91 protein-coding genes and 3 tRNA genes are annotated in these 115,343 nt (G+C 63.6%); 47 read left to right on the forward strand and 47 right to left on the reverse strand.

Translation table 11 applies throughout. The annotated features are described in order from the left end of the window. Positions 1 to 430: 430 nt before the first annotated feature. The 3 genes from G453_RS24960 to G453_RS0117470 form a co-directional block, all read right to left on the reverse strand. Positions 431 to 5,542, reverse strand: a complete 5,112-nt coding sequence (locus G453_RS24960) for a RecQ family ATP-dependent DNA helicase (protein WP_051272575.1) — start codon at positions 5,540 to 5,542, stop codon at positions 431 to 433. A 178-nt stretch (positions 5,543 to 5,720) separates the two neighbouring features. Continuing rightward, positions 5,721 to 6,152 (reverse strand): toprim domain-containing protein, encoded by a 432-nt coding sequence (locus G453_RS0117465; RefSeq protein WP_027192066.1) that lies wholly within the window; start codon positions 6,150 to 6,152, stop codon positions 5,721 to 5,723. 232 nt (positions 6,153 to 6,384) lie between these two features. Continuing rightward, positions 6,385 to 7,437 (reverse strand): hypothetical protein, encoded by a 1,053-nt coding sequence (locus G453_RS0117470; RefSeq protein WP_027192067.1) that lies wholly within the window; start codon positions 7,435 to 7,437, stop codon positions 6,385 to 6,387. Between the two features lie 583 nt (positions 7,438 to 8,020). Between G453_RS0117470 and G453_RS24965 the strand changes: the two genes are divergently transcribed. From G453_RS24965 to G453_RS0117485, 3 genes are read left to right on the forward strand one after another with little or no spacing between them, the layout of a single operon-like run. Next, positions 8,021 to 8,959 carry an SH3 domain-containing protein gene (locus G453_RS24965; protein WP_051272576.1) on the forward strand — a complete coding sequence of 313 codons (939 nt, stop codon included), beginning with the start codon at positions 8,021 to 8,023 and terminating at the stop codon, positions 8,957 to 8,959. Further along, positions 8,956 to 10,320 carry a CHASE2 domain-containing protein gene (locus G453_RS0117480; RefSeq protein WP_043646312.1) on the forward strand — a complete coding sequence of 455 codons (1,365 nt, stop codon included), beginning with the start codon at positions 8,956 to 8,958 and terminating at the stop codon, positions 10,318 to 10,320. Before G453_RS24965 ends, G453_RS0117480 begins: the two co-directional genes overlap by 4 nt. After that, positions 10,317 to 10,982: a hypothetical protein gene (locus G453_RS0117485; RefSeq protein ID WP_027192069.1), complete on the forward strand. Its 666-nt coding sequence runs from the start codon at positions 10,317 to 10,319 to the stop codon at positions 10,980 to 10,982. The genes G453_RS0117480 and G453_RS0117485 overlap by 4 nt, the downstream gene beginning before the upstream one ends. A gap of 167 nt (positions 10,983 to 11,149) precedes the next feature. On the opposite strand, the gene G453_RS0117490 is transcribed toward G453_RS0117485, so the two are convergent. The 14 genes from G453_RS0117490 to G453_RS0117555 form a co-directional block, all read right to left on the reverse strand. Then, positions 11,150 to 14,122 carry a CHAT domain-containing tetratricopeptide repeat protein gene (locus G453_RS0117490; protein WP_084502499.1) on the reverse strand — a complete coding sequence of 991 codons (2,973 nt, stop codon included), beginning with the start codon at positions 14,120 to 14,122 and terminating at the stop codon, positions 11,150 to 11,152. Positions 14,123 to 14,172: 50 nt separating this feature from the next. Next, positions 14,173 to 14,706 (reverse strand): DUF1318 domain-containing protein, encoded by a 534-nt coding sequence (locus G453_RS26680; RefSeq protein WP_051272577.1) that lies wholly within the window; start codon positions 14,704 to 14,706, stop codon positions 14,173 to 14,175. Between the two features lie 31 nt (positions 14,707 to 14,737). Beyond that, positions 14,738 to 18,067 carry a translocation/assembly module TamB domain-containing protein gene (locus G453_RS0117500; RefSeq protein ID WP_027192071.1) on the reverse strand — a complete coding sequence of 1,110 codons (3,330 nt, stop codon included), beginning with the start codon at positions 18,065 to 18,067 and terminating at the stop codon, positions 14,738 to 14,740. Between the two features lie 169 nt (positions 18,068 to 18,236). Beyond that, positions 18,237 to 19,283, reverse strand: a complete 1,047-nt coding sequence (locus G453_RS24970; RefSeq protein WP_205620083.1) for a membrane lipoprotein lipid attachment site-containing protein — start codon at positions 19,281 to 19,283, stop codon at positions 18,237 to 18,239. A 1,757-nt stretch (positions 19,284 to 21,040) separates the two neighbouring features. Further along, positions 21,041 to 22,804, reverse strand: coding sequence for an aldehyde ferredoxin oxidoreductase family protein (locus tag G453_RS0117510; protein WP_027192072.1), 1,764 nt, complete (start codon positions 22,802 to 22,804; stop codon positions 21,041 to 21,043). Between the two features lie 49 nt (positions 22,805 to 22,853). Continuing rightward, a complete protein-coding gene (locus G453_RS0117515) occupies positions 22,854 to 24,011 on the reverse strand; it encodes an iron-containing alcohol dehydrogenase (RefSeq protein WP_027192073.1) in 1,158 nt (385 codons plus the stop codon). A 161-nt stretch (positions 24,012 to 24,172) separates the two neighbouring features. Beyond that, on the reverse strand, positions 24,173 to 24,877 hold the full coding sequence (locus G453_RS0117520) for an ABC transporter ATP-binding protein (protein WP_027192074.1): 705 nt from the start codon (positions 24,875 to 24,877) through the stop codon (positions 24,173 to 24,175). Then, the gene (locus tag G453_RS0117525) at positions 24,874 to 25,638 is read right to left on the reverse strand and encodes an ABC transporter ATP-binding protein (protein ID WP_027192075.1); all 765 of its coding nucleotides are present in this window, start codon (positions 25,636 to 25,638) and stop codon (positions 24,874 to 24,876) included. The genes G453_RS0117520 and G453_RS0117525 overlap by 4 nt, the downstream gene beginning before the upstream one ends. Continuing rightward, entirely contained in the window at positions 25,635 to 26,618 is a 984-nt protein-coding gene (locus G453_RS24975) for a branched-chain amino acid ABC transporter permease (RefSeq protein ID WP_051272578.1), read from the reverse strand. The genes G453_RS0117525 and G453_RS24975 overlap by 4 nt, the downstream gene beginning before the upstream one ends. A gap of 1 nt (position 26,619) precedes the next feature. Continuing rightward, positions 26,620 to 27,507 carry a branched-chain amino acid ABC transporter permease gene (locus tag G453_RS0117535; RefSeq protein WP_027192076.1) on the reverse strand — a complete coding sequence of 296 codons (888 nt, stop codon included), beginning with the start codon at positions 27,505 to 27,507 and terminating at the stop codon, positions 26,620 to 26,622. A gap of 73 nt (positions 27,508 to 27,580) precedes the next feature. After that, entirely contained in the window at positions 27,581 to 28,828 is a 1,248-nt protein-coding gene (locus G453_RS0117540) for an ABC transporter substrate-binding protein (protein WP_027192077.1), read from the reverse strand. A gap of 519 nt (positions 28,829 to 29,347) precedes the next feature. Further along, complete coding sequence (locus G453_RS24980) at positions 29,348 to 31,111, reverse strand: sigma 54-interacting transcriptional regulator (protein WP_268870793.1); 1,764 nt, start codon at positions 31,109 to 31,111, stop codon at positions 29,348 to 29,350. A gap of 476 nt (positions 31,112 to 31,587) precedes the next feature. Beyond that, entirely contained in the window at positions 31,588 to 32,781 is a 1,194-nt protein-coding gene (locus G453_RS0117550) for a Fic family protein (protein WP_027192078.1), read from the reverse strand. Beyond that, positions 32,778 to 34,040, reverse strand: a complete 1,263-nt coding sequence (locus G453_RS0117555) for a tyrosine-type recombinase/integrase (RefSeq protein WP_027192079.1) — start codon at positions 34,038 to 34,040, stop codon at positions 32,778 to 32,780. Before G453_RS0117555 ends, G453_RS0117550 begins: the two co-directional genes overlap by 4 nt. A 663-nt stretch (positions 34,041 to 34,703) precedes the next feature. Between G453_RS0117555 and aqpZ the strand changes: the two genes are divergently transcribed. Next, positions 34,704 to 35,396 (forward strand): aquaporin Z, encoded by a 693-nt coding sequence (aqpZ, locus tag G453_RS0117560; RefSeq protein ID WP_027192080.1) that lies wholly within the window; start codon positions 34,704 to 34,706, stop codon positions 35,394 to 35,396. A gap of 171 nt (positions 35,397 to 35,567) precedes the next feature. Further along, positions 35,568 to 35,990 (forward strand): PaaI family thioesterase, encoded by a 423-nt coding sequence (locus G453_RS0117565; protein WP_027192081.1) that lies wholly within the window; start codon positions 35,568 to 35,570, stop codon positions 35,988 to 35,990. A 40-nt stretch (positions 35,991 to 36,030) separates the two neighbouring features. On the opposite strand, the gene G453_RS0117570 is transcribed toward G453_RS0117565, so the two are convergent. Continuing rightward, the gene (locus G453_RS0117570; RefSeq protein ID WP_027192082.1) at positions 36,031 to 36,411 is read right to left on the reverse strand and encodes a DUF423 domain-containing protein; all 381 of its coding nucleotides are present in this window, start codon (positions 36,409 to 36,411) and stop codon (positions 36,031 to 36,033) included. A gap of 436 nt (positions 36,412 to 36,847) precedes the next feature. On the opposite strand from G453_RS0117570, the gene G453_RS0117575 reads away from it, so the two are divergent. From G453_RS0117575 to G453_RS0117590, 4 genes are all read left to right on the forward strand, one after another. Beyond that, the gene (locus G453_RS0117575) at positions 36,848 to 37,927 is read left to right on the forward strand and encodes an HlyD family secretion protein (RefSeq protein WP_027192083.1); all 1,080 of its coding nucleotides are present in this window, start codon (positions 36,848 to 36,850) and stop codon (positions 37,925 to 37,927) included. Beyond that, the gene (rbbA, locus tag G453_RS0117580; protein ID WP_051272579.1) at positions 37,924 to 40,674 is read left to right on the forward strand and encodes a ribosome-associated ATPase/putative transporter RbbA; all 2,751 of its coding nucleotides are present in this window, start codon (positions 37,924 to 37,926) and stop codon (positions 40,672 to 40,674) included. The genes G453_RS0117575 and rbbA overlap by 4 nt, the downstream gene beginning before the upstream one ends. 14 nt (positions 40,675 to 40,688) lie before the next feature. Then, complete coding sequence (locus tag G453_RS0117585) at positions 40,689 to 41,825, forward strand: ABC transporter permease (protein ID WP_027192085.1); 1,137 nt, start codon at positions 40,689 to 40,691, stop codon at positions 41,823 to 41,825. A 273-nt stretch (positions 41,826 to 42,098) separates the two neighbouring features. Further along, on the forward strand, positions 42,099 to 44,003 hold the full coding sequence (locus G453_RS0117590; protein ID WP_027192086.1) for an autotransporter outer membrane beta-barrel domain-containing protein: 1,905 nt from the start codon (positions 42,099 to 42,101) through the stop codon (positions 44,001 to 44,003). Between the two features lie 249 nt (positions 44,004 to 44,252). Here G453_RS0117590 and G453_RS0117600 read toward each other — a convergent pair whose 3' ends face one another. The 8 genes from G453_RS0117600 to G453_RS0117635 all read right to left on the reverse strand — a co-directional run bounded on the left by G453_RS0117600 (position 44,253) and on the right by G453_RS0117635 (position 51,922). Next, a complete protein-coding gene (locus tag G453_RS0117600; protein WP_043646609.1) occupies positions 44,253 to 45,935 on the reverse strand; it encodes an FAD-dependent oxidoreductase in 1,683 nt (560 codons plus the stop codon). 147 nt (positions 45,936 to 46,082) lie between these two features. After that, positions 46,083 to 46,943, reverse strand: coding sequence for an Mrp/NBP35 family ATP-binding protein (locus G453_RS24985; protein ID WP_051272580.1), 861 nt, complete (start codon positions 46,941 to 46,943; stop codon positions 46,083 to 46,085). Between the two features lie 165 nt (positions 46,944 to 47,108). Continuing rightward, entirely contained in the window at positions 47,109 to 47,486 is a 378-nt protein-coding gene (locus G453_RS0117610; RefSeq protein WP_027192088.1) for a NifB/NifX family molybdenum-iron cluster-binding protein, read from the reverse strand. Positions 47,487 to 47,498: 12 nt separating this feature from the next. After that, positions 47,499 to 48,404, reverse strand: coding sequence for an ATP-binding protein (locus G453_RS0117615; protein ID WP_027192089.1), 906 nt, complete (start codon positions 48,402 to 48,404; stop codon positions 47,499 to 47,501). Further along, entirely contained in the window at positions 48,397 to 49,275 is an 879-nt protein-coding gene (locus G453_RS0117620; RefSeq protein WP_027192090.1) for a nucleotide-binding protein, read from the reverse strand. The genes G453_RS0117615 and G453_RS0117620 overlap by 8 nt, the downstream gene beginning before the upstream one ends. A gap of 8 nt (positions 49,276 to 49,283) precedes the next feature. Next, the gene (locus tag G453_RS27445) at positions 49,284 to 49,973 is read right to left on the reverse strand and encodes a NifB/NifX family molybdenum-iron cluster-binding protein (protein WP_043646316.1); all 690 of its coding nucleotides are present in this window, start codon (positions 49,971 to 49,973) and stop codon (positions 49,284 to 49,286) included. Between the two features lie 138 nt (positions 49,974 to 50,111). Then, positions 50,112 to 50,498 carry a DUF134 domain-containing protein gene (locus tag G453_RS24995; RefSeq protein ID WP_051272581.1) on the reverse strand — a complete coding sequence of 129 codons (387 nt, stop codon included), beginning with the start codon at positions 50,496 to 50,498 and terminating at the stop codon, positions 50,112 to 50,114. 89 nt (positions 50,499 to 50,587) lie between these two features. After that, a complete protein-coding gene (locus tag G453_RS0117635) occupies positions 50,588 to 51,922 on the reverse strand; it encodes a sigma-54 interaction domain-containing protein (RefSeq protein WP_027192092.1) in 1,335 nt (444 codons plus the stop codon). Positions 51,923 to 52,373: 451 nt separating this feature from the next. Between G453_RS0117635 and G453_RS28500 the strand changes: the two genes are divergently transcribed. The 6 genes from G453_RS28500 to G453_RS0117665 all read left to right on the forward strand — a co-directional run bounded on the left by G453_RS28500 (position 52,374) and on the right by G453_RS0117665 (position 58,509). Beyond that, complete coding sequence (locus tag G453_RS28500) at positions 52,374 to 52,850, forward strand: protein-tyrosine phosphatase family protein (RefSeq protein ID WP_027192093.1); 477 nt, start codon at positions 52,374 to 52,376, stop codon at positions 52,848 to 52,850. Between the two features lie 31 nt (positions 52,851 to 52,881). Next, positions 52,882 to 54,150 carry an electron transfer complex subunit TmcD gene (gene tmcD / locus G453_RS0117645; protein ID WP_027192094.1) on the forward strand — a complete coding sequence of 423 codons (1,269 nt, stop codon included), beginning with the start codon at positions 52,882 to 52,884 and terminating at the stop codon, positions 54,148 to 54,150. Positions 54,151 to 54,166: 16 nt separating this feature from the next. Beyond that, the gene (tmcC, locus tag G453_RS0117650) at positions 54,167 to 54,826 is read left to right on the forward strand and encodes a TmcC family electron transfer complex membrane anchor subunit (RefSeq protein WP_027192095.1); all 660 of its coding nucleotides are present in this window, start codon (positions 54,167 to 54,169) and stop codon (positions 54,824 to 54,826) included. A 26-nt stretch (positions 54,827 to 54,852) separates the two neighbouring features. Continuing rightward, positions 54,853 to 56,190, forward strand: coding sequence for an electron transfer complex ferredoxin TmcB (gene tmcB / locus G453_RS0117655; RefSeq protein ID WP_027192096.1), 1,338 nt, complete (start codon positions 54,853 to 54,855; stop codon positions 56,188 to 56,190). 9 nt (positions 56,191 to 56,199) lie between these two features. Then, positions 56,200 to 56,595: an acidic tetraheme cytochrome c3 TmcA gene (tmcA, locus tag G453_RS0117660; protein WP_027192097.1), complete on the forward strand. Its 396-nt coding sequence runs from the start codon at positions 56,200 to 56,202 to the stop codon at positions 56,593 to 56,595. Positions 56,596 to 56,790: 195 nt separating this feature from the next. Further along, positions 56,791 to 58,509, forward strand: coding sequence for an FAD-dependent oxidoreductase (locus tag G453_RS0117665; protein WP_027192098.1), 1,719 nt, complete (start codon positions 56,791 to 56,793; stop codon positions 58,507 to 58,509). 81 nt (positions 58,510 to 58,590) lie between these two features. Here G453_RS0117665 and G453_RS28190 read toward each other — a convergent pair. Next, a tRNA-OTHER gene (locus G453_RS28190) sits at positions 58,591 to 58,665 on the reverse strand. A 155-nt stretch (positions 58,666 to 58,820) separates the two neighbouring features. Here G453_RS28190 and G453_RS0117670 point away from each other — a divergent pair. After that, positions 58,821 to 59,993: a tyrosine-type recombinase/integrase gene (locus tag G453_RS0117670; RefSeq protein WP_027192099.1), complete on the forward strand. Its 1,173-nt coding sequence runs from the start codon at positions 58,821 to 58,823 to the stop codon at positions 59,991 to 59,993. A 1,081-nt stretch (positions 59,994 to 61,074) separates the two neighbouring features. Here the strand turns inward: G453_RS0117670 and G453_RS0117675 are convergent. The 3 genes from G453_RS0117675 to G453_RS0117685 all read right to left on the reverse strand — a co-directional run bounded on the left by G453_RS0117675 (position 61,075) and on the right by G453_RS0117685 (position 63,015). Next, positions 61,075 to 61,854 (reverse strand): pyrroline-5-carboxylate reductase family protein, encoded by a 780-nt coding sequence (locus G453_RS0117675; protein ID WP_027192100.1) that lies wholly within the window; start codon positions 61,852 to 61,854, stop codon positions 61,075 to 61,077. A gap of 33 nt (positions 61,855 to 61,887) precedes the next feature. Beyond that, a complete protein-coding gene (locus G453_RS0117680; RefSeq protein WP_027192101.1) occupies positions 61,888 to 62,175 on the reverse strand; it encodes a hypothetical protein in 288 nt (95 codons plus the stop codon). A gap of 261 nt (positions 62,176 to 62,436) precedes the next feature. Then, positions 62,437 to 63,015 carry an RNA polymerase sigma factor gene (locus G453_RS0117685; protein ID WP_051272582.1) on the reverse strand — a complete coding sequence of 193 codons (579 nt, stop codon included), beginning with the start codon at positions 63,013 to 63,015 and terminating at the stop codon, positions 62,437 to 62,439. 147 nt (positions 63,016 to 63,162) lie between these two features. On the opposite strand from G453_RS0117685, the gene G453_RS25000 reads away from it, so the two are divergent. The 7 genes from G453_RS25000 to G453_RS0117725 all read left to right on the forward strand — a co-directional run bounded on the left by G453_RS25000 (position 63,163) and on the right by G453_RS0117725 (position 71,251). Further along, positions 63,163 to 63,723, forward strand: a complete 561-nt coding sequence (locus G453_RS25000) for a putative zinc-binding protein (protein WP_051272583.1) — start codon at positions 63,163 to 63,165, stop codon at positions 63,721 to 63,723. A 603-nt stretch (positions 63,724 to 64,326) separates the two neighbouring features. Further along, complete coding sequence (locus G453_RS0117700; RefSeq protein ID WP_027192104.1) at positions 64,327 to 65,121, forward strand: arsenite methyltransferase; 795 nt, start codon at positions 64,327 to 64,329, stop codon at positions 65,119 to 65,121. Positions 65,122 to 65,131: 10 nt separating this feature from the next. Next, complete coding sequence (gene sigZ / locus G453_RS0117705; protein WP_027192105.1) at positions 65,132 to 65,704, forward strand: RNA polymerase sigma factor SigZ; 573 nt, start codon at positions 65,132 to 65,134, stop codon at positions 65,702 to 65,704. A gap of 121 nt (positions 65,705 to 65,825) precedes the next feature. After that, entirely contained in the window at positions 65,826 to 66,176 is a 351-nt protein-coding gene (locus G453_RS0117710) for an ArsR/SmtB family transcription factor (RefSeq protein WP_027192106.1), read from the forward strand. Positions 66,177 to 66,198: 22 nt separating this feature from the next. Then, entirely contained in the window at positions 66,199 to 66,948 is a 750-nt protein-coding gene (locus G453_RS25005) for a 4Fe-4S dicluster domain-containing protein (RefSeq protein ID WP_043646320.1), read from the forward strand. 10 nt (positions 66,949 to 66,958) lie between these two features. Beyond that, positions 66,959 to 68,092, forward strand: a complete 1,134-nt coding sequence (nrfD, locus tag G453_RS0117720) for an NrfD/PsrC family molybdoenzyme membrane anchor subunit (RefSeq protein ID WP_027192107.1) — start codon at positions 66,959 to 66,961, stop codon at positions 68,090 to 68,092. A 12-nt stretch (positions 68,093 to 68,104) separates the two neighbouring features. Beyond that, positions 68,105 to 71,251 (forward strand): molybdopterin-dependent oxidoreductase, encoded by a 3,147-nt coding sequence (locus tag G453_RS0117725; RefSeq protein ID WP_027192108.1) that lies wholly within the window; start codon positions 68,105 to 68,107, stop codon positions 71,249 to 71,251. A gap of 491 nt (positions 71,252 to 71,742) precedes the next feature. On the opposite strand, the gene G453_RS0117735 is transcribed toward G453_RS0117725, so the two are convergent. Next, positions 71,743 to 71,820 (reverse strand) — tRNA-Glu (locus G453_RS0117735). Positions 71,821 to 71,839: 19 nt separating this feature from the next. Next, positions 71,840 to 71,913 (reverse strand) — tRNA-Gln (locus tag G453_RS0117740). A gap of 83 nt (positions 71,914 to 71,996) precedes the next feature. Between G453_RS0117740 and G453_RS0117745 the strand changes: the two genes are divergently transcribed. Next, on the forward strand, positions 71,997 to 72,710 hold the full coding sequence (locus G453_RS0117745; protein ID WP_027192109.1) for an SPOR domain-containing protein: 714 nt from the start codon (positions 71,997 to 71,999) through the stop codon (positions 72,708 to 72,710). A gap of 299 nt (positions 72,711 to 73,009) precedes the next feature. Here G453_RS0117745 and G453_RS0117750 read toward each other — a convergent pair whose 3' ends face one another. Together G453_RS0117750 and G453_RS0117755 are read right to left on the reverse strand one after the other, a co-directional pair. Then, complete coding sequence (locus tag G453_RS0117750) at positions 73,010 to 73,312, reverse strand: integration host factor subunit alpha (RefSeq protein WP_027192110.1); 303 nt, start codon at positions 73,310 to 73,312, stop codon at positions 73,010 to 73,012. Positions 73,313 to 73,336: 24 nt separating this feature from the next. Further along, positions 73,337 to 73,756 (reverse strand): HIT family protein, encoded by a 420-nt coding sequence (locus G453_RS0117755; protein ID WP_027192111.1) that lies wholly within the window; start codon positions 73,754 to 73,756, stop codon positions 73,337 to 73,339. Between the two features lie 83 nt (positions 73,757 to 73,839). On the opposite strand from G453_RS0117755, the gene G453_RS25015 reads away from it, so the two are divergent. The 7 genes from G453_RS25015 (at position 73,840) to G453_RS0117790 (ending at position 83,526) form a co-directional block, all read left to right on the forward strand. Next, the gene (locus G453_RS25015; RefSeq protein ID WP_407635556.1) at positions 73,840 to 74,907 is read left to right on the forward strand and encodes a radical SAM protein; all 1,068 of its coding nucleotides are present in this window, start codon (positions 73,840 to 73,842) and stop codon (positions 74,905 to 74,907) included. Next, entirely contained in the window at positions 74,904 to 76,031 is a 1,128-nt protein-coding gene (locus G453_RS0117765; RefSeq protein WP_027192112.1) for an amidohydrolase family protein, read from the forward strand. Before G453_RS25015 ends, G453_RS0117765 begins: the two co-directional genes overlap by 4 nt. A 71-nt stretch (positions 76,032 to 76,102) precedes the next feature. After that, complete coding sequence (locus tag G453_RS0117770; RefSeq protein WP_027192113.1) at positions 76,103 to 77,035, forward strand: aspartate carbamoyltransferase catalytic subunit; 933 nt, start codon at positions 76,103 to 76,105, stop codon at positions 77,033 to 77,035. 3 nt (positions 77,036 to 77,038) lie between these two features. Next, positions 77,039 to 78,319 carry a dihydroorotase gene (locus G453_RS0117775; protein ID WP_027192114.1) on the forward strand — a complete coding sequence of 427 codons (1,281 nt, stop codon included), beginning with the start codon at positions 77,039 to 77,041 and terminating at the stop codon, positions 78,317 to 78,319. A 14-nt stretch (positions 78,320 to 78,333) separates the two neighbouring features. Continuing rightward, the gene (locus tag G453_RS0117780) at positions 78,334 to 79,659 is read left to right on the forward strand and encodes an HD domain-containing protein (RefSeq protein ID WP_027192115.1); all 1,326 of its coding nucleotides are present in this window, start codon (positions 78,334 to 78,336) and stop codon (positions 79,657 to 79,659) included. Beyond that, complete coding sequence (rlmN, locus tag G453_RS0117785; RefSeq protein ID WP_051272586.1) at positions 79,656 to 80,741, forward strand: 23S rRNA (adenine(2503)-C(2))-methyltransferase RlmN; 1,086 nt, start codon at positions 79,656 to 79,658, stop codon at positions 80,739 to 80,741. Before G453_RS0117780 ends, rlmN begins: the two co-directional genes overlap by 4 nt. Positions 80,742 to 81,555: 814 nt before the next feature. Further along, complete coding sequence (locus G453_RS0117790; RefSeq protein ID WP_027192117.1) at positions 81,556 to 83,526, forward strand: B12-binding domain-containing radical SAM protein; 1,971 nt, start codon at positions 81,556 to 81,558, stop codon at positions 83,524 to 83,526. A gap of 172 nt (positions 83,527 to 83,698) precedes the next feature. Here G453_RS0117790 and G453_RS0117795 read toward each other — a convergent pair whose 3' ends face one another. From G453_RS0117795 to G453_RS0117835, 9 genes are all read right to left on the reverse strand, one after another. Next, complete coding sequence (locus G453_RS0117795; RefSeq protein ID WP_027192118.1) at positions 83,699 to 83,959, reverse strand: hypothetical protein; 261 nt, start codon at positions 83,957 to 83,959, stop codon at positions 83,699 to 83,701. Positions 83,960 to 84,065: 106 nt separating this feature from the next. Next, entirely contained in the window at positions 84,066 to 84,974 is a 909-nt protein-coding gene (locus G453_RS0117800) for an ADP-ribosylglycohydrolase family protein (protein WP_027192119.1), read from the reverse strand. A 78-nt stretch (positions 84,975 to 85,052) separates the two neighbouring features. Continuing rightward, entirely contained in the window at positions 85,053 to 85,478 is a 426-nt protein-coding gene (locus tag G453_RS25020; RefSeq protein ID WP_051272589.1) for a response regulator, read from the reverse strand. A 107-nt stretch (positions 85,479 to 85,585) separates the two neighbouring features. Further along, positions 85,586 to 85,939 (reverse strand): EF-hand domain-containing protein, encoded by a 354-nt coding sequence (locus tag G453_RS26695; RefSeq protein ID WP_051272590.1) that lies wholly within the window; start codon positions 85,937 to 85,939, stop codon positions 85,586 to 85,588. A 65-nt stretch (positions 85,940 to 86,004) separates the two neighbouring features. Then, positions 86,005 to 86,913, reverse strand: coding sequence for a DUF475 domain-containing protein (locus tag G453_RS0117815; protein ID WP_027192120.1), 909 nt, complete (start codon positions 86,911 to 86,913; stop codon positions 86,005 to 86,007). A gap of 27 nt (positions 86,914 to 86,940) precedes the next feature. Next, the gene (locus tag G453_RS0117820; RefSeq protein ID WP_027192121.1) at positions 86,941 to 87,531 is read right to left on the reverse strand and encodes a manganese efflux pump MntP; all 591 of its coding nucleotides are present in this window, start codon (positions 87,529 to 87,531) and stop codon (positions 86,941 to 86,943) included. 166 nt (positions 87,532 to 87,697) lie between these two features. Continuing rightward, entirely contained in the window at positions 87,698 to 87,940 is a 243-nt protein-coding gene (locus G453_RS0117825; protein ID WP_027192122.1) for a hypothetical protein, read from the reverse strand. Positions 87,941 to 88,088: 148 nt separating this feature from the next. Next, positions 88,089 to 88,766 (reverse strand): CBS and ACT domain-containing protein, encoded by a 678-nt coding sequence (locus G453_RS0117830; RefSeq protein WP_027192123.1) that lies wholly within the window; start codon positions 88,764 to 88,766, stop codon positions 88,089 to 88,091. Positions 88,767 to 89,307: 541 nt separating this feature from the next. Beyond that, positions 89,308 to 91,245: a hypothetical protein gene (locus G453_RS0117835; RefSeq protein WP_027192124.1), complete on the reverse strand. Its 1,938-nt coding sequence runs from the start codon at positions 91,243 to 91,245 to the stop codon at positions 89,308 to 89,310. Positions 91,246 to 91,650: 405 nt separating this feature from the next. Here G453_RS0117835 and G453_RS25030 point away from each other — a divergent pair, with 405 nt between their 5' ends. From G453_RS25030 to G453_RS0117875, 7 genes are read left to right on the forward strand one after another with little or no spacing between them, the layout of a single operon-like run. Beyond that, positions 91,651 to 94,077: a Lon protease family protein gene (locus G453_RS25030; RefSeq protein WP_043646323.1), complete on the forward strand. Its 2,427-nt coding sequence runs from the start codon at positions 91,651 to 91,653 to the stop codon at positions 94,075 to 94,077. Positions 94,078 to 94,084: 7 nt separating this feature from the next. Then, complete coding sequence (locus G453_RS0117850) at positions 94,085 to 94,855, forward strand: hypothetical protein (RefSeq protein ID WP_027192125.1); 771 nt, start codon at positions 94,085 to 94,087, stop codon at positions 94,853 to 94,855. A 52-nt stretch (positions 94,856 to 94,907) separates the two neighbouring features. Beyond that, a complete protein-coding gene (locus tag G453_RS0117855; protein ID WP_027192126.1) occupies positions 94,908 to 96,737 on the forward strand; it encodes a triose-phosphate isomerase in 1,830 nt (609 codons plus the stop codon). Continuing rightward, entirely contained in the window at positions 96,709 to 97,881 is a 1,173-nt protein-coding gene (locus tag G453_RS25035) for a potassium channel family protein (protein ID WP_043646636.1), read from the forward strand. Before G453_RS0117855 ends, G453_RS25035 begins: the two co-directional genes overlap by 29 nt. Beyond that, positions 97,878 to 98,393, forward strand: coding sequence for a cyclic nucleotide-binding domain-containing protein (locus tag G453_RS0117865; protein WP_027192127.1), 516 nt, complete (start codon positions 97,878 to 97,880; stop codon positions 98,391 to 98,393). The genes G453_RS25035 and G453_RS0117865 overlap by 4 nt, the downstream gene beginning before the upstream one ends. Positions 98,394 to 98,397: 4 nt before the next feature. Then, the gene (locus G453_RS0117870) at positions 98,398 to 99,483 is read left to right on the forward strand and encodes a hypothetical protein (protein ID WP_027192128.1); all 1,086 of its coding nucleotides are present in this window, start codon (positions 98,398 to 98,400) and stop codon (positions 99,481 to 99,483) included. After that, the gene (locus tag G453_RS0117875) at positions 99,480 to 100,451 is read left to right on the forward strand and encodes a hypothetical protein (protein WP_027192129.1); all 972 of its coding nucleotides are present in this window, start codon (positions 99,480 to 99,482) and stop codon (positions 100,449 to 100,451) included. Before G453_RS0117870 ends, G453_RS0117875 begins: the two co-directional genes overlap by 4 nt. Positions 100,452 to 100,654: 203 nt before the next feature. Here the strand turns inward: G453_RS0117875 and G453_RS0117880 are convergent, their stop codons facing one another. The 3 genes from G453_RS0117880 to G453_RS25040 all read right to left on the reverse strand — a co-directional run bounded on the left by G453_RS0117880 (position 100,655) and on the right by G453_RS25040 (position 102,012). Beyond that, a complete protein-coding gene (locus G453_RS0117880; RefSeq protein WP_235731798.1) occupies positions 100,655 to 100,852 on the reverse strand; it encodes a hypothetical protein in 198 nt (65 codons plus the stop codon). A gap of 70 nt (positions 100,853 to 100,922) precedes the next feature. After that, complete coding sequence (locus tag G453_RS0117885; RefSeq protein WP_027192131.1) at positions 100,923 to 101,246, reverse strand: AzlD domain-containing protein; 324 nt, start codon at positions 101,244 to 101,246, stop codon at positions 100,923 to 100,925. A gap of 34 nt (positions 101,247 to 101,280) precedes the next feature. After that, positions 101,281 to 102,012: an AzlC family ABC transporter permease gene (locus tag G453_RS25040; protein ID WP_084502512.1), complete on the reverse strand. Its 732-nt coding sequence runs from the start codon at positions 102,010 to 102,012 to the stop codon at positions 101,281 to 101,283. 85 nt (positions 102,013 to 102,097) lie between these two features. On the opposite strand from G453_RS25040, the gene G453_RS0117895 reads away from it, so the two are divergent. The 9 genes from G453_RS0117895 (at position 102,098) to G453_RS0117935 (ending at position 114,013) form a co-directional block, all read left to right on the forward strand. After that, complete coding sequence (locus G453_RS0117895) at positions 102,098 to 104,086, forward strand: molybdopterin-containing oxidoreductase family protein (protein ID WP_051272683.1); 1,989 nt, start codon at positions 102,098 to 102,100, stop codon at positions 104,084 to 104,086. A 124-nt stretch (positions 104,087 to 104,210) separates the two neighbouring features. Continuing rightward, positions 104,211 to 105,176, forward strand: coding sequence for a CobW family GTP-binding protein (locus G453_RS0117900; protein WP_027192133.1), 966 nt, complete (start codon positions 104,211 to 104,213; stop codon positions 105,174 to 105,176). Then, positions 105,173 to 106,204, forward strand: a complete 1,032-nt coding sequence (locus G453_RS0117905; protein ID WP_027192134.1) for a WD40 repeat domain-containing protein — start codon at positions 105,173 to 105,175, stop codon at positions 106,202 to 106,204. Before G453_RS0117900 ends, G453_RS0117905 begins: the two co-directional genes overlap by 4 nt. 21 nt (positions 106,205 to 106,225) lie before the next feature. Beyond that, positions 106,226 to 107,329: a lytic murein transglycosylase gene (locus tag G453_RS25045; RefSeq protein ID WP_043646327.1), complete on the forward strand. Its 1,104-nt coding sequence runs from the start codon at positions 106,226 to 106,228 to the stop codon at positions 107,327 to 107,329. Between the two features lie 234 nt (positions 107,330 to 107,563). Continuing rightward, complete coding sequence (locus G453_RS0117915; RefSeq protein ID WP_169725361.1) at positions 107,564 to 108,775, forward strand: HD-GYP domain-containing protein; 1,212 nt, start codon at positions 107,564 to 107,566, stop codon at positions 108,773 to 108,775. Between the two features lie 13 nt (positions 108,776 to 108,788). Beyond that, positions 108,789 to 109,481 (forward strand): flagellar brake protein, encoded by a 693-nt coding sequence (locus tag G453_RS0117920; RefSeq protein WP_027192136.1) that lies wholly within the window; start codon positions 108,789 to 108,791, stop codon positions 109,479 to 109,481. A gap of 103 nt (positions 109,482 to 109,584) precedes the next feature. Then, complete coding sequence (locus G453_RS0117925) at positions 109,585 to 110,829, forward strand: HD-GYP domain-containing protein (RefSeq protein WP_027192137.1); 1,245 nt, start codon at positions 109,585 to 109,587, stop codon at positions 110,827 to 110,829. Between the two features lie 90 nt (positions 110,830 to 110,919). After that, the gene (locus G453_RS0117930) at positions 110,920 to 112,704 is read left to right on the forward strand and encodes a SulP family inorganic anion transporter (RefSeq protein ID WP_027192138.1); all 1,785 of its coding nucleotides are present in this window, start codon (positions 110,920 to 110,922) and stop codon (positions 112,702 to 112,704) included. Between the two features lie 61 nt (positions 112,705 to 112,765). Next, entirely contained in the window at positions 112,766 to 114,013 is a 1,248-nt protein-coding gene (locus G453_RS0117935) for an EAL and HDOD domain-containing protein (RefSeq protein WP_027192139.1), read from the forward strand. On the opposite strand, the gene G453_RS0117940 is transcribed toward G453_RS0117935, so the two are convergent. Then, complete coding sequence (locus G453_RS0117940; RefSeq protein ID WP_043646330.1) at positions 113,994 to 115,244, reverse strand: M48 family metallopeptidase; 1,251 nt, start codon at positions 115,242 to 115,244, stop codon at positions 113,994 to 113,996. The genes G453_RS0117935 and G453_RS0117940 overlap by 20 nt on opposite strands. Positions 115,245 to 115,343 lie beyond the last annotated feature (99 nt).

Genomic DNA, 115,343 nt, shown 5'->3' on the forward strand with positions numbered 1-115,343 from the left:
AAGTCTCCCCCGCGTGTGCGGGGATCGACCCATCATGGGCGGCCAGGCGACTGGTCAGATCGCGTCTCCCCCGCGTGTGCGGGGATCGACCCGCCCGCGCTTTAGGAATGCAAGGGGCTCGGCGTCTCCCCCGCGTGTGCGGGGATCGACCCTTCTAGACCTGCCGCTCCAAATTCAGCGAGTGGTTTCCCCCGTGTACTTGGGGATGGTTCCCCAATAAAGTGCAATCGATTGCAGCCTTCTTCTCCTCGGAGCATCCGGGAATCAACCCATGCTTCCCCCATGCCGTGCGACCATCGAGTTTCCCACGCATAGGGCGTGAACGGAAATATCATGCACAGGTTGAGCGGAACTCGCCCGAAGATCCCACTCCGCGTGGGACGATACACCAGTGCGCATTCCTACCCTATCCTCAAAAAGAGTCATGAGGTCATTGTTCGATTCGCATCAACTCCACCCGAAACAACCCCACAAGCCACCTCTTCAATACTTCCGCACTCCCCTCCCCCGATTCGCCTGCTTTCTCCTCCCGCTCCCAAACGACGCTCGCTGCATGCTCCACCCTGACAGGCACATAACCTCCGCCCATCTCCCTCTTCAGCCGCTCCACGCCCTTCCTCGACAGGCAGGCCACGGCGTGACTATTCCATATGACCCGCCAGGAATCTTCTCCGCGCTGGACCAGCTCAAGGCCTTCCGAGTCACCCGGCTCAAGGGCGGAAAGGACTTTCTGGGCCTGGGCGTGTGTTTGGGCAAAGGCAGGGAAAGATATGACCACGTCTGCGAGTCCCAGCTCCAGGTGTTTGGCCGCGTAGGCCCGGGCCTCTTCCAGAGAGAGCGAGGGGTGAAGGGGTTCGCACCGGACGTCGCCGCCCAGTTCGTATGCAAACGGGTGTGCTGCGTCCTGCCGCAGGAGCACCGCTAGGCGCTCTTTGGCCCTGGTCGCGGCCACGTAGAACAGCCTCCGTTCCTCTTCGACCTTGGCGGGGACATGACTTCTGCCATGACCCAGAGTAGGCTGTCCGGCCACGATGACCGTGTGGAATTCCAAACCTTTGGCCGAATGAATGGTCATGATCCCGACCCGCCCCGGTTCCGGTCGGGCTTCGCGGCCCAGTTCGCGGGCCGCGTCATACACGAAGCCGATGAAGTCCTGGATGGGCCGTGAATTGCCCATCGTTTCCGCCAGGTACATGTCCAGAAGCATGTCCAGCCTCCCCAACCAGGGATTGCCGAGCCGGAACCCGCTGTCGGCAACGATGTCATGGACAATTTCCCTGAGTTTCGCGCCCTTGACCGACTTGTGCCCGCATTCCTCCAGACTGGCCTTGAGCAGCAGGAATTCCCGCGTGGAGGTGAGCGGCTCGCGTGTGGCTTTGGTGGGTCTGGCGGACAGCCCGGCAGCCGGGGCCATGCGGGCCAAGGCGTCCAGTTCCCGGTGCGTGCGGCACAGGATGCAGACGTCCGATGGGTCCAGCCCCGGCGCGGCAATGGCCTTGCGAGCCAATTCAAGAGCGGCCTTGAGGAGCGAGGGCTCGTCAGGCGTCTCGAACATGCGGACCTGGCCGCCGGGATGACTGCCGTCAACCGGGGCCATCTCCCTTCCGGTCTTCATCCGATCGCGGTTGTAGGCGATGAGCCGGTTGGCGGCATGTACGAGATTGGGGGCCGAACGGTAATTGGTCGTGAGCCAATCCATTTCCGCAGTATATTCCCGCTCGAATCTGCGGATGTAGGTCAGGTTGGCCCCACCGTAGGAGTATATGTTCTGGTCGTCGTCGCCCACGGCCATGAGCTGGGGTTTGCGTTCGCCCTTCTCGGTCCGTCCGGCCAACATCGAGAGGAAGCGGTATTCCAGTTCGTTCACGTCCTGGTATTCATCCACCAGGATGTGCCGCAGGCCGGACAGGAGACGGTCCCGCCAGTCCAGAACGCCGTGATTGTCGCCCGCCGCCGCCTCCAGGACCTGCACGGCATCTTCCAGCACAGAGTCGAAAAAGCTGTCCTCCACCGCCGCGCGCCTGCCTTCAAGGGACTTCCCGGCGAGGGACATGGCCAGCCCGTGATAGGTGTGCACGCGCACCCTGGCCGCTTCCGCGCCGATCAGGTCGCGCAGGCGGGTGCGGATCAACCCGGCTGCGCTACGGTTGAAGGCCAGGGCCAGGATGGAACGGGGAGGGACGCGCCGCACCCGAATGAGATAGGCGATGCGGTGGACGATGACCCGGGTCTTGCCCGACCCCGGCCCGGCCACGATGAGCCGGTTTTTGTCAAGGGAGCCCTCCACGGCTGCCTGCTGCACGGCATTGCCCAGGCCGGTGACGATCCGGCGGTAGCTCTCGACCGAGGTGGGGAGCTTAAGCAGCCATTTCTCGTTCCTGAAATACTTGGACACGAATTGGGCTGCTGGGTCCATAAAATAGTCCCGCACGAGCAGCAACGCCCTCTTAATCGCCTCCGCGCCCAGCTCCGCGAACCTACTCATGATATGGACCTGGACCACCTTTTCGCTGAAGAACTCCTCCAGTGGCCGGAACTCCTCCTTGAGGAACCGCTCGCCGTGGGGCTTCACCTGGATGGTCATGGCCGGGCGGAACACCGCCATCCCGTTCTGCAAGGTGATGGCCTCCAGGTCGTTCAGGGCCAGCAGCCCCTGCTTGACGCGATCATTGCACCCTCCGAAGGAATGGGCACGCAAATCGTTCGTCAGCGCCGTCTCCATGTCCCTGCTCATGAAGGAGACCAGCAGGTCCTTGCCGTGCTGCCCCGAAGGCACGCGGCCGAGCAGGTCGGCCAGAAGAATCCGGCAGACCGTGCGGCGCTCCTCCACATGGCGGCGGATGTCCTCCCACGGTTTGAGGAAGGCCAGGGCGAAGCTGTCCTCTCCGCGCTTTTTTATGCGCAGCAGGCCCTCGCGCGAGAGCATCCGCAGAATCTGGCGCACATGTTGCGGACGGCAACCCTGTTCCCCCCGGTCGAGCATCTCCTGATTCGCCCTGCGTTGATTGATGAAACGGCTGGCCTCCGGCCCAGCGTCCGGGCAGGTCTCCTCCATCCAGTCCAGGAGGGTCCGCTCCCGACTTTGCCAGGCCGCAAGGCGAGAGTCCGAGGAATCGGCGACGCCCTTGTGTACGTAGGCAGTCATGTTGAGGTCGTGGCTGATGAGTCCGGCCTTGTTCATGTCCCCCATGAGCCTCAGCAGTTCCTCGGCGGACAAGCCCACCTCGGCGGACAACCAGTCCGTATTGACCATTTCGCTGCGCCCACAAAGGGACAGGGCCTCCAGCACGTCCTGCCACTGCTTCCTCACCCGCCCAGGGAGATCGAGCTCGTCCATCCGCCGGGCCGCCTGTTCCAGGGGCAGGAGCATTCGGCCGTTCAGCACCTGAGTCCTGTTGTCGTCGCGTTGCAGGCGGCCGCATCTCTCCAACCAGGACAATGCGATTTTGACCTTGGTGTCGTAATCCTGCTGGGTGATGTCCAGGGCTTCGAGTTCCTCCCCTCGGACCTCCCCTGAACGCAGTAGCTCCCCGCTGGTAATCACCACGGTGTGGTCCGGCTCATTCGCGCAGAGCCTCTTGAGACCGGCGTGGATGGCCCGCATGTCGGACAGCTCCAGCCTCCCCTGGGCCGTGAGCCTGAACTGGGTTTCCATGTCCTCCGGGTCATAGAGCAGGACGCAACGGGCCGGTTCGCGGTCCCGCCCGGCCCGTCCGGCCTCCTGAAGATAATTCTCCAGCGATCCTGGCGGGTCGGAGTGGATGACCAGGCGGATGTCCGGCTTGTCCACGCCCATGCCGAATGCGTTTGTCGCCACGATGACCCGGATGTGCCCCTGGAGAAAACTTTCCTGGACCCTGCGTTTCTCCTCGGGAGTCCGGCCCGCGTGGAAATAATCCGCGTCCAGGCCATGCCCCCTCAGGCGGGCGGCCATCTCTTCGCAGCGGCGGCGGGCCGACATGAAGACCACCGCCCCGCCGGGCTCCCGGAGGCCACCCTCCAGCAACCCAATCAGGATGCCCGACTTGTCCGCAGGGCTCACCCGGATAACTTCGAAGGAGAGGTTCGTCCGCTCATGTCCGCCCAAAAAGAGATTGAGCTCCAGGCCCAGGGTCTCCAGGAAATGCGCGCGTATGTCCTCGACCACGTCGGGCTTGGCGGTGGCCGTGAAACAGGCGATCTGGGGCAGGGGCTCGCGCAGCCTCCTGGCCCGCTCGCTCAGGGCGCGGGCCACGTAGAGGTAGTCTGGCCGGAAGTCGTGGCCCCACTTGGACAGGCAGTGGGCCTCGTCATAAACCACCAGCCCCAGTTCGCGCTGGTCCAGAGTCTGCTTCACGGTCCTGTTGCGCAGCTGCTCGGGAGCGATGAACACTAGGTCGGCAATCCCCATGCGAATGGCGTCCAAGGCATCGGAACGCTCCGGCACGGTGAGCAGTCCGTTTATGGTTGCGGCGTTGATCACGCCCCGGGCCAACAGTCCGTCCACCTGATCTTTCATTAGGGATTGAAGGGGGGATATGACCACGGTCAGCCGGGAACGCGTCCGGGCGCGCATGAGACCCGGAAGCTGGTAGCAGAGCGATTTCCCCGCGCCCGTGGGCATGACCGCCAGGCAATTGGCCCCCGAGAACATGGCACGCACGATCTGTTCCTGGATAGGTGGAGTCTCGTCGGCCACCGGGAGAAAACGGTCATATCCGAAAAACCGTTTCAGGCCGCCTAGTACGTCATGATGCTCGCGGCAGAAGGAGCAGGCAGGGTCGGCGCAGGGCCGGTCGCGCAGGACGTCCAACAGGCCGGGAATGTTCGGGAAAGTGTGGCGCACCCAAGCCGGAGCGACGGAATTGTCTCCCGCCACCCGGACCCAGGCCAGGGCATAGGCTAGGCAGAGAGGATCGAGCTGACCGGTGAGCGCTTTGTCGCAGGCGTCGGCCACCGCCGTGGGGCAGGCGCAGCCCGCAATTACAGTTCTGCTCAACTCCGCGATGTGGCGCGCATCCGGGACCTCGCCATCCAGCAGGCCTCCGAAGAACGCCGCATAACCATCCTGTGGCCGGGCCATGGAAAGAAGCCTGCTGTACAGACCTACGACCGTCTCCTCCATATCCTGAAACGCGGCCCACTCCTCGCGCAGCAGAATCAGGGCCTGCTGCGCGTCCCGCACCGGGTCCCCGGCTGAACGGGCGATGATTTTATAGGGCTTGGCCAGCCGGTGGTAAGGGTTGCGGGGGAAGGCCATCGGCGAGAGCCAAAGCGTGTCAACGACGGGGATGCGCAGCAGCTCCAGAGTCGGCCAGAGGTCCCGCAGGTGGGAGAGGTCGTGCAGGGCGACGTGATGGCCGACCAAGTGCCGCGCCCCCCGGCAGAAGCGATCCAGCCGCCGCACTGCCTCTTCTTCCGAGAAGCGCCCTTGGATGGCCAGCACCTCGTCCCGGCCCGGGGATACGGCCCCGACCTTCAGGATGCGCCGGGTGCCCGGATGGATTTCCAGGTCGATGGCTACGGCACCGTGCAGAAAGTTGTCGCAACGCGTTGAGTGCATGGTAGGAATGCATATAAAGCCCTGGAGACAAACGCAATGATCGGGAAAATTGAAACGGTCAGACATAAGCAGCAAAGACAACCTGAGAAGTGTTGTCTTTGCTGTGGAACCGGCAGAACCCACAATCATCGAATTTCCGGTGAACAACCTGTTTTCAGGCCTTCAACCTAGGAGTGGTTCATCCACAGCTTCCGTCTTTCGAAAACCAGCCTGAGCATTTCAACGTCCAATAGCTCCCCTGGCCTTGTAATTTTGACATCACCCAATTGAGCCAAGCAACCTTGACAGAATGGACCAGCCGACGAGCCTTCTTGGCGAACTCCCGCCCGGCGTCGTCATTGTCGAAGCCGAGCATGACCACCCGGGCGTGGATGGAGTCCAGTTGCTCGTGTGACGGCTGGCCCAGGCATGCCAGGACGTTGATCGTCGGGAACATCGTGCGCAGCCTCATGGCGTCGATGGCGCCCTCCACCAGGATCAGCGGGCGGTCAGGCACGTACAAGTGATTCCCGAACCACAGGTTCGTGGCATGGTAATCGACCTGGGAGCCGTCAGCTTGACCGACAGCCGGAACGAGTTGTTTGAAATCCCGGCGATGGTAAGGGCCCACATGCCCAGGACATCTCCTGGTATGCCTATCGATGATCGGAAAAAATACCCGGCATTGACCTGATAAAAAACTTTCAAATATGAACTGCAATCGATTGCAGGTCAACCTTACAGCCCTTGATGAGCCCACGGAGGGTGTCATCTACGGTGGTGTATTCGCAGTGTGCGTCCAAAGCCCGGTATCTGGCCAGAACATCATCGCTTTCTCAAACAGCATCACGTCATCCCCTCCCTTACAGGTCTTCGTTCATCTCGTTCATCCTTGGTAAGCAGGTGTTGTAAACACTGCGCAGAACCGGAGTCATGTCCTTCCGGTGTGTGAAGAAAAACTCGAAATCGGGGTCCTTCGGGATCGACACCCTAAATGTCTTACAGTTCTTAGTGGTGACCTGAAGGCGATTCAATGCTGAGGGGATCCACCGCCACTTGGCCACGATGTTGGCCAGAGTCAGGTGGATGGCTTCGTCATCATATCCATCATTGCGAAGTTCGGTGACGTAGTAACCCATTAGACCGCGCATCTTGCCGGCCATATTCCGGACACACCCTTCATACTCTTTGTCGGCCACGGCCTTGTACCAAGTCTCCAGACCCACCTTTCCGTTGGCCTTGCCGTTCTGGGTGAACAGAGGCTCCTCAGCCTTCTTGGCGGACTTGGCTTTCGCGGTCTCCTGGGACTTAGCCTTGGCGCTGGTAAGCATGCTCATAAGGTCGTTCATAATCGTTCTGTAAGCCTCCTGGGCCTTTGTGATGAATGAACGTAACCCGTGGATCAATCTGTTGGCAAAGCTGGCCGTGTAGGCGCACATCCGGTCGAAAACGGGCCCGGCCGCCAGGCCATGGAGATCAGCCAGGTCGCGCCAGGCGTTCGTCTTGTGGTTGAGCTTGTCGATGATCGGGCGGACACCCTCATGAATCTTCTTGAGGTTCAGCCCGTAGTAGCACTCGCTCCCGTCATCCTGGCGGCACATCTTGAAGAGGTAGCCCTGGGCCACCAGCCAATCGAAAGCGTTCTGTGCCGTGCGGGATGAGAACCGGCAGCCGGCCGCTGCTTCTTTCAGAGTGAGCCGTTCAAATGGCTTGTTGAATGCCAGGGTCCGGGTGGAGATGAAGCGGAGCATTGCCGATGCATTCTGGGTGCTCATGCCTGTGCCTCGGATACCCAGCAGCATTTCGCCTACGGGTTCCGCGTCTGAGTAGAACATCCGATGGATGGCGCGGCAGATCCGCTTCTCCTCGGGTGTCTGGAAGGCCATTGCGTTCGTGATTTCGTAGCATCCGGTCATTCTGTTCCCTCCGCAAATAGAGTCGATCTCCTCATCCTATAGGAAGGGCTTCATCGGTCAAATCCATCCGGTGCTGATCGACACCGAATACAAAGAAAGTTTGCGGAAATCGAAAATAATCTGGTGGGAGGGGGCGGGCGCAATGGGGGAGGGTCTTCGGCTGTTGGTTGAGTGCCTCGATCCGAATGCCTTTCTCTTCTCCTTCCCCCCAGCGGGAGGTCCGGCGACTCGGCGCAGCCGATCGCTAGACTTTCTTTCTCTTGCTCTTCTCTTAATTCTCTAGAGCTTCTAAATTCTCCTGTACTTAAAAGAGCAATTTTTGCTGAGTGGGGGTCAGCAAAGTTTGCTTAGGGTATTGGCATAGGGTCAGCAAAGTTTGCTGAGGGGGGTAGCAGAATTTGACATCCATCCTCGTTCTTCAATTTCCATTTGTAAACCGACTCTGATCTTTCCTATCGTCACGTTCAATCATGGCTGTAAGTACTCTCCTCTCGACTCCAAATTCTCCTTAGCCTATGAAGGGACGTAGGTGGAGTACCCTTTCCTACGCTCCAAGCCGGAAAGCGTCCGAGGCGATCAGCGAATGCAACGCGGGGTCTCCGACATGAACAAGCTCCTGGTAACTCTCGCCCTGGTGCTCTCCTTCGCATCCCCCGTCCTTGCCGGTTCGTTCGAATCCGGAGCCATCGCCGTCGTGAACGACGACGGCAACAACCTCCGCGCTCATGGCGGGGCAGGATACCAAAGCGCAAAAGTACTCGGGGTGCTGAATAGGGGCGCGTATGTCCGCGTTCTTCAGCAGCAGGGAAATTGGAGCGAGGTTTTGTGGGGGGATGAACAGCGGGGGTGGGTGAATTCGAAGTGCCTCGTCCCGGTGTCCCAATATCTGGCCGATCCGGTAAACAAAGAGGACGTGTACTGCCCAAAGGACTATCGGCGGCGCTTCGTTGCCGACCTGGACAAAACCCATCCCAAGGCGGTGATCGTCCTGGAAGACGTGCCGACCCTTTTCGGAGGGGGGGGTCGGATCGTGGTATCGGACCTTCAGGGCGTCGTTCTCTGGCGAGGGCCGGTCACGGACGTGTTTCAGGACCCTGCCACATGGAATCCACTCTTTTACTTCTGCTCGCACGGAGGAGTGTACTGGCCCTCCGTGGTAGGAGACGTGGATGGAGATGGTTTCGCGGAAATATTGGCCGGAGATGCCCAGTCAGACGTCTCGGTCAGTTCCTTCACCCTTGCGCGCTGGGACGGCAAGGTTTTTTCCGTTGTCAGGCGCGGAGAGTCGCTGATCGAATCGCCTCTTGATTCCGGCCACTACTCCTGGGTGGCCTGGAACGGGGGCGACCGTTTCGCCCGCTGGATCATGTCGGTAAAATCCCTTGAGCCTGACGGTGCGGTGCGGGCGGAAATCTTCGAATACGGGCCGGGGAAGCCCCTGCGGTTCGGCACAGCCATTCTGCGGATGGACGCCTCAGGCGCGGCGTTCGTCAAGTGGATCACCCCGCTGCGCGCATCATGAGCATCCTGACGCACTTGGACAAGCGCCGGCCCCTGGCCTTGGCCGCAGTCGTCCTCACATCCCTCGCGGCGGTCTTGGCCGGTACGGGCCTTGGGCTCCTCAGCAACATGGACCGATGGTGTTGGGATTTCAACCATGTGCTCGCAGGGAGACGCCACGACCCCTCCTCGACCCTCATCGTTTCCTTGGACGCACAGGCTCTGGCGGCCTACCCGAACACCCCCCTGGCATTCTGGGGGCCGCAATACGCCAAGGCGATCGAACGGCTGAAAATGGCCGGAGCCGCCTCCATCGCCCTGGACGTCCTGCTGGGTATAACGCCAGAACAATGGCTGCGCACCCTGGGGGCCGACAACATCCCCGAAGCCCTGCTGGATTATGACCAGGGTTTCGACCAGGCTCTCGCCCAGGGGCGAGTGGTCCTCGCCGCGCGGCCGGTTCGCGACAAAGGGGCGATCCCCGTTCCTTTCCCAGCCAGGGAATACCTGGACGCCCTGCCCGGCAAACTGGAGAACCTCGGGCTCACCAACCTGCACCGGGACTCGGACAACGTGGTGCGGCTGATGGTCGCGGCTTACGCCGGGGTGCAGAGCGCCCCTAACACAGCTGATTTTCCAGTCCCGGAAGGCTACGCAGCACCGGATCCCTGGTGGACGCTGGGTGTGCTCGCCGTGAGGGAAGCTGGACTCCTGGGCAAAGCCGCATTTTCCGACGCCCTTGCGGGGCGGAGCCCTGAGCCTATCGCCTTCTGCGGCCCTCCCGGCACCATCCCCCGCCTGTCCCTGGCAGCGCTCACGCGGGAAGAGGGTCTGAGCAACGACGAACAGGCGCTGATCGCGGGCCGCGTCGTCTTCATCGGGGCGGAGTTCGAAGGTGCGGGAGACCGGCTGCCGACGCCGTACTCCCGCCGGTTCCTCTGGCTCGGTCACAGGGATATGAGCGGCGTGGAGATTCATGCCAACATCGCCGAGACCGTCATCAATCCAGGCCGACTCGGCACTGTTCCCTTGTGGCTGGCCGGGCTCCTCTGGCTGCCGTTCCTGGCCGGGGCTGCCCTGGTATGCGACCGCTCAAGCCCCTGGAAGGGGAAAGGGGCCAAGGCCGCCCTGATCGGCGCGGGGTGGGCTCTGGGGCTCGTGTTTTTCCTGGCCGGGAAGCTCCTCCCGGTGGCGGGGCTCATCACGGGCCTGGGGATGGTCTTCACCAGCGTGAGTGGCCTGCGCATGACCCGCGCCGAGCGTGAGCGGGCCCGCATCGCCCGCCTGCTCGACAGGCAGGCCTCAGGAAAAGCTGCTGGGTGCAATGAGGGCTGCGGCTCCGAAGCGAGACCCGTCAGGAACGGCGGGAGGAGGAAGCCATGAATCTTCTCAAATTGCTGCTGGCTGTAGCCGTTGTGACTGGCCTTCACGGGGCGGCATGGGCGCAGGTGGCCTGCATGGTCTCCGGCCTGGAGGGGCAGGCGTCGCTTGTCCGCCGGGGGGCCCAGCCAGTGCAGTTGACGTCATTCAAGAAGCTGCTGCCGGGTGATCTGGTGGAATTGAGCGCCGGAGGGCGTCTGCGGCTAAGCTTCCTGGCGCAAGGCAAGGCCGAAGCCTGGACCGGCCCGGCCAAGCTCTCCATCCAGGCGGATACGGCGCAGGACTTGGCCAAGGGGCAAAAACCCTCCGTCACCAGCCTCGGGGTGGATACGACCTTCATCAAGGACTCTCCCATACTGAACGACCAGCGCGAGTTGGTGGCCGGCCAGATCGCCGTGCGCGGCTCAAGTTCCGCCAAGCTCGAAAACGCGGCTCTGGACCCGCAACGCGCCCAAGACCTGCAAAAAGTCGAGGCTGAATACAGACGCCTGCAAAAGGCCATGCCGCGCAGGGACGTCACCCCGCACATCTTCTATCTGGCCGCGCTTGAACGCCTGAGGCAGAGGAAGAGCATGGCCGAACTGATTCAGGTGTTGTTGGAGAATGACAGCGGCAACCTCGAACTATCCGAGATGCTGGACGATCTGTACGCGACAAAGCCGTAAGGCGGCGTTCGCGACGACTCTAAGGGAATGCGTCGCATGACCCCGCCCCCAGAGTCACTCCCGCAAGCTCCCAAGGCGACTGCCCTCGCGAATCAAACGCCTGGCGTTCGGCCGGGTCCGGCCCAAACAGCGGACCGGACCCTGTCGCACAAGACGAACTGCACTCCTCAGGGCTCTCCGAGATACACGAAAGCCCCCCAGTAATAGGGGTTGTCCGCTCCGTAGCGTTCCCGCACGATGGCGCGTTCGTCCTGAATGGCCTTTCGCAGCGCCTCAGGACGGTTCATGCCTCCGGAAATCAGGTTGCGGTAGAAAGCGGCCATGAGCTCGCCGGTTTCCTTGTCAGGGACGCTCCACAGGCTCATGACGATCCCCTGTGCGCCGGCCTGCAGGAGGGCTCTGCGAAGCCCGAACACGCCTTCGCCCGCCATGACGTCCCCAAGGCCCGTTTCGCAGGCCGAAAGCACGACCAGCTCCGTCCCGCGCAGGTTGAGGTTGAGGAGCTTTTCGGCAGTGACGACCCCCTCGTCGCCCCCCTGGCGCAGGGAGGCGTTGGCCCCGGCCAGCACGATGCCCGAGCGCAACAGCGGGTTTTCCTGGCCCTGGCCGGAGGACCGCGCAGGCAGGATGGCCGCATTGGAGGCAGCCTGCGCATCCGCCTTGAGAAAGAACCCATGCGTCGCCAGGTGGAGTATCCGTGGGCTCTTCAAGGCGAACAGCGCCTCTTCCAGGGCCTGATTTCCCAGATACACCGAGCCCTGCGGCAGGGCCGCAGAGATGGCCTTGACCTCGGAAGCGGTGCCCGGCAGACGACGGAAGCTTTGCCCGCGAAGCTGCCTGGAGACCTCACCGCCCCGCGTCGCCGCAAGGCCCATGGCCCGTGCCTGCGAATCAATCTCCTTCTTGCCCAGGTTGAAATCGGGGTCTCCGAAAAGCGCCGGTTTACCCGAGCCGCCCCCTGATTGGGAGAAACCGCCGGCTTCGAAAGCCAGCGCGTCGCGCCCGGCGGACAGGTAGGAGAAGGTATACTCCTCCACGAGCGGCTTTCCGGAAGCAGGGCCAAGCACCTCGAATGGGAACAGGTTCAGATTTCCGTCCGGAGAGAGATAGACATGACGGGCCTGGCCAAGGCTCTTGCGGAGCGGGGCGAACACAAGGTCGAAGAGCTTGGCGGACCAGGCGGCGGACTGCGCGGTGCCGGGCTTGGCGTCGTTTGGCGTGTCGCGCATGGACTTCACGAATCCGGCCACGGCCTCGTCAATGCGGGCAGCCGGGCCGAGGTCCACGAGCGCGGGCACGCCTCCCTGCCCTCCCGGCAGGACGAAGGCCATGTAGCGCTGGGGCTGATTCTCATGCCTGGCAAAGTCGAATGGCGAGTAGAGGCAAAACTCCACCAGGGCCGAGCCTGCCGGGAGAGCCGCTGCCAAACCCGCCGCTGTGGCCGCTCCGGTTCGCTTCTTCCTGGCGAATGACTGGCTGGCGCTGGCAAACTTGGCTTCAAGCGCGCTCTTTTTCGCCTCCAGCGCGGCGATTTGCCTGGCTGTTTCCGGCCCTGCCGAATCTGAGGCCATCGCCAGCTTGGCCAGGGACGCCCGCAGGCGTGAGAGCTCCTCGAAATCCTTTCGAACCTCCGCAGGCGCGTCGATCACCATGGCTTCCTGGAACTGCTTCTGGGCCTCGAGCACCGCCCCCTTGCGGCGCAGCCACAGATTCATGGCCGCAATCCGGGCGGACTGGTCAGAGGCGAGGCGCTGGCTGACCAGGGAGAGCATGGTGTCCACGCGGGATCGGTTCCCGGTGAGGTAGGTCAGCTTGTTCTGATCCGAAGCGAAGCCCATCACATGGTCGATGAGCGCGTCGTCGGCCTCCTGGCCCTTCATAAACGCCTCCAGGGCGCGCTTGTCGCCGCCCTGGTCGGCGTCCACCAGCCCCTGGATGTAACAGACGTCCGAATAGCTTTCCGAGGACTTCCCCACGGTCTTTTCGGCAATGGCCCTGGCGCGCTCCAGAGGTTTCACGGCGAGATCTGGGCGCCTGGCCATGTAGTACACGCCCGCCTGGTTGGAGAGAATCTTGACCAGCACGGGGTGGTCTGGTCCCATGGCCTCTTCAAGGATGGCCACGGCCTGGCGCATCTGCTCCTCGGCCTTGGGGAGATCCCCCGAGAAGGCGAGATCAATGGCTGAGTTGTTCAGGCGGTGGGCCATGTCGGGGTGCTTGTCCCCGAGTTTCTTCCTGGTCGATTCGACAACAGCAGACCCGAGGGCCAGGGCTTCCTTGGTCCGGCCCGTGGTCTGGTAGATCATGGAGAGGTTGTTGCGAACGCTGATGATGAGCGGGTGGTCGGCCGGAAGGTTCTTCTCCAGCACCGCCAGGGCCCGGTTGCTGTACTCCTCGGCCTGGGGGAAGTCCCGCAACTGGCTGTAGAGCATCCCGAGGTTGGCGTATACCACGCCTGCGTTGATGCTCTCCTTGCCCCAGCGCTTCTCCTGGCTGGCCTTCGCGCTTTCCAGGAGGTCGCGCGCGCGGGCCAGATCGCCCATGTTCACGCAGGTCGTGGCCAGATTGCTCTGTGCGGAGGCCGTGTTCTCGCCGTTCGGCCCCTCCTTTTTCATGAAGATCGCCAAGGCACGCTCACCGTAAGGCTTGGATTCTTCATAGCGGCCCTGGTCGTTGTACAATACCGAGAGGTTGGCCATAATCTTGGCCGACATCTCCCCTTCCGGGCCTTCCAGGGACTCCGCCAGCGGCACGATCGCCTTGTACTCGTCCACGGCCTTGGCAACCTGCCCGCCCTGATACGTGAGCTCGGCCAGGGCATACCTGATCAGGAGGACGTTCTTGCTCTTCTCCCCGTCCTTCTTGAGGTATATCGCCAGGGCTTTTTCGAACATCTGCCGGGCCTTGGCGTAGTCCCCCAGACGCTTGTACGTCTCGCCAAGCACGATGGCGTCCAGGGCCACAAGGGAGTGCTCCGGCCCGAATGACTTCTCGTGGTCGGCCAGCGCCTTTTCAGCAATGGGCAAGGCTTCCTGGGGTTTCTGATCCCGCAGCAGGTTGTAGCTCTTGTAGGTCGAGCAGGACAGCAGGCCCAACCCGGTGATGGCCAGAAACAGCGCCAATCGGATACGTCGTGTCATGATGGCGTCTCCTCGTCGCGGGCGTGTTCACGGCTGCGGGAAAGACACGGCTATTTCCGCGACCAGCTTCCGTCCTTGGCTTGCACCCACCAGTTCTTCAGGGCGTTGTCGCGCCAGGTCTGGGCGTAGATTTCCCCCACCTTGGGGAGGTCCGCGCTCTTTATCTTCAGGTCCTTTGCCAGCGCGGCGTAGAGCCTGGCGCGGTCCGCGTTGTCCTCGGCCACGAGCTTGCGGGCATCCTCGGCCTGGGCTGCGCTTACGCTCTCGCCCGGACGCACGGCCAGGTAGCCGTCGTTCCCGATTCCCACGCCGCCCGCGTCATAGAACGGCTTGAGGCTGCCCTGCCTGTCCAGGATGGATTCCATGGCGGCCCGCACGTCCGGGTTCGCCACGCTGTCCACGCGCCGGGGAGCGCCTGACGCCCGCGTGGCAACCATGCTGCGGGAGGAGAAGGCGTCCGCCACCAGGAGCTCCGCGCTCTGGGCGACCTCGCTGGCTGGGAAGTTGACCTGGACGGTGGCGCAGGCCGAAAACACCAGCAGACAAGCGGACAGCGCGACAAATTTAACAGGATGCGAGACCATGGATACCCCCTTGTTCCTGTGCGGTTCAGCTTCATTCCCCTATTCCAGAAGGAGCCGGGACCTTGATCTTTGCGGGACGCGGTGCGTCGTGCCCATGCCCCATGCCGAATTCCACGCCCGGCTTCGTTTCCCTATTCATTATTTTCTTGATTCGGACAAGCAGGTCCGCAAAAGGCATTGCATTCTCAGGGTTTCCGTTGACCACGTCCACTCCAGCCAATCCTGAACGCTTCAGGATGTATTCGACCCCATTCTCGTGATGCAGGCCGCGCACGGTGCACATGGCCCCTTTAAGCCCGATGAGCAGACCCAGCTTCTTGTAGCCGAAGTCGCCGAACAGCATGAGCGCGGCTCGCGCCGCCAATCCGGGATCGACACGCCCCCCCGCGCTCACCTCGGTCAGCGAGTCCACCGCGCCGAGGCTGATGCGCTGCTCCACGCCAGGTTCGGGGAGCGACTCCACGCGCAGGGTGAAGGCCAGAGGCAGAAAGCCCGCCATGTGGAGCTCCGACAGAGTCACGTTGAGCCTGCCGGTAATCCTGCCCACCCCGGCCATGGCGCTCACGGACCGCATGTCCGCGCCGAGAAGCCCTGCATGGACCCGGAACTGGCGATCCGCCGCAAACGGGCGGGCCACCTTGAGCCCCATGACCACCAGATCGCCCCCGAAGGCCTTTGCGGTCAGCTCTCCGTCCACGTTCAGCATGTCCTTGGTGAGGGTGATGGTTTCCCAGTTGCCGGAGGCCGCGCTCGACAGCTTCCCCTTGGACAGCTCTGCAAGCGGCAGCTCCGTCAGCCGGGCCGAGAGCCGGGCCTCGAAAGTTGGCTCGAAGGGGTTGCGCACTTCGGGCCGCGAGAGAGTCAGCCTGCCGCCAAGCAGCATCAGCTCAAGCGCCGGGCTGGTCTCGTCCCAGAGCCGCAGTGAGTCCCTGGTGAGGATCACGGGAATGCGCAGTCCCGTACTCTCCACGCCATGCGCACGAAGACTCGTCAGCTCCACCTCGCCGCGCCCGGTCAGTTTCGGGGCGGCGAGGCCCTCGGCGAACCCCAGCCGCATGCGCGCCTTGCCCTGCACCTGAACGCCGTCCTGCCCGGAAAGGGCCGGAGCCAGGGCAGAAGCCAGCCCGCTTAGGTCAGGAAGGGCGATGGTAGCGTCGCCTTGTCCGGTCCAGCCCTTTTTCGAGGGTGTGAACCGTCCCTTGACGCCAACGCTGGCCAGCCGCGCCAGGGATGCCTCCGCTGAGACATCAGCGCCCTTGTCCGGGGCGATCAGCTGGATCTTCGCGTTCACCTTTGCGGGATGCTTCGAGAACTCAAGCAGGGCGTCCGGCAGATGCAGCGCCCCGCCCTGGAGGGCGATCGAAACGGCGAGCGTCTGCGGCGCACCGGGATCGAAATCCAGTCCCACGCTGCCGGAAAGTCCGGTGCCAAAGCTAGCACGCTCTGGCAGGTCAATGCGGACATCCTTCAGGCGGGCTTCCACATGGGCAAGACGCCCCGCAGCAAGCTCGCCGGGCTTGAGCCAGGCCTCCACATTCCCCGCCACGCCAACGGCCCCCGTCGCCGCTCCCGGCTTTGCGGACCTTGTCCCGGACTTTCCGGCCCTGTCTGCGGCGGCGCGCGCGGAAACGCGGTTCTTCTCACCAGACTTGCCCGCCGTCAGGGCAGGCAACCCAAGGACCTCGGCCAGCCGTTCGAGCTGCACGGTGGCGTGCGCTCGTTCCACAACCAGAGAACCCGGTGCGCCTGAATCCATCCCCACAGAACAGCTCAGGGTCCCCAGATCGCAGGCATCTGCGATCATGGACACCACGCCGGAGACCCTGCCCTGGGACACCGTCATTCCCGCTCCGCCGTGCGCCTTGATCTCCGGGAACGCCATCCCTCCGGCGAACTGGCCCAGGGAAGCCCGGAAGTTGACCGCCTCCACGGTGATCGTCGGCAGCCGCCCGCCAAGACCGGCCTCGAACTGGAAAGCTGGAAGGGACAGCTCGGGACGCTTCACCGCTCCGCGCATGGCCACCTGGCCGGACAAGGCCCCGTCGTCGAACGCCGCCACGATGGAGAGGACGCCCTCAACCCCGAGCGAGGCGCTCGCAATCCCCATGGAGGGAGATGACACTGCGGCGCTGGCCCGCACCGGGCCGCCAGAAGGGAGTTCCAGGTTCAGGGAGATAGCCGTCTGCCCGTCCAGTTTTAGGTCGCGCAGGTTTTCCGGCATAAGAGGCTGCACCAGAGGAGCAAGACGGCGGAGGTCTGCAAGGTCCGCCTGCGTGCTCACGACGAATCCCTGGTCGCGGGAGCCTTCAATGCGGCCCTGCGCCGCCAGGAGTCCCGGCACGGCGATGCGGTCCACTTCAATGTCCAAAACCCCTTTCTGAAAACGACCGTGGGCGAGCATGTCCGCCTGCGCCCCCTCCAGGAACCCTTTGAGAGATTCTGGGAGCGCCGCCCCTTCGTCGGTGAGGCGTACCCGCTCAAGCCGCAGGGCGAAGGAGTCCAGATTCAGGTCCTCCGCCTTTGCGACGAGTTCGCCATTGCTTTCCAGGGAGGCCCGGAAATAGCGGGTGACGAGTTCGGTTTGATCCAGGCGAAAATTCACGTTCGCCTTGGACGAAGCAGGGTCGAGATTGCCCCGGATGACCACGCGCGCATCAGCAGCGAGGGATTTGCCGGGAGCCTTGTCAGCGACGTCGGGCAGGGTAAGCCGTTCAGCGGGGAGACTCTCCGCGTGGGCATCGATTCCGTCCATAGACGCGTTCAGGCGCACTGCCGCCCGCGCTTGCAGCACGACTTCGCCGCCCGGCTCCATGGACAGAGCCGCCTGCGCCGCAGAGGCCTCGCCGCCGGGCCAGAACGCCTTGAACGCGCCCCCCCGCAGCGACACGCGCACGTTGTCCGGCAGAGGGGGGAGATGCACGGAGGGAGATCCCGGTGTCCGGCTTTCAGCCTTGGGCAGTGATTCGAACAGCGCGGAAACATCCGGCGACTCGACCTCGACGCGCCACATGTGGCGAAGGCCATCGGGGGCCAGTCCGTCACGGGCCAGGGTGAGAGAGGCGACGCGAATGTTGACGTGCCCGCCCATTTCAGCGGGGAGCGCCCTGCGAGCGACAAGGCCCGACAGCGCAAGCTGCGGCGGAAACAGGCCGAGATCAGCGGATTCGACCGAAGCGTCCTGTCCCGCAGCCCTGAGAACAGCGTTAACCAAGAACAACCGCCCCTCAGAGCTCGCCATGACCAGCGCCACCGCCCCAAGAGCTGCGCCCAGCAGACACAGGACGCCAAGAGCAACGCGCACCGCCCACTTGCTCCTGGGCGCGCTCTGGCCGGTCTGCTCGGCGTCAGTGTGGTGCGGCATGGCGCTGATCCGTGAATTCCCGTTTAGCCCGTTTAGGTGGTGACGGCACTCGAATCTGTCAGTACGCCATCATGCCTTTCCTGATTGCGTAAACCTCGGCATCCTTGCAGGATCAGGAGGATGACCAGGGGGCGGCTGCCCGGAGCAGCAACGGCCCGCTCCTGCACGGTCAGTCCTTCTTCGCATCGTTCTTGGCGGCCTCGTCCCTCAGGCTCTGCTGCAGTTTGGCGTAGCTCTCCGAATCCATGCGAACGCCGCCGCCTTCGACGACGTTGATGTTCGGGGTGAGGGACGCGGACGATTGGGACGAGGCGGTCTGAGTTGCGCGAGCAGGATGGGCGGTCGCTGCCTGGGGAGTCCGCCCCGAGGGAGCCGGGCGGTCGCTTGGTTCTTTGGGCTGCTCTCCGGATGCCGCCGACGCGGAAGCGGAAACCGGAGACGTTGGCGGCTGATCGCCTTTGTATTGCTTGTCGATCTCGTAGACCGCCTTCTGCACCAGAACCTGAACGACTGTATCCAGCCCCACGCGCATGCCTTTGGACTCGGTGAATCCCAGGAAGGACGTGACTTTCTCACCGATCTCCATCTTGTCCTCGAAATAACCGGTGGCCACCTGTTCCCCGGAAACCGCGTCCATTATCTTATAGCGTAGGCCCACCAGCCACACCTCCGAGGAATCCTTGCCCTTGGCCGATGCGACTGTCGCCCCGGTGGCCGCTCCGGCAGCGGCGCTGTCCGTGGCCTGCCCCACAAGGGCGCCAGCGATGATCCCGAGATACTTCCCGTCGAAACTCTTCTGCGCCGCAGCAACGGGCTCGGCCTTGAGCACGTCGAATCGCACGAACCAACGGGTGGCCTGGAACTTACCTCGCTGGAACTTGCGCAGGGCCTCCGCGTCGCCCATGCCCGCGGCAATCTGTATTTCGTTGAGAAGAGGCCCCAGGTCGCTGCGTTCCAAAACTTTAAAGTTCGCCTTGGACAATTCTATCTCGGCGTAGTCAGCAATATTGTTGTCTGAAACCTTCTGGGTGAAGGTGGCGTTCGCTGACTTGATCCCACCAGGAATTACAACCAACTGGGGGCCAGGGATGGAGGAGTTTACGTAGTCCTGCGGCTTATAGGAGACGGCGTCAGCCTGCTCCATCGAAGTCTGTGAGGCCTTTTTGCAACCAGCAACCATGGCGACAAGGACAACGGCAAACAGGATGCGTTTCATCTTGTTCCTCCCGGCATTCCCTTGCTTAACGTCGTGCATGGAATCAGACTGTTTTTTATCTACATTCGCCTAGAACTCATTTCAAGAGATAATACACTCAATCAAGCTTTTACCTGTTTATTACGTGCGAACTGTGCCGCATATCAAATCCAGACGGAGACCTTTGCAGCAATACTGGTATTATACTTTCATAACTCATCGGCGACAACGCACTCTACTGCCGAGACAAGTCATCCTATAACATATCTCCACATAGCATCCCAAGCAATGGTCTGTGGCTTTGACCAATTGTGTCTGCACTATTCACCTGATCCGGCCACGGTGTGATTGCAGGGCTGGGTTTGGCCAGCGCCGACGCTGGACCTCGTTGACCAACTCGAGCGTGGCGAACTCGTCAGCACTATTTCTGGACATACCTCTAGCCCTACCTCTTCGGTTGGAGAGAGTGTCCGGTCAAATTGGGGCTACTCCAGGGGAGGCATGCCAGACACGTCGCCTGATGCTTGCTCTTACGCGATCGGAGGTAATACTCACGTCATCAAACGAGGGATATGCCAAACGATACTTTCACATGTGAGGTGCTCAACATTTCCATGCCATCCGACCTGCTATTTGGTCTTCACGGATGCCGCTGTGCGCCAACATCAAAACCATCGACAAGGCGTCTTCCCATCTAGTCTGGGAGGGTGGTAAAGGTCAGCACCTTCCAACCTCTTCGGGGGAGTCACAAGACACAGCCTCCTGGTATTTTCTTAGAGAGAGGATCAAACGCTTTGGATTATGTTCAACCTGCTCGACTCAATCTCAGCCAAATTCAGGAAGGCTGACCTCCACCCAGAACTGCAATCTGGTTGCAGTCCATGAACTGCGGGAGGGTCAAGCCCCCCCGCCGTGATTCATCTGTTAAAAGTTCACAACCGTGTCCTGGTCACACAACATCCTCATCAATTCCGACAATACGACGGGTTTCTCCTTAGAAGTACTCATAGCCCGGGCACGAACCCCGGCGGCCAGGAGGGCGCTGACACGGGGAGAGGAGCTCGATCCAAGCTCGAGGGAACCAACTCCTTGCCCGATGCCTGCACGTTGAGGTCCCTTCGCTCTCGAGATTCCGCCGATAGCTTTGAGGATGATAACTGGATGTGATTGGCTTCCTGCCCATGCTGATGGCCTTGGCAGTGAGTCAACTTACGCCCCTGGGATCCTTTGCGATGCGGCGGGCGCACCTTGCCGCGAAGCCAACGACCGAGTTCTTCCCTCGGGTAGCAGATGGTTCTACCGATCATGACTCGCCCCTGAGGGCCAGTCCCCACGCAATCTTCGTTGGCCAATGTCCTGCCAGAAAATAACCCACCCGTGAGTCTCCCGACATCTCCCCGCCGGACATAGGCAGGCAGACCCTCAATGATCTTGTCCACAATTTCACTCTGATCCATGGTCTATTCCCCTCCGGTCAATTTTCGCTTCGGTACGAAGCATGTGTTGGACGATTGCTAGCCATAAGCAGGAGGGCGAATTAGAAGTCAAACCGCTCCGGACGAACTCCTACCCACGGATCACTCCGGGTCGGAACTCTGTCTGAAGCGTAAAAATGGACCAAAGTTATGTGGACATTAGCGAGGACAACTTCCGAATAATCGAAAATCGAGGCCCAAGATGCATGGATTGACCTGCAATCGATTGCAGGTCATCAGCGGCTACTCCCCACGCGTGACAACTGGAGTCTCGGTCAGATCGCGAGTATTTTCAACATGCTGCTATGCAAGAGAACCGTCGAGCTTCCATCCCCGGAGTCGATAATAATCCGTCAGCAGGGTCTCCATTTCGGCCTCGGTCAGCCCCCTGCCGTCGGGAAGGGCCTCCCGGTGCAGGCGCCCCGGCAGACGGTCGTCCTTGATGGTCAGCCCCTCGCGGAGGTTGAACTCCCGGGTGAGGTTCAGGATGCGGGCCGCCTTGCGTCTGAGTTCTTCCTTGGAAGCGTCCAGGCCAGTCACCAGCCCGATGGCCTTCTCCAGTTCCTCCCAGGTGTACATGTCCCTGTAGAAGCGGCAGAGGATGAGCGTGTCGAAGATCGTGAGGCGGTCCTCGTAGTCGATGAGCATCTCGGCTTTGCCCTCAATGGCGTCGGCAGGGATGAAACCGGCCAACTCCGGCTTGTAGAAAGTCGTGCGCAGATGGCAGGCCCCTCTGGGAGAGGTTCCATAGGCAAGCCCCATGCCCTTGAGCACGCGCGGATCGTATCCCGGAGGCTCCATGCCTTTCACGTGGATGGCCAGGTCCGAGAGGCCCCAAGCCTCAGCCGTGGGGATGATGCCGTCCGCCATGATTTCTCCGTGTCCGCTTCTGGAGGCGATGTTCTGGATGAGCCTGCCCACGCCTTCGAAGTCGCCGTAGTCCAGGCCGAGATCCAGCTTGCCCCTGAGGCAGGCCTCGATGGCCAGTGCACACAGGTTACCGGCCGTGATGGTGTCCAGGCCCAGACGGTCGCACAAGTCGTTCAGCCAGACGATCTCCTCCATCTCCTCGATCATGCATAGGCCACCGAAGGCGTAGATGGTCTCGTATTCTGGCCCCTCCAACTGGAGCCCCTCATGGCGGCCCTTGGTCAGCCGGGCCATGCGCCCGCAAGCCATGAAGCATTTGAGGCAGGCGTGGGGTGTAACGTCGTGCTCCTTGTGGAAGGTCTCCCCGCTGATCTTCTGCCAGTGGTCGCAGGTCCCCTGGCTCCAGTACTTGGCAGGAAAGGCCCCCGCAGTGTTCATGAGTGCCACCATCATGGTGGTGCCGTAGGCCTTGTAGGCCTTCACGCCCTTGTTCTCCTTGCCCGCCTTGGCGAACTCCGAAGCGTAGGCCCGCACGCCCTTGGGGTCGGCCAATTCGCGCTTGCGATCGCCCTGAAAGACGATAGCCTTGAGCCTCTTGGAGCCCATCACCGCCCCGACTCCGGCCCGGCCCGCGCAGCGCCAGTAATCGTTGGCGATGAGCGCGTAGCGCACCAGCTTCTCACCTGCCGGGCCGATGACCACCGCGCCCGGCGCGCCAAAATCCGGCCTATCCACGACCAGTGTGGCCCGGGCCGCGCGTTCGGCGTCGTAGGTCTCCATGCCCCACATGGAAGAGGCGTCGTGAAATGTGCACCCCCCGGGATGAACGGTCAGGGCCACCGGCCGGTCCGACGCGCCTTCGATGACCACGGCATCGAATCCGGCCCGGTCGATGGCCTCGGGCACTTTGCCCCCTGAATAGGATTCGGCGTAGAACCCAGTCAGCGGGGACTTGGTGAATACGCCGTAGCGGCTCCCCCCCCAGACAGGCCCACCGCAGAAGGGGCCCGTGGCGAAGATCAGCCGGTTTTCAGGGCCCAGCGGATCCGCCCCAGCCGGGTTCAGCGAAACAAGCAGGCTCGTTCCCAGACCCTTGCCTCCAAGCACCGACTCCAGGAGTTGGGGTGCAAGGGGTTCGATCGAGTACTTCCGGTTGGTGAGATCCACCGTGAGTATCCTGCTGTAGAATCCGAACATGGGCGTTCCTTGTGGTTTGCAGGGTTGCGCAGAGTGTGGGGCGAACCGTTTACAGCGCGCACCTGTAGATGGCTTCGGCGTCTTCCAGCTTGAGGAGGCGTGGATTGTTGGCCAGGAGCCGTGTAACCTTCATGACCCCCTTGGCAAGATCCGGGATGTTCTCTTTCTTGATCCCGAACGCGCTGAGCTTCGCCGGAACCTGGAGATCGGCGCAAAGCAGGCGCATGGCTTCGACCGCCTTGAGGGCCGACTCCCTCTGGGAGAGTCCGTTCACGTTCTCTCCCAATACCTCGGCCAGGTGGGCGAATTTGGGAATGTTGCCGAGCATGTTGAACTCCATGACCGGCACCAGCATAATGCTGTTGGCAACGCCGTGGGGTATATGGAATTCAGCCCCTATGGGGTAGGCGAAGGCGTGCACGGCCGTGACCCCCGCATTGGCGAAAGCCATGCCCGCCAGCATGCTGCCTTCCAGCATCTTGGACCGGGCGTTTACATCAGATCCGTTGGAGAAGGCTGTGCGGATGCTGCCGAACACCAACTTGATGGCTTGCAGGGCCAGCATGTCGGTCATGTCGCTGGCGTTTTTCGAGGTGTATGCCTCCAAAGCGTGGATCAGGGCGTCCATTCCCGTGGCGGCAGTGACGTGCGGGGGCAGGCCAAGGGTCAACTCGGGGTCGAGAATAGCCACGCTGGGGAAGAGGTACGGGCTCACGATGCCAAGTTTCAGTTTCTCGTGGTGATCCGAGAGAATGGCGATGGGGGTGACCTCGCTGCCGGTGCCTGCAGTGGTGGGAACCAGGATGAGTTTGAGTCCGGGCTTGGGCACGAGGTCAACCCCGAATATGGCCGATACGTTGCCGGGATTGGTGGCCAGAACCGAGGCCACCTTGGCCACATCCTGGGCCGAGCCCCCGCCGATTCCCAGGATGGCGTCGGCCTTGAAAGCCTTGACGCTCTCGCTGGCACGCACAGCCGTCTCGTATGAGGGGTCAGCCTCCACGTCGGAATAGCGCGAATACGTAATCTTGGCCTGCTTGAGATAATCCTCGAGCCTGTCCACCATGCCGGTATTGGCCAGCCCCGGATCGGTCACCACCATCACCCGTTTGGCGCCCAGCCTGCGGACCTCCTCGCCGACTTTTCCGAGCGAGCCAGCCCCCATGATGATGCGCCGCGTGGTCTGAAACGTTATATTGGTTCCCATTGAATTCCCCTGCATGGTTTAACAGGCTATTTTCTTACCCTATAGTTGCCGCGCAGCGTGACGCGTTCGCGAAACGCGTCAAAGCGTCTCTACGCTGCAACTCCAGGAACCCATTGGCCACCGTCTTGAAGGACAGTCTCATGCCCTTCAGAATTGAGCTGCTAGACCGCAAGGTACTTGCTCTGTACCTGCTCATCCCTCCTGAATGCATCCACGGTTCCGGTGAAGACACCCCTCCCCTTGTCCATGACCACAACACAGTCGGACACGGCCAGGGCAAAGCGGATGTTCTGCTCCGAAAGCAGGATGGTGGTTCCTTCACGCTTGAGGCGAAGGACCAGTTCCTTGAGCTCGCCCACTATAACGGGCGAGAGCCCTTCCGTCGGCTCGTCCAGGATGAGCACTTCCGGGTTGCCCATCAGGGCCCGGCCAATGGTCAGCATCTGTTGCTCGCCTCCAGACAGAGCCCCGCCCATGCGATCCAGCATGCGCCTCAGGGTGGGGAAGCAGTCGAGCACGGTGTCCATGTTCCAACGCCCCGAACGCTCGGCGATGACGCCCATCTCCAGGTTCTCGCGCACGGTGAACGGCGCGAGAATGCGTCTGTCTTCGGGCACGAAGCTCAGCCCGAGCCTGGCCATCTTGTAGGGAGGCAGCCCCGTGCATTCGCGCCCCAGGAACCCGATCCGCCCGGATCGGGGGGGAGTGAGGTTCATGAGCGAGCGGAAGGTGGTGGTTTTGCCCGCTCCGTTGCGACCCACGAGGCAGACGGTTTCCCCTTTGCGGACCTCGAGGCCCATGTCGAAGAGAATATGGCTGCGCCCGTAAAAGGTGTTGAGCCCGCTGCCCGAGAGGATGGGGGTCATGCTACCTCCTCGCCCAGATAGGCGGTGATCACTTCCGGGTTGTTGCGAATTTCGTCGGGGGTGCCGTCGGCAAGGAGCCTGCCGCTCTGGAGAACCCGCACGCTCTGAGCCAAGCCGAAAACCGTGTCCATGTCATGCTCGATGAAGACGAGGGTCAGGTTGAAGTCCTTCCACAGCTTCAGCACCAGTTCGCGCGTCAGGTGTCGCTCCTCGGGAGACATCCCGGAGGTCGGCTCGTCGAGCATGAGCAGCATGGGCTCAAGCGCCAGGGCGATGCCGATGTCCAACAGCTTCTGGTCGCCATGCGCCAGCTCGTGGGCCTGTCGGTCGGCGTACCTTGCCAGGCCCAGGCTTTCCAGGATGTCCATGGCCCGGGTGGTGGCCCGCTTGAATTCCGACACCGGCCGGAGCGGCCTGCGGGTCTGGTCCAACTTGGAGAGGCAGGCCACGCGTACGTTGTCCAGCACAGTCTCTCCAAGGAACAGGGAGGCTACCTGAAAGGCCCGCCCCATCCCCATGCCTACGATCTGTTGGGTGGACATTCCGGCCACGTCCACCCCATTGAAAACGATGCGCCCTCCATCAGGCTTGAGATGTCCCGTGATCTGGTTGAACAGGGTGGTCTTGCCGGCTCCGTTGGGGCCGATGATGGCCGACATTTCTCCGGGCCTGACCTTGAAGCTCACATTATCGGTCACCTTGAGACCACCGAAGGCCTTGCTCAGCCCGTCCAGTTCGAGAAGAGGCTCGGTTTGGCTCATTTCAGCTCCTCCCCCAACCTGGTCTGGAGTTTGGCCGGACGGTTGGCAAACCGCACGCGGAGATGGGCTATCTCACCCATCAATCCGCGCGGCAGGCCCAGCACCATGACCAGCATGACCGAGCCGATGATCAGCGACCAGTATTCGGTGAAAGCGCCCACAACGTCCTCGATGGTCACGATGACCGCCGCGCCGACCAACGGTCCGAAGAACTGCCCGATGCCGCCCAGGATGGACATCAGGATCACATGGCCCGAGGTGGTCCAATAGAACATGTCGGTGTGGATTGAGTAATCCACACCACTCATCAGGGCCCCGGCCAGTGCGGAGAAGAGTGCGGATATACAGTAAATGCGCTGCTGGTTGCGCCGCACCCGGCGGCCCAGGAAGCGCACGCGCTCTGGATTTTGGCGCACGCACCGCAGAATGAGCCCCATGGGCGAGGAGTTCAGACGTCCTAGAAACCAGATCGACACCCCAACCAAAGCCAGCACGAGATAATAATAGGCCACCTTGTTGGCGAACAGGCCCGGGGGGATGATGTTCTGGATCCCGTCGTCGCCCCCGGTGAAGGAGTACCATTTGAACATCACCTGCCAGCCCAGTTGCCCGAACGCCAGGGTCAACATGGTGAAAAACACGCCGCTCACCCGGATGATCAAATGGCCAAGCAGCCAGGAGAACAGGATCGACAGCACGAGCCCCAGGAGCATGCCTGGGAAGAACCAGGCCGAGCCCAGATACTTCACGCACAGCCCGACGCTGTAGGCCCCCATCCCATAATAGAGGGCCTGGCCGAAGGAGAGCATGCCGGTCACGCCGAAAAGCATGTTGAAGGACACCGCGAAAAGGCCCCATACCAGCACGTGCGCGGCCAACAGCATCTGGTAGTTGGTGGTTTTCAGGATGGGAACCAAGCCAAACAACACCACAAAGCCCAGGAGATAGAGCGAATTGGCGGCAAAAGGCTTGTTCGACATCCTAGACCCTCCTGACCTTGCGGGGAGCGAACAGCCCTTCCGGCTTGAACACGAGCGTAAGCGCCATGACCAGATAACTGAAAAGCGTGGCCCATTTGGGCACGAACACGATGGCGAAGGAATTGACCTCCCCGATGAGCAAGGCCGCAAGCCACGCTCCCCAGAAGTTGCCGAGCCCGCCAAGCACCACAACGATGAGCGAATCGATGATCACCTCGATGCCAGCGCCGGGCGTCACGGAACGCAGCGGCGCGGCCAGCACCCCGGTCATGCCGCTCAAGGCAGTGGCGATGCCGAAGACCAGGGTCATGGTCATGGGCACGTTCACCCCGAGGACAGCGAGCATTTCACGATCCAGGGCCGAGGCGCGAGCGATCCGGCCCGCCTTGGTCTTGTTGAGCAGCCACCAAGCCGCGATCACTACGAACAGGCCGATCCCGATCACCGCGACGTTGTACGTGGGGACAACGATTCCGAAAAACGACAGCGCCCCCCGCAGTGATTCGGGCTTGGCCAGAGATTTGTACTCCGTTCCCCAGACCAGCTTCACCAGGTCGTCGAGGATGAGGATGAAGGAGTAGGTCAAAAGGATCTGGAAGCCGCCTTCGTCGGCCCGGCCGTAGATCCGGCGCAGAAAGAAGAATTCCGCCACCATCCCGAGCACGCCTGCGAACAGCCCTCCGGCCACGAGGCTCAGCCAGAAATTCTGCCCCCAGACCGAGGACATCTGATAGCCCACATACGCGCCCAGCATGAAGAACGATCCGTGCGCGAAGTTGAAAACCTTGCCTACGCCGAAGATGAGCGTCAGGCCGCTGGCGATGAGAAACAAGAAGGTGGCCATGGTCAGGCCGCTGATGAGCTGAACGAAGAAAAATGACAGATCCATGCGCCACTCCCTGGTTGGCTATTGCGAAACAGGCGCGGGAGGCTTCCCGCGCCTGGCTCAAGGACTGGTTCCGCTATTTCTTCTTCTCCACCCATTCCTTCGGGGGAAGCAGCTCATCCGCCTTGTACACCTTCCACTGTCCGAGCATGCGGGTGGCGGGGGGGAAGTCGGTATTGGGAACGGTTACGCCGATGGCCTGCATCTGCACGATCTGGTGCGAGGCAGGGTCGATGAAGGAGACAAAGCCTTCGGGGTCTTCGGGCTGCTGGAACTTCATGCCTTCCAGGGCCTTGACCAGGGCGTCCGAGTCGTCGGGACTGCCTACTTTCTTGACTGCCTCGGCGATGGCGTACACGCCGACATAAGCGCCTTCTGCGGAGTACGTGGGATAGCGGCCGGTCTTTTTGTGGAACTTCGTCACGTAGTCCTTGTTCATGGCGGTGTCGGGCCAGTTGTTGTGATGTCTGGCCGAGAGCACGAGGCCAAGCGGAAGGCTGTCGCCCATGGCGCTCAGAAGTTCGTAGTTGCCGCCGGCGTCGGGATGGAAATAGAGGCTCTTCTCGAAGAGGCCGTAGGGGACAGCCTGCTTGATGAAGGCCACGGTGTCGCCGCCCCAGAAACCGCTGACCAGGATGTCGGGTTTGGCCTGCACGATGGAAGTGATGTAGGAGGTGTAGTCGGATTCGAACAGCTTGGGCCAGAAATCACCGACCACCTGATACTTTACGCCGAACCGGTCCAGGTTGAATTTGAGTTCTTCAAACTGGGCGTGCCCGTAGGCGTAATCCGGCCCGATGTAGGCGATGGTCTTCCAGGGTTTGGTCTGGGCCAGCTCCTTCAGGTAGAGCGCGCCAGCGGCCATGGACTGGAAGGTGTTGTTGGAGACGCGAAAATAATAAGGCTGCAGATTCTGAGCGGTCAGTTCGGTGGCAGCGTGGTCGGTGCCGATGAAGATCTTCTTCTCCTGCTTGGAGACCTCCGTGAGAGCCAGGCCCACGGCCGAGCTCACCACGCCGAACAGGAAGTGGACCTTGTCGTCTGAGATATAGCGCTTGGCCACGGTGACGGAGTAATCCGGCTTGGCCTTGCTGTCGGTGTTTATGAATTGAATCTTGTATCCGGCCACCCCCCCCTTGGCGTTGATCTCTTCCACGGCCATTTCAGCGGCTGCCACGGAATCCATGCCATAGATGCCGGACCTGCCGGTCATGGGGTACAGTGCACCGATCTTGACGACTTTTTCCTGTGCAAACGCGGACGAGACAATTGCTGTCAATAGCAACAACAAACAAAGAGACGCGATACGCTTAGGCGAGGCCATCCGTCATTCCTCCTGTTGATTGTTTGACATACTCATGTCCGATCCATCACTGCACCGGATGCATTTTTTCTTCAATATACTCCAAAATTATTGTGTTATTCTTACGGCAGCTTGTTGATGTCGTTGGTGAATATTGGCCATATGGGCTGAGTTTGTACTCGGATTATGCGGTGAAGAATGCCAAGAACATGAAATTCGCGAATCTTTTTGCTCTGAGCCCAGAGATGTTGCGGATAATATGCCATCGACACTTCTGATACAGCGCGCCTCTTCCAGTTGATATGTCACGGCAGGAAAAATAGAATCACAACATCATGCGTCCTTGGTCTGCACATCTGCGGCAAAGCAAGAGCACGCTTAAGTCACATAGCCAAAACCATGCCTGACCAAACAACGTCTATGAAATCGGGGGGAAAGCTCTAACCAGGGGGACGGCGGAAAAGTGCAATTCTGCGAACAATAACGCAAACATAACTATAACATGCTTGAATATATGCAATTCGCAATTATGCGACAAAATCAATTCTGCGACATGACAGCACACATGGTCCGGGGTCGCTCCTTGAGCAAGCCGTACTTCGCAGCCTTCCGGTAGGCGGTGGCCTTATCGATGCCAAGCTCGATCGCCACTCTCTGCCAGGTCCCATATTTACTGAAGGCGTCTTCCAGAAGATAGGCCTCGACCTCGGCTACGGCCTCGCCCATCCGGGAGCCGCGCCTGGGGATGTATGCTGATCGGCGGATGTGGGCCGGCAGATGCTCCACGGTTATCTCAGTGTCCGCCGTTGTCACCAGCAGGCGTTCGATCATATTTTCAAGTTCGCGCACGTTGCCCGGCCACGGGTAGAGCGCCAGAGCGTCCACGACCCCGGGGCTGAGCTTTTTGCGAAACCCGAATCGCCGATTGAACTTGTCCATGAAATGCATAAGCAGGAGCGGGATGTCCTCTGTGCGTTCGCGCAGCAGCGGCAGGTGGATGGGCACCACCATGAGTCGGTAGTAGAGGTCGCGCCGGAACTCCCGGCGCTCCACCATTTTCTGGATGTCGCGGTGCGTCGCGCCGATTATCCTTACGTTGACGTTTATGCACTTGGTGCCGCCCAGGCGCATTATCTGCTTTTCCTGAATGGCTCGCAGGAGTTTCGCCTGAAGGACCATTGGCATGTCGCCGACTTCGTCCAGGAACAGGGTCCCGTTGTTGGCCAGTTCGAAGAGCCCCAGCTTGCCTTCCTTCCGGGCACCGGTGAAAGCCCCGCCCTCGTAGCCAAACAGCTCTGTTTCCAGTAGTTGTTCCGGCAGCGCTGCGCAGTTGATGGCGATGAAGGGTTGCAGGGCTCCCTTGCCCTTCTTGTGGATGAGCTTGGCAATGAGTTCCTTGCCGGTGCCGGAATCCCCGGTGATGAGCACCGTGGAGTCCACGTAGGCCACCTTGGTAGCCGTCACGAGTGCCTGGGCCATGGCCCGGCTGCGGAAAATTATATCGCCAGCCTCGATCTGCAGAGAGCGCAGGTAGGATATCTCCACCTCGTACTTCAGGGTCTTTTGCTGCGTCTCGATCAGCTGGTCGCGCAGGTTGATCAGGTCGGTGATGTCGCGGACGTTCGTGACCACCCGGTAGAGATTGCCCGCGTCGTCGAACACCGGACTGCCCGTCACCAGCATCCGGCGCTCGCCCTTGATGGTCTGGTTGATGGTGGCTGCCCTCTTGGTTTCCATCACCAGCAGCGTGACCGACTGGTCGTAGTACTTTTCCTCCACAAGCTGCTTCATGTTCTTACCGAGCACCTCGAAAGCATTGATGCCCGTCATCCTTTGGTAGGCCTCGTTGAGCAGAAGCACGTTGCCGGAGCCGTCCGTGATGAAAATCCCGTCATAGGACGAGTTGATGATGGCGCTGAGTTCCTTGATGTGATCCTTGACGTAGTGGAGCTCGCAAGAAGTGTTTTCCAGGATGGAGATGTCCTGGAAAACGCTAATGACACCGACAAGCCTGTCATCATCGAAAAGAGGGGAATGGTTCGCCATGAGCACGGCGTTGTTGAGGGCGAGCATTTGCCCGAACACAGGTTTCCCCGCTACGAGCACCTGCATCACCTGGGAATTGGGAAGCACCTCGGCCACATCTCTGCCAATGAGTGCCTCTCCGGCAGATTCAAGAAATGATTCCACTCGCCCGTTGGCAAAGGTGATCTTGCCGCACGTGTCTACGGCCATAAGCCCGATGGGGGCTGCATCAAGGACGGCTTGGGACAACTCAGAATCGTAACCGTGCGAGTCGGACACTCTTGCGCCCCCATTGTTATCATCGCCCTGAAAAGGTCAACGCCACATCTGGGAAGGAAGAACCGGTCTTGTATTCCGGGATATTCTACGCAGGGGAGGTGTGTGAGTAAAGTGGGCTTCCCGCCGGATCGGCCTTGAGATGGAGCAGGCCATTACACGGCACGCTGCGGGCCGCTGAACGCCTGCGTGGCGAAAAGGATGCTACTGCCATCCCGGAATTCCCCCTATCCACCGCGTTGGTACAAACCGCCCCTCCATGGTCATTGCAGTACGAGACCTGTTACCCTCTCGTTGAATAGGACCAGCCCAAAGTTGAGATTTCTGACAAAGCCGCCCCGGAGGGAGCCAAGCGGATATTTGGATTTTCAGAAAACCAGATCACGTTCACCGTTCAGATCAGACGGGTATAATTCTGCAAATGCTGTTCAACGACCGTTCAATCCAGCCTCGGCAATTGAACGATTGTCGTCATCTGTTCAATTGTCTGACCTGGGCTCACCTTGGCCAACGATGTCCAGAATGTCCTTTGCCACGAAAACCTTGCTTCGTGCTTTCGATTCCATCGGATGGAGCGCGCCGACATCTACCAATTTTTTCACGATTTTAACCGCCCCCTGGTAGCTTACACCTAGGGCATCTCCCGCCATCGGGAGGGTAAGGATTGGCGACTCGAAGAGAATATCCGCCAATTTAAGCACAAGTGCAGATGCCCTGCCCTGGACAAGCAAGTCCCGCCACTTGGCCTGCAAATCCTGGAGTTGCTTCGCCAGCGCAACTGCGTCCCGGGCCTGAACCGCAACGCCGTCCAGGAAGAATCTGGCCCACTCCCTCCAAGCCCCTTGCGTGCTCACGGCCATGAGCAAACGGTAATACTCTTCTCGTCTCTGCTCAAAGTACACGCTCAAGTATAGAAGCGGATGGGGCAGAAGTCCCCACGAGACCATGAGCAAAGGCATGAGAAGTCGCCCGATCCGTCCGTTGCCATCAATGAATGGGTGGATAGCCTCGAACTGATAGTGGATGAAGGCCAACCGCATGAGCGGTGGCAACCTGTCACCAGCATGAAGGTAGCGCTCTAAAGCGTCCAGGGCTTCCAGCATTTCCGGCACGGGCGGTGGAACGTAACTCGCATCTTTGAGCAAGCAACCAGCCGGGCCGATCCAGTTTTGCGAACGGCGAAACTCGCCTGGTGTGGCTTGGCCCCCCCGGACTCCCTCCATAAGTTTGGCGTGGGCCTCCCGGATGAGCCGCAGACTCACAGGTAAAGTATCCAGCCGGGCCAGCCCTTGCTTTAGGGCCTGCACGTAGTTGAAGACCTCCCTGGCATCCGCAACAGCCTTGGGAGCCCTGACTCCTGGCAGCAGGAACTGCCCTGCCTCGTATCCATACAGGTCGGTGAGGTCCGTCTCTGTACCCTCGATTCTGGACGAAAGCACAGCCTCCTGGCGGATGAAGGGGTTGATGAGCAGATGGGGGTTGGCAATGGTACGCCCAAGTCCAGCCAGTTCCCCAAGAGCCCGATCTGCTTCAGAGAGCGTCTGAACCATCTCAGCATCAAAGACAAACTCCGGTGGCAATGGGCTCGGAAGGTAGGCGTGGTATGCCAATTCGCCCTGTCCGATGCGGACGGCCTTGCCTGACGAGGCGGGGGTGAATATTTCGGGCTTCATTTGTTCCCCGTGGTCTTTGTTCCCTTGATGGGCATAACCTTTCCCGCCTTAACATTGGCCGCAATTCCCTTTTCGAGGTTCTTGATGGCCCTGCGCAACGTATCGGGGGCAAGGTGACTATACCTCTCGGTCATACTCAACGTGCTGTGCCCCATGAGTTCCTTGACGCTGTAAAGATCAGTACCCTGCTCCACAAGCCAGGACGCGAAGGTGTGCCGTAAGGTGTGAAAGACTACCTTTTGACGGGAGTCGTTTACCCCATCGTTGAAGCCAAGTTCCTTGACGGCCCGTTCGAAGGCATTGGAAACCCAGGATCGTTTAACTCCGCCGCGGCCTGGGAAAACCATATCCCCGTGGTTTCCCTTTTCTTTGCCCTGTAACATGGACCGCACGTCTGCGGTCATGTATGCTATCCTGTTACGCCCGCTCTTAGTGTCCCGCAACGCCAAGAGTCCCCGCCCAAAGTCCACGTCACCCCAGGCGAGGTTAAAGACTTCCCCGGCCCTCACGCCGCAATGAAGCGAAAGTAGCGCCATGTCATGGAGATTTGGAGATCGCTCCTTTAGGTGCTCCAAGAGCCTCCCCGCCTCTTCGTGACTGAGAAAGCGAAGCCGCCGATTGTCCGCTCTTGGTGGCTTGACCTTGCTTGTTGGAGAAAGACAGGAGGTCAGGTCGCGCTCCCGGGCGAAGTTAAACACCTGGCGCACCACGCACAGGGCGTAGTGGATGGTCCTGGGTGCCCGGCCCGCGTCCGCCATGTCTTTCTTAATGCGTTCTAAATGAAAGGGAGAAACTTCTTTCAGAGGTACGCTTCCGATTATCGGACCGATCCACTGCCGAAATAAGCCCTTCTCCGTTACCACGGAATTGTGCTTTTTGTTCTGGCAGGAATGTCCCAGGTAGGTTCCCTCAAAGATGGCCCCGAAAGTGACTGCCTCCTGTTCGAGGAGAGCGCGTTCAGTTGCTTCTCGATTGGCCGTTTCCTTGGCAATTTGGCGCTTGGCCGCCAGAGTTTGAGGCCCTTGTCCTAGTCGCTGGTTCTCCTTGAGTTCCGCAAGCCGACCTGCGGCCTTGGTCTCTGTCCAGCCTTCGGAAGCCCAGCCAAGACCCTCTTCCTTGTCTTTTCCATCTAGTTTGTAACGAATACGAAAGTAGCGGTCAGGCTTAATTCCGTGTTTGCGTGTCGGGTGTTCGCGGTATCGCACGCCGGGAGACTTGCACTTGATGAACTTCCGTGTGTCCTTTGGTATCTCCGGCATGAAAGCCTCCGATAAGCTCCGCGACTGCTGGGTCCGCCCTGGGTCCGCGATTTTCGATGAAACAAGGTGATTCTGTGTGATAACTCGTGAACGTCATCTTGCCGGAAAGTCATGCTGTGTCAATGACTTCCGTGTGCTTAGTGACATATTGTGATGGCATATCGAAAAGAATGGGGTTCAGGGGGTCGGAGGTTCAACTCCTCTCATCCCGACCACGCTAGATCAAGGGCTTACGGTGATTCGCCGTAAGCCCTTTTTCGTGGCCTTCAAATTCTGTCCCCATCCTGTCCCGCTTTTTTTTCACGGCTTGCCTTTCTTCGCCTCCTCCTACTCTCCCCCATATCATTCTCACAGGGGGATACTCCCCCCAGGCTGCTCGGACGTGAACGGTTGCCCGCCTGTCAACTCGTCTTCTGAAGAGGCTTCAAAGAAATGGTGGGCACGGCAACCCGGACTCGCCGCATGAGGCTGGCCGGGACAGATTTTCGCCCAAGACAATTTACGACAACAAAATTATCGTTTTATGACAAAAACAATTATCCTGCCGCATCCACACCTGTTGCAACAAATGAATGCAAAACACATATTGACGAGCTGTGTCGTTCGTGTGATTTGCTGAGAATATGGAGATAAATGCGTTCATCCTGAACAAAGGAGAAGACCATGAAGCCATATTTTGCTGAATTCATTGGAACATTCTGGCTTGTTCTTGGCGGTTGCGGCAGCGCTGTTGTGTCAGCAGCTTTCCCGAATGTTGGTATCGGGCTGCTTGGTGTTGCCTTGGCGTTCGGCCTGACAGTCTTGACGATGGCTTATGCGATTGGACACATTTCCGGCTGCCATCTCAATCCTGCCGTGTCCATCGGCCTGTGGGCCGGCGGTCGCTTCCCCGCTGGAAAGTTGCCTGCTTATATCGTCGCGCAAGTTCTGGGCGGTATCGTCGCGGGAGGAATTCTTTATCTCATAGCGACCGGCAAGGCGGGGTTTGACGTGTCAGCAGGCTTTGCTTCCAACGGATATGGCTCTCATTCTCCCGGAGGATATTCGGTGACTGCAGCCTTGCTTTCCGAAGTTGTCATGACCATGATGTTTTTGATCATCATCCTCGGGGCCACGGACACGCGAGCTCCCCAGGGCTTCGCTCCTCTGGCCATTGGCCTGGGCCTCACCCTGATCCACCTGATCAGCATCCCCGTCACGAACACATCCGTCAATCCCGCACGCAGTACCGGGGTCGCCGTATACGTCGGCGGGTGGGCATTGGAGCAGCTGTGGCTGTTCTGGGTTGCGCCTATTATCGGAGCAGTATTGGGTGCGGTCGTTTATCGATTGGTGGGACATGATTCCAAAACATGACACGTCCGGATTATCCGCAGGAAGCGCTCCGGAGGGTGCTTGAGGACGGATCTTTATTGAAGCCACATCTCCGCTCTTGCGTTCTTGCCGGTGTGGTGATCCATTGGGTGGGGCCAGCCAGGAACTGCCTGTCGGTTATAGTCGGCTTCACAGACACGCAGCGGGGACGTCATGGATTTCAAGGTACTTGCAGACCTGATCGAGAATGGTGTGCCGTTCAACAGAATGCTTGGGATTCGGGTCTGCGAGATCGCCGAAGGACGCCTCAAGCTCTTCATCCCGTTCCGGGAAGACCTGATCGGGGATGTCCGCCGCCCCGCGATCCATGGGGGCGTGATTTCGGCCCTGGCCGATGTCTGCGGCGGATTCGCCGTCTGGACCCTCTGCAAGCTGGAAGACCGTCTCGCCACCATCGACATGCGCGTCGACTACCTTCGTCCGGCGACGGCCCATGACCTCTATGCCGAGGCCACAGTGAGGCTGCTCGGCAACCGGATGGGCAACGCCCAGGTGATGCTTTGGTCTGAAGGAACGCCCGACCTGCACGTTGCCGAGGGACGGGGCGTGTACAACATCCGCCGCAATCCCCGTTGACCTGCGCGGTTCACCCGCCGCAAAGCACCGGCATCCCGGCTTAACCCGCCTTGCGATACTTCAACGCGCCGATTGCCACGCACACCCACCCTGCCAACCAGATCCCGCCGCCGATGGGCGTTATGATCCCCAGCGATTTCATGCCCGTGAGGCTCAGTTGATACAGGCTGCCTGAGAAGAACACCGTCCCGGTGATGAAAAGCCAGCCGCCTGCGGCCATGAGTTTCCCCGGCCATTTGGCACAGGCAAGGCTCACGCAGAGAAGCGCGATGGCGTGGTACATCTGGTAGCGCACGCCGATCTCGAAGACCGCGAGCATGTCCGGGGCCAGTTGATGTTTCAAGGCGTGAGCGCCGAAGGCCCCTGCCGCAACCGCGATGAACGCCGACAAAGCTCCGGCGGCGAAAAACAGTCTCTCCATGAACAGCCTCGGGAATGTTGTGTTTGGTTTGGCCAGCACGCTCGGGCTGGCGGCAATCAGATGGACTCCCCGGCGGACAGCCGGGATCCTCGGCCTCCTACCACCCCCTGGGCTGTTCTGCCAGCGGTATCGCCTGGCGTGGCGGCCCCGCCCCCATCGTCCTGGCAAACAAGCAGCCGGATGCCCGCCGGACACCGGCCGATCTGCCGCCCGCCCGCGCAAGAGTCCCGGTCGTTCGGAACACGCCAGGCGTGATAGACATAACCAGGGGACGTGCTATGATCCGGACAGGATTGAAATTGCAAGCAAGCCAAACATTTACGGCGTGCATCCTCTTGGCTGAAATCATGGCCGCGCATGCAGCACTGCCTGCGCGGCGCGCAGTGAAATACGAACCATCACAGACATCAGACGGCTGACGTCGCAAGGTTACATCATGAGCATCCTGTCCAACCCCTGGCTTAAACGCGTCGCCCTTCTCGTTGCGGCTCTCGCTGTCGCCTGGGGCGTCTGGCGATTCACGAACAAGCCCGTGGACGACACGCTCGCCCAGGGCAACGGTCGCATCCAGGCCACGGAGATCGACGTCGCCGCCAAGACCGCCGGTCGGGTCGACCGCATCCTGGTCAACGAGGGCGACCTCGTGAAAGCTGGGGACGTGGTCGCCTACATGGACATGAAGTCCATCGAGGCCCAGCTCAACCAGGCCATTGCCCAGGCCGCCAGCGAGAGAAACTCCAAGGAGGCGGCCCTGGCCCTGGTGGCGCAGCGCGAGGCGGACATCGCGGCGGCGCATGCCGTGTTCGTGCAGCGGCAAAGCGAGCTGGATCTGGCCAACAAGACCAACTCCCGGACGCAGACCCTGTATACCAAGCGCGCCCTCTCGGCCCAGGAGGCCGACGAGAGCGCCGCCCGCGTAAGCAACGCCAGCGCCAGCCTGAGCGCGGCCCGCGCCCAGATCATGGCTGCCGAGGCGGCGGTGCATGCCGCCAAGGCGCAGGTTGAACATGCCCAGGCGGGTATCGAGGCGGCTGACGCGTTCGTGGAGCGCCTGCGCACCGAGCTGGAAGACTGCGTGCTGCGCGCGCCGCGAGCGGGCCGCGTCCAGTACCGCATCGTGGAACCCGGCGAGGTGGTGGCGGGCGGCGGCAAGGTGGTGAGCCTTGTGGACCTGGGCGACGTCTACATGACCTTCTTCCTGCCCGAGGTCGCGGCGGGGCACCTGGCCATCGGCAGCGAGGCGCGCGTGGTGCTGGACGCTGTTCCCCAGTATGTCCTCCCGGCCCAGGTGTCCTACGTGGCCAGCGTGGCGCAGTTCACGCCCAAGAGTGTGGAGACCCAGAGCGAACGCCAGAAGATGATGTTTCGCGTGAAGGCCCGCTTCGACCCCGAGCTGCTCAGCCAGTATTCCGAGTACGTCAAGACCGGGCTGCCCGGAATGGCCTATGTGCGCACGGACGCAAACAAGCCCTGGCCCGAGAAGCTTCAGATCAGGATGCCGGAAGTGCGCAAATGAACGAGGACGGCCCCTCGAAGGACCTGGCGGCGCAGCCGCCGGTGGTCCGCCTTAAGGGCCTGCGTCACCGTTACGGCAAGACCCTGGCCGCAGACGGCGTCACGATGGACATCCCCTCCGGCTGCATGGCCGGCTTCATCGGCCCCGACGGGGTGGGCAAGTCCACATGGCTTGGGCTCATCGCCGGAGCCCGCAAGATCCAGGACGGCGTCGTGGAGGTGCTGGGCGGGGACATGGCCGAGCGCAGGCACCGTGAAGCCGTGCTGCCGCGCATCGCCTACATGCCCCAGGGGCTGGGCAAGAACCTCTACCCCACCCTGTCCGTCCACGAGAACATCGACTTCTTCGGCCGCCTGTTCGGCCAGCCGCGCGCCGAGCGCAAGCGGCGCATCGACGGCCTCCTGGCCGCCACGGGCATGGACGCCTTTGCCGACCGTCCGGCCATGAAGCTGTCCGGGGGCATGAAGCAGAAGCTCGGCCTGTGCTGCGCCCTGGTCCACGACCCGGACCTTTTGATCCTCGACGAGCCGACCACCGGCGTGGACCCGCTTTCGCGGCGTCAGTTCTGGGAGCTGATCGAACGCATCCGCTCCAACCGCCCCCAGATGAGCGTGCTTATCGCCACGGCCTACATGGAGGAGGCGCAACAGTTCGACTGGCTGGCGGCCATAGACCAGGGGAAACCCCTTGCCGTCGGCTCTCCCGGCGAGCTGTGCAGGCGGGCGGGCGTTGATTCGCTGGAAGCGGCCTTTCTGTCCCTGCTGCCCGAAGAGAGGCGGCGCGGCCATCACGAGCTGGTGGTTCCGCCGCTCACCGCCGGAGAGGTAGTGATCGCGGCGACAGGGTTGCAGATGCGCTTCGGGGATTTCATCGCCGTGCAGGACGTCAACCTGAGCGTTCGCAAGGGAGAAATATTCGGCTTCCTCGGCTCAAACGGCTGCGGCAAGTCCACCACCATGAAGATGCTCACGGGGCTCCTGCCGCCCACGCGCGGCCAGGCCGTGCTGCTCGGCAGTCCCGTGGATGTTGGCAACATCGAAACGCGTCGGCGCGTGGGCTACATGTCCCAGTCCTTTTCGCTCTACAGCGAGCTGACCGTACGCCAGAACATGGAGCTCCACGCACGGCTGTTCCACCTGCCGGACGACGAGGCCGCCGGGAAGATAGAAGCGCTGGCCAGGCGTTTCGACCTAGCCGACATGATGGATGGCCTGCCCGACCAGCTGCCGCTGGGCATCCGCCAGCGCCTGCAGCTGGCGGTGGCGGTGCTGCACAATCCCGCTGTGCTGATCCTGGACGAGCCCACCTCCGGCGTGGACCCCGTGGCGCGCGACCGCTTCTGGGAGATGATCATCGATCTCTCCCGCAAGGACGGCGTGACCATCTTCATCAGCACCCACTTCATGAACGAGGCCCAGCGCTGCGACCGCATCTCGCTTATGCACGCGGGCAAGGTGCTGGACTGCGACTCCCCGGCGGCGCTGATCGCCAAGCGCGGCGCGGACAGCCTGGAAGGGGCGTTCATCTCCTGCCTGGAAGAAGCGGCTGGAGCCTCCACGGACGGCGGCGCTGTCCGGCCCCTGCCGCAAACCCCGGCCCCGGACGTCGCTCCGGACGCGGCCCGCCCGCGCCCGGCGCTTTTCAGCCTCTCGCGCCTGCTGAGCTTCAGCGCCCGTGAGGTGCTGGAGCTGCGGCGCGATCCCATCCGCCTCTCCCTGGCCCTGCTCGGCAGCCTGCTCTTGATGCTGGTCATGGGGTACGGCATCAGCATGGACGTGGAAAACCTCACCTATGCCGTGCTGGACCGCGACCAGAGCATCACAAGCGACATCTACACGCTCAATATCGCGGGCTCGCGGTATTTCTCCGAGCAGCCGCCGCTCCACAGCCATGCGGACATGGACCGGCGCATGCGCTCCGGCGAGTTGACCATGGCCCTGGAAATTCCGCCCGATTTCGGACGCGACCTCGCACGCGGGACCGCCCCCGAGATAGGCGTCTGGCTCGACGGCGCGATGCCCATGCGCGCAGAGGTCGCGCGGGGGTACGTGCAGGGCATGCACGCCTCCATGCTCGCCGGGGCGGGGGGGCCGTCCACGGGCCTTTCCACCGTCGAGGTGCGCTACCGCTACAACCCGGAGATGAAGAGCATCGTGTCCATGGTTCCGGCGGTCATCCCGCTCATGCTGGTGTTCATCCCGGCCATGCTCACGGCCCTGGGCGTTGTCCGGGAGAAGGAGCTGGGGTCCATCCTGAACGTGTACACCACCCCGGTCACCAAGTTCGAGTTCCTCATCGGCAAGCAGCTGCCCTACATCGCGCTGTCCATGTTCAACTTCGCGCTGATGTTCCTGGTGGCGCTCACGCTGTTCCAGGTCCCGTTCAAGGGGAGCCTGCTGACCCTGTGCGCCGGAGCGCTGCTGTACGTGACGGCCACCACGGGCTTTGGCCTCCTGACGTCCACGCTCATCAACAGCCAGATCGCGGCCATTGCCGCCGCGTCCATCGGCACGCTGCTCCCGGCCATCCAGTTCTCCGGCCTGATGGACCCGACCTCGTCCCTGGAAGGCGTCGGGGCCTTCATCGGCGCGGCCTACCCGACCACGCACTTCCTCACCATCAGCCGGGGGACCTTTGCCAAGGCGCTTGGCTTCGCCGACCTGACCGGATCATTCATACCGCTCTTGATAGCCGTGCCGGTGTTGACCATCGCATCGGTCATTCTTCTGAAGAAACAGGCCCGATGAGGGGGGCATGGCATATGAACACGAAGCTTGGACCACTTTTCAACGTCTACAACCTCGGGCTCAAGGAATTTCGGACCCTGCTCGGCGACAAGGTCATGCTGTTCCTGATCGTCTTCATGTTCACGGCCTCGGTCTACGCCGACGCCAGGGCCAGGCCGGAGAGCCTGAACCGGGCCTCGGTGGCCGTGGTGGACGAGGATCGCTCGCAGCTCTCCACCCAGATCATCCAGGCCATGCAACCGCCGCAGTTCATCCTCCCCAAGCATATCGACCTGGCGGACATGGACAAGGGCATGGACACCGGGCGCTACACCTTCGTCCTGGACATCCCGCCAGACTTCCAGCGCGACGTGCTCGCCGGGAAGCAGCCCTCGATCCAGCTGAACGTCGACTCCACCCGCCTGAGCCAGGCGCAGACCGGCACGGGCTACATCCAGAACATCATCTCCGACGAGGTCCGGGCCTTTGCGCAACGCTTCCGGGCTCCGGCGGGAACCCCCGTGGAGGTAAACATCCGCGTGCTGTTCAACCCCAACCTCCACACGTCCTGGTTTTCGGCCATCACCGCGATCATTAACAACGTCACCATGCTGGGCATACTGCTGACGGGCGCCGCCCTGATCCGCGAGAACGAGCACGGGACCATCGAGCACCTGCTGGTCATGCCGGTCACGCCGCTTGAGATCATGCTGTCCAAGATATGGTCCATGGGGCTTATCGTCCTGGTGGTCTCCACGTTCTCGTTGCAGCTTATCGTACGCCAATTCCTGGGCGTGACGGTGAACGGGTCGCTCGCGCTCTTCGGGCTTGGCACCCTGCTGTACCTGTTCTCGGCCGCCTCCATCGGCATATACATGGCCACGGTGGCCCGCAGCATGCCGCAGTTCGGGCTCATGTCCATCCTGGTGCTCCTGCCGCTCCAGATCCTCTCCGGCGCGACAACCCCGCGCGAGAGCATGCCCCAGGGCGTTCAGTGGCTGATGGATTTCGCGCCGACCACCCACTACGTGAGCCTCGCCCAGGCCGTGCTGTTCCGGGGCGCGGGGTTCGGGGTGGTGCTGCCCCAGTTCGCGCTGGTGGCGGCCATCGGCTTGGCGTTCTTCCTCCTGGCGCACCACCGGCTGCGACGCATGATCGGCTCGATGCAGTAAGGCGCGCTGCGCACGAACTGAAAACAAGGGCCTGCGGCGACGAACCGCAGGCCTTTCTATTTGTCTCTTGGACGGTACCCCACGCGCCAGGCCATCTCGAACGGCCCGACTTTGGCCCGACTTTGGCCCGACTTCAGGTTGACTCTGGGACTTCCGTTACGGCAGCGAAATATTTCACCTTGAGCGGCGCGACATTTAAGTATATGCTAAAACCTTGATACGACTAAATAATAACGCTTCGCCCTCAAGATACCATCAAGAAAAGGCCCCTCCATGAAACGATTCGCCTGTGTAGCCGCCCTGCTTGCCGCCATCGCCTTCGCCAACGCCGCTCCGGCCAGCGCGGCGGGGAAGTTCAACCAGCTCATCGGCCTTGGCGACAGCACCCTGGATACCGGCTATTTCCGCTACACGTCGTCGGGAAACGCGGCGGTGAACGCGGCGCTCGTCTCCGCCATCGCGGCCGGGGCTCAGGGCGAGTTCGCCGGGCCAGGGGTGATGACCACCACAATGCTGGGGGGACGGTTCGGTCTTAGCGCAGAGCCGTCCAGCGCCGGAGGGACCATCTACGCCAACGGCTCCGCCTATTCAGCGCTTCTTGGCGCCGTGCCCGGCGGCCCCACCATTCCGGGAAGCCTGCCCGGCAACGTGGCCACTACCCAGCAGATCGCCCGTTACCTGGCCTCCGGGGGAGGCGCGGCCAACCCCAACGCCCTGTATGTGATCAACACCGGCAACAACGACCTGATCTTCGTGCAGAACCAGGGTCCGGCCTGGATCGCCGCCAACCCCGACTTCCTGGGCAACGTGGCGTCCCAGCTCGCTCTCAGCGTGGCGGCCCTCCAGGCAGCCGGAGCCCGCACCATCATGGTCCCCAACACCTTCTACACCTCGGCCCTGACCGGCCTTGGCGGCGTGCTCCCGGCCAGCAACGCCGATTCCTACGCCAGGGCCATCGCATACGGGAATACGAAGTGGGCGAATCTGGCGGCGGCGGGCGTGCGTTTCATACCCGCCGACCTCACCAGCATGTTCCGGTTCGTGTCCGCAAATCCCGCGCTGTTCGGGTTCACTCCATCCTCGGTGCTTGCGTCCAACGCCCCGTCCCCGGTGGCCGCCCTGGTGACCAGCTGGGACGACGTCACTCCCGCCCAGATGCAGACCTATCTGTTCATCGACGGCAAGCATCTGACCACTGCCGGCCAGCAGATCGAGGCGGATTACGAGCACAGCCTGCTCACCGCGCCCACCCAGATGTCTCTCCTGGCCGAAGGGCCGGTGCAGGGCGGACTGGCCCGCGCGGCCACCATCCAGGGCCAGATCGACCTGTCCGGGCAGCATCGCGGCGACAACGGGATAAACGTCTGGGCCAGCGGCGGGGTTAATTCGCTTCAGATGAAGAGCTACACGGGCTTTGCGGAGTCATCAGGCACGCCGTTTACCGGCGCGGTGGGCGCGGACTACCAGACGTCCTTCGGGCTCATCCTGGGCGCGGCCTTCGCCGCCGGAACGCAGACACAGGACTTCTCCGAGGGCGCAGGCCACTACGACCAGAACGACCAGGCCTTCAGCCTGTACACCGCCTACAAATACGGGCCAGTGTGGGGCAACGCCGTGGCCTCCTACGGCCTGTACCAGGACACGATCAAACGCAGCGCCCCCCTGGGCCTGTTCACCGACCAGAACAGCGCGGACACCACGGGCGACTCCCTGGGGCTGGCCCTGCGCCTGGGCGCGGACCTGAAGCTCGGGCCGGTCACTACCGGGCCGGTGGCTGGCTTGGTGCTCCAGCAGGTGCGCATCAAGGCCTTCACCGAGTCCGGCACCAGCGGCGTCACCGCCCTGCACTACGGCGAGCAGCAGCGCGATTCCGCCGTCACCCAGCTGGGCTGGCGCGTGCTGGCGGACATCGGCAGATGGCAGCCCTTCGTGGAGGCCAAATGGAGCCACGAGCTCGCCGACCCCAAACGCACCGTGAAAGCCTCGCTCACCACCACCTCCGCCCCGGCCTACTCCATGGACGCCGTCCCGGTGACCACCGACTGGGGCACGGTCATGCTGGGCACGTCCTTCAAGGTGAATGACCGGGTGATGCTCAGGGCGTCGTTCTCAAGCATGTTCTCAAATCCCCAGGTGGCCACCTACGGCGGCGAGCTGGGCGTGAACGTGAGTTTCTAGGACGCGCGAGCTTTGGGGAGCGACGAGCGCAGGAGAGAAAACCTGAAGGCTCTGGATCGCTGGATCGACGGCTACAACGCCAATTATCTGCACTCGACCCTCGGCCACAGGTCCCCGGAGGACTTCGAGGCAGAACACCTCAGCCGCGAGACTCACTTGGCAGACGCTTGCTAAACGAGGGGCAGGACAAAAGCCCCCTGACGTGCCATCAGGGGGCTTTTGCCGTTCAATCTCCGGGGCCGGGTCCGCTTATTTTTCCCGCGCGAAGGGCCAGGCCATGATGCCGCCCTCCATGACCACCACGTTGTCGTAGCCCTTGGCTTGCAGCACGCGCTGGGCCTCGTAGCCGCGCATGGACACCTTGCAGTAGGCCACGATGCGGGCGCTCTTGTCGGCGGGCAGCTCGTCCAGCCGGTTGCGCAGCTGGCCCAGCGGGATGAGCGTCTCGCCGATGCCCAGGCGCATCTCCTCGAACTCTCCGGGGCCGCGCACGTCCAGGAAGTACGACTCGACCCCATCATCGATGCCCTGTTTGACCTCCTGGCTGGACGCGCCTTCGTACAGGCCGCGCATCTTGTTATCCAGGATGTGGGCCGTGGCGATGAAGTGGTCGATGGCCAGCGAGAATGGGGGCGCGTAGGGCAGGTCGGCCATGCAGGCCTCTTCGACGGTCATGCCAGCCATGACGGCCATGGCGGCCTCGGCCACCTGCCGGTTCACCTCCCCGGCACCCACGCACTGAAAGCCCAGGATGCGCCCGGTCCCGGCGTCGGCCACCATCTTGGAGATCAGGAGCTTCGCGCCCATGAAGCCCGGCTTGTCCGGGCTCGCGTTCACCGCACAGACCACGTCGTATCCGGCCTCTCTGGCCTTGCGCTCCGAGAGCCCGGTGGAGCCCGCCGCAAAGTCGAACACCTTGCAGATGCCGCTGTGGATGGTCCCCGGAAATATCGCCAGGTCGCCCAGGGCGGCGTTCTCGCCCGCCACGCGGCCCTCCAGGTTGGCCAGGTCGCCGTAGGGGGCCAGGGTCTTCGTGCCCGTGAGGCGGCAGCTCACCTCCACGCAGTCGCCCGCCGCGTAGATGTCCGGGTCGCAGGTGCGCATGTGCTTGTCCACGGCGATGCCTCCAGTGGCCCCGATAGCCAGACCCGCCTCGCGCGCCAGCTGCACGTTGGGCGACACGCCAAGGGCCACCACGGCCAGATGGCAGGGCAAGGTGCGCCCGTCTTCCAGGCGCACGCCGCTCACGCGACCGTCCGTTCCCTCGAAGCCCGCCACGCCCATGCCCGTGATCACCTGCGCGCCCTTGGCCCGGGCGTGGTTCTCCACCAGCATGGACAGCTCGGGATCGAGGAAAGCCAGAATGTGCGGCAGCTTCTCCACCACCGTCACCGTCATGCCGCAGGCGGCCAGGGCCTCGCAGGTCTCCATGCCGATAAGCCCGCCGCCCGCGATCACCGCGTGTTTCCCGGCTGCCGCCGCGCCCACCGAGCGCAGGATGTCCGCGTCGGACATGGAGTGCAGCGTGAACACGCCCTCCAGGCCCACGCCGGGGAAGGGCGGGATGCGGGGCGTGGAGCCCGTGCACAGGATGAGCTTGTCGTAGTCCAGGGTTTCGGGTTTCCCCCCGGCCCTGTGAAACGTCACGGTTTTGGCCTTGGCGTCCACGGCGGTGGCTTCGGTGTTCACCAGGGCCTTCACGCCCTTGGCCCCGGCGAAGAAGAGCGGGTCGCGCACCACGCCCGCCGGAGTGGCGAGCAGCTGGTCGCGGCTGGATACGCCCCCGGACACGTAATAGGGGTATCCGCAGGAGGCCATGGAGAGCTCCGGAGCTTTCTGGATCAGGATGACCTCAGCGCCCTGGTTGAGCCTCTTGGCGCGCGAGGCGGCCTTGGGGCCTGCGGCGGTTCCTCCGATGACGATGATCCTCATGGTGGGCAAAGGCGTCTCCTTGTGGCTTGTGTGTCGGTTCTCGCAGCTGGCGGCGATGTGCGCGGGTGGCCTCAGGCGCCCGGCCAGCCCGAAGGTGTCCCCCGTTTGGACGCCCCCGGACGGGCCGGGCTGTTGGAGGGACCCAATTTACGCTCCGGCCCGCAACGTGGCGCTGGCGGCTTCCGTATGAGCCACTGCGGCCAGGACCACCTGCCGGAAGGCCAGGGCAGCCGGAGAAGTGCCCTTCACGGCCAGATAGGCTTCGCCCTGGTCGGCGGCCTTGCCGACTTCCGTGTCGATGGGGATGCGGCCAAGGAAAGGCACGCCGGATGCTTCGGCAAGCTTCTCGCCGCCGCCGGACTTGAAGATGTCATGCACCGTGCCGCACTGGTGGCAGTGGAACCCGCTCAGGTTCTCAACGATGCCCAGCACCGGGTTGCCAAGTTCGCGGCAGAAGGCCACGGAGCGACGTACGTCGTCGATGGCCACGTCCTGGGGCGAGGTGACCACCAGGGCCACGGCGTCCGGGCCGAGAAGCTGCATCACCGAGAGAGGCTCGTCGCCGGTGCCGGGGGGGCAGTCCACAACCAGGCAGTCCAGATCGCCCCAGGCCACCTGATGCAGGAACTGCTTGATGACCCCGCCCTTCACCGGACCGCGCCAGATGACCGGCTCGTCGGGGTTGGGCAGGAAGAATCCCATGGATACGACCTTGAGGTTCCAGTTCCACTCCACGGGCAGGATGGTGTCCCCGGCCATGTCCGGCTTGATTCCCGCAAGCCCCATGATCCGCGGGATGCTGGGGCCGTGGACGTCCACGTCCAGAAGCCCGGTCTTGAGGCCTTCCAGGGCCAGCCCGGCGGCCAGGTTGGCGGCCACGGTGCTCTTGCCCACGCCGCCCTTGCCGGACAGGACCACGATCTTGCTCTTGATGCGTGCTATGGCGCTGGGAACTTCCAGGGGTTGCAGGGGCTTTTGCGCCCCGCTGTCGCATGACGTGTGATTCATAGTCCTGTGCTTGTGCGCGCACGCCGGTGCGCGGTTTAAGGTGCTTGCGTCGTTCCCGGGCGGCCCGGCACCCTCAAATTGGGGGGAGGTGAAATCCAAGAATGCCGGTTTCGGGCCGCCTCCCGGGTTAATGGACCGGGTTCGTTCAATGCCATTATTCCTGGATCAGGAACAGCCGCCGCAGGTGAAATCGGTCGAGAACCGCTGGAGTTTGCCCGCGATGAACGCCTGGACGGCGTGGGCCACGCTTTCCGATTCGCCGCCGTGGTAGACGTCGATGCCCAGCTGTTTGAAGCCCATGAGCGGGCGCATGCCCATGCCGCCCGCGATAAGCGCCTTGACGCCGTTTCCGGCCAGGAACTGCACCGGGGCCATGCAGCCGCCGTGCTCGTGGGGGACGTTGGGCAGCGTGGTGACCGACACCACGGCGGAGCCGCCGATCTCCACCAGCGTGTAGAGTTCGCAATGTCCGAAATGTTCGCCGACCTCGGCTTCCAGACCGCCGGGCATGACCGAGGGTACAGCGATGAGAGTCGTTTCCATGGAACAGTCTCCTTATTGGTTCATTGCCGGAACGTGGGCCTCGCGGCCCATCTCCGACAACATGATGATGCGCTTCCAGGCGCTGCGCAGCGTATCGGTGAAAGGCGAACCCGCCAGCTCCGTCACCGCGCGGCCCCTGAGCATGGCCTCGAAAACGATTTCGTCGTGGGGCAGGCTGGCCACCACTTCGTGCCCCGCAGTCTCACAGCGCGAGACGATCTCCTGCGCGGTGCGGGGGTTCAGGTCGCACTTGTTGACGATGACGCAGGCCCGCGTGCGGAAATGTCTGCACAGTTCCAGCACGCGCTCCAGATCGTGCTGGCCCGACGGGGTGGGCTCGGTGACGATGACCGCCAGATCCGCCCCGGAGAGCGAGCTGATGACCGGACAACCGATGCCCGGCGCGCCGTCGCACAGGATGAAGCTCAGCCCGTGGCGCGCGGCGATGGCCCTGGCCTCCTTCTTGAGGAGAGACACCAGCCGACCGGAGTTCTCCCCGCCGGGGGTCAGGCGGGCGTGAACCAGCGTGCCGAAGCGGGTGTCGCCCACGTACCATTCGCCGCAGTGCTTGTCGGGAAAATCGACGGCCGAGGCCGGGCAGAAGGCCACGCACACCTTGCAGCCCTCGCAGCGCCTGGAATCAATGGCGAGTCCTACGCCGTTCTGGCGGATGGCGTCGAAGCGGCACATCTCGATGCATTTGCCGCAGCCCGTGCAGGCGTCGGGATCGATCACCGCCTCGTGGCCTGAAATGAACTGTTCGGTGCGGTCGTTGCGGGGAGAGAGCAGCAGGTGCAGGTCTGCCGCGTCCACGTCCAGGTCGCAGACCACTGCGCTGTCGCCCAGGGCCGCGAAGGCCGCCGTGAGGGATGTCTTCCCGGTGCCGCCCTTGCCGCTGATGACCACGATCTCACGCATGGGCTGCCTCCGCGCCTGCGGCCCGGGCCATGCGGATGACGTTGTCGCGCAGTTCGGCGAACAGGCCCTCCAGCCAGGGGTTCATGGCGGCCAGGACGTTGCCTGCCGCGTACTCCTCCGCGATGGAGCGGTTGTAGGGGATCTCGCAGAGCACCGGGATGGACTTGTCGGCGCAGTAGCGGTGCAGGGTGGAGTCGCCAAGCCCGGCGCGGTTGATGACAACGCCCATGGGTTTTCCCAGGGGGGCGAAGGCCTCCACCGCCAGGACGAAGTCGTTGAAGCCGAAGGGCGTGGGCTCCGTGACAAGGACGATGACGTCGCTGTCCATGACCGCGTTCACCGCCGGGCAGCTGACTCCGGGGGGGCAGTCCAGGATGGCGTCGGTGCCGGACGACTCCAGCATGGCGTCCAGGAGGAACTTCACCTCGCGCATGAGCGGCGGGCTCATGGCCTCGCCTACGCGCAGCCTGCCGGACAGGAACTGGCCGTTTTTGGTGCGCCCGCCTTCCACCACGCCAAGCTTGCGCCTGCCAGAGGACAGCGCGCCCTCCGGGCAGATGGCCAGGCATCCGCCGCAGCCATGGCACATCTCGGGAAAGACCAGAAGCTTCTTGCCCATGACGGACACGGCCTTGAACTGGCACAGTTCGGAGCATTTGCGGCACAGGGTGCACTTGGCGGGGTCCGCAACCGGGATTTCCATGGACGCGCCCTTGCGCCAGGAAATATCGGGGCGCAGGAACAGATGCAGGTTCGGCTCTTCCACGTCCAGGTCCACGGCCACAGCGGGGCGCTCCCAGACCCAGGCCAGGGACGCCGACACAGTGGTCTTGCCGGTGCCGCCCTTGCCGCTCGCCACGGATACGATCATGTCCGTTCCTACTTGTTGGGGCCGTCCGCGAAGGGGACCTGCCCGGACTTGTAGCGTTCAACGGCCTCGCCCACGGTGATGCCTTCAAGGTTCTGGCCCACCTTGATGCCCGCCGCTTCCAACGCCTGGAATGCTTTCGGGCCGACGATGCCGGTGAGCAGCACGCCCGCGCCCGCGTCGGCGATGCGCTCGGCGGTCTGGATGCCTGCGCCGTGGGCCATGGCCTGGGACTGTCCGTTGTCCACGTAGCTGGTCGCCATGGTGTCCAGATCCACAACGACGAAGCCTGCGGCGCGCCCGAAGCGCGAATCGACCATGTCCGTCAGGGCCGGGCCTTCGGAGCTTATCGCGATGATGTTCATGTGTACTGTCCTTTTCTTTGGCGGGGCGGGACGCTTGGCCTCGTCCGTTACCGAGTATTCCCCGCCCTCGATGCGAAGCGCCAGGGCATTCACCAGGGCGTCGGCCACTGCGCGCCTGGCGTCTGCCAGAATGCGCCCGAACGTGTGACGCGACACCTCCATGCGGGCCGCCGCCTCGGTGGTGGTCAGGCTTTCCAGGTCGGCCAGCTTCAGGGCCTCCAGGCCCTCCACGGTGAGGTAGGCCTCGCCGAGGTCGCCCAAAGGGACGCCTCTGGGCTTGAAATAGGTGGCCTTGGGTGTTCCCGAGACCTTGCGGCTGATACGCGGGCGCGGCATCGATGATCCTTGCTTGTTGTTTTGCTCAAATGAGCATTATTGCCGGGAAGGGCGTTTGTCAACGGCGTTCCTGAAAAACCAAGGGGAAGCCGAAACTTCCCCTTGCAACTTCAATCCGAAGTGTCGCCTGTGACCACACTAGCCCTGCTCGCTGCAAGACCCGTCGCGCCCGCCTCCACGGCATCCGGGGCGGCCCTCTTTGCGGCCATGTCCCTGTCCGTGCCGGGCTTCGTCAGGTTCGTTTTCGGCCACGTCCTCGATGCGGATGGCCCATCCGTTGGCCAGGGCGCGGGCGACCACGGCCCGCGCTTCGCCCAGCATCCGGCAGAGCGTGGGCCGTGAGACCTCCATCCGCTGGGCGGCCTCCTCCTGGCTCAATCCCTCGGCGTCCACCAGTCGCATGGCTTCGAAACCCTCAACGGACAGGACCAGCCCCCGGAGCTGACTCAAAGGGACTCCCTGGGGCTTGTAGAAGGTGGCGGGCGGGGCCGAGCCGATGCAGCGGCGCTTTCTGGGGCGGGGCATGAACACTCCTAGTTATGAAACTATGTTCATAACTAGGAGTGATATGAAGGGCTGTCAAGAGGGGCGGCGAACGCCGCAGGCAGAAGCGCTTACAGGCCGTGCTTCTTCATCTTGCGCCACAGGGTGGTTCGGTTCACCCCCAGCGCGTTGGCCGTCTCGGAGATGGAGAAGCCGTGCTCCTGGAGCGCTTCCAGCAGCATGGCCCGCTCCCTGGCCTGGATGGTCCCGCCGCCTTCGCCCCCTGCGCCTGTGACGCCCTCCAGGCGGGGAGGCGTGTTGCCGCCGCCCAGGATGTACTCCGGCAGGTGGTCCGGCTCGATGGTGTCGGCCTGGGACAGGATGACCGCGTGCTCCATGGCGTGCTTGAGCTCGCGCACGTTGCCCTGGAAGGTGCAGGAGGCCAGGGTGCGCCGGGTGTTGGCCGAGATGATGGGCGTGCGGCGTCCGTAGCGCGCGGCGGCCATGTGCACGAAGTGGTCGGCCAGCAGGTCCACGTCGCCGGGGCGCTCGCGCAGCGGGGGCAGCTCCATCTCCAGCACCCGCAGCCGGTAATACAGGTCCGAGCGGAACTGGCCGGAGGCCACCCGCGTGCGCAGGTCCCGGTTGGTGGCCGAGATCACCCGCACGTCCACGCTCACGGGCTTGACCGAGCCCAGCGGATGGAAGCGCCCGCCCTCCAGGGCTTGCAGCAGCTTGGCCTGCAAGCCGGGGGGGAGGTCGCCTATTTCGTCCAGGAAGATGGTGCCGCCCGAAGCCGCCTCGAACAGGCCTGGCTTGTCGCGGTTGGCCCCTGTGAAGGCCCCCTTGCGGTAGCCGAACAGCTCGGATTCCAGAAGATTCTCGGGCAGGGCGGCGCAGTTCACATCCACGAAGGGCCCGGAGCGCCGGGCGCTGCTGGCGTGGATGGCCCGGGCGAACACGCCCTTGCCGGTGCCGGTCTCGCCGGTGAGCAGCACGGCGGCGTCCGTGCGGGAGATGGCCCCCAGCGTGGCGTAGAGGCGCTGCATGGGCTTGGAGCGCCCGATGATGTCCGAGGAGCTGCCCTGGGGCGGTGGCGGCGCGGCCACCAGCTTGTCCGAGAAGCACTCCACCCCGCCGATCACCTTGCCCTTGGCGTCGCGCAGCACGGAAGCCGTGATCTCCAGGGGGATGCGCCTGCCTTCGCGACTCAGGAAATGCACCCGGCGCTTCACCTCGCTCTTTCCCTGGCTGATGGCCTTCTGCAGGTAGCAGCGCGAGTTGCAGAACTCGGTGCAGAACACCTCCCAGCATTTGCTGCCGATGGCCTCGCGCGCGGAAAAAACCGTGACCCGCTCAGCCTCGCGGCTGAAATAAACCACGTTCCAGTCCTGATCCACGGCGAACACGCCAAGGCCGATGGAGTCCAGGATCAGGCCCTTGTCCAGCCATTCCTTGAGGCTCATGCGGGGTTCTCCGTCCGCGCCTGGCGGACTTGTCCCGTGGTTGCCGCCGGTTCCAGGCCGTTTGAACATGTCCGGTCCGGTTGCAGCGCCCATGCCATGCGTGCGCGTTCCCGCCGGGATACGGGGCAAGTCGCGCCGGGCTTCGCACCCTGGACCGCGCCCTGTTTCCGGCGCGAGGTCCTCCCCCCCCTCTCTCGCACGTCGTGATGCCATATTGCAACGCCGGATGTTGCAGAAGTGCATCGCGTGCTGCCCGCGAACCCCTTTCGTCCACTGCCAGCACCATCCAACACGCCACAATAACAGGGAATATCTCTGGTGCAACATTCAGGAACGGGCCTTGCTCAACAGGAGCCGCCCGGACGGCCCCAGGCCGTCCCCCAAAAGCATCAGCCGTATCCCGGCACTGACGGGAACGCCGTGCCGGAACACCTCACAAGCGAGGGAAAACATGGACGAATGCACCACGTGCGAAGGCATCAGCGTCGGCGGCGTCCCCAGTGACGAGGGCTTGAGGAAACTGGCCGAAAGCGGGGTCAGAACCCTGTTGGACGCCCGCGAGGAGGGGGAGGGCGGCGAGGACATCAGCGGCAAGGCCCGCGAACTGGGGCTTGCCTACATCCGGGTGCCCATCTCGAGGCGCAAGGTGGACGTGGCCCAGATCGACCGCTTCCGGATGGCCATAGCCGACTCGGCAGGAGGCAGGATCCACGCGTTTTCATCCGGCGGCAAACGGCCCGCCGGGGTGCTGTGCTTCCTGGCCTGCGCCCGCATGGGCGACTCGGTGATCGAGGTGTTCCACAAGGCCAAGAAGTGCGGCTGCGCCATCGACAAGGAATTCGCCCTGAAACAGTTCATCCTGGATTTCTACTCCAGCCATCGCGGCGACATGTTGAACAACCACTTCCAACACCCGCACCACGCCTAGGCGCGCGGGCAGAACACAACGCGGAGACAGAATGCTCTACTCAAAGGACTTCGACTGGCAAACGGGAAGCCGTCCGGTGGCCGACCTCGCCGACTGGGATGAGCGCTTCGACTGGGTCGAGGAACCCGTCGTCAGCCCGGATGGCAACCAGGTGGCCGCCGTGGGCAAGCTCGCGGGCGAGGACGCCTTCACGGTGTGCGTCAACGGCGTGGACTGGGCCGAACCGTTCGAGAAGATCTGGAACCTGCGCCACGCTCCGGACGGGCGGCTCACAGCGCTGGTGCAGACCGACGGCGTCTGGACCATGGCCGTTGACGGCGAGGCCTGGGAGGAAACCTTCGACTTCGCCTGGAACCCCATGTTCAGCCGCGACGGTTCCGACATCGCCGTGTGCATCCAGAGCGGCGGCGAATACGGCCTGGCCGTGAACGGCGTACCCTGGGAGAACCTCTACGCCAACGCCAACAACTCCTGCATGAGCCCAGTGGGCGCAAAGACCGCCGCTGCCGTGCAGACCCAGCCGCTGGGCCAGGCCGAGACCGACAAGTTCCTCACCGGCATCTTCTCAACCTCGGTGGACGGCGAGACCTGGGACAAGAGCTTCGTCAACGTCTGGGGCGTCACCTTCAGCCCGGACGGATCCAAGGTGGCCGCCGAGATCCGCCTGAACCTCTACGAATATTCCATCGCCGTGGACGGAGCGCCCTGGCGCAGGAACTTCGGCGGCGTGTGGGAGCCGGTGTTCAGCCCCGACGGCAAGCGCGTGGCCGCGCCGGTGCGCCTGGCCGGGAAGTGGACTCTGGCGATTGACGGCGAGCGCGCCTGGAACCGCGACTACTACCAGCTCTGGCATCAGCTCTTTACGCCGGATAGCAAGAGCGTTGCGGCCATCGTCAGCCACGAGTTCGGCAAGTGGACCGTGGCCGTGGACGACGCCCCCTGGGCCACCACGCACGACGTGGTGAAGGACCTGGTGGTCAGCCCCGACGGGAAGCACTTCGCCGCAGCAGCGGGCAAACCCGGCGACTGGACCGTCATCGTGGACGGGCGAGCCTGGGACGCCTCCTTCGAGCGGGTCTGGACGCCGACGTTCAGCCCGGACGGGCGCCGCGTGGCCGTCATGGCCGAGGTGAACGGAGAGAAGGTGACAGCCCTGGACGGCAGCGTCCTGGCCGTGAGTCCGGGCAGCTGCCAGGATCCGGTCTTCTCGCCGGACGGCTCCAGGCTGCTGGTCAAATGCATCAATGCAAACAGCTACATCCGCCGGGTCGTGTCCGTGGACGCCCCCGGAGCCGCCTAACGGGCAGGAGGGATATGTGAACGCCTTATACCAGTTCGTCAGCGGCCCGCTGGTCTGGGTCAGCTTTGCGCTCTTCATCGGCGGCTCCGCATGGCGGCTCTACTCCATGGCGGTGCTCGCGCGCAAAAAAGACGTCTACGTCTACGAATACTTCAGCCTGCCGCACGCCCTGCGCTCCATGCTGCACTGGATCGTGCCCTTCATGAACGAGAGTTCCAAGAAGAACCCGGCGCTCACCATCGTGGCCTTCGTGTTCCATCTGTTCCTGCTGATCGCGCCGCTGTTCGTCATCGGGCACGTGGCCATGCTGGACAAGGCTTTCGGCATCTCCTGGGCCACCCTGCCAGACGGCGCGGCCGACGCCATGAGCTTCATCGTGGTGGGCGCGTGCGTCTTCTTCGTGGTGCGTCGGCTCACCGTGCCGGAAGTGGCCTACGTCACTTCGGCCTCGGACTACGCCATCGTGGGCCTGGCCGCCGCCCCCTTCATCACGGGCATCCTGGCCTATCATCAGATAGGCGGCGCGCAGCTCATGACCATCCTGCACATCCTGTCGGGCGAAGCCATGCTGGTGGCCATACCGTTCTCACGGCTCAGCCACATGATCTACGCCCCCCTGACCAGGGCCTACATCGGCTCGGAATTCGGCGCGGTCCGCCACGCCCGCGACTGGTAACCCGCTAGAATCAACAAGGAGACGACATGAGTTCCCAAGTCGCCAGAGAGCCATACGTACTGGTCGCGGACAAGGGTCTGGACGCCGGTGTGGCCAGGCTCACGGATGAAAAGATCGCCAAGGTCATAGGCGCGGTCCTGGAGGCCGAGGGCGGAGCGCGCCTGAAAGCCTACGTGGACACCTGCGCCCACTGCGGCCTGTGCTCCGAAGCCTGCCACTTCTTCCACTCCCACGACCGCGACCCCCGCTACTCGCCGGTGGGCAAGGTCAAGCAGACCATGTGGGAGATCCTGGACAAGGGCGGCAACGTGAGCCCCGAGTTCATAGGCCGGGCAGCGCGCGTGGCCTACACCGAGTGCAACCTGTGCAAGCGCTGCGCCATGTACTGCCCCTTCGGCATCGACATCGCCTACGTCATCGGGCTCATGCGGCGCATCTGCCACAAGCTCGGCGTCACGCCCCAGTACATCCAGGACACCGCCCACAGCCACTCCGCCACCATGAACCAGATGTGGGTCAAGGAAGACGAGTGGATCGACAGCCTCATGTGGCAGGAGGCCGAGGCCCGCGACGAGGTGCCCGACCTGCGCATCCCCCTGGAGAAGCACGGGGCCGAGATCATGTATTCGGTCATCGGACCCGAACCCAAGTTCCGCACCCAGCTGATCTACCAGGCAGCCGTGATCATGCACGCCGCCGGAGTGGACTGGACCATGCCCGCCACCCCCGGCTGGGACAACTCGGACATGGCCATGTACTCGGGCGACTACGAGATCATGGGACGCCTGAAACGCGCCCACTTCGAAACCGCCCAGCGCCTGGGCGTGAAGCGCATCGTCATGGGCGAGTGCGGCCACGCCTTCCGCTCCGTGCACGACGTGGGCAACAGGTGGCTCGGCTGGAAGGGCGAGCCCGTGCCCGTGGTGCATGCGGTCCAGTTCTACCACGAGCTTCTCTCCAGCGGAAAGATCAAGATCAAGGACAAGTTCGGCGAGGCCGTCACCTTCCACGATCCCTGCAACATCGTGCGCGGCATGGGCCTGCACGAGATGGGCCGCGAGGTCACCCGCGCCCTGTGCACGGAGCTGGTGGAGATGACCCCCAACCGCGAGCACAACTACTGCTGCTCGGCGGGCGGCGGCGTCATCAACTGCGGGCCACCGTTCAGGAACACCCGCGTTCTCGGCAACAAGATCAAGGCCGAGCAGCTGGCGGCCACCGGGGTCAAGACCGTCATCGCCCCCTGCCACAACTGCCACGGCGGCCTGGAAGACATCATCCACCACTACAAGCTGGACATGAAGATCAAGTTCCTGGGCGACGTCATCTACGAATGCATGGAAAAACCGTGGGCCGAGGCCTAGGAGGCGACCATGAAAAGGAAAATCCTGACTCTGGCCCTGGCCTCCCTGACGCTCATGGCGCTGTGCGGGAGCCTCTACTCCCAGGACGACATCAAGGCCCTGGCGGACCCGGCCTTCGCGTCCATGCGCAGGGGGCCGGTGCCCTTCAAGCACGACCAGCACAATGAAAAGGCCAAGATCGCGGACTGCAAGGCCTGCCATCACCTGTACAAGAACGGCAAACTGGACCCGTCCGGTGATTCCGTGGGCACCAAGTGCTCCGAATGCCACACCCTCGCGGGGGGCAAGTTGGCCATGCCGCTGATGCGGGCCTACCATCGCCAATGCGAGAACTGCCACGCGCAAAAGGGCGCTGGGCCAGTGGCCTGCGCCGAGTGCCACCCCAAGGACGCATTGAAGAAATAGACCCCTCGAGGTCTTGGAAGCTGCCTGGGCCGTGTACCCCCGGAGCCAAGGGATTGGCGTCTCCGGCTCCGGAACACACGGCCAAGGCGCCATGCGCGAGGGCGGCGGCCCGGCACCCCCCCACCGTCGGGTCGCCGCCCAATCTGTTCCAGAGTGGCCGTCCCGGAACAATCCCGGACGGCCAAGGAGGACGAAATGCCCCAACATGTTGTGGTCATCGGCGCTGTGGCGCTCGGCCCCAAGGCTGCGGCGCGCTTCAAGCGCATGGAACCCGGTTCGCGCGTGACCATGATCGACCGCGAGGACGTCATCTCCTACGGCGGCTGCGGCATCCCGTACTTTGTTTCCGGCGACGTGTCCGACGCCTCCCAACTGCGCGAGACGAGTTTCCACATGCTCCGTGATGAGTCGTTCTTCTGCCAGACCAAGGGCGTGGACGCCCTGACCGGCGTCGAGGCCGTGAAGATCGACCGCAAGGCCAAGACCGTGCACACGCGGGTGGTGAAGACCGGCGAAACAGCCGTGATCCCCTACGACAAGCTGGTGATCGCCACCGGGGCCACGCCGCGCTGGCTCAACGTGCCGGGCGAGAGCCTGGAGGGCGTGTTCCACGTCTCCAACCTGCACGACGCCGAGCGTATCCGCGAGGCCGTGGCCAAGGGCCGGGTCAAGAAGGCGGCGGTGGTTGGCGCCGGGTTCATCGGTCTGGAAATGGCCGAAGCACTGCGCGACATGTGGGACGTGGACACCTCCGTGGTGGAGATCGCCCCGCAGATCCTGCCGCGCGCCATAAGCCCGGTGCTGGCCCGCATGGCGCTCAAGCACCTGCGCTCCAAGGGGCTGCGGTTCCACCTGGGCGAGTCGCTTGTGGATATAAGCGGTGAGAACGGGCGCGTGAACTGCCTGCGCACCGACAAATCAAGGCTGGAAGCCGACCTGGTGATCGTTGGGGCCGGGGTGCTGCCCAACTCGGCCCTGGCCAGGGACGCCGGGCTGGACGTGTCACACCGCCAGGGCATCCTGGTGAACGCGCGCCTCCAGACCTCCGACCCGGACATCTTCGCCGGCGGCGACTGCATCGAGATGCGCCACCTCATCACCGGCGACACATTCTACCTGCCCATGGGCTCCATGGCCAACCGCCAGGGCCGGGTCATCGGCACCAACCTGGCCGGGGGAACGGCCCAGTTCGAGGGGGCGCTGGGCTCCTTCGTGGTCAAGCTGTTCGACAGGTCCGTGGCGGGCGCGGGGCTCACCCTGCCCTCCGCCCTGGAGCGGGGCTACGACGCCATGAGCGCGCTGATCGTCCAGCCGGACCGGGCGCACTTCTACCCCACCAAGGAGTCCATGACCCTGGAGCTGGTGTTCGAGAAGGGCACCCGGCGTATTCTTGGCATTCAGGGCTTCGGCGGCGCGGGGGACGCCATGGTGGGACGCGTGAACGCCGTGGCCGCCATGCTCAAGTTCAAGCCGACGCTTGAGGACCTGAGCAACCTGGAGATGGCCTATTCGCCGCCGTTCTCCTCGGCCATGGACATCCTGAACAGCCTGGGGAACATGGCCGACAACCTGCTGGCCGGGCGCAACGCGGTGGTCGGGCCGGACGAGTTCGAGGCCCTCTGGGCCAAGGGCAACGGCAACGGCTCGAGCCCCTACTTCCTGGACTGCCGGGAAGAGCCCGACGCCAGGCAGTTGCTGCAATGCCTGGGGAAGGAGCGCTGGCACAACATCCCCCAGGGCAGCATCAAGGAACGCTGCGCCGAGATACCGCGCGACAAGCAGGTGGTGGTGGTCTGCAACACCGGGGCGCGCAGCTACGAGGCCCTGGTGACGCTCCATGACGCGGGGTTCCGGGACGTGGTCAGCATCCAGGGCGGCATGACCGCGCTGACGAACTACGGGTCGGCTCCGTGACGGGGCTCAGGATGGTCTCGCGCCGCACTTCGGGCACGAAAAAGGGGCTTACGAAGAATCTTCGTAAGCCCCTGAATTCGCTGGCGTCCCCAAGGGGATTTGAACCCCTGTTAACGGCGTGAAAGGCCGTGAATACATTTTCCTCCCGGCTACTATCCTTCCGCAACAACTCCCATAATAACAGAACTTCACTCGCTTGACTTACTCCCGTTTCACCCCTATTTTTAGCTCGCGTGTGGGGAAGAGTGTGGGGAAGAATTTCAAGGCTGCTTGTCGGCATTTTCTCCCCACGCCCCGAAGGAGGAACCCCGATGCCTGCCGCGAAACGACACAAGACCAAGTACCCCGGCGTGACCTATATCGAGGCCAAGTCACACGCCACGGGCGCGGTGGAGCGGGTCTACTACATCCGGTATCGGCGCGATGGGAAGCTGGTCGAGGAGAAAGCCGGGAGGCAGGCTCAGGACGACATGACCCCGGCCAAGGCAAACGCGATCCGCGCCCGCAGGATTGAAGGCGAAGATTCAAACGCGGAGAAACGAGAGAAGGAACAGGCCGCCAAGGACGCCGAGGGCAATCGCTGGACCATTGAGCGCCTATGGGAAGAGTACCGCGCCCATCACCCGGAACGGCCAGGGGCGCACACGCTGAGGACTGATAATAGCCGCGCCCGCAAGTACCTGTTCCCCGCCTTCGGGAAAAAAGAACCCGTTGAGATCATCACGCTGGACGTAGACCGTCTGCGCATAAAGTTGCTCAAGACCAAGACTCCCCAGACGGTCAAGCATATCCTGGCCCTGCTCAAGCGCATCATCCGCTTCGGCGTGAGCAAGGGCCTGACCGCCGCGCCTGATCCGCGCCAACTTCACATTACCATCCCCCGCGTGGACAACGAGACTACCGAGGACTTGAACCCCGAGGAACTGGCTCGCCTTCTTCAAGCCCTGGAGGACGAACCCAACATCCAGGCTAAAAATTTCATGCTGACTGCCCTCTATACGGGCATGAGGCGCGGGGAGTTGTTCAAGCTGGAATGGCGCGACGTGGACTTTGATCGTGGATTCATCCACATCCGCGAACCCAAGGGCGGTAAAAGCCAAAAAATCCCCATGAACACAATGGCCCGCCAAGTTCTCGAAGGCCATCCGCGTGAACCCGGCACGACCTACGTATTCCCAGGCCAGGGCGGCAAGCAGCGCGTGACCATCCAGGTGGCATCTAACCGCATCAAAGCCCGTGCTGGCCTTCCTGCCGAGTTTCGCCCCATGCACGGCCTGCGCCACCTCTTTGCCTCCACCTTGGCCTCCAGCGGCGCGGTGGACTTGCACACGCTACAGCGGATGCTCACACACAAGAACCCCAGGATGACTCAGCGATATGCCCACCTACGGGATGAAGCCTTGCTACGCGCGTCGGATGTGGCGGGTGATATTTTTGGACAACTCACAGGCAATGGCAAGAACACCGTTAAAGGGGCTGGTTGATGAAGCCCGTGGAACCTCGCACGATGTTGACGCCCCCCTGAACATACTCCCGAACCATTTAAAGTAGGCCGCGAAATATCCGGATGAAGTGTCCGTGGATTCCTAATTTGGCATTAGAGGCGAATAGGAGCAAGCATAATGAAAAGACGCAGGGTTCCGGTCTTAAATCTGTTGCAACTAAAGCGTTACACTTTCCCAAGTCCATGGAAACGATCATCGGTCGAGAAGTTCAGAAGGGAGCAAGAGCCCTTGCCCAAACGTGGTCCAATGCGTTGCGGGACCTATCTGGTGAAGGACTGGCCAGGAGAAACGGAACCTCCGCAGCCCGATGAGAATACGGGAGGCTACCAAGAGCCCGACCACATACGGCATCTCAGGCTCGCATTGTCGTGGGGCCTAGGTCGAACTATTGAGCGCGGGGACATCGTGGAAGTCCCCCTCGCCGAGGTTGGCCGCTCGATTCCTCGTGACAACCGGAAATGCTATCCAGAGCCAAAAGCCAAACCACCCCGCAGACCGCACCAGGCTCCTGCGGGACGTCACCGGGCAAAGAGCGGAAGTCGACCTCCGCGCTAGAACCTATCGTGAAGCGAGGCATAAGCTAAGCCGCCCGAAAGCTGGGGGGGGCTCCTGCTAAAGCCTAGGTGCCCCCTGTGAACCGTCTTCACCGCCAGGATAGATCCAACCCAGCCTGGGGTCTGTGAGCCCGGCTGGGCCCCCTTCCCTTGCCGTACTCCCGGGGCTTCGCGCGCATAAGCCCAAGGTTCGGGATTTTCCCCACAAGTACTTTCATCGTCTTGGATAACGTAGAACGAGGATTGAACGTCGTGCCACACATTTCAGAGTGCATTTACCCAAAGGTCTTGCCTACCGGGAGTATACGGGTTGCTGCAATTGACGATGAGAATGCCAGCCCGGCGAGTAGAGACATGAGGTTTGGCATCTGCGCACACGATCTGGGCAAACCTGCTTACCGGCGCGTACGCGACGAGATCAGGCAGTTCATCCTGGATTTTCCTCCCGCCTCAAAGAAACAAACGCCCTGGGACCGGGATAAACCGGTTCCAGGGCGTCCATGCGCTCAACGGCCTTTGAGCTTGCCAAACAAAGCCGTCAGCCTGGCCGAGTAGATTTCTTCGATCTGGCCTGAGACATCCGCAAGCGGCTTAACCGGCACAGTGTCCACCACGTCCTCAAACGACATTCCGGACTGGAACAGGAGCTTCGCACTTCCGATGATCATTGCCTCCAGGCCGCCATCGACCTCGTGCGGGGCGAGCCCGAAGCTTTCGCCAAGTTCCCGCAGCTTCTGCCACTGGAACCAGAGGTACGTCGGCCCCATGGCGGTCAGTATCGCGTAGGCTTCAAGCTTTGCCTCGTCCACTTCCGGGTGCTCCCCAAAGACGTCGAACAGCTCATCGAGCGCTGCCCGCTGATCCCCGGGAACCCCCGGCGCGAAAGCGACCGGGTTGTAGCCCTGGTTCATCAGGGAGGGCGCGTTGGGGATCATGCGCACGATCCGCTGGTGACCGCCCGCGAGTTGGCTCAGCTTGGCGAAGCTGAGCACCGGAGCGAGGGACACGAGGACGGACTGCTCCTTCAAGGCCGCACCCAGGCTGGGGAGAACCTCCTTGAACAGGGGCGGATGCAGCGCGGCGAAGACGATGGCCCGGCCCGCTGGTCTCCGGTTGTCATCGCAAACGACTATGGACGGAAACCGTTTCGAGAGCCCCTCGCGCACGGCTTCGCTCGGATCGCTGACACAGAGCCCGTCCAGCACCATTCCCCGGCGGTCCATCGCTTCCAGCAGTATCGCGGTTATCCGGCCGCCCCCGATGAATCCGATATCCTGTGCGTCCATGGCGTTCTTCCTTTCCGTTCGGTCCATATGCGCCTACGCCCCCGTGCAGGAAGGACCGGAGCCGCAGGAACACGTCGTTGTGATGGTGCTTTCATTGGCACCTGGAACAAATTCCCCGAATGAGGCCCGGGAGTGTTCGTCCATGTCGGCCCTGGCGCGGTTCGCCGCCATGCAGCCGATTTCGCGGGCGCGGGCGACCTCGCGCGGGTCTATGCCCAGTTCGAGGCAGCGGCCCAGGGCGACGTCAAGGCATGGCCTGCATCCGGCGGCCATGGCCGCGCCGATGAGAACGAGCGTTTCCTGAGAGTTGAGAGCGGACATCGTGTACCTCCAAATGGTGTTTGGAATCATGGACGAGAGCGACGGCTGAAAAGGTACACTTGGCGGCGAAGAGGCGGAACCGACTCGGTGGCAGGAATCAAACAGGGCCTGCCGGCACCTGCACCGGGGCTATCCGGACGGGGCGGACATGCGGCTCATTCTTGGCAAAGGGCATGCGGCCTTGCTCAACACAAGAACCGGGCCTCCAGGGCAGCGTCTCCGGTGGCGCGCGGCGGAAACACAATTTGTGTGAACGCGACGCTAGATGCCGTCCCCCTGCTTGCGGTCGCAGGACAGTTGCCCAAGATCGTCGCGGTAGAACTGGCACGCCTGCTCAAGGGCCAGGCGCAGGCGGCCCCTGGCCCGGTGCAGGCGGATCTTGGCCGCCTCGAGGCTGAGCCCAAGCCGGGCGGCGACTTCGGCGGGCGTGAACCCTTCAAGGTCTGACAGGATCAGCACGGCGCGGTAGTTGGCGGGAAGCCCCTCGACCACTTCCCGGATGCAGGCGTTCATCTCGTTTCTGATCGCCTGGTGCTCGCTGTTGGAGGGCCGTTCAGCGAGCGTCGATGCGTCGGGTTCGCCGACTTCTTCAAGCGATGCGTCCCGGCGGCGGAAAGCGGGGCTGCGCAGCAGATCGACCGCCACGTTGGTCGCGATGCGGTACAGCCATGTCGCCACCGAGGAGTCGCCCCTGAATTCCTTGAGGGAGCGGTTGGCCCGTTCGAACACCACCTGTGTCATGTCCTCGGCATCCGCCTCTCCCACCATGCGGCGCAGAAAGCGCAGGATGCCCGGCCTGTAGCGGCCGTGCAGGGTCTGAAAATCGATTGTTGCAGGCATTCTCATTCCTCCTGGCGGTTACGGTCCCTACCAGCGGTCCACTCAACGGGCAAGTAGCTCAGGTTGTGCGAATACTTCGCGCCAGGGTGTACCTTTCGACGGCGGCGCACGTCTTAAGGGGCAAAACCAATTTTGGAGGGTTTAGCCATGAGCTGTTCTGGAAACAAGTCCGTCCCTGAAAACCCGGCTGTGCGCGAAAAGGAAATCGAAACCGTCTACATCCGCAAACCGGTCGGAGTCTGCCAACTCTGTGAGGATTATTCCGCCCGCGAGTCGGTCAAACCCGTGGCCATCATGTGCTGCGAGGGTTCCTGCCTGCGGGGCGAGATCGCGCGGCAGGCGTCCAACATCCTTTGCCATTCGCTGCTCAGGGATAAAACGGTGCGGGTCTGCCTCGGAGGGGCGTTCACCAAAGACACCGGCCAGCGCAACCTGGTCCGCAACGCATCCCAGGTTATCGCCATGGAAGGGTGCTTCCTGAAGTGCGCCACACGCATGATGCAGGGAGTGCTGGAAGGGCTTGAGCCCGACGTGGTCATCACGGATTCCCTCATTGAGTTCGACAGGGAGCTCTTCAGCGTGGACGAAATGCCTGAGGTGGAGATCATGAGCCTTGCCCTGGACGTGGCCGAGCAGATGGCCGCTAGGCTCGGGGAACCGACACTGGTCCGGGCTGCTGGTGAGGCGTGCTGCGCCTGTTCCTCTTAGGTCGGTAATACACAGCTCGTTTATTAAAACCTTAGGCTCGGGGGGGCGCTTCTCCCCCCCTTGTTGAAAGGAGTTATTTATGTGCTTCTGGAACTACTACGGGGTAGGTGGCTGGTTTATACCAATAATCATGCTTGGTATGATCGTCTTTATGGTTTTGTTTATGCAGCTATTTATGCGGTTCAGAATGGGGTCTTGTTGTAGATGGCCGTTCTCTAGAGGACAACAACAGGCAGATGACGAAGCATTTGGCATCGTTAGGCGACGTTATGCCAATGGAGAGATCAGCAAGGAAGAGTTCGAGAATACCAAAATGAACCTTTCCTGAGCCTCTTCGTTCGAAGCGGATGGTCAAGGTGCGCATTCGCTGAAATGTGGTTGCGCACTTTGTATTGGCATAGTCGGTTTGGAAATTTTCATTTCAAAGTATGCGATAAATTCCCTTTCGTGTTTCCCCCCAACAAGGTGGTCCTCAAACGACGCGCCTTTTGCCCCTGCCGGAGCCAGTCTCGTCCGGCGGGGGCTTTTCATTATGCATCCTTTTGAGGCTTTGTCCGTCTTCATGGCACACGACGCCGCATAAGCGGCAACGGAGGCGGTGACATGAAAGACGGAAATGCTGGCGAAATCAGGGCGACCATCCGCGAAAGATACGCGAAAACGGCGCTTGGCGCGGGCAGCGGCTGTTGCGAAAGCGGGTGCTGCGGCTCAAAGGACCCGGCCACGGTGGAAGACCTCGCCTTGAAAGTTGGCTATTCAATGCAGGAACTCCACAATATGCCGGAAGGGGCCAACATGGGGTTGGGATGCGGCAACCCCCAGGCCATTGCCGCGCTCAAGCCGGGAGAGGTCGTGGTGGACTTGGGGAGTGGCGGGGGATTTGACTGCTTTCTCGCCGCACGCCAAGTTGGTGAAACCGGGCGGGTCATCGGTGTGGACATGACGCCGGAGATGGTCGAAAAAGCCAGAAGGAACGCACAGGCCATCCAGTGCGCCAACGTGGCCTTCAGGCTGGGCGAGATCGAACATCTGCCCGTGGCTGACAACGAAGCGGACGTGCTGATCTCCAACTGCGTGGTGAACCTGAGTACGGACAAGGCCCAGGTGTTCCGGGAGGCCTTCCGGGTTCTCAAACCCGGAGGCAGGATCGCCCTGGCTGATATCGTGGCCCTGTCAGACATCCCCGAAGACATCCGCAAGGACGTCCTGCTTCACGCCGAATGCGTTGCCGGAGCCGAGCGCGTGGAGAAACTGGAGAGTATGATGCGGGACGCGGGGTTTCGTGACGTGTCCATCCGCACGAACCAGGAGAGCGCAAAGATACTGGAAGAAATGTTCCCCGGACTCGCCTTGGGGGGGATCATCTCGTCTGCGGCGATCGAGGCCGCCAAGGCTTAGGAGCCAGGCAATGCGGCATCAGCTGGAAACGAACTGGCGCGAACATAGGGAGGAACTCAAAGCCTTCATCCTGCGGCGGGTGAAATCTCCCGCCGAGGCTGAGGACATCCTCCAGGACGTCTTTCTCAAGATGCTTTCCAGCCTGAACGCCCGAACCCGGATAGCGCACCCGCGCGCCTGGCTGTTCGCGATCTCACGCAACGCCGTGGTTGATTATTTCCGAAGCAAACGCCCCATGGAGATGATCCCTGAAGATTTGGCTGGCCACTGTCCGGACCCGGACAGTGGCCCTATCAGGGAAATCGGGAACTGCCTGACGCCCATGGTGAATTCCCTCCCCTTGAAGCTTCGCGAGGCGCTGGTCCTTGCGGACCTGGAAGGGATGAAGCAACAGCAGGTGGCGGATACGCTCGGAATATCCCTGGCAGCCGTCAAATCCCGAATCCTTAGGGGGCGTAGCCGGATGCGGCGCATGATCGAGGATTGCTGCCACCTGGAACTGGATTCCCGGGGAAGCATCATGGAGTACGTCCCCAAAGGGAAATGCTGCTCTTCGTGCGGTGGGGACGCCCACTGTTCTTGAGCGCACCCTGAAATCCTGACGCTTTCGGGCCGGGCGTCGGTCCGGTTCCTCCGTGGAAAACTCCCGCTGTCACGGAAATGTAACATGGCCCTTGCCTTAATCCGCTTATTCGGATTAAGGAATGACCATGAAGTACACCTCGCAGCTGTTCAAGGCTCTCACGGATGAAACCCGCCTGCGCATAATCGGCTTGCTCTTTGAAGGCGAGTTATGCGTTTGCGACCTGACCCACGCCCTCGGCATGCCCCAATCCACTGTTTCGCGCCATCTGGCGCACCTGAAAAACGCCGGACTGGTCACTGACCGCCGTTGCAAGACCTGGGCGTATTACAGCCTTTCTCGCGATGAGAGACCATTCGCACGCGACATCCTGGCTGTGCTGGGCAAGCACCTCGCGGAGCTTGACCTGACGCGCAAGGATATCGCCTCACTTCATGAATACAGGAGCTGTTCGGAAAGATCCTGCGAATAACCACCATAACGAGGGGGAGGTCATGAGCGGAAGTTTGCCGATGGAAGACCCCTTGGTCAGGATGTACCGCGAACTCAAGCGGGCCTTGGCCAAGGATCAAAGTCAGGTGAAATGGGCCATGGTCATCGATCAGGCGAAGTGCATCGGCTGTCATGCCTGCGCCGTGGCCTGCGCCTCGGAAAACCGCCTCGGCCCCGGTGTGGTCTACCGCCCCGTGATGGAAGAGGAGACCGGAACCTACCCCAACGTGGGACGCCGTTTCCTGCCGCGCCCCTGCATGCAGTGCGAGAATCCCCCCTGCGTGTCTGTCTGTCCGGTAACCGCCACCTGGAAGAACGCCCAGGGCGTGACCGTCATCGACTACACCCGCTGCATCGGCTGCCGCTACTGCCTGGCTGCCTGCCCCTACGGAGCCCGCTGTTCGGACTTCGGGGGCTTCTACACCTCCAGGACACCCCAGGAGCCGGGCCTGATTCAGGGCCGCTACGCCGCCCGCGCCTACGAACAACAGAACGCTCCCGAATACGCCAAATCGTGGGGCCAGCGGGGCAAAGGGTCCCCCGTGGGCAACGCCCGCAAGTGCCACTTTTGCCTGCACAGGCTGGAGGTGGAACAGCTTCCCTCCTGCGTGACCAGCTGCGTCGGCAGGGCCACGTACTTCGGTGACCGCACCGATCCGGGTTCCCTGGTCAGCGAGCTGATGGGGTCGCCGCGCGCTTATGCGCTCAAGGCGGAACTGGGTACGCGCCCCAACGTCCACTACCTGGCTTAGGAGGTACGCCATGCATACAAGCGTCAGCAAACCATCGCTCCTGTATCTGAGCCTTCTCGGGCTGGCCGCCCTGGCGTACGCCGTGGTGGACGCGTTCATCCACCGCGCCGGAGGCACGAACCTCGGGTCCTACGTGCCGTGGGGCATGGGCGTGGTCATGTACCTGCTGTTCGTGGGGTTCTCGGCTGGAGGGCTCCTGATTTCCGCCCTGACACAGGTGTTCGGCTTCAAGGACCTGAAGCCCCTTGGGGGACTGGCCACCTACGCGGCCCTGGTGGCCGAGGTCTGCGCGGGCATCGCCATCGCCTCCGACCTGGGCCGATTCGAGCGCATGTTCAACTTCGTCTTCTCGCCGAGCCTCACCTCGCCCATGTTCTGGATGTTCCTGTTCTTCACCTCCGTGCTCATCGTCTCCTTCCTGAAGGCCTGGGCCTTCGCGAAAATGGATGACGCCGTGGTCTCCTTCTGGAGCTGGGTGTCCATCCCGGTGGGGCTTTGCTTCTACTTCACCAACGGTTTCTTCTTCTCGGTGCTGACCGGACACGGCCTGTGGAGCGGCCCTGTGATCCCGGTTATGTTCGTGACGGCGGCGCTTCTGTGCGGCGGCGCGCTGGTGTGCGCCCTGGCATGGTGGAGCAAAGCTGACAGGATAGCCGTGACTCGTTTGTCGCGGGTGGTATTCTGGCTGATGGTGCTGTTCGCATTCCTGGAGGGTCTGTGGCTGTGGATCGGCTGGCAGGGCGGACGGGCGGAAACTGTCGCGGCTCTCAAGAATCTGGCCAGCGGACCCGGCGCCTGGACCTTCTGGGGCCTGCACGTGGTGCTGGGGCTCGCCGTCCCCCTGCTGTTGCTGCCCCAGGCCAAGGATAATCCCGGTCTGGCTGCGTGGGCCTGCCTGCTCATCCTGATCGGCTTCGCCGGAGCGCGCTGGGCTTTCGTGGTTCCGGCCCAGAGCGTGGCCATGCTTCCGGGCCTGGAGAAAGCCTGGCAGCACCCGCGCCTGATGCTCACCTACCTGCCGAGCCTGGCCGAATGGAGTCTGGCCGCTGGCGTCAGCGGTCTTGCGTTGTTCGGCTTCGTCATGGGGCCGAAGGTTTTCCCGAGCCTGTACGGCTCCGGCCCTCAAACTCATCAGGCCAGCTGAGGAGGTATTCCTATGGACCGCAGAGACTTCCTGAAATCCTCCGCGCTTCTCGGCTGCGCCCTGGCCGCAGGTGAAGGCCTCGCCCAGGCCGCTACGCCCGGCGATGCGCCCCAGAGCCCCTACCAGGGCTACAAGCCCGAGGGCATGATCTTTTCGGCTTGTCAGCAGTGCAACACCCAGTGCGGCATCAAGGTGAAGATCGAGAACGGCAACGTGGTCAAGATCGACGGCAACCCCCTCTCGCCGTGGACCCTGACCCCGCAGCTTCCCTACAAGACCCCCATGGCCGAGGCCGCGCTCATGGACGCCCCCCTGTGCCCCAAGGGCTACGCGGGCATCCAGACCCTGTATGACCCCTACCGCATCGTGAAGGTGCTCAAGCGGGCGGGCAAGCGCGGCGAGAACAAGTGGAAGGCCATCCCCTTCGAGCAGGCCGTGGCCGAGGTGGTTGAAGGCGGCGACCTCTTCGGAGAGGGCAAGGTGGACGGCCTGAAGGACATCCTGACCTGCCGCGATCCCAAGATATCCGACGCCCTCAGGAAGGACGCAACCGAAGTCGCCAACAAGAAAATGACCCTGGCCGACTTCAAGGCCAAGCACGCCGAGAACCTCAAGTACCTCATCGACCCGGACCACCCGGACTTCGGCGTGAAGAACAACCAGTTCTGCCTGAACTGGGGACGTCTGAAAGGCGGGCGCAGCGAGTTCGTCCGGCGCTTCACCGAGTTCTCCGGCGGCTCCTACAATTACCATGGGCACACCACCGTGTGCCAGGGCTCGCTGTACTTTTCCTGCAAGGCCATGTCCGACCAGTTCGAGGAGGGCAAATTCACCGGCGGCTCCAAGTTCTATTGGCAGGCCGACACCGGCAACGCCGAGTTCATCTTCTTCGTGGGGGCGAACCCCTTCGAGGCCAACTACGGTCCGCCGCTTCGCGCAAGCAAGATCAGCCAGCTCACGGCGGACGGCGTGAAGATCGCCGTGGCCGACCCTCGCTGCTCCAAGACCGCCGCCAGGGCCTGGAAGTGGCTGCCCGTCAGGCCCGAAGGCATCGGCGCGCTGTCCCAGGCGATGATTCGCTGGATCATCGAGAACAAGCGCTTCGACGCAAGATACTTGGCCAACGCCAACCAAGCCGCCGCCAAGGCAGACAAGGAGCCCACCTGGACCCAGGCCTGCTGGCTGGTGAAGCTCTCTCCCGAGGGCAAGCCCACGGTATTCCTGCGTGGCTCGGACCTGGGCATGGAAGCCCAGAAGCGCCCCACCAAGGACGGCAAGTCCGAGTGGAGTTTCGACCCGTTCATCGCCATTAGCGACAAGGGCGAGCCCGTGCTCTTCGACCCCAACGACGACAAGAACGTTGTGGAAGGGCAGGTGCTCTATTCCGGCGACCTGGGCGGCATCCCGGTGAAGACCGCGCTCCAGGTGTACGCCGACGAGGCCAACTCCAAGAGCTTCGACGAGTGGTGCAAGCTGGCCGGGGTGGACTCCGCCGATGTGGCCGAGATCGCCCGGGAGTTCACCTCCCACGGCAAACGCGCGGTGTGCGACCTGCACCGGGGCGTGTCCCAGCACACGTCCGGGTTCCAGAACGTGGTCTCCTGGATGCTTGTGAACGTGCTGATCGGCAACCATGACTACATGGGGGGGCTGTCCAAGGCCACCACCTTCACCCACGACGGATCGCGCGAGGGCCAGCCTTTCAATCTGACCAAACATCCGGCCAAAATGCCTGGCTGGGGCATCTCCATCATCCGCCACGGAACCAGCTACGACAAGTCCTCGCTGTTCACCGGCTACCCGGCCAAGCGCGTGTGGTACCCCTTCGCCTCGGACGTCTACCAGGAGGTGATCCCCAGCGCCGGGGACATGTACCCCTACCAGCTCAAGTGTCTGCTGCTCTACATGGGCACCCCCGTGTATTCGCTTCCAGCCGGGCACGCCCTGGCAGCCATCCTGGCCGACCCCAAGAAGATACCGCTGTTCATCACCTCGGATATCACCGTGGGCGAGACCAGCATTTACGCTGACTATGTGTTCCCGGACCTGACCTACCTGGAACGCTGGGAGTTCGTGGGCTCGCATCCCTCCATGGCTCCCAAGGTGGGCGCGTTCCGCCAGCCCGCCGCCAAGCCCATGACCGAAACCTGCACCGTCTATGGGCAGCAGATGCCCATCAACTTCGAGGCGTTGCTTTTGGGGCTGGCTGAGAAGCTCAAGCTGTCGGGCTTTGGTGAGGACGCTTTCGGCAAGGGGCTGCATCTGAAGCACCAGGACGACATGTACATCCGCATGGTCGCCAACCTGGCTTTCGGCGATAAGGCAGACGGCACCGAAAAGCTGCCCCCCGCCTCCAAGGAGGACATGGACATCTTCCTGAAGGCCCGCGCGCACCTGCCTCCCACGGTGTTCGACGCCAAGCGCTGGGAGGCGCTGGTCGGCCCCGAACTGTGGCCCAGCGTGGTGACCATCCTGAACAAGGGCGGGCGCTTCCAAGAATACGCCCAGGCCTACAAGGACGGGCAACTGGCCAACAAGTACGGCAAGATGGTGGGCATCTACTTTGACAACCTCTTCAAGGCCAAGGATTCCATCACCGGAAAGCCCTACCTGCCCTTCGCAGGTTTTGTTCCCGGCCCTCTGGACGTGGCGGGAAATCCCCTGCCGGACGCCAAGGACGGCTACGACCTGACGCTCATCACCTACAAGGCCATAACCCAGACCAAGTCCCGAACCTCGGGCAACTACTGGCTCCAGGCCCCGTACCCCGAGAACTTCGTGGAGGTCTCGGCGGCGGACGCGGCCAGGATGGGCCTCAAGGACGGCGATGCGGTCAGGGTGCTCTCGGCCTCCAACCCCGAAGGGGTCTGGGACCTTGGGCCGCTTGGCAAGAAGCCGGTGGTTGGCAAGGTGAAGGTGCTCGAAGGGCTTCGCCCCGGCGTGGTCAGCTTCTCACTGGGCCACGGGCACTGGGCTTACGGTGCGGGCGCGTGGGAGATCGACGGCAAGAAGATCACCCCCGATGCCAGACGCGCGGCGGGCATCCACGCCAACGCGGCCATGCGGCTGGACCCGGTGCTGAAGAATACCGGTCTGGTGGACAAGATCGGCGCGAGCGCGGTGTTCTACCAATCGCCGGTAAAACTGGTGAAAGCATAGGTATCATGTGTGAGGCCCCTCCATAGGGGCCTCACTTTCTCTGAAGACAAGCGTGTAGAGACTCTTCGCCCTAGTAGGAAGGCATATCCATACATGCAGATGCGGCAGAGGTCTCGGGCAAGCCGGATGCAAGGGAGAGGCATGAGAACATTATTCCTGGCTGTCGGCTGTGCTCTCAATCCGCCAAGCACAAGTCGCTTTAATCAATATTTGTCATCCCCAACCTCAACGACTGCCGTCATCCGAGCGTGTACCTCTCTCTTCTCCACATAGAGGCCAGCGGCCTTGCCGCGCGCGACCTCAGCCGTGATAGCCGCGCCCAACTGTCCGGCCTCCGCCGCCTTGTCTCTCAAGGCCGCCAACGTGGACAGGTGCTGATCGAGCGTGAGCATGGCCTTTAAAGCGGCAGGAGGTGGCCGATAGAACTATATCCACCCACTATATCCGAGGCCACGAAAAAGGGGCTTACTTTCGTAAGCCCCTGAATTCGCTGGCGTCCCCAAGGGGATTTGAACCCCTGTTAACGGCGTGAAAGGCCGTCGTCCTGGACCAGGCTAGACGATGGGGACGCGCTACATATTGTCAAAGTGGCTGGGGGACTAGGATTCGAACCTAGGTTGACGGAGTCAGAGTCCGTAGTCCTGCCGCTAGACGATCCCCCAGCACGGGAGGAGAGGAACTATTCCGAAACCGCCAGGTTGTCAACCCGGTTGCGTGATTTTTTTCTTTGTCCTAGTCACTTCGCATGCGCGCGCGTTTTTTCCAGGCCTTGCTTCTGCTGCTGGCGGCCCTTGTGGCCGCCTCCTGCGCGTCTCATGCTCCGCGCAAATCCTCGGGCAAGGCCACCCAGCGCGCCTACACCATCAAAGGCAAGACCTACCAGCCCATCCCCAACGCCCAGGGCTTCAGCGAGGAGGGCTACGCCTCCTGGTACGAGCCGGGCTGGTTCTCGGGCAAGACCACGGCCAACGGCGAGCGGCTGCGTTCGGGCGACCTCACCTGCGCCCACAAGATCCTGCCCATGAACACCATGGTGCGGGTGCAGAACCTGGAGAACGGCCGCGAAACCACGGTGCGCGTCAACGACCGCGGCCCCTTCGTGTCCGGGCGCTGCATCGACCTGACCCCCGCCGGGGCCAAGGCCCTGGGCATCTACGGCAAGGGCACCGCCAGGGTGCGCATCGCCGTGGAGGGCGACATCCCCGGCCTGGAGGAGGGCCACCTGCCGGGACCATTCTACGTGCAGCTGGGAGCCTTCGCCGTGCGCGAGAACGCCGAGATCCTTCTCGGTCGCATGACGCGGCGCGGCTACGCTGGCTCACGCATGCAGGAGGGCGACCAGAGCGGGCTCCGGCTGTGGCGGGTGCAGGCGGGCGTGTTCGCCAGCATGGAGGAAGCCATGGCCGTGCGGGAGCTCATGTCCGTGGAGTTCCCGGACGCCTTCGTGATGGCGCGCTGACAACGGCCCGGCAGGCGCATGCTCCCGACCGCCGGGAGGCGGGAATTCGCCGGGGACCAACGGAGTTGGACAAAGGGCGCGACCCCGGACAGCCATGCCTGATGTTGCGGCAAAACTGCCTACAGGCTCCGACCCATGCGGCAAAAGCGCGCAGTCTTCGGGAACTGCCGGGTGTCTCGATGAATGCAAAGCCGGGCAGCCTTGCCAGAAGGCGCGACGAAGCGGACCACTGGCTTCCCGTATCCGGGAAGCCCGCAGCCCGCTTGGAATCGTCGCTGCTGCCGCCGGGCGGCGACAGCCTAAAGCACTTCGTCGGGATTTAATTCCGCGCGGAACTTGCGCGACAGGCGAAACACCACCACCTTGCGCGGCGGCAGGACGATGGAGTCGCTGGTTTGAGGGTTGCGGCCCTTGCGGGCGCGCTTGTCGTACGCGTCGAACTTTCCGAAGCCCGAAATGAGCAGCGAGTTGTCCTTCTTGATGGCCTGCTTCATGATGTCCAGCAGGTTGTCCACCAGGACCTTCACCTCGGCGCGGTTCTTTTCGGTTTTTTCGTAAATGGAGTCGACTATGTCGGCTTTCGTGAGGGTCTTCCCGCTCATGGGGGCCTCCGGGGCTTCGAGTGGTTATCGGATGGTGCCAGATATTTTCAGAGCCGTCAGGCCCATTTCTTCAGGGCTGTCGTAGCTTTTCTGGGGCCACAGGGTCAGGCCGTCGTCGGCGAATCGAGGAATCAGATGCCAGTGGGCGTGCATCACCAGCTGCCCGGCTGCCACGCCGTTGTTCATGCCCAAGTTCATGCCCTGCGCTCCCAGCCCGTCCTTCAGGGCCTGGCCCACGGTCTGGACTGCGACGAGCATCTCGGTGGCAAGCGAAGCGGGCAGCTCCCAGATGTTCTCGTAGTGCGCCTTGGGGATCACCAGGGCATGGCCCTTGTTCACCGGGGCGATATCCAGGAAGGCCAGCACCGTGTGGGTCTCGTAGACCTTGGCGCAGGGGATCTCCCCCCGGATGATTTTACAGAAGATGCAATCTTCGACGATCATGGCTTCCTCACGGTGTCCGGCAGCGCGCCTAAATGCGGCGACACTGGTTTTTCTAACCATCTGCTAGCGCGGGAGAATTTTTTTTGCAAGAGGCAATTGAAAAAGACCGTCCACTTTATGGTCCGTTTTTTTTCCCGCACCCGGCTCCGACCCAGCCGCAAGGCCGCGCCAGACGCCGAATCCTGCCAGTTTTCATGCCCCAGGCAGGGTGTCCAAAACGCTGTATTTTTTGCACTCCGGACGCTCGCCAGGGCCGACCCCAGGACCATCTGCCCGCCGCTTTGGAGTCCATGAGGGCCGATCTGGACGCCGCACAAGGGGAAGCACCCCTGGAAGTGGCCTTCTACGGGGGCACGTTCACGGCCCTGCCACCGGTCTGGCGCACCCGTTTTCTGGAAGAAGCCGCACGCCGCAAACCGTGCGGGCAGGTGGCCGCCATCCGCTGCTCCACACGGCCGGACGCCTGTCCGCCCGCCCTCATGCGGGAACTGGCCGACCAAGGCCTGGACATGGTGGAGTTGGGCGTGCAAACCTTTGACGACGCCGTGCTTGCGGCTGCCGGGCGCGGCTGCGCGGCCCGCGACGTGGAGGACGCAAGCCGGGCGGTGCGCGATGCGGGTCTGGGGCTCGGGCTGCAACTGCTGCCGGGCCTGCCCGGACATGCGCCCGGCATGCTGGCCGAGGACGTGCGCCGCTGCATCGATATCGCGCCCGATCTCGTGCGCCTGCATCCCTGTCTGGTGCTGGCCGGGACGCCCCTGGCCGAACTGTGGCGTTCAGGCGGCTACCTGCCCTGGGATCTTGACGAAACCGTCAATGCGCTGGGCAGCGCCGTACTTGCCCTGTGGCGGGCCGACATCGCGGTGACGCGCATCGGCCTTGCCCCGGACCCGGCCCTGGAGGCGGCCATGCTGGCCGGTCCGCGCCACCCGGCGCTTGGCACCATGGTGCGGGCCAGGGCGTTGTTTCTGGACATCCGGGAACGGCTGGGCTCGCGCCGGGGCGTTGCCTTGCGCGCCCCCCAGCGCCTGAGCGGCGAATTCTGGGGCGTCAGGCGCGGGCTGGCCCCCGAATATCAAACACTGGGCCTGGACGCCGCCTCCGTGCGCTTCGAGGACCGCGAAGACTTTCAACTGGATGTGCTCGCATGATGCTTGACGACACCTATACGCTCCGCGCCCGGCGGGTGGCGGCCATGCTGCCGGGGCGCGAGGTCATTGCGGACGGCGCGGTGATGGTGCGCCAAGGGCGCATTGCCGACGCCGGGTCCTGGCAGGAGCTCAAGGCCCGCGCCCCGCAGGACGTGCGCGACCTGGGCGAGGTGACGCTCCTGCCCGGACTGGTCAACGCCCACGCCCACCTGGAGCTCTCCCACCTGGGGCTACCTTCCGCGCAGGGCCAGGGCTACTTGGCCTGGGTGCGCTGGCTCGTAAGCCAGCCCGTGGCCGACCTGGACGCCAAGGCCCTGGCGCGGGCCGTGTCCCAGCTTTCGGCCTGCGGCACGGCGGCGGTGGCGGACATCACCAGCCGCAACGCCGCCCAGGTGGCCAAGAGCCTGGAGGCCGCAGGCATGCGGTACGTCATGCAGTTCGAGCGTTTCGGCTACCTGCCGGACGCCCCCCTGCCGGACATTGCGCTTGAGCATCTCTCCCTGGCCGGGCACGCCCTCTATTCCACCAGCCCGGAGTCCCTGTGCGCCGCCAAGCAGTGGGACGATGCGCTCGGGCGCGTGTTCTCCATCCATCTGGCCGAGCACGCGGGCGAGGTGGAGCTTCTGGCGCATGGCACGGGCGACTTTGCGGACTTCATGCGCCTTCGCATCCTGCCGCCGGAGTTTTCACCCCCGGGCCTGACTCCGGTTGGCTGGGCCGACGCCCTGGGCCTTCTGGACGCGCGCACTTTGGCGGTTCACGCCGTACACGTGTCCCAGGCGGATATCGACATTTTGAAGGCTCGCGGTGTTACGGTCTGCCTGTGCCCGCGCTCCAACGCAATCATCGGCGTAGGCCGCGCGCCCGCCCGCGCCTATCTGGACGCGGGCATCCCGTGCTGCCTGGGGACAGACTCCCTGGCCTCCGCGCCGGACCTGAATCTGTTTGAGGAGCTGCGCGCCCTGCTGGAACACACCGGCCTGAGCCTCGCGGAGGCCGTCCGCCTCCTGAGCGCCAACGCGGCAGGCCTTTTGGGCTTCTCCTGCCTGGGGAGCCTGGCTCCGGGCATGGCCGCGCGCTTCTCCGTGCTGCCTGGGGACCTGGAATCGGCACTGGATGATTGACGCCTGCGCATAAGGTATGGAAAATACCCGGCGCGAACCTCCCCCGGCCACCCCCCACCCCAAGGAGCCTTATGACCTGGCCACACAAGGACCTTCTGGATGTCACTCAGCTCTCCAAGGCCGACGCCCTGGAAATTCTGCGGGCGGCCAAGTCCTTCCAGGAGATAAATTCACGGCCCGTGAAGAAGGTGCCCATTCTGAAGGGCAAGTCCGTTGTCCTCTTCTTCGCCGAGCCGTCCACCCGCACCAAAACCAGTTTCGACGTGGCGGGCAAGCGTCTGTCCGCCGATACGTTCTCGCTGCAGAAAAGCGGCAGCTCCCTGGTGAAGGGCGAGTCCCTCAAGGACACCGTCCTCACCCTCCAGGCCATGAAGCCCGACGGCATCGTCATGCGCCACAACATGAGCGGCGCGGCCCAGTTCATCGCCGAGCGCCTGGACTGCGCGGTGATCAACGCGGGCGACGGCTGGCACGCCCACCCCACCCAGGCCCTGCTGGACGCCTTCACGCTCACCGAGCGCTGGGGTTCGGTCGAAGGCAAGACCGTGCTCATCCTGGGCGACATCACCCACAGCCGCGTGGCCCGCTCCAACGTCCATCTGCTGCGCCTCCTGGGTGCCAAAGTTCGTCTGTGCGCGCCCAAGACGCTCCTGCCCCACGCGGTTTCCACCTGGAACGTGCCGGTGTACTCCGAGCTTGACGAGGCCGTGCGCGGCGTGGACGCCGTCATGTGCCTGCGCCTCCAACTGGAGCGCCAGCAGGCCGGGCTGCTGCCCGACGTGCGCGAGTATTCCCGCCGCTTCTGCATGACCACGGCACGCCTGGCCAAGGCCGCCAGGAACGCCCTGGTGCTGCACCCCGGCCCCATCAACCGGGGTTGGGAAATCGCCTCGGACCTGGCAGACGCGCCCGAGAGCCTCATTCTCGATCAGGTGTCCTCGGGCGTGGACGTGCGCATGGCCCTTCTGCACCTGTACCTCACCCGCAAGGAACGCAAGGAGTAGCCCGTGTCCCAAGCTGATCTCGTCGTACGCGGCGCGGCGCTGGCCGAAAGCCCTCAGGCCCCCGTGGACCTGTTCGCGGCCAAGGGGCGCATCCTGGCCCTGGTTCCCGCCGGAACCCGGCCCGTTCCCGAAGGGGCCAAGGTGGTGGAAGCCGAAGGCATGCTGCTTTTGCCCGGCCTCACGGACGTGCACGTCCACCTGCGCGAACCCGGCCAGGAATGGAAGGAAACCATCGCCACCGGCCTGTCCGCCGCCGCCAAGGGCGGCTTCGTCAACGTGATGTGCATGGCCAACACCGACCCGGTGAACGATCAGGCATCGATCACCGAGACCATGCTGGACAAGGCCGCCAAGTCCCACCCGCGCGGGCCGCGCCTGTTCCCGGTGGGCGCGCTCACCCTGGGCCTTGAGGGCAAATCCCTGGCTCCCCTGGAAGAGCTTCGCGCCGCAGGCTGCAAGGCCTACTCCAACGACGGCCGCCCCGTGGCCGACTCCGAACTGTTCCGCCGCGCCCTGGAATACGCCTCCGACCTGGGCATCCCGGTGATCGACCACTGCGAGGACCCGTATCTGGCCCCCGGAGCTGGCGTGAACGAAGGCGAAGTCAGCGCACGCCTGGGCCTTCGCGGCGCTCCCGCCTGCGGCGAGGCCATCCAGGTGGCGCGCGACTGCCTGCTGGCCCAGTATCTGGGCGTGCCGATCCATCTGGCGCACATTTCCAGCAAGATGAGCGTGGACGTGATCCGCGAGGCCAAGGCCAAGGGCGCTCCCGTCACGGCGGAGACCTGCCCGCATTACCTGATCCTCACCGAGGAGGCCTGCGAGGACTACGACACCGCCGCCAAGGTGAACCCACCGCTTCGCACCCGGGCGGACCAGCAAGCCTTGCTTGCGGCCCTGGAGGACGGCACCATCGACGTGCTGGCCACGGACCACGCGCCCCACGCCTCCCACGAGAAGGAAACCCCCTTCGACGAGGCCCCCAACGGCATCTCCGGGCTGGAAACGGCCCTGTCCGTCACCTGGGAGCTGGTGGCGCGCGGCGAACTCTCGGCCAGAACGCTCGTTTCGGCATGGTGCGTGCGCCCGGCTGAGATCTTCGCCCTGCCCCTGAACCGCTTCCAAGAGGGCGACCCGGCGGACTTCATCCTGTTCGACCCCTCGGCCCGCTGGACCGTCACTCCCAAAGCCCTGGCCTCCAAGGGCAAGAACACCCCGCTCATGGGGCGCGAACTGACCGGAGTGGTCAGGGCCGCCTATGTGGCGGGCAAAAACGCGCTCTAACTCCTGGAGTTTTCATGAGTCAGTCTTTCAAGGACGCCGTAGGCATCTGCAAGGCCATCATCCGCAACGGGTACGACGCCTACGTCATCAACGCCAGGCTGCAGAAGGCCCTGCTGGCCGGAAGCAACCAGCCCGAGTTGGACGTCTGCACCGACGCGGGCCTCGATGAACTTCAGAAGCTGTTCCCCAACGTCTCCCAGGAGCGCGGCGAATCATTCGCACGCCTCAAGGAAGGCGAGACCCTCATCAATTTCTATCACGCCGACGCCGCCGACGCCTCGCACCCCGAGGAATGCCTGGTGCGCCTGACCTCGCGCCTGGCCAAGCGCCTCACCGAGACCGAGGAGCTGCCGCCCAACCTGGCCTGCCCCTACCTGCCCCGCACCGAGGACCCCCTGGACGGCTTCGCCGACTTCTCCGGCGGCGTCATCCGCTTCAAGGGCATCCAGGACCAGACGCTCAGGCAGGACTACCTGCGCGCCATCCGCGCCATGCGCTACGCCGCCAACTTCGGCCTGCCCATCGGCCCCAACTCCTGGATGGCCATCCTGCGCGCCGGACAGCGCGTGCTGGACTACGTGCCCGTCTCGGACATCATGGACGAATGGCGCAAGGTCGAGGCCGAGAACATGCACGTGTTCGTGCGGCTCCTGTACGAATCCATGATCCTGCACGGCCTGCTGCCCGAAATCGCGGCCCTGGCGCGCATCAAGCAGAAGAAGAACGACACCGAGGACGAGTCCGTCTTCGAGCACACCCTGAATGTGATGAAGCACTACCCGGACGAACTGCCCTACGACTGGTTCGGCACCCTGTCCTGCCTGTTCCACGACGTGGGCAAGCTCCACACCGCCGAAATCGTCGACGGCCAGTGGAACTTCCACCAGCACCACCGCGTGGGCGCCAAGGTCGCCCGCAGGCTGCTCTCCAGCCTGCGCATGCCCCACGACGAGATCGACCTGATCTGCCATCTGGTGCGCCATCACATGCGCTTCCACTTCATGCTCACCGACAAGGGCATCCGCCGTTTCAAGGCCCTGGACGAATACCCGCGCCTGATCGAGCACGCCCGCGCCGACATCAAGGCGCGCGGCGGCACCTACAAGGAATTCAACCACAACATGAAAATGCTCGACCGCACGGAGATCCGCGAGGAAGAGCTCGAACCGCTGCTCAACGGCAAGGAAATCATGACCATCCTGGCCATCCCCCCCGGACCCGCCGTGGGCGTGATCCGCGACGCGCTGCTCCAGGCCCAGGTCATGGGCGACGTGCAGACCGTGGAACAGGCAGTGGACTTCGTGAAGAAGTACTCCGCCCGGGAGCAGCTGAACGGATGACCCAGTCCGCCAACGCGCCCGCGTCTCCTGACCAGGGCGACCGGCCCAACCTGCTGGACCTGAGCTTCCACCAGCTGGAAGACTTCGTCACGCGCCTGGGAGAACCGCCCTTCCGCGCGCGTCAGGTCTGGCAGTGGCTGTGGCAGAAGGGCGCAGCCTCCCCCCTGGAGATGACCAACCTCTCCAAGGAAATGCGCGCCCGTCTGGACGAATCCGCCGTCATTCGTCTGCCCGTCATCTCCAAGCAACTCCAGAGCAGCGACGGCACCATCAAGCTGCTCCTGGACCTGGGCGAAGGCGTTGGCATCGAGACTGTGCTCATCCCGGAGAAGACCCATTACACCCAGTGTCTCTCCAGTCAGGCCGGGTGCGCCATGGCCTGCACCTTCTGCCGCACCGGGCAGATGGGCCTGACCCGAAACCTCACCCACGGCGAGATTCTGGGCCAGATTCTGGTGGCCCGCACGGTCCTGGCCTCGCTCGACACGAAGCTTTCCCTTCGGAACCTTGTGTTCATGGGCATGGGCGAGCCTCTGCTGAACTACAACAATCTCCTGCAATCGCTTGAGTCGCTGCACCACCCCCAGGGCCTCGACTTCTCCTCGCGCCGCGTCACCGTGTCCACCGTGGGCATCGTGCCCGGCATCCTGGAGTTCGGACGCGCCGGGCTCGGGGCGCTGGCCGTGTCGCTGCACGCGCCCGATCAGGCGCTGCGCGAGAAGCTCATGCCCAAGGCCGCCAAGGCGCTGCCGCTGGACAAGCTCCTGGAAGTGCTCAAGAAAATACCCCTCAAGCCGCGCGAGAACATCACCTTCGAGTACGTGCTGCTCGGCGGCGTCAACGACTCGCCGCAGCAGGCCCGCGACCTGGTGCGGATTCTGTCGCACGTGAAGGGCAAGGTGAACCTCATCGCCTACAACGCGTCGCCCGGACTGCCCTACGACGCGCCCTCGCCCGAAGCCGTGGAAGCCTTCCAGAAGATCCTCTGGGACAAAGGCATCACTGTCACCCTGCGCAAGAGTAAAGGCCGCGACATCTTCGCCGCATGCGGGCAGCTTCTCGCCGCCAGCGCCGACGAGTAGGACGGGAGGGAATCGGGCTCCGCCCGACCCCGGCAGGGCTCTGCCCTGCACCCGCCAGGGGAGAAGCCTCCCCTGGACCCGGCTATTCGCTTCGCGTAAAGCCCTGCTACAGTTCAGATTCCTGTCAAATATGAGGCCTGAAGCGCGCAAAGCCGCGCTTCAGGCCTTGTTTCTTGAAATTGCCGTATGCTCCGTGGGTTAAGGCTGGGATTCCCTACTGTTGAAGGCTCCCGACCGGCCACTTGCGTCCGCGTCCTGCCCTGCCATTCGCTTTGGCAGGGCGCGCCTTCATTGTCGCAGAACGCATTTTCAGCGCGGCAGAGCGTGCGTTCGACAGGGGATGGGTGCTGTCACGGTCGGGTTCTGGCGGGCGGGCGACGAATCGTCTTCAAATCGGTTCGAGCCCGCCCGCCAGGACACGAACGGGACAGCACCCTGCGCCAGCCACTCTCGCTCACGATGATTTCAAAAATTAAACAGCCCAGAAACGCAGCTTTGCGCGTTTCTGGGCTGTTATACAAGATAAAGCACTAAAATAAATAACTTTATGCAAGAAAAATTCTGCCTATCGCCAACGACCAGCCAACGCTTGCGTGCACGACCGAACTTCTCATTGATATGAAACTGATGCTCCCCCCCGCACAATGTAACTTCCTGTGAAATTCACGCCTCAAGTATGTGTTATGAGCACATCATTTCATATGCTTATCGCCAAACAGACAGTGACCACTGTTCATTCAATGCCTTCCTAAGCATTCCACAACACATTCAGTTCGTAAGCCTTCCATTGTATCCGCATTCCAAGGTGTCCTCTATGAGCTCAAAAAAAAGACTTCTGCTCATCAATCCGCCGTCGAATCTGAACTCGGGCACTCAGCTTCACCTTGAAAACCTTGGGCTGGCGTATCTGGCGGCTTCTGTCCGGAAACATCTTGGAGATTCTCATGATGTTTATCTCTGGGATTGCGCCCTGGTTGATCCAAAACTGCTTCACATCCAACAACTGTTGGATTCCACAAGGCCCGATTACGTTGGGCTCTCCCTCACCGCGATGAACGCAGACCAAGGGAAGACTCTGGCGCGGACCGTCAAAGAGTACAATCCCGGAACCAAGGTGCTCATCGGCGGCATCTTGGCCTCATCGCTTCCCGCCGAGGAACTTTCCTGCTTCCGTCCAGACGCCATCATACGTGGAGAGGGGGAACGCACCCTCCCTGACATTCTCGGGGTTCTTGACGCGCAGACTTGCCCTTCCCTTCTCGAGGTCTCCCAGATGCAGGCCCTGGATGTGGACAGCCTCAGCTGGCCCGCGAGGGACATGCTCCCCTGGCAACTCCTGCTGCACCCGCAAGCCAGCATGTCCGCTTCTCGAGGCTGTCCTTTCCACTGTAACTTCTGCAGCATTCCGCAGCCAGGGGGCACGAGAAAGTGGCGCCCGCGCGACATTGAGGATGTCGTGGAGGAGATGGCATATATCAACAGGGATTTCGACGCCTGCCACTTCTACTTCGTCGACGACAACTTCCTGCTGCAGACGGCGGCCGCGTTTGAACGGGCCGAACGATTCGCCGAACTTGTCATGAAGAAGCTGCCTCCGGTGCGCTTCGGATTCATGTGCCGATCAGCCGCTGTCGACGAGACCCTCTTCAAGACACTCAAGCGGGCAGGCCTTTCTGGCGTGTTTCTAGGAATCGAATCCTTTTCCCAGGCCGTGCTCGACAGGTACGAGAAGCAAGAAACCGTGAAGGAGCACCTCCAGGCCATGTCAACGCTGAACAGGTTGGGTATTACAACCAACCCGGGATTCATCTTTTTCGATCCCTGGACAAACACTCGTGAGATTAACGACAATCTTTCCGTGATGACCTCGTTCAGCATCCCTTCGCTGCAGTCTGTGAATTCGAAACTGACATGTTACCGGGGTTCCAAGATAGAGAAGAGGATTCCCCCGTGCGTCCAAAAACAGGAGGAGCAGACCGGCATCAAACAGTATGACTTCCAGCACCTGGAAGCTCACGAACTCTTCAAGCACTGCTGCTCCCTGTTCTATCAGACGCTCCCAGCCTTCCACGATTATGCCATATACCAGAGGCACAACTACTGCGTCGCCTACATACAGCCATACCTGCTGAACACCGGCCGTGAGTCCCTGTTTTTATCATATTACGACACGTGCCAGTCCCACTGGAAAAAGGGGGACGACGTCATACTCGAGCTCTTGCAGAACTTCGTGAACGTACGCGCGCAAGACATGCGAACCGTAAAAGAAGTGGTGGCTGCGCGGGCCGTACCCCATTGGCGGGAAGGAAACACCATGGCGGAACGATATTTCCGGCTGGCCAGGATAGTGCTGCTGCGCCAGGTGGCCGAGGCGGAACCCGGCCAGGCCAAGCTGGCCTCATTCGCCTTCACCTCACCCTTCAGCGGCCTTGGAATTGATACCCTCTTCAGGGAAGCAGCAGAGAACCGGACCATAAGCCCACTCGTGCTGGCCCATATTCTCCCCTTTTATACGGGCGACAACGCGGCAGAATACTTCTCAAGGCTCATGCGATGTGATGACGAAGCCGTCGCCGTCGCTACCATCAGGTCAGCCCTGCTCTGCTTTTACGCCCCCATCCTCGATGCGGCACAAGAACACCTCTCGCGCAGAAGTGAACCTATAGGGGAGGCTTTCTCTGGGATTCTCCGACGGGCAAAGACACTTTTCGGCCTGAACTACCCCTGGTATATCCTATCATGCTCACAGCCGGGCTTTCCGCCGTCACCCGGCGGGCAGGCGTGAACGAGAGTGGGTAGCCGAAGTTTGCCCCATCCAGCCCTGACCGGCATCCACGAGCAAGATCTATAAGCAAATCGCCTCGTTATGCGAAGCGAGCTGAGGGTCCAGGGGGATCATCCCCCTGGCGGGTCCAGGGCGGAGACCTGGCCGGGTCTGGGGCGAAGCCCCGGCATGCCTAGTTCCAGCCAGCCTCTTTTTCGCAGGCCATGCGCTCGTTGGGGTGGGTCTTTTCCCAGGCGCTGATGGAGAGCGTCTCGTTGTTGTCCATCTTGTTGTTCATGCAGGTGCAGTACTTGGTGACAACTTCCACGGGCACCTTGGCGTCCGCGTTGTCAGAGATGCACTTGGCGACCCACTTGGCGTCGTCGGAACCGGCAAAGGCGTTCAGGGCGGAAAGAGACAGCATAAGCCCCATCAATACGAGAACTTTCTTCATGTGGAATGCTCCTTGTTTCTGGCTTTGCGTCAGGCAAGCCTCGTAGTCCTTTGTGTGCCGAATAATCCGGACTACGGCAAGAAAAATTCCGACTGAGGATGTCTACTTATCCCAGGCGAGCCAGCAGCGCCTCTATCTCGTCCTTCTTGGCAAGCGCCCCCAGCCAATCCTGAGGGATGCCCCCGATGCCGGACTGGGCGCACAGCACCATGCCCACGATCATGTTGCGCGCGGCGGAGTCTCCCCCGGCCATGGCGGAATCGACCAGCGCCTCGGCAGGCGCGCCCTGATGGCGCGCAATGAGTTGCACCACGGACTGGAACGCTCCGTCCACGTGGCAGCTCTGCCCGAAGCGCGCGATGGCCAGGATGGAGTCTTCAGAGGCGGCGTCCAGCCCCTGCTTGAACCAGCCGTGCAGCGGTGAGCCGGGGAAGCGGCCTTCGAGCGCAGCAGTCATGGCGTCGATGGGGGATGAACCGGAGAGTACTGCGTGTGTTGTGCGCGCGAAGAATTCGGAAGCGTCCAGGACTTTGCCGTTATTGTGGGTCATGGCGGCCTGGGTGCGGCAGGCCGGGATCAGGGCTTCGAGATTGTCGCGGTACGCGTAGACCAGCGGGGCGATGCGCGCGGCCGCCGACAGGTCGTCCGAAGCGGACCCGGCGTCCAGGGGTTCCCACCCGGCTGCCAGTTGGGAAAGCGTGTTGCGGGTAGCCCGGTCCACGTAGCCGGTGTAGCCGCCCTCGAACATGGCGCGCCAGCGGGAGGAGAAGTCGGCGGGATCGAAGCCGGATTTGTCGGCCACGCACTGGAGAAGAAGAAGGGCCTGATCGCCGTAGTGGGTGAAGTCCCCGGCCTGCCTGGTGGCATGGTAGGAACCGGGTGCCGGTGCCTTGAGCCCGTCCAGGCGACCGTGGGTTTGGGCTATCAGGCCCTGATCGTAAATCCAGTGCACTCCCAGGGCCAGCGAATCGCCTAGGAAAGAGCCCAGCACCATGGCTTTGGCGTTGTCTGTCATTGCGTCATCCTCCTGGAAGTGCGCCGAGTGTAGCGCGCCCGGAAGGCTGAAGCAAGGCGGATGGGGATAATTCAGGCGTCAGGCGTCGCCGCACGGAGACAGCCACGGCAAGAGCGCCTCCAGGCTGAGCGGTTTGACCAGCACGGCGTCCATGCCGCTTTCCAGGCAGCAGGCGTGCTCCCTGTGTCCGCTGTGGGCGGTCAGGGCCACGATGACCGTGCACTGTCCGGGGGCGTGATGCTCGCGGCGGATGCGCTCGGCGGTCTCGGGACCGCTCAGCCCCGGCATCTCCACATCCAGAAGGATGAGGTCGTAACTGGCTGCGCAAAGCTCGGCCAGGGCCGCTTCGCCGCTCTCCACCACTGTGGCCTCATGCCCGGCACGGCTGAGGATCATCCCGGCCAGACGCCGATTCACCTCGTCGTCGTCGGCCACCAGGATGCGACGCCGGGGAACTGCTTCGTTGCCAGCGGGAGGGCGGGGGACGCTGCTTTCGTGGGTCATGGGGGAATCCTCTTGCAGGGCGGCGCAGATGCGAAAAACGCGCAGCCGGAGTGGGCAGAGAAGGGAGGAGCGGGCGGACCGCAGCCCGCCCGCGATTCTCGCGCCTGTTACTGCTGAGGGGCGGCAGCTTTTTTGGCTTTGCGGGCCTCGGCCTTTTCACGCGCCTTGCCGCGCGCGGCCGTGAAGTCTTCCTTGGTCAGGTAGCCCTTGTTCTGGGTGTCCAGCTTGTCGTAGCGCGCCGCTGCGCGCTTCTGGGCGGCGGCCATGAACTCTTCCTTGGTGACCTTGCCGTCTCCGTTGGCGTCCAGCACCTTGAAGGCTTTCTCGCCGGTGGGGGCGGGAGCGGCGTCGTCAACGGCGGGAGCGGGGGCAGGGGCGGCTGCGGGAGCCTGGGCCAGGGCCATGCCGGAGAGGCTGGCGGTCAGAGCGAGAGCGAACACGAAGGCGATAACGCGTTTCATGGGGTACTCCTTGAAAATTTGCCCAGCTATAAAGATTCCGCCAAACCTTGTCCAGCTTCCGCAAATCAACGCATGGCCACGCGCGACTTGAAGAAGAAGTAGGCCACAACGATGATGGTCACCACCGGGGAGACCCAGTGCGGGATGGGTGCGCCGAAGGCGTCCAGCACCATGATTGTACCCAGGAAGAGCACCGAATACATGGCTCCGTTTTTCAGGAACAGGTATTTTTTGATGGTCTCGACGTTGCGCACTGTGAGTTCGCGCACCACGTACGCGCCCAGGCCGTTACCGATAAGGATGAGCGGCACGGACAGGGTGAAGGCGAAGGCTCCCAGCACGCCGTCGATGGAGAACGTGGCGTCGATGACCTCCAGATAGAGGATCTTTGCGATATCGGAGCGGTGCGAGTGCATCAGCTCCCGCTCGCTCTGCTCGGCGTTCTGCTTGAACCCGTGGGTGATGAAAAAGGCCGTGGAACCCACCACCGCGCCGAACGCAATGGCCGGGTTGATCTTGAGGGCGTACCAGACCACCACCGTGAGGATGAGCGAGGCCACGGCGTAGAACCACACGCCCTGGCGCATCAGGAAGCGCTCGCCGGGCAGGCCGAAATTCTTCTCCTCCAGGAACACCCAGTGGAAGAACAGGAACACCAGGAATATGCCGCCGCCCATGAGCAACGGCGGGGACGCCAGCCTGACGGCCTCCAGGACGCTGGGGTCGGAAGAGAACGTGGCGGTCAGTGCCTCGATGGGGCCGAGCCCCGGCGTGACCACCCACACGATGAACCACGGCAGCAGCCCGCGCACCGCGAACACCGCGATCAGGATGCCCCACACCAGAAACCAGCGCCGGTACTTGGGGCGCATGGTGGAGAGCACTTCGGCGTTTATTATCGCGTTGTCGATGGAGCTTATGGTCTCGAACAGGCACAGGCCGACGACTGTCAGCGAAGCGGAAAAGATATCCATGGCAGGCCAGTTGGGTATTTTGGAGGGTTAGGACAGGAATGCCGAAAGCGCGTCGTGCTCCAGGAGGATCTTCACCCCGATGCCGATGAGCGTCACTCCGCCCACGATCTCGGCGTAGCGACTGACGGCGCTGACGTGCCCGGCCATGCAGCCGATGCGCACGCCCAGGGCCGTGATGGCGAAGCACACCACGCCGATCACCAGGGCCGGGAACCAGATGGGCTCGTTCAGCACCGCAAAGGACAGGCCAACGGCCAGCGCGTCGATGCTGGTGGCCACGGCCAGGACGATGAGCTGAAAGCCCCTGGTGGGGTCCTTGGGCGGGCATTGATCGTCCGTGTCCTCGCCCTTGAGGGCCTCGTAGATCATCTTGCCGCCCACCAGGGCCAAAAGGCCGAACGCGGCCCAGTGGTCGAAGGATTCGATGTAGTCGCGCACGGTGAGGCCGAGCATCCATCCGGCCACGGGCATGGCCGCCTGGAACACGCCGAAGGCCAGCGCCATGCGCAGCGTCTGGGAGGCGCGCGCCTGGCGCAGACAGATTCCCGTAGCCAGGGCCACGGCAAAGGCGTCCATGGCCAGGGCCACGGCTATGGCCAGGAGGGTCAGGAAAGGCATGGGAAGTCCTTGGGGGTGCTGCTTTGGGGCGTACGCCGCGAGCCCGGAAAGCTAGCAGCAGGGGGCGCGATGGGCAAGCCTTTGAGAGGCTGCCGGGCGTTAAAACGCCGTCGCGCCCGCCTCCTGCCGGAGACGGGCGCGATGCGCGGGTGCTGGCGGGCCTTGGCTAACGGCAGGCGCCGTGCCAGGCAACCAGGCTGAAGGGGATGTAATCGTTGTCGGGGTCCTCGGCGTAGCGGACGCCGAGCGGGGAGCCTTCTTCCGCGTGGCGGATGCAGCCGGGCGAACCCTTGAAGAATGTGCACTCATTGTTGTTGCACACGAGGATCTCTCCCCAGCCGGACTCGGGCGGCCCGAGCCAGGGATCGAGGGCGACGCCGCAGTGCGGGCAGCAGCGGGTATCGGACATGGCGGACTCCTTGAAATCGATGGTTGGCGGACTTGAACGCCGCGCCAGTGATGTATGCACGAACTCCCCGGTGTCAAGACTGCCCGGCCCGCACGGCCTGAATAAGCCGTACGGGCTGGGCGCCTGGAAACGTGTCCGCCGGAGGCGGCTAGGGAATGATGGGGTTCAGGTTGTCGCGTACCCAGTAGAGCAGCGTGTACTTCTTGGACATCTCGTCCACCAGGGTGGTCAGCACGGCCTTGTCCGGGTCCTGGATGCGGATGTACACGTCGCGGCGTCCCTCGTCGGCGTGGGAGAAGGAGGTCAGGACGCTTATGACCCGCGCTTCGTAGGTCTTCAGGTCGTCCAGCACCGCCTTGAGCGAACCGGGGGCGTTTGGCAGGCTGAAGGCCAGCTGCACGCCGCCCTCGGTGACGCCGGTGATCTGCACCAGCACCTTGAAGACGTCGGAATCGGTGATGATGCCGACCACCTTCAGGCTCTCGTCCACCACGGGCAGGCCGCCGAAGTTGTTGTTCATCATGAGCACGGCGGCTTTTTCCACGGTCTCCGAGGGTTTGACCGCCAGGGGGGTCTTGGTCATGATGTCTTTGACCTTGATCTCGGAGAGCAGGTAATAGAGCTCGTGCATGTCCAGCGAGGTGGCCTTGGAGGGCGAGGCCTCCTTGAGGTCGCGGTCGGACACGATGCCCAGAAGCCGACCGGAATCGTCCACCACGGGAATCCTGCTGATCTTGTGTTCGCGCATGAGCTTGGAGGCCTTCATCATGGAGGTCTCGGGGCCCACGGTGATCACTTCCTTGGTCATCCAGTCGCGTATAAGCATGAGCTGTCTCCTTTCATGCAACTAGGCTCGCCATTTGGAGAACATAGCAGAAGGCGGTCGCCGTGGGCAACGCCTCCGGGGCGGTAGGATTTGTATTTTTTCGCCTTTTCGTCATTCTTTTTCCGCGCGTGTTCCGCCCTCCGTGATGATGGCTTCTCTCAGCTTCTCTCCATACGCGATCGATTCAGACTCGCTGGCCATTTCCGTGACCTGCCCGGATTCGCACTCTGTGTCCGGGTTTGAGTCGGCCTCGCTCGCGCAAAGAACGCAATTGCCACGAGGGGTTTGTGATGTTCCGTTCTATCGTTGTCGGTTTGATTTTGCTTGTCGCGATTCCGGGTTGCGCCGAGAACAGGACTGTAACCATTAGAGGCCCACTCCTCGTTGGTACGAGTGACTCCGGAATTGTTGGCCTAAGCCACGGCGGCGTCTTCTTGACAGGTCATGAAATTGCACAAACAATATTCTCAACCTGTATATTCAAGACTGAATGTGAGACTATCGACATCCAGGACACATCGAGAACAGTTACCGTATTTGATTATTTTCCAGTCAGGTAAATCATCATCGGTCGCGACTTGTTGAAGTAGAGTTGTGAGTTGCCTTTCAAATGAAAGGTGATGCGTATTCTGTCACCGCGTGTGGCAAAGTGCTCGGAAGCGTGCATCTCCCAGATGCCCGACCATTCACGACCAGGAAGCGTCGGGCAAATCCAAGTCCGCTCTAAGCCCTCAGCCCCACTGGACACCGTAATGGAAAGGCTGGATCCGTCGGAGTGGTTCAGTCTGGGGAAAAGGGACAGCTCGAGTTCCTTAATGCTGGAGCGTGTCTCCACCTCAACGGTCAGGTTCGCGGGCAAGGCCTGGTCGTGTGGTTCGATGTGATCCTCGGCAACCCGGATGTTTTCTTCCGCCAAAAGTTTCATCGAAACATCACCGACCTGAATCGGCAACGACAGGGAGGAGATTGGAACGATGGAGTCTTCGGGGCGCGGGGCGTAGAGTTCATACTGTCCCATGACCCCCTGAGAGGCATAATAGCCTGACATGAGCCACGTCATGTTTTGGGGGATGAAATTGTTGGACAAGACTATGATAGCGTATTCACGGCCTGCAATGTTCCGAGCCAACGAAGAGTCCGAAAAGGCCCAGAATCCGGCTTTCTCAAACAGACCGAGCTCAATGGCGTCGAAGAACACCAGCTTGGATTCAAGCCCCTGCCCCAGAAACAACTGCCCACCCTCAGTGTTCACTAGAATCGGCCCTGGCGTCCGGCGCAGGCGTTCCATAAGTCCTTCGCGCACGCCGGAAAATTTGCCCAGGTGCGGATTGTCCAGAATCGCCCGGGAAAACGTGTGCCCGCCGTCCAGGTTCACCAGGATGAACAGAACTGCTGCAGCGAACGACCCGGCTTTGGGGAGGCGCACGAACCTTCCGGCAAGCATGCCGAGGCAGGGGTACATGAGGATGATCAGGCCTAGCGCGTAATTGTAGTCCGCGCCCCAGGTGCCGAGAAGGCGCAGGACGAAGGGCAGGTTGAGCAGCAGGAGCAGCAAGGCAAAATCGAGCCGCAGTGACAGGAGACAGGCGATGGCCCAGCCCCCTGTGAGCGCTGTCTTCCAGGCCGTCACTTCCCACAGCGTGCGCGCGCGGCCCAGGAGGTTTTCCATGGTAAAAATACCGGGGACCTCGCCCATGCGCGCCGGATACTCGACGATGTCGGTGAAAAACTGTCCGTGGGTCATCTCGTTCAAGACAAACCCCGGCACCACGGTAAAAACGGCCAGGGCCCACAAATAGGTGATAAGATTGCGCCGCTCTTTCGGACCCTTGAGCAGGCCGTAGAGCAGGGTTCCCAGGATGAAGGGCAGGGTTTGCTGTTTGGTGAAGAGAGCCATGGCCGCAAGTAACGCCGCCCAAAACGATTCCCGAGGCGTTTGCGCCCGCAAGAACAGGTATGCTCCGCCGAGAGCTAGCGCGTGAGCCGTCATGTCCGGCCGGGCCTGCGCACCCCAAGTGGTGAAGGCGTCGGCCAGAAACGACAGCCCGGTGATGGCGGCGATCAGCCGGTTGCCCGTGGAGTGATTGGTCCAGGCCATGATCAGGCCCGCCACCACGCCGGTGGACGCCAGGCTCACAAGCCGTCCGGCGAGCAGGAAATCGTCGGTCGCATGCGCCGTGACCAGGGTGAGCAGGTGGTACAGGGGCGGATAGATGGTGACGATGAAGGACGTGCCAGGCTGCACGGGATAGATGGAGGCAGCGTTGCCCAGCATCCAGGCCTTGACCGCTTCACGCCCCTCCATGGGGTTGACGAAGTAGGGATGGGCCAGGGTGTACCATTCGTAAATAAGCCGTTGTGTGAGTCCCTTTGCCACCAAGGCCGTGAGAAGGGTCGCCGCGCAGCCGATTAGCAGCAGCCAGAATGCTTGCGACGTGCGGACCTGAGGGACTCTCCCGGATGAAGGAAGGATGTGCATAATGAAGAGCTCGCGAGGGATTCAGATACTTCGAATGGCAATGCGTAAAATCAATAGCTTAATATGCCATAGGAACTTATGCAGCACAACGTGCAGCTTTGTGCTTGCTTACGCGAAAGGCAGGCCATGGAGATCGAGCTGTTGCGGGAGAAGCTCGCCCGCATGGAGCAAAACCGCCCTTTGGCTCACAGGCGGCCGAGGAAGCGAGCCGTACCTCTTCCGCCTTCGCAGGCAAGCCTTTCGGCGTGACCAGGGTTTGCCGCATCTGGGACGTAGCCCGTTCACGATCACGACCTGCCCTGGCCTTTGCATTCGCGAACTTGCCCTCAGGCCCCGCCCGCGTTATTGTTTCCGGTAGCGCCCGCAGCAGGGCGGCCAAGCCTTGAAACCCCAACCCAACACTCCATGCCCAAAATTTCCTCGCTTCCCCTGGACAGGCTCCGTGCCGTGTGCCCTCCCGACGCCATCCCCTACGCCGACAGCACCGAGATACCGCAGGGCGGAGCCTCCATGGCCGAGCTCCAGCCGCGCGCGCTCTCCGCGCTCGAACTCGGCCTCACGCTCACCGGACGCGAGTACAACATCTACCTCGCGGGCGACCCCTACCTTGGGCGCACCTATTTCCTGAAGAGCTTCCTGACCCCGGTGGCCGCCAACGCCCCCACCCCGCCGGACATCGTCTACGTGCACAACTTCGACGACCAGGACCGCCCCCAGGCCCTGCTGCTGCCGGCAGGACAGGGCCGCGTGCTCAAGGCCGACCTGGCCAAGGCCGTGACCGCCATCCGCGAGGAGATCCCCACCCGCTTCGAGCAGGAGGGTCACATCGCCAAGCGCCAGGTGCTGGTGCGCGATTTCCAGTCCGCCCGCGAGGACCTCTTCGCCGAAATGGAGGAGCGCGCCCAGGACCAGGGCTTCAACCTGGACGTGGACGAGCAGGGCGGCCTGACTCTCTACCCCCTGGTGGAAGGCAAGGTGGTCAGCGACGAAGACTACGAGCGCATGGACCCCGAGACCCGCAAGGATTTGAAAGCCCAGGGCGACCAGATCATGACCGACATGGGCGGCTACCTGCGCACGCTCTCCGCCGAGGACCGCGCCTACCGCGACCGCGAGAAGAAGCTGGACCAGGAGACCGCCGCCGAGGTGGCCGACTACCATCTGGCCGGGCTGCTTACGGCCTTCGAGGCCAACCCCGAGGTGCTGGCCTTCGTGAACCGCGTGCGCCAGGACGTCATCGAGAACTACGAGGGCTTCCTGGCCAAGGAAGCCCCCCCGGCCATGCCCCCCGGCCAGCCCGACCAGGGCAACACCGGAGACGCCCTGGAAGAGCGCTACGAGGTGAACCTCTTCGTGGACAACTCCAAGAGCGAGGGCGCGCCGGTCATCATCGAGGACCACCCCAACCATCACAACCTGCTGGGCTGCGTGGAGCGCGAATCCGACTTCGGCGCGCTCTACACCGACCACACCCTCATCAAGCCCGGCTCGCTGCACAAGGCCCTGGGCGGATATCTCGTCCTGCGCATCGACGACCTGGCCCACGGCGGTCAGGCCTGGGAGGGCCTCCTGCGCGCGCTGCGCTCCGGCCTGTGCCGCATCGAGGACCCCACCGAGGGCGAGCAGGTGCGCACCCGCACCATCGAGCCCCAGCCCCTGCCCGTGAACGCCAAGGTCATCCTGGTAGGCTCGGACGAGGCCTATGAGATGCTTCTTTACGGCGACGAGCGCTTCCAGAAGCTCTTCAAGCTCAAAGCCCACCTGCAGGACCACGTGCCCCGCACCCCGGAGAACGAGCTGCGGCTTTTGGGCTTTTTGGGCCGCATCATCGCCGAGGCCGACCTCAAGCCCTTCAACCGCGAGGCCCTGGCCGCGCTGGTGGAGCAGGCTTCCACCCTGTGCGACGACCAGTCGCGCCTGACGCTTCGCCTGCCGCTCCTGCGCGAGCTCATGTGCGAAGCCTCGGCCCTGGCCACCCTGCGTGGCAAGTCCCTGGTGGACGGCGAGGTGCTGCGAAGCGCCCGCGACGCCCGCATGTTCCGGGCAAACCTCCTGGAGGAGGAGTTCATCGCCGAATACGACCGGGAGATGATCAAGGTCGCCACCACGGGCAGCGCCGTGGGCCGGGCCAACGGCCTGTCCGTTCGCATGTACGGCGACTTCGCCTTCGGCCTGCCGCACCAGATCGCCTCCACCGTGGGCGTCGGGCACGGCGGTATCCTGGACCTGGAACGCGAGGCCGAGCTTGGCGGCCCCATCCACACCAAGGGCATGATGATCCTGAAAAGCTATCTGGTCAGCCAGTTCGCCCAGGACAAGCCCGTGGTGCTCACCGGCAGCCTGTGCTTCGAGCAGAGCTACGCCGAAGTGGAGGGAGATTCGGCCTCGGGCGCTGAACTGGCCGCGCTCCTCTCGGCGCTGTCCGGCGCGCCCATCGATTTGTCCTTCGCCTTCACCGGCGCGGTCAGCTCCTCCGGGGCCATCCTGGCGGTTGGCGGCGTGAACCAGAAGATCGAGGGTTTCTTCGAGGTCTGCCGCCGCCGGGGCCTGACCGGCAACCAGGGCGTCATGATCCCCAAGGACAACGTGGTGAACCTGATGCTCAAGGAGGAGGTGGTGCAGGCCGTGGCCGACGGCAAGTTCCGCATCTACCCCCTGGAGACCATCGAGCAGGCCATGGAGATACTCACCGGACTGCCCGCCGGGCAGCGCGGCCCGGACGGCAAGTACCCCGAGGGCACGCTTTTCAAGCTGGTGGACGACAGGCTGGCGGCGCTTGCCTCGCTTGCCTTCAAATGGGCCGGAGCCGGCCGAATCCCTTTCGAACCGTGAGGCGATAATGTCCAAAGCCTGGATCACCGAAAAGCTGCCCGAGTTCGTGCGCGACATGATGCGCGACTTCTGCCTCTCCGCCGACATCCTGGAGAGCCAGTTCACCATGTTCGACCAGGCCAACCAGGTCTCCTTCGAGGTGCTGCACGACCTGGTGGGCGAGGAGATGAACAAGGGCCTGTTGTGGCGCCTGAAGGACACGGCCCACCACCTGTTCAGGAACGACTCCAAGCCCGGCCTTTCGGGTCAGTTCCTGGACTGGTCCATCGGCTACGTCTTCCACGAGACCATGAAGCTCAAGGAAGACGCCTACCAGCAGCAGAACTACGGCCCCTGGTTCCGCGAGCTCATGGACCGCGAACTGCCCGAGGCCGAGCACCTCATCTCCCGCGAGCTGTTCCAGGTGGTGCTCCAGACCAACGAGTCCATCCGGCGCGAGATCGCGCGGGTGCGCTTCTTCTTCTCCCAGTGCAGAAAGCTCATGCTGGTGTATCTTACCGACCAGGGCGAGAATCCGCTTCTGGGGCGGTTCCTCTTCGAGCAGAACGCCCTGGTGCGCAAGATCTTCGGCCAGGACTACGACGCCCTGCTGGCGGCCATCTATGGCGACTCCCCGGAGCTCATGTACATCATGGCCTCCCAGAGCCTGCGCCAGGGCGGCTGGATGACCCACGCCCTGGAGGCCGTGGAGCTGGCCCTGGCTGCCAGCCCCTCCAGCCCCCGCGTGTTGCGGGAAAAACAAATCGTTGATACCTGGACACAGAGAATCAAGGCCTGATGCCGCTCGCCAGCTTTCCAGCGCCTTTGCCCCCAAGGAGGATATCCCGGTCATGACCCTCATGCATCTGAACCGCACCACCCCCCGCCTGCGCCTGGACAACAGGGAAACGCCCGAACTGTACCGGGAGCTCTTCCCCTACACCAAGGTGAGCCGCGTTCCCTTCGACGACACCATCGTCATGCCGCGCCCGGCCGAGCGGATGTTCATAACCGATACCACCTTCCGCGACGGCCAGCAGGCCAGGCCGCCCTACACGGTCAAGCAGATCGCGCACATCTTCAGCCTGCTGCACAAGCTGGGCGGGCACTCCGGGCTGATCCGGGCCAGCGAGTTCTTCCTCTACTCCGACAAGGACCGCCGCGCCGTGGAAGCCTGCCAGAACATGGACTTCCGCTACCCCGAAGTCACCGGCTGGATCCGCGCCAACAAGAACGACCTGAAGCTGGTCAAGTCCATGGGCCTCAAAGAGACCGGTATGCTCACCTCGGTCTCGGACTACCACATCCACCTGAAGCTCGGAAAAGACCGCGCGGCCGCCATGGCCGACTACCTGGAAGTGGTGGACCAGGCTCTGGAGTGGGGCATCATCCCCCGCTGCCACTTCGAGGACCTGACCCGCGCCGACATCTACGGCTTCTGCCTGCCCTTCGCCCAGGCCCTGATGGAGCGCTCCCGCGAGGCGGGCATCCCCGTGAAGATCCGCCTGTGCGACACCATGGGCTACGGCGTGCCCTACGCCGGAGCCGCCCTGCCCCGCAGCGTGGCCAAGCTGGTGCGCGCCTTCACCGACGAGGCCCAGGTGCCCGGAGAATGGCTGGAGTGGCACGGCCACAACGACTTCCACAAGGTGCTCATCAACGCCTCCACGGCCTGGCTGTCGGGCTGCGCCGGGGCCAACTGCACCCTGCTGGGCTTTGGCGAGCGCACCGGCAACGCCCCCCTGGAGGCCATGATCATCGAGTACATCTCGCTCACCGGCGAGGACGACGCGGCCAACACGCCGGTCATCTCGGAGATCGTGCGCTACTTCGAGGAGGAGCTTGAGTACAACGTCCCGGCCAACTACCCCTTTGCCGGACGCGACTTCAACGCCACCTCGGCGGGCATCCACGTGGACGGGCTGGCCAAGAACGAAGAGATCTACAACATCTTCGACACCACCAAGATCCTCGGCCGCCCCGTGCCCATCATCATCACCGACAAGTCGGGCAAGGCGGGCGTCAGCTACTGGATCAACACCTCCCTGGAGCTCGCGGGCGACGACCAGGTGGACAAGCGCCACCCGGCAGTGGACAAGATCTACAACCGCATCATGGAAGCCTACGAGGCCGGGCGCAACACCTCCTTCTCCAACCAGGAGATGAAGGCCCTGGTGAAGCGCTACATGCCGGAGCTGTTCGCCTCCGAGTTCGACCACCTGAAGAAGCTGGCCCACACCCTGGCCGCGCAGCTGATCCTCAAGCTCTCCGAGGAGATGTGCATCCGCCAGCTCATCAGCGAAGACGCCATGTTCTGCATGGAGCGCTTCCTGGGCGAGTACCCCTTCATCCAGTTCATGTACCTGACCGACACCGAGGGCAAGATCGTGGCCCGCAAGGTCTCCGACCCTGCGGACCGGCCCAGGTTCGCCTCCATGACCGTGGGCGTGGACCAGTCCGACCGCGAATGGTTCCAGCGGCCCATGCAGAACGGCAAGCTGCACATCACCGACTTCTACACCTCGGCGTTCACGGGCAAGCTCTGCCTGACCGTGTCGCTGCCCGTTGCCGATCAGAACGACAAGATAACGGGCGTGCTCGGCGCGGACATCCGCTTCGAGGAGTTGCTCAAGCGCCAGGGCGACCTGGAGTATGCGAACGATCTGGGCCAGATGGACTGATAACCCGCTGGCCTGGCCGCTGGCCTTCATGGGGGTGATCCTGACCGCTTCGGCGATCGGGTTCGCCCACCTGGAGGCCCACACGCAGGCCGAGCCGGTGGGTTTTTTCGAGGGGCTGTGGTGGGCCGTGGTCACGCTGTTCACGGTGGGCTACGGCGACTTCGCCCCCAAGACCATGTCCGGCAGGCTGCTGGGCATGGGCGTCATGGCTTCTGGCATCGGCCTTGTGTCGGCGGTCACGGGTTCCGTGGCTTCGGCCATGGTGGAGCGCCGCAACAAGAAACGACGGGGGCTTCTGCCTGTGAGCGCGCAAGGTCATGTCCTCATCCTGGGCTGGAACTCCCACGGGGCGCTGCTGGTTGAGCGGCTGCGCCGCATGCCGGAATTCGCGCGCGCACCCTTCGTGCTGGCCGCCGACATCGACCCCGCCCGCTTCGAGGAGATCTCCGCCCTTCTGGACCTGGGCGCTGATTTGCACTTCGTGCGCGGCGACACCTCCCAGCGCTCCGTGCTGGAGCGCGCCAAGCCGGATCAGGCGCGCCTCATCTATATTTTGCCCGGCGAGGACGTCACCCCCGAGGAGGCCGACAACCGCAGCGTGCTCACGGCGCTGACCGTGCGCGCCCAGGCCCCCCGCGTCACCTTGTACGCCGAAGCCCTGCGCGACCAGAGCCGAGACCACCTGATGCGCGCCGGAGTCACCACCGCCCTGGGGCGCGAGGAACTGGCCGGAAAGGCCATGGCTTTTTTGGCCGTGCACCCCGTGATGCACGACGTGCTCTATACCCTGCTGACCGCCGGGGCAGCCGGGGCGGGACAGCTCGGGAACAGCACCGGGGGCGGGCTGCGTTATCGCCCCCTGACCCAGGTCGAAAAATCCCAGGGCTGGGCCGAGGTGGTCCGCAACACCCTGCAAAGCACCGGGCAGCTGCCCATGGGCGTCTGCCGCCTTCCGCACGAACTGAAGCTGGAGGACGTCCTGGACACCTCCCAGGCGCTTGACTCCTACATCATGGAGCTGTTCCAGGCCGCAGGGCGCAGCTCATCCCTGGGCCAGCAGGGGCCGCGCGTGGTGCTCAACCCCGGCCCGGGCGTGGACCTCGCCGGATTCGACGGGGTCATCTTCCTGGACAACCAGTCATGAGCCAGCTCCGCCTGGAATCCATCAGCCTTTTTGCGCATCTGACCCCCGAGGAACGGGAGCTGGTGCGGCCCATTTTCTTCGAGCGCGCCTATCCCGCCAATTCGCGGGTGATCACCGAGAACGAGGCGGGCCAGGAGATGTTCATTCTGGTAAGGGGCAAGGTGCGCATCGTGAAGACCATGCTCTTGCCCGGCCTGGACTCGGACATCCTGGCTGGCAAGGACCCGAGCAAGGTGCTGGCAACGCTCACGGGAGAAGCGCACCCCGTGTTCGGCGAAATGGGGCTCGTGTCGGACAGCCCCCGTTCGGCCACGGTGGAAACCCTGGAGGAGTCGTCGTTTCTGGTCACGGACCGGGAGCGCTTCTTCGGGCTGGTGGAGCGGGAGCCGCGTCTGGGCGCGCGCCTGCTGGCCTCGCTGTGCGAACGCATGGCCGAGATGGTGCGCTCCTCCAACGCCGAGGTCATGAAGCTGACCACGGCCCTGGCCCTCATCCTTTCGGGAAGGCGGTGATCCGGTGGCGACTGCTGGCGAACCTACCCTGACGCACGCCCTGCTGGCCAAGGCCCTGGGCGTCACCGTGACCACCATCAAGAGCTACCGGCGCAAGTTCCCGGAATTCTTCCGCACCGCGAGCCTTGGCAAGCCCATTCGCTTCCCTGCGGATACCCTGGGGCTGTGCAGGCGCATCCACCACCACTTCAAGCGGGGCCTCTCCGTGGAGGAGACCCGCAGGCACCTGGGGCAGGAGTTCGAGGCCGTGGCCCCGGCCCCCGAAAAGGCTCCAGCCCCGCAGGCCACGCCGGAACCCGGCAAGGCCTCCCTTGAGCGCATCGAGGACCTGCTGGAGGGGCTTTTTGACCTGCAGAACCGCACCCACTCGCTCATGACCGAGCTTTTGGCCAAGCTGGACACCGTGGCCGACCGGCTGGGGCAGACGCCGCCCGCCACAGTGCTGGCCGGACGCGCGGCACGGCCCACGCCTTCCGGCCCGGCAGCGTCTGGTTCAGCAACTCCAGGCGCTCCCGGCAGAATCCAGCGAGCCATCGACGAGGCGGCCCAGGCCGCCCCTGGCTGGCCACGCAGGGCATCGGCGGCACCGGAAAACGCGGGGCCGGGAACGGTCGGCACGCCGGACGCAGCAAGCGTTGCAAGCCCCGCACCGGCATCGCGCCCTGAAGCCGGGTCAGGCCGTGGAGGTATTGCGGCTCAGAGCGTGACTGGCGTCGGGCCGCGCCCGCCTGCTGAATTTCTGGGCATGCCCGTGGTGGTGCACTCGGCAAACGGCGATTTTCTGGGCGTTACCAGTCCCACGGGCCGCCCCTTCACCCTGGAGCAGTTCGAGTCCTTCCTGGTGCGCCGCGCCCAGGATGAGGGCGGCTTCTCCTGCGCCTGGGTGCGGCAGGGCCAGCAGTGGACGCTTCGCCTGGAAGGCACGCTCGCCGGGCAGGACGAGGCCCGCGAACACCATTTCCTCCAGGCCGTCACCCCCAGGGGCAATACCGTGGCACGCTTCGCATCCCTGTCCGTGAACGGCAAGCCCGCCTCGGACGCAGACCTCCAGGCGTTTTTGCGCCAGGTGAAGGACTCTCTGGCCTCATGAGCACCCCGGCCCCCCGGCTGTCCCTGACTCCCGCCGATCTCGACCTGGAACGCCGCAAGCAGATGGCGCAGTCCCTCATCCTGGACGCCCGGCGCGGGCTCGACGCCATGCGCGAGGCCCTGGAGCCAGCCAGCGGAGCCGGGGCGCTGGATGCGCTTGAGCCGCGCGGCGTGGTCCTTGAGGCCATCAGCCGCCTGGACGCCCTGCTGCGCGCCGATGACGAACCGGCAGTGGATTGTAATACAAATCGTCAACAGACTTCTCTACTGGCAAGAATCGCCCGATTCAGGACCCGCCCGGCAAGGCCGCGTGCACCAGGACTCACGGCCTGGGCCGACCAGGAGTCGTTGCAGCGCTTCAGGCGTGCGGCGCTTAATGATCTGGAACGCCTGGAGAGGGAGTTGGAGAAACGACAGACGCGCGAGTGGCGCTCGGTCGCTGATGAGAACAGGCTGCGGGCCGTGCGCCGGGCCTGCCTGCGCTGGGGCTCATGCCTCGGGCTGGCCGCCGTGCTGCTGGCCGTCTGGTGGGGGTGGCAGCGCACGAGAGAGGACACTGCGCTGGTACAGGTAAACCGCGCCAGGACCGAGGTCGCGGCGCAGGCAGCGAAGCTCGTCAGCCTGGCCGGATGGCTGGCCCAGAAAACCCAGGACAAGCCCCTTTCGGCCATCACCCGGGACATGTCCGGGGCCTGCGCGGGCATAAACGTCCAGAAGACGCTGCCCAACCACCCTTGCCGCGAGGCCTGGGCGGCCAATCGCAACGCCCTGTTCGGGGCGACCATCCCCGAGCCCGGCAAGCCCGTGGACGCGCCCAGCGAGATATTCTCCGACCCCTGGGGCGCGCCCTACGTGCTGCTGATTCCGGAATCAGGCCCCGCGCGCCTGGTCAGCGCAGGTCCCGACGGGTTCATCGGCACCCCGGATGACGTGTCGGCGGACATCCCCTCCCGGGCTCTGGCCCAATAGGGCATGCCCGCGCGACACAATCATGTTCGTTATTGCAGGGAGAAGCCGACGGCCAAAGAGCTCCGCCCTCTGACCCCCCTTATGGGGCTGCGTATCCGGAAAGCGCCGGGCCACCCCCTGCTCTCTGAAGTTACAGGGGATTCCAAAGGGACTCGTTCCTTTGGCCGCCGGAGTCTTCCCCCCCCGACGCTCCCCTCCACCCGCTAGTCAGCCGAATTGAACGTGCCGCAGTTCTCGCAGGAGAAGCCGTAAAACCGCGCCTCTCCGTCCACCACTTCCACTTCCACGTGGTTCATGTGGCCACATTTTTCGCATTGCAGGATGGCGATTCCCCTGTTGGGGTCGTACATGCATTCCTCGCCCCGGATGATCACGGTATCGGTGAATTCGTCCATTTCCATGGCAACCTCCTGGGTTTCCGGCTTCATCGTAGCCGAGAATGCGGGAGCGTGGCAACGGGCCATGTCACTGTCATAGAAAGAAGCGCGCAGCGGCCACCAGCCCCATGCCGGCCAGCACCGGCCCGAAGAAGCCCTTGGTGCGCCAGGCCAGAAAACCAGTAAGCAGCGCCGCCCACAGGAACACGTTGTCCGGCGTGACGCGAAGCTTCCCGCCGGACAGCAGCACCGACTGCACCAGGAGCGCCCCGAGCACCGCCGGGGGCACCACCGAGAGGAAACGCCGCAGCGGCTCCGGCATGGGGCGCGAGGCGAAGAACAGCGCAGGGATGAGCCGTGGCAGGTAGGTGACGCCAGCCATGCCCAGGATGGTCAGGAAGATGGTGGTCTGGTCCATGTGATGTCCATGTGATGTTTCCGGGATGGCGGCTTCAGGCCGTTTTGGGCCTGGCCCAGGGGGTCATGGCCGCCATGGCCGCAGCCAGGATGGCTCCGGCAAGGGTGGCGTAGGGCGCGGCGGGGGTCTGGGACAGGATGAGGGCGAAGGCGCTGCCCAGCACGGCGGCCAGCACGTGCGCCTTGGAGAGGAGCTGCCCGACCAGAAGCACCGCGAACATGGCGGGCAGCGCGAAATCGAGACCCAGGGGTTTGACGTCCGGCACGAACCCGCCCGCCACCGCCCCGGCGATGCCGCCCGTTATCCAGGCTGCGTGGGCCATGGCGTTGATGGCCAGGGTCTTGCCCGGGGAGTTCTGGCGTTTGTGGAAGCGCGTGGCGTGCAGGGCGAAGGTCTCGTCCGTGAGCTGCGAACAGAACCGGGCGATACGCCGGGTTGGCCAGCCCGCCAGATGCGGCGAGAGCGCGGCGGAAAACAGCACGTGGCGCAGGTTCACGATCAGGGTGGTGGCGATCACCGAGATGGGCGGCGCGCCCGCGCCGATCATCTCCACGCCGATCAGCTGGGCGGACCCCGCATACACCAAAAGCGACATAGCGCCCGTGTTGGCCAGCGACATCCCGGCCTTCACGGCCAGCACGCCGTAGGCGAAGCCCACGGGCAGGTACCCCAGGATGATGGGCAGGGCCTGGCTGAAAGCCGAGGCTTCCTGGCGAGAATCCGGGCGCTGGGCCAGCGGAGAATCTGGTGACGGGTTTTGCGGCATGGGGGGGTGGCTACATCCAGGGCGGGCCGAGGTCAAGACGCGGGGCGCTGGCGGGCCGGGCCGGTTTGCGATACGAATGCAGTCCATGAATACCGTCGAAAACGCCCCCCTGTCGGGCCGCCCCGGATACCCCGGCGCTGTGGTCACCACCTGCACCCGCGACTGCCCCAGTTGCTGCGGCCTGATGGCCAAGGTGGAAGAGGGCCGCCTCACGGCCATCCGGGGAAACCCGGACCATCCCCTGAACCAGGGCGGCTGCTGCGCCAAGATGAAGGACTACGTCCAGCGGGTGTACAGCCCGGAGCGGGTGCTCCATCCCATGCGCCGCACGGACTCGGGCTGGGTGCGCATCGGCTGGGACGAGGCCCTGGACGAGGTGGCCGAGCGCCTGAAAGCGGTCGTCGCAGAGTCCGGCCCCGAAGCCGTGCTGCACTACCAGGGCTACGGCGAACGCACGGCGCTGAAGCTCTTGAACGCACGTTTCTTCGCGCTCCTGGGCGGCGCGACAGGGCTTCGCGGTTCGCTCTGCAGCGGCACGGCCTACGCCGCCATGAGCCGCGACTTCGGCGAGCGCATCTCCCATGATCCCCTGGACCACCTGAACAGCCGCACCGTGATCCTCTGGGGGCGAAATCCCGCCGCGACCCAGTTCAACATGACCCGCATCCTGGCCACTGTGCGAAAGCAGGGAGGCCCAGGCTCCCAGGTCTGGCTGGTGGACCCGGCAGCCACCGAGAGCCTGGCCCTGTGCGACCGGCACATCCAAGGCGCGCCCGGCGCGGACCTGCACCTGGCCCTGGGCGCCGCGCGCGTGATGCTGGAGAACGGCTGGCAGGACGACGATTTCATAGCTGGTCACACGCGAGGCTTCGACGCTTATCGGCAACTTGTCTTTTCGCGCAGCGTGGCCGAACACGCCCGGCTGGCCGGAGTGCCCGAGCAGGACCTACTCGATCTGGCCGAGCGCCTCTGCCGGGAGAAACCAGCCGCCATCCTCCTGGGCTGGGGCATGCACCGCCACGTGGAGGCCCATCTGGCCGTGCGCGCCGTGGACGCCCTGGCGGCCATCACCGGCAACATCGGCGTGCCCGGCGGCGGCGTGAGCCAGGGGTTCGAGGAATACGGCCCCTACGACCAGTCGGTCTGGGGCGCGGACCTGCACCCGCCCAGGCGAAGCCTCCTGCTGCCGCACATCGCGCGCGAGATCACGGAAGCCGCCAGCCCGCCCGTGCGCATGATCGTTATCAGCGCGGCCAATCCGGTGTGCATGGCTCCGGACTCGGGCGCCGTGGCCGCAGCCTTCGCCTCCCGCGAGTTCGTGGTCTATATGGGCCACTTCCTGGACGACACGGCCCGGCTGGCCCACATCTTCCTGCCCTGCGCCACCTTCCTGGAGGAGGACGACGTGGTGGCCGCCTACGGGCACAACTATCTGGGACCGGTGAACAAGGCCATCGACCCGCCCGGCCAGTGCCGCTCCCAGTTCGACATCTACCAGGATCTCGCCCGGCGCTTTCCCTTCGCAGACGAGTACAGAAAGCCCCTGGACCAATGGCTGGAGATCATCTGCCGCCCCTTCTTCGACAAGGGCTCCAGCCTGGAGGCGCTGCGCAAAGGCCCCGTGCGCGACCCGGACGCGCCCATGGTCCCCTGGCAGGGCGGCGCGTTCCGCACGCAGTCCGGGCGCTTCGAGTTCCTGGACGAAGCCCACGGCTTCCCGGACGCCAGCGACGAATATCCCCTGGCGCTCCTGACCACCGGCAGCCCGAAACATCTGTGCTCGGAGCTGACCCTGGCCGAGCACGACCCGCTGCCCGAGGCCCGCATCCACCCGGACACCGGCAGGCGCTATGGCCTTTCGGACGGGGCGCAGGCCTGGCTGGAGAACGGGCTTGGACGGGTGAAGGTGCTGGCGCGCTTCGACCCCCGCCAGCGCCCGGACGTCTGCCTGTGCCGCCGGGGGGGCTGGGTTGCCGCCGGGCACGGGCTGAACCGGATCATCGCCGCCCGCGTGAGCGCGCTGGGCAACGGCACGCCCTATTACGAGACGCGCGTCGCGATAAGACCCGCATAGCCTGACGCTACGCAAACCCGACTGGACGGCTGGACAGGATCGCGCCGCGCGCGGCCTCCCGGTTGACACGGCTCAAGCCGGGAACTAGCTACAGCGTGCTTTACATCGTCCTTCAGGAGGCCACATGCTCCCTATTCCGGTTACGGTCCTGACCGGCTACCTCGGCGCGGGCAAGACCACGCTGTTAAACCGCATCCTCACCGGGAACCACGGCAAGCGCTACGCGGTCATCGTCAACGAGTTCGGCGAGGCAGGCATAGACAACCAGCTGGTGGCCCACTCGGACGAGGAAATCTTCGAGATGAACAACGGCTGCATCTGCTGCACCGTGCGCGGCGACCTGATCCGCATGGTCAACGGGCTGATCCGCCGCAAGGGCAACCTGGACGCCATCCTCATCGAGACCACGGGCCTTGCCGACCCCGCCCCGGTGATCCAGACCTTCTTCCTGGACCAGGAGACCAAGTCCAACACCAGCCTGGACGCCGTGGTCACCGTGGTGGACGCCCGCCACTTCGAGCAACAGCTGGCCAGCAGCCAGCAGGTGCGCGAGCAGGTGGTCTTCGCCGACGCCATCATTCTCAACAAGACCGATCTGGTCGACGAGACGGAGCTGGCCCTGGCCAGGGACGCCATCCGCCGCCTGAACCCGCGCGCCGAGATCATGGCCTCCAGCCGCTGCGACGTTCCCCTGGACAAAGTGCTGAACCGGCGCTCCTTCGACCTGGCGCGCCTGCTGGAGATAGAGCCGGACCTGCTGGACGGCGAGGCCCACGAGCACACCCACGACTCGGTGACCTCGGTGTCCCTGGTCAGCGACAAGCCCGTGGACTTCGACAAGTTCAAGGCCTGGATCGGCCAGTATCTGAACGCCCATGGCCAGAAGGTCATGCGCAGCAAGGGAATCCTCAACCTGCCCGGCGAGCGGCAGCGCCTGGTGTTCCAGGGAGTGCACATGATGGTGGAGATGGGCTTCGGCCAACCCTGGAAAGAGGACGAAAAGCGCACCAGCACCGTTGTTTTCATCGGTCGCGAGCTGGACCGTCTGGCGTTGCAGATCGCGTTCCGCGGCTGCCTGGCGGCCTCATGAGCGCGCCCGTTCTTCTCTCGCCCGGCCTGTGGCAGTGGCAGCTGGAAGCCTTTCCCGAGCGCGCCGCCTTCTCGCGAGACGGCTCGAAGATGGCCTTCGCCCTGGGCGACGGCCGCATCGCCGTGATCGACCTGCCCGGCGGCGAACCCCGCTACGTCCAGATGCACGACGGCTCCTGCCTGTGCCTGGGCGCGCACCCCTCGGGCGGCTGGCTCTCCGGCGGCGACGACGGACGCCTCATGTACTGCTCGGCCGAAGGCGTGCCCACCGAGGTGGTTCAGGCCCAGGGCCAGTGGCTGGAGCACATGGCCTCCTCGCCGGACGGACGCATCATGGCCGTTTCCGCCGGACGCGAGGTGATCGTCCTGGACCTGGAAGCCGGGTCCATGGCCGAGTTCGGGCCGCACCCCTCCACCGTGACCGGGCTGGCCTTGAGCCCCACGGGCGCGGTCCTGGCCGCCACCCACGCCGGGGGCGTCAGCCTGTGGGACATGGACCAGCCCGGCGAACCCGTGAAGCTGGCCCTGGCGGGCTTAAGCCTCGCGCCGTCCTTCTCGCCGGACTGCGCCTACCTGGCCTGCGGGCACCAGGAAAATTCCATCCACATCATCAACCTGGAGACCCGCACCGTGTTCGGGCTGGCCGGGCTCCCGGCCAAACCGGGGCAGCTTGGCTGGACCCACGACGGTCGCCACCTCATGCACTCCGGCACCAAGGCTGTTATCTGCTGGCCCGTGCCCGAATGCTTCCAGCCCGACCCCACCCCCGTGGCCTTCGCCGTGCAGCAGGAGGCCCGCATGACCGCCCTGGCCACCAACCCGCGCATCCCCTTCGCGGCGGGCGGCTTCGACGACGGCACGCTGCTCCTGGCGGAGTTCAAGCGCTTCACGGCCTATCCCCTGGACGCCGAGCTCGGCAGCCCGGTGTCGGCCCTGGCCTGGAGCGGGCAGGGCGTGCACCTGGCCTGCGGCATGCAGGACGGGCGGGCCATCCTCCTGGACCTGGGCGAACTGCTGGCCAACAGCTGATACCTACCTTCGGAGACCATTATGCGCATCATCATGCTGCTCGCGATTCTTCTGGCCTCGGCCACCGGCCCCAGCTGGGCCGCAGGCGAATTCGACGCCGTGAAGGCCCGCCTCGTAAGCGACGGCGTCCCCCAGGCCGAGGTGACCGCCGTGTTCTCGCGCCCGGACGTGCGCTTCACGCCGGACCCCATGGGCAAGAAGCTCCTGGAGATGTACACCGCCAAGTACGGCTCGGACGTGGTGCGCGAACTGCAGACGCGCCTTGCCGCGCTGGGCTACTTTTTCGGCCCGGTAAGCGGCCGCCCCGACTTCGTGTTCCGAAACGGCGTGCGCGCCTTCCATAAGGACCACGGCCTGACCCCGGACGGACGCCTCACGCTGGACCTGCTCACCCTGGCCCGCCAGGAGCAGGGCAAGGCCTCGCCCGAGACCCAGAATACCCTGAAGGAGATGGCCGCCAAGGGTCCGCCGGACATGTACGAGGTCATCATGCAGCCCGAGCGCCTGGCCGAGGCCAAGGCCTTCCTGGACGCCAACGGCCCGGTGCTGGAAGAGGTCCGCCAGCGCTACGGCGTGCCCCCCACGGTCACAGTGGGGCTTTTGACGGTCGAGACCCGCACCGGCAAGTTCCTGGGCGACAACCTGGCCGTCAACAACCTGGCCAGCATGGCAGCAAGCACCTCCACGGCCAGGGTCATGGATGTGTTCGCTGGCGAGAAGGTCACTCCGGAGCGCCGCACCTGGCTGGACGCCAAGGCCGCCGAAAAGGCCGCCTGGGCCTACACCGAGCTTAAGGCCCTGTTCCGCTACGCCAGGGAGAACCGGCTGGACATGGCCGCCATGCCCGGCTCCATTTACGGGGCCATCGGGGTCAGCCAGTTCATGCCCACGAGCCTTCTGCGCTTCGGCATGGACGGCGACGGCGACGGCAAGGTGGACATCTTCAACGTGCGCGACGCCGTGAACTCCATGGGCAACTACCTGCGAAGCCACGGCTTCACCGGAAACCTGGAGGACGAGGCCACCCTGCGCGAGTCGCTGTTCCGCTACAACCACTCGCAGACCTACGTGAACACCATCATGGCCGTGTCGCACTACCTGAAGGGCGGTCCGGCGCTGCCCTGACGACGAGATCGCCGAAACGGACTTATCCAGCGCCCCTCGACCGCACGGTCGCGGGGCGCTTTTGCGAAATTCCGGTCGCATCGCCGCCCCACTCTCGTGTATCCCTCATACTGCCTGCCCTTCCGCATGAAAAAGAAGGGAAACAGGTATTGTTCTCCGGCTGCTGGAGTGGTTAGGGTTGATATGGGACGTTTTCCGCTTTTCGGGAAACGCCCGTATTCACCCGGCGGCAGCATGATCAAGCGCATCCCCCTGGAAAGTCTGGAACCTGGCATGTTCGTCAGTTCCTTCGACCTTTCCTGGTTTAAGCATCCCTATGTCTCGACCAAGCTCGGCGTGGTGCGCAACCAGAGCCTCATCGACGAACTGAAGCGTCTGGGCGTGACCCACGTGGAAGTGGATACCACCAAGCACGTCCCCCCCAAGCAAGACAAGGCTCCCAACGCCGCCCCCGCTGTCTCCCTGCCCAAGGCGGCCAAGGTTCCCGCCTGCCCCCCCGCATCGGACCCCGAACGCACTGCCCGCTTCGCCCGCAAGCTGTTCGATCAGGCCATGACCGTCACCAAGGCCATCATGGACGGAGCCATCAAGGGGCAGGCGGTCAACATCGAGGCCATGCGCCCGCTCATGGCGCGCCTCATCGACTCGGTGAACCAGAACGAGAACGTGCTGCACGTGATGATCTCGCTCAAGACCTACGACGACTACACCTACACCCACTGCCTGAACCTGGCGGCGCTTGGCGTGCTGCTGGGCAACTCCATGGGCATGGACAGCCAGGACATGGAGAGCCTGGGAATGGCGGGCATCCTGCACGACGTGGGCAAGTGCCTCCTGCCGCGCGAGCTGATCGCCAAGCCGGGCCCCCTGACCGCCTCGGAGTTCGAGGAGGTGAAACGCCACCCCAGCCTGGCCTACGAGTACCTGTCCAGGCAGGCGGGCATCAGCGAGGATGTGCTGCGGGCCGTCCACGAGCACCACGAGCGCCTGGACGGCGACGGCTACCCACGAGGCCTGTCCGGCGAGGAGATCCACCCCTTCAGCTCCATCATCAGCGTGGTGGACGTCTACGACGCCCTGACCTCCAAACGGGTCTACCGAGGACCGGTGTCTCCCCACATGGCGTTGCGCACCCTGTTCAACATGCGCGGCAAGGCCTTCCCAGCCGGGATGGTGGACAGCTTCATCAAGCGCCTGGGCGTTTATCCCGCGTTCAGCGTTGTCCAGCTGCGCAACGGATGCTATGCCCTGGTCATGCGCCAGACTCCCGGCAAGCCCCTGTTCCCTGAAGTGATGGTCTTCTGCGACCGCGAGAAACGGCCCGTGGCCAAGAGGCGCGTGGACACCTGGCGGCTCTGCGGGGAACTCGCCCGCAAGGAATTCGAGATAGAGCGCCCCGTGGACTGGAGCGAGATGCCCCCGCCCAACGTGGTGGGAATCGCCTGAGGAGGCGCGCCCCGTGGATTCCTCCCCTCAATCCGAGCGCCACTCCAGCCAGCGCGAACCCGGCTACGCCGTGGACATCGCCCCCGGCCAGGACTGCACCCTGGCCATCGACGGCGACAGGCAGAAGTACCGCTCCTCGGTCATCGGCATCGAGCCCTACAAGTTCCTCATCGTGCGCATGCCGGTCGTGCCGGGGATACATGCCAGGCTGACTCCGGGCTGCGGCGTCACCCTGCGCATGGAGCACCACGGCACCCTGTGGGGCTTCACCTGCCGCGCGCTCAAGGTGCTCACCTCTCCTGCGCCCATGCTTGTGCTGGCCTATCCCTCGGCAGCCGAGCGGCTCCAGCTGCGCCTGCACAAGCGCACGCCCTGCTTCATGCCCGCGCGCGTCGCCAACGAATACGTGGCCGTGGGCGGACTGATAACCGACATCAGCCTGGGCGGCTGCCGCATGGTGCTGGACGCCCACACCCCGGAGAAGGTGCTGAACATCATGCGCGGCGACGAGCTGGCCCTGACCCTGCCCACCGACGCGGACGAGACCTGCCGCCTGGAAGCGACCGTGCAGAACCACCGCGAGGTGAAGGGGTTTCGCAGCCTGGGCCTGAGCTTCGTGCGCGATGAGAACATGGACGACACGGTGCTGGCCCGCTTCGTGGAACGGATGGAGGGCGCGCGTCTGGTCCTGGAACAGGACGGGTAACCCCCATGCGCCCGCCCATGCCCGGAATTCTTGCCGCGCCGGGTTTGCGGCCCGCCCTGCGCCCGCGCGCGCCGGGCGGCCTTTTCGCTTGCGGGGGGCGGCCATGGCGGTCCTGAAGACCATCCCCATCGACCTCCTGCGGCCCGGAATGTACGTCGCCCGGTTCGACCTCTCCTGGTTCAAGCACCCCTTCCTGAGCACCCGTCTGGGCGTGCTGAAGGACCACAAGCTGCCCGCCTACCTGAGGTCGCTTGGCGTGAAGCACGTGGAGATCGACCTGGACCGGGGCCTGGACGTGGACCTGGGCCCTCTGCCTGAGCCGCCCCCGGAACCGGAGCAGCCTGAAGAGCCCGAAGCGCCTGCGGCCCCGTTCGAGTTCTCCGCCAAGGACATCCCGCCGCCCACGGACAGCGCCCGCACCCTGCGCTTCGCCAAGCGCTTCTTCAGCCAGTCCATGGACTGCACCAAGCGCGTCATGGCCGGAGCCCAGGCCGGAAAGCCCGTGGCCCTGGACGAAGCCAGGCTCATCATCGGCAGGCTGATCGCCACGGTGGAGTCCAACCGCAGCGTGGTGCGCCTCTTGTCCGTGCTCAAGGCCTACGACGAGTACACCTACACCCACAGCCTGAACGTGGCCGCCATGGGCGTCCTGTTCGGCAAGCACATCGGGCTCTCCGGAAACCAGCTGGAGACACTGGGGCTGGCCGGGCTCCTGCACGACGTGGGCAAATGCCTGCTGCCCGCCGAGATCGTGAACAAGCCGGGCAAGCTCACCGACGACGAGTTCGTCGTGATGAAGCAGCACACGGTGCTGGGTTTCGACTACATCAAGGACCAGCCCGGCGTGCCCGGCCCGGTGGCCCTGGGGGTGCTGGAGCACCACGAGCGCCAGGACGGCACGGGCTATCCCCGCCAGATCGCCGGACGCAAGATCGCCGGGGTGTCGCGCATTTTGTCGGTGCTGGACGTGTACGACGCCCTGACCAGCGACCGGGTGTACCGCTCGCGCATGAGCCCCCATCTGGCCCTGCGCACGCTCTGCGCCAAGCGCGGCTCCGCGTTCCCGGAGGCCATCCTGGACCGGTTCATCGCCTGCGTGGGCGTGTATCCGCCCGGCAGCGTGGTGCAGCTGCGAAACGGCTACTTCGCCGTGGTCACCGGCTACGACGAGCGCTCGCCCCTTCACCCCAGCATGACCATTTTCCTGGGGCCGGACGCTCGCCCCGTCAACCCGCGCCGCGTGGAGACCCTGCGCCTGCGCGACCAGCCCACCGGCTCAGGCTACGAGATTGCCCGGCACGTGGAGCCCTCCGAAGTACCGCCGCCCGACGCCTCCTTCTGGCGCTGAAGGGTCCCGTTTGATCCGCCGCCGCTGTTGCCAAGAATCCCCTGGCGGGGGTACACGGGTCGGACACTCTTCCACAGCACTGGAGCCAGGATGCCCATTTTGCAGGATGCCGCACGGTTCGTGAACCGCTATGTCCAGATGCCCTCCTGCTGTCCCTGGCGAGGCCGCCTGAGCCGGGGGAACCTCAAGGCCGACTTGCTGGCAGGCCTGACCGGGGCGGTTATCGTGCTGCCCCAGGCCGTGGCCTTCGCGCTCATCGCCGGACTCCCCCCCGAGTACGGCCTGTACACGGCCATCGTGCCCACGGCCCTGGCCGCGCTGTTCGGCTCCAGCCACCACCTGATCTCGGGGCCTACCACGGCCATCTCCATCGTGGTCTTCGCCAACCTCTCGGCCCTGGCCGACCCCTTTTCGCCCCGCTACATCGAGCTGGCCCTGATGCTCACCTTCATGACCGGCTTCTTCCAGCTGGCCCTGGGCATGGCCAAGATGGGCGGGCTCATCAATTTCGTGTCGCAGGCGGTGATGACCGGCTTTACCGCCGGGGCCGCCGTGCTCATCGCGCTCGGACAGATGGGCCACTTCCTGGGCGTGGCCCTGCCCAAGGGGTCTGTGGGGGTGCTGCTGGGCGCGCTGCCCGGAGCCGTAGCCCGCGCGGACGCCGCGTCCGTGGCTGTTGGCGGCGTGGCGCTTGGCGTGGCGCTGTTCTTCAGGCGCTTCTATCCGCGCCTGCCGGGGCTTCTGGCCGCCATGGCCGCCTCCAGCCTGCTGGCCTGGCTCTTGGGCGGCGAGGACGCCGGGCTCAAGATGGCCGGGGCGCTTCCGGGCGGCCTGCCGCCGCTCTCCTGGCCCCTGTCCGAGGCCTCCTCGCTTGGCGCGCTGGTGCCGGGCGCGCTGGCCGTGGCCATGCTGGGGCTCGCCGAGGCCGTGAGCATCGCGCGGGCAGTGGCCGCCTCCACAGGCCAGCGCCTGGACAACAACCAGGAGTTCGTGGGCCAGGGCGTGTCCAACCTTTTGGGCAGCTTCTTCTCGTCCTACGCGTCGTCGGGCTCCTTCACGCGCACCGGAGTGAACCTCCAGGCCGGGGCCAAGACGCCCATGGCCGCCGTGTTCTCCGCCGTGGCCGTAGCCCTGGCCGGGGTGCTGCTGGCCCCGCTCACGGCGCACCTGCCCATGGCGGGCATCGCCGGGCTCCTGCTGGTGGTGGCCGGGGGGCTCATCCACATGAAGGACATCGAGCGCATCCTGCGCACCAGCGGGCAGGAGTCCCTGGTCATGGGCATCACCGCCATCTCCTGCCTGGCCGTCAACCTGGAGTTCGCCCTGTTCGCCGGGGTCATGATCTCGCTCTTGTTCTACCTGAACCGCACCTCGCACCCGCACTTCATCACCCTGGCTCCGGCCACGGACGGCCGCAAGCGCCATCTGGTGAACATCGAACGCACCCAGCTGCCGGAATGCCCCCAGGTGAAGATCCTGCGCCTGGACGGCTCCATCTTCTTCGGCGCGGTGAACCACATCGCGGAGGAGATGCACTCCATCCTGGAACAGTCGCCGCAGAAGCACGTGATTTTGGTGGCCAGCGGGGTGAACTTCATCGACGTCACCGGGTGCCAGATGGTCTTCCAGCAGGAGACGTCGCTGGGCAAGGAAGGGCGCAGGCTCTACCTGTGCTCGCTCAAGCAGGAGGTGCTGGACACGCTTCGCCGGGGCGGCTGCATGCAGGGCCTGGGCCGCGATTCGGTGTTCGGCAGCAAGTCCGAGGCGCTGCGCGCAGTGCTCAAGAACATCGACTATTCCATCTGCTGCCGCTGCGAGGTGAAGGTCTTCAAGGAGTGCGCGTCCATAACCGACGGGTTCTGCGCACTGGACTAGCCCCGCCCCCTGTGGCATCCAGGGCCGCAAGACGCCCGCAGACGCTTAGAGGTGACACGCCATGAACGCTTTCCAGGCCCTCGCAGCACCGCCGCTTTTCGCCCGCCAGCCCGTTTTCACGGCGGATCTGGGCCTCTACGGCCACGAGCTGCTCTACCGTCAGGCGCTGGCCTCCACCCAGGCCGTGTTCGCGGACCTGGACGCCGCCACCCTCACCGTGGTGGCCGGAGCCTTCCAGTGGCAGCCCGGCGACCTTTCAGGTGCCCAGAAGATCCTGGTGAACTTCGGCCGCCGCACCATCCTGGACAAGGCCCCCTACGCCCTGCCCGCCGGACGCACCGTGATCCAGGTGGACGAGAACGTCCTGCTGGACGACACGCTGCTCTCCGACCTGAAGGCCCTCAAGACAGACGGCTACCTCATCGCCGTGAACGCCTTCAAGGCGCGCCCAGACGCGGCAGAGCTTTTGGAGCTGGCGGACATGGCCATCATCGACCTGCTGGACAACTCCACCGGAGAGATAGAGGCACTGTTGAAGCCCCTGGCCGTGCACAAGGTGCTCCCCCTGGCCAAGAAGGTGGAGGACGCGCAGGCCTTCGCCCTGGCCAAAAAGCTCGGCTTCAAGCTGTTCCAGGGGTATTTCTTCAAGCGCCCCGAGATCGTGGCCGGACGAAGGCTCGCTTCCAACGAGACCGCCCGGCTGCGGCTTTTGCGCATCACCCAGTCCGACCAGCCCGACCCCGACGCCCTGGGCGAGGCCATCCGCTCGGATGTATCGCTCAGTTACCGGTTGCTTTCCTATCTGAACTCGCCCCTGCACGGCCAGAGCATGACCACCCTCTCCATCCCCAGGGCCATCATGGTCCTGGGCTGGACCCAGCTGCGCCACTGGCTGCGGGTCATCGCCCTGACCGACCTCTCGCCCTCGGCCAGGTCCGAGGAGCTGTCCTTCCTGTCGCTCACCCGGGCCAGGTTCTTCGAGCTGACCGCCCAGGGCCTGGGCCTGTCCGCCGCCGAGACAGAGAACCTGTTCACCCTGGGGCTTTTCTCCCTGCTGGACACCATGCTCCAGTCGCCCATGGAGGAGATCCTGTCCAACCTGCCCCTGGACGACGCCGTGAGCGCCGCGCTCCTGAAGAGGTCCGGCGGCTACGCCCGCTGGCTGGACATGGCCGTGAGCTTCGAGCAGGGCGAATGGCCTGAGCTTGAGCGCATCCTCAAGGATTTGGGCATACCCGACGAGCTGGTGGCCGCAAGCTACGCCATGGCCATGGAGTTCGCCGTGTCCTTCAAGCGGGTCGGCGCGTAAGGCGGCGTATCCGGTCCAGAACCGGCGGGTGGGTATAGTGCAGCCACACCGAGAGCCGGTGCGGGGTCAGGTTGGAGAGGTTGGCCCGGCTGAGGGTCTTAAGCGCCGTGGCCAGGGCCTTCGCGCCGCCGTCCGGCAGGGTTTTGGCCGCATAGGCGTCGGCCTGATACTCGAAGCGGCGCGACCAGGCGTTTGCCGCCACCCCCAGCGCCAGGGCCAGCGGCTGATACGCCAGCCCGAACAGCACCAGACCCGCGTGCGCCGACGGCCTGACGACCCCGAAGGCCTCCTGAAGCCCCGCGCTTCCCAGAAAGAGCTGCAATACCCACAGCACCAGCCCCATCTTGGCCACGGCCAGCACGAAGCCCATGCGGATATGCCCCAGTCTGGCGTGCCCCATTTCATGCGCCAGCACGGCCAGGACCTCCGACGTGGACATTTTGTCTATCAAAGTGTCATACAAGCTGATGCGCTTGCGCTTGCCGATGCCCGTGAAAAAGGCGTTGGCCTTGGCGGAACGCTTGGACCCGTCCATGACGAACACCCCGCCCAGGCTGAAGCCCTGGCCCGTGGCGTACCCCTCGATGGCGCTTCGCAGCTCCCCCTGGGGCAGCGGCTCGAAGCGGTTGAACAGCGGCAGGATCCACACCGGGGCCACCACCATCATCACCGCCGTGAAAGCCGTGATAGCTCCCCAGGCCGCAAGCCAGGCCCACTGGCCAAGCGTGCCGTAGGCCCAGAGCACGGCGGCCAGCAGCGCGCCCCCCAGCACCACGCCAAGGGCCAGCCCCTTCAGCCGGTCCATGACGAACAGGCGCGGCGTGGTGGCGTTGAAGCCGAAGCGCGCCTCCAGCACGAAGGTGTCGTACACGTCGAAGGGCAGGCTCAACACGCCCTGAGCCAGCATGAGCGCGCCCACGTACGCGAGCCCCGTGGCCAGCTCGCCAAACCCGAAAGAGCGCGTCCAGGCGTCCAGCCAGCCAAGACCCCCCAAAAGCACGAAGGCGCAGACCAGCATGAGGTCCAGGCTTTCGCGCAGCCACTCCAGGCGTGCCCCGGCCCGCAGATACTCCTGGGATCGCCCGTATTCGGCCTCGTCGAACTCCTGCGCGAACTCGGCGGGCAGATAATCGGTCAGGCTGCGCACGTTCAGCCAGCGGGCCAGCCCGGTGACGGCGTAGGTCAGGACGAGCGCCCCAAGGACCAGGGCGACGGGTACGGTCAAATGCATGGATTCTCCTGCTCAACGGAAAAGTCGCGCGATACCCGAAGGTAGCGCGCGACTTGCCGTACTGTCGAGATGCGATGCGCGAGGCTACGCCCCTTTAGC

It is taken from the genome of Fundidesulfovibrio putealis DSM 16056 (assembly GCF_000429325.1).
Lineage (GTDB): Bacteria > Desulfobacterota > Desulfovibrionia > Desulfovibrionales > Desulfovibrionaceae > Fundidesulfovibrio > Fundidesulfovibrio putealis.

Excerpts from the sequence above, each read along its gene's own strand:
- G453_RS24960 (WP_051272575.1), bottom strand. The coding sequence starts at position 5,542 with ATGCACTCAACGCGTTGCGACAACTTTCTGCACGGTGCCGTAGCCATC.
- G453_RS0117470 (WP_027192067.1), bottom strand. The coding sequence starts at position 7,437 with ATGACCGGATGCTACGAAATCACGAACGCAATGGCCTTCCAGACACCC.
- G453_RS24965 (WP_051272576.1), top strand. The coding sequence starts at position 8,021 with ATGCAACGCGGGGTCTCCGACATGAACAAGCTCCTGGTAACTCTCGCC.
- G453_RS0117480 (WP_043646312.1), top strand. The coding sequence starts at position 8,956 with ATGAGCATCCTGACGCACTTGGACAAGCGCCGGCCCCTGGCCTTGGCC.
- G453_RS0117485 (WP_027192069.1), top strand. The coding sequence starts at position 10,317 with ATGAATCTTCTCAAATTGCTGCTGGCTGTAGCCGTTGTGACTGGCCTT.
- G453_RS0117490 (WP_084502499.1), bottom strand. The coding sequence starts at position 14,122 with ATGACACGACGTATCCGATTGGCGCTGTTTCTGGCCATCACCGGGTTG.
- G453_RS26680 (WP_051272577.1), bottom strand. The coding sequence starts at position 14,706 with ATGGTCTCGCATCCTGTTAAATTTGTCGCGCTGTCCGCTTGTCTGCTG.
- G453_RS0117500 (WP_027192071.1), bottom strand. The coding sequence starts at position 18,067 with ATGCCGCACCACACTGACGCCGAGCAGACCGGCCAGAGCGCGCCCAGG.
- G453_RS24970 (WP_205620083.1), bottom strand. The coding sequence starts at position 19,283 with ATGAAACGCATCCTGTTTGCCGTTGTCCTTGTCGCCATGGTTGCTGGT.
- G453_RS0117510 (WP_027192072.1), bottom strand. The coding sequence starts at position 22,804 with ATGTTCGGATTCTACAGCAGGATACTCACGGTGGATCTCACCAACCGG.
- G453_RS0117515 (WP_027192073.1), bottom strand. The coding sequence starts at position 24,011 with ATGGGAACCAATATAACGTTTCAGACCACGCGGCGCATCATCATGGGG.
- G453_RS0117520 (WP_027192074.1), bottom strand. The coding sequence starts at position 24,877 with ATGACCCCCATCCTCTCGGGCAGCGGGCTCAACACCTTTTACGGGCGC.
- G453_RS0117525 (WP_027192075.1), bottom strand. The coding sequence starts at position 25,638 with ATGAGCCAAACCGAGCCTCTTCTCGAACTGGACGGGCTGAGCAAGGCC.
- G453_RS24975 (WP_051272578.1), bottom strand. The coding sequence starts at position 26,618 with ATGTCGAACAAGCCTTTTGCCGCCAATTCGCTCTATCTCCTGGGCTTT.
- G453_RS0117535 (WP_027192076.1), bottom strand. The coding sequence starts at position 27,507 with ATGGATCTGTCATTTTTCTTCGTTCAGCTCATCAGCGGCCTGACCATG.
- G453_RS0117540 (WP_027192077.1), bottom strand. The coding sequence starts at position 28,828 with ATGGCCTCGCCTAAGCGTATCGCGTCTCTTTGTTTGTTGTTGCTATTG.
- G453_RS0117550 (WP_027192078.1), bottom strand. The coding sequence starts at position 32,781 with ATGAAGCCCGAAATATTCACCCCCGCCTCGTCAGGCAAGGCCGTCCGC.
- G453_RS0117555 (WP_027192079.1), bottom strand. The coding sequence starts at position 34,040 with ATGCCGGAGATACCAAAGGACACACGGAAGTTCATCAAGTGCAAGTCT.
- aqpZ (WP_027192080.1), top strand. The coding sequence starts at position 34,704 with ATGAAGCCATATTTTGCTGAATTCATTGGAACATTCTGGCTTGTTCTT.
- G453_RS0117565 (WP_027192081.1), top strand. The coding sequence starts at position 35,568 with ATGGATTTCAAGGTACTTGCAGACCTGATCGAGAATGGTGTGCCGTTC.
- G453_RS0117570 (WP_027192082.1), bottom strand. The coding sequence starts at position 36,411 with ATGGAGAGACTGTTTTTCGCCGCCGGAGCTTTGTCGGCGTTCATCGCG.
- G453_RS0117575 (WP_027192083.1), top strand. The coding sequence starts at position 36,848 with ATGAGCATCCTGTCCAACCCCTGGCTTAAACGCGTCGCCCTTCTCGTT.
- rbbA (WP_051272579.1), top strand. The coding sequence starts at position 37,924 with ATGAACGAGGACGGCCCCTCGAAGGACCTGGCGGCGCAGCCGCCGGTG.
- G453_RS0117585 (WP_027192085.1), top strand. The coding sequence starts at position 40,689 with ATGAACACGAAGCTTGGACCACTTTTCAACGTCTACAACCTCGGGCTC.
- G453_RS0117590 (WP_027192086.1), top strand. The coding sequence starts at position 42,099 with ATGAAACGATTCGCCTGTGTAGCCGCCCTGCTTGCCGCCATCGCCTTC.
- G453_RS0117600 (WP_043646609.1), bottom strand. The coding sequence starts at position 45,935 with ATGAGGATCATCGTCATCGGAGGAACCGCCGCAGGCCCCAAGGCCGCC.
- G453_RS24985 (WP_051272580.1), bottom strand. The coding sequence starts at position 46,943 with ATGAATCACACGTCATGCGACAGCGGGGCGCAAAAGCCCCTGCAACCC.
- G453_RS0117610 (WP_027192088.1), bottom strand. The coding sequence starts at position 47,486 with ATGGAAACGACTCTCATCGCTGTACCCTCGGTCATGCCCGGCGGTCTG.
- G453_RS0117615 (WP_027192089.1), bottom strand. The coding sequence starts at position 48,404 with ATGCGTGAGATCGTGGTCATCAGCGGCAAGGGCGGCACCGGGAAGACA.
- G453_RS0117620 (WP_027192090.1), bottom strand. The coding sequence starts at position 49,275 with ATGATCGTATCCGTGGCGAGCGGCAAGGGCGGCACCGGCAAGACCACT.
- G453_RS27445 (WP_043646316.1), bottom strand. The coding sequence starts at position 49,973 with ATGCCGCGCCCGCGTATCAGCCGCAAGGTCTCGGGAACACCCAAGGCC.
- G453_RS24995 (WP_051272581.1), bottom strand. The coding sequence starts at position 50,498 with ATGCCCCGCCCCAGAAAGCGCCGCTGCATCGGCTCGGCCCCGCCCGCC.
- G453_RS0117635 (WP_027192092.1), bottom strand. The coding sequence starts at position 51,922 with ATGAGCCTCAAGGAATGGCTGGACAAGGGCCTGATCCTGGACTCCATC.
- G453_RS28500 (WP_027192093.1), top strand. The coding sequence starts at position 52,374 with ATGGACGAATGCACCACGTGCGAAGGCATCAGCGTCGGCGGCGTCCCC.
- tmcD (WP_027192094.1), top strand. The coding sequence starts at position 52,882 with ATGCTCTACTCAAAGGACTTCGACTGGCAAACGGGAAGCCGTCCGGTG.
- tmcB (WP_027192096.1), top strand. The coding sequence starts at position 54,853 with ATGAGTTCCCAAGTCGCCAGAGAGCCATACGTACTGGTCGCGGACAAG.
- tmcA (WP_027192097.1), top strand. The coding sequence starts at position 56,200 with ATGAAAAGGAAAATCCTGACTCTGGCCCTGGCCTCCCTGACGCTCATG.
- G453_RS0117665 (WP_027192098.1), top strand. The coding sequence starts at position 56,791 with ATGCCCCAACATGTTGTGGTCATCGGCGCTGTGGCGCTCGGCCCCAAG.
- G453_RS0117670 (WP_027192099.1), top strand. The coding sequence starts at position 58,821 with ATGCCTGCCGCGAAACGACACAAGACCAAGTACCCCGGCGTGACCTAT.
- G453_RS0117675 (WP_027192100.1), bottom strand. The coding sequence starts at position 61,854 with ATGGACGCACAGGATATCGGATTCATCGGGGGCGGCCGGATAACCGCG.
- G453_RS0117680 (WP_027192101.1), bottom strand. The coding sequence starts at position 62,175 with ATGTCCGCTCTCAACTCTCAGGAAACGCTCGTTCTCATCGGCGCGGCC.
- G453_RS0117685 (WP_051272582.1), bottom strand. The coding sequence starts at position 63,015 with ATGCCTGCAACAATCGATTTTCAGACCCTGCACGGCCGCTACAGGCCG.
- G453_RS25000 (WP_051272583.1), top strand. The coding sequence starts at position 63,163 with ATGAGCTGTTCTGGAAACAAGTCCGTCCCTGAAAACCCGGCTGTGCGC.
- G453_RS0117700 (WP_027192104.1), top strand. The coding sequence starts at position 64,327 with ATGAAAGACGGAAATGCTGGCGAAATCAGGGCGACCATCCGCGAAAGA.
- sigZ (WP_027192105.1), top strand. The coding sequence starts at position 65,132 with ATGCGGCATCAGCTGGAAACGAACTGGCGCGAACATAGGGAGGAACTC.
- G453_RS0117710 (WP_027192106.1), top strand. The coding sequence starts at position 65,826 with ATGACCATGAAGTACACCTCGCAGCTGTTCAAGGCTCTCACGGATGAA.
- G453_RS25005 (WP_043646320.1), top strand. The coding sequence starts at position 66,199 with ATGAGCGGAAGTTTGCCGATGGAAGACCCCTTGGTCAGGATGTACCGC.
- nrfD (WP_027192107.1), top strand. The coding sequence starts at position 66,959 with ATGCATACAAGCGTCAGCAAACCATCGCTCCTGTATCTGAGCCTTCTC.
- G453_RS0117725 (WP_027192108.1), top strand. The coding sequence starts at position 68,105 with ATGGACCGCAGAGACTTCCTGAAATCCTCCGCGCTTCTCGGCTGCGCC.
- G453_RS0117745 (WP_027192109.1), top strand. The coding sequence starts at position 71,997 with ATGCGCGCGCGTTTTTTCCAGGCCTTGCTTCTGCTGCTGGCGGCCCTT.
- G453_RS0117750 (WP_027192110.1), bottom strand. The coding sequence starts at position 73,312 with ATGAGCGGGAAGACCCTCACGAAAGCCGACATAGTCGACTCCATTTAC.
- G453_RS0117755 (WP_027192111.1), bottom strand. The coding sequence starts at position 73,756 with ATGATCGTCGAAGATTGCATCTTCTGTAAAATCATCCGGGGGGAGATC.
- G453_RS0117765 (WP_027192112.1), top strand. The coding sequence starts at position 74,904 with ATGATGCTTGACGACACCTATACGCTCCGCGCCCGGCGGGTGGCGGCC.
- G453_RS0117770 (WP_027192113.1), top strand. The coding sequence starts at position 76,103 with ATGACCTGGCCACACAAGGACCTTCTGGATGTCACTCAGCTCTCCAAG.
- G453_RS0117780 (WP_027192115.1), top strand. The coding sequence starts at position 78,334 with ATGAGTCAGTCTTTCAAGGACGCCGTAGGCATCTGCAAGGCCATCATC.
- rlmN (WP_051272586.1), top strand. The coding sequence starts at position 79,656 with ATGACCCAGTCCGCCAACGCGCCCGCGTCTCCTGACCAGGGCGACCGG.
- G453_RS0117790 (WP_027192117.1), top strand. The coding sequence starts at position 81,556 with ATGAGCTCAAAAAAAAGACTTCTGCTCATCAATCCGCCGTCGAATCTG.
- G453_RS0117795 (WP_027192118.1), bottom strand. The coding sequence starts at position 83,959 with ATGAAGAAAGTTCTCGTATTGATGGGGCTTATGCTGTCTCTTTCCGCC.
- G453_RS0117800 (WP_027192119.1), bottom strand. The coding sequence starts at position 84,974 with ATGACAGACAACGCCAAAGCCATGGTGCTGGGCTCTTTCCTAGGCGAT.
- G453_RS25020 (WP_051272589.1), bottom strand. The coding sequence starts at position 85,478 with ATGACCCACGAAAGCAGCGTCCCCCGCCCTCCCGCTGGCAACGAAGCA.
- G453_RS26695 (WP_051272590.1), bottom strand. The coding sequence starts at position 85,939 with ATGAAACGCGTTATCGCCTTCGTGTTCGCTCTCGCTCTGACCGCCAGC.
- G453_RS0117815 (WP_027192120.1), bottom strand. The coding sequence starts at position 86,913 with ATGGATATCTTTTCCGCTTCGCTGACAGTCGTCGGCCTGTGCCTGTTC.
- G453_RS0117820 (WP_027192121.1), bottom strand. The coding sequence starts at position 87,531 with ATGCCTTTCCTGACCCTCCTGGCCATAGCCGTGGCCCTGGCCATGGAC.
- G453_RS0117825 (WP_027192122.1), bottom strand. The coding sequence starts at position 87,940 with ATGTCCGATACCCGCTGCTGCCCGCACTGCGGCGTCGCCCTCGATCCC.
- G453_RS0117830 (WP_027192123.1), bottom strand. The coding sequence starts at position 88,766 with ATGCTTATACGCGACTGGATGACCAAGGAAGTGATCACCGTGGGCCCC.
- G453_RS0117835 (WP_027192124.1), bottom strand. The coding sequence starts at position 91,245 with ATGCACATCCTTCCTTCATCCGGGAGAGTCCCTCAGGTCCGCACGTCG.
- G453_RS25030 (WP_043646323.1), top strand. The coding sequence starts at position 91,651 with ATGCCCAAAATTTCCTCGCTTCCCCTGGACAGGCTCCGTGCCGTGTGC.
- G453_RS0117850 (WP_027192125.1), top strand. The coding sequence starts at position 94,085 with ATGTCCAAAGCCTGGATCACCGAAAAGCTGCCCGAGTTCGTGCGCGAC.
- G453_RS0117855 (WP_027192126.1), top strand. The coding sequence starts at position 94,908 with ATGACCCTCATGCATCTGAACCGCACCACCCCCCGCCTGCGCCTGGAC.
- G453_RS25035 (WP_043646636.1), top strand. The coding sequence starts at position 96,709 with ATGCGAACGATCTGGGCCAGATGGACTGATAACCCGCTGGCCTGGCCG.
- G453_RS0117865 (WP_027192127.1), top strand. The coding sequence starts at position 97,878 with ATGAGCCAGCTCCGCCTGGAATCCATCAGCCTTTTTGCGCATCTGACC.
- G453_RS0117875 (WP_027192129.1), top strand. The coding sequence starts at position 99,480 with ATGAGCACCCCGGCCCCCCGGCTGTCCCTGACTCCCGCCGATCTCGAC.
- G453_RS0117880 (WP_235731798.1), bottom strand. The coding sequence starts at position 100,852 with ATGGAAATGGACGAATTCACCGATACCGTGATCATCCGGGGCGAGGAA.
- G453_RS0117885 (WP_027192131.1), bottom strand. The coding sequence starts at position 101,246 with ATGGACCAGACCACCATCTTCCTGACCATCCTGGGCATGGCTGGCGTC.
- G453_RS25040 (WP_084502512.1), bottom strand. The coding sequence starts at position 102,012 with ATGCCGCAAAACCCGTCACCAGATTCTCCGCTGGCCCAGCGCCCGGAT.
- G453_RS0117895 (WP_051272683.1), top strand. The coding sequence starts at position 102,098 with ATGAATACCGTCGAAAACGCCCCCCTGTCGGGCCGCCCCGGATACCCC.
- G453_RS0117900 (WP_027192133.1), top strand. The coding sequence starts at position 104,211 with ATGCTCCCTATTCCGGTTACGGTCCTGACCGGCTACCTCGGCGCGGGC.
- G453_RS0117905 (WP_027192134.1), top strand. The coding sequence starts at position 105,173 with ATGAGCGCGCCCGTTCTTCTCTCGCCCGGCCTGTGGCAGTGGCAGCTG.
- G453_RS25045 (WP_043646327.1), top strand. The coding sequence starts at position 106,226 with ATGCGCATCATCATGCTGCTCGCGATTCTTCTGGCCTCGGCCACCGGC.
- G453_RS0117915 (WP_169725361.1), top strand. The coding sequence starts at position 107,564 with ATGATCAAGCGCATCCCCCTGGAAAGTCTGGAACCTGGCATGTTCGTC.
- G453_RS0117925 (WP_027192137.1), top strand. The coding sequence starts at position 109,585 with ATGGCGGTCCTGAAGACCATCCCCATCGACCTCCTGCGGCCCGGAATG.
- G453_RS0117930 (WP_027192138.1), top strand. The coding sequence starts at position 110,920 with ATGCCCATTTTGCAGGATGCCGCACGGTTCGTGAACCGCTATGTCCAG.
- G453_RS0117935 (WP_027192139.1), top strand. The coding sequence starts at position 112,766 with ATGAACGCTTTCCAGGCCCTCGCAGCACCGCCGCTTTTCGCCCGCCAG.
- G453_RS0117940 (WP_043646330.1), bottom strand. The coding sequence starts at position 115,244 with ATGCATTTGACCGTACCCGTCGCCCTGGTCCTTGGGGCGCTCGTCCTG.